A 115,343-nucleotide genomic window follows, 5' to 3' on the forward strand; every position below is an offset into this window, starting at 1 on the left:
ACATTAATATACATTTAACAATACTGATTTAAAAGACATATTTAATAGTTCAGAATCAACTATTATTCCCACAATTTCAGCTCCTTTACCTAGTACCACACACCAACCATCTAATACAGTAAGGCGAGCTACTCAAAGCGATATAAAAGATTTCAAAAATAAAAAAACTAATAATATAAAAAAAACAAAAAGTACAATAGATTATAATATTAAAGTTGAAAAAGATGAAGAAACAAATTCAGTATTAACAAGCAACAAACCTACTAATATACCAAAAACACAAAGCGAAGTAAATTATAACTCTGCTACTACTAAAAAGGTTGAAGAAAAAACTTTAGTATTAAGAGGCAATAATTATTATCATGAACAACTTGTTAATACACAAGAACCACGAAACACAATAAATATCGAAAATGATGATGATGGAACTCCAGTATTAGGAAAACAAGGATGTACTTGTTTAATAATGTAATAAATAGGATATATTTTGAAAATCGTAGAAATAAATAATAAAGAAATTTTTTATTTAATGCCTAAAAATCAGTTACTTGAAAAAGGTCTGCGACAAGTTGAGATATTATCTATTTTTGAGACAATTTGGGATTCTTATGCTGAAAAAACGATAAATTTATTATTTGAGTCGGCAGTTGAAAATCTAACCTGTGCTATGCTGCTTGGCGAAGAAAAAGCTATTTTGCCGCTTGCACAACTTTATTCTAAAGGTACTATTTATGGTATTTTGCCGGATTTAGTCTTTAGTGATTACATTATCTTGCTGGGTCGAAAACTTGAATATGAAATATGTAATGATATCCCTTTGCAACTTATCACTAATACTAAATATTTTGATAAACAGTTAGAAGATCTAGCTATTATTATTACTTCTAATACCTTATTTTACTATTCTAATTTTAGATGTATAGGGGAAGATATTAAAAAAAAATCGTTAGGGATTGTAATAAGCAGTTCAAAGAAGAATGGCATTTTTGTAAATTTGAATATCCTGATTTAACGTTATCATCTTTTGAGATATTGGAGGAAGAGCAGGATTCAGTAACTGTAACAAACTTTGGATGATAATAAATGTTTAATGTCTTGATTGGGTTCTCTTGCTGTCGCATGGCTTGGTTTTTCTGTCATTGCGAGAAAGTTATGTAATAACCAACGAAGCAATCTTAGGAGTTTTACTTCATGAGATTGCCACGCCACTTTCAGTGGCTCGCAATGACATCCATTTAATACAAAAACAACTTCTTCTGGCTCTTCGATTCTTCGTTTACATTATTGCTACTTTGCGGATAACCATGATCTAATGTTTTTAAATAATCCCCTATTGCTTTAGAGAATTCTTCCATTTTATAACGGAAGAAATGGTCAGCACCGCTAATAATTTTACATCCAACCTTAATATGAGCTTGTTGTTTAGATAACTTACTTGCTAAATCTTTTACTGCTTCAGCTGAAACTATACTATCACTATCACCTTGTAGTACAAATCCTGGAATAGGGCAAGGCGAAAGGAATGAAAAATCATATTTATTTACCGGAGGCGAAATAGCAATAAAGTTATTTATTTCAGGGCGTCTCATCACAAGTTGCATAGCTATCCATGCACCGAATGAAAACCCTAATACTAAATTAGACTGAGCGTTTGGATTATTCTGCTGTAACCAATCAAGTGCTGTTCCGGCATCTATAACCTCACCCACCCCATTATTAAAGTTACCCTCTGAATGCCCTACTCCTCTGAAGTTAATACGTAGAACTGTATAGCCATGCTCAGATAAAACTTTATAGGCGTTATACACTACTGTATTATTCATATCACCGCCATGCAAAGGATGGGGATGAAGAACCAATGCAACAGGAGCATTATATGCTTCTGCTTTTACATATATTCCTTCGATTCGCCCCTCAGGACCGTTAAAATAAATTCGCGACATAATTATTTGTAATATTTAATTTGTTTTTGTTAATAAACTTTGCGTCATTGCGAGCGGAAACTTTATCACTCTGTCATCCCGTGGCTTGACCACGGGATAACAACATTCTTTTATTTACATAGGCAATGCTTCCTCGCAATAACAACTCATCAAGAGAATACTGCCCTTTCGACTGCCTCAGCATTATGCTGCACTAAATCTTTCGCTATTTCCTTAGTAATCATCTTTTTCAGACCATTTTTAAGCTCATGACGAACGCAACCAAGCATTTGCGGTTCAGCAACTATAATTAGTTCTTTATATTTAGCCTGATCTTGACCTACTGCTTTTTCTAAATGTTTTATAACGCTTTTTGCTGCTTCTTTGTGTTCTATATCTTTTAAAGAAGTATGAGGCTCAAACAATGAAGCAGGCGTAGATTTATTTTGGTATAAACTCTGTCTTTTTTCTCTATGGTGGTGATGCTCTTCCAAATCTAAAGGTAACTTTAAAGGCTTATTATTAGTAATTTTAACTCCTTGAGCATCGTAAAGCATCATTTGCTTACTATCGATCACTGCAATTAATTTTAATGCTGTTGTATTATTCATAATACCTCCATAAGAATAGTTGGTAATTGTATGATAATACTAATTATTTCTTAATCCAAGACTAATTTAATACAAATAACAAATTACATTAGTAATTTGCTATTCGAGTAAGTATTAATTTAATAATTTTTGCTTTTCACTATTAATTATCTCTTCAATCTTATCATTAAGAATCCGCACCTCGGTCTGTTCTACCTCTTCCCTTTCTATTACTCCAATAATTTTTACCTTTATAGTTCCAGGCTGTTTAAACCAAAAGCCTCTAGGCCAAAATAAGCCGGCATTATGTGCCATCATTACTATCGGCACTTTAGTAATAGAAGCAAGCTTTACAGCACTTGGCTTAAATTTTACTGTTCGATCAGGCGGAACTTTTGTTGATTCAGGAAATATTATTAACCATAAACCTTCCTTGATTTTTTCCTCACCCTCTCTTAAAATTTGGGCAACTGAACTATTAGTGCCACGATTTACTGCAATCGGCTTAACCATACGAAGTCCCCAACCAAGTAGCGGTATATTAAATAGCTCACGTTTTAATACCCACGAATGTTTAGGGATAATAAGCTGCATAAACATCTGATCCCAAAAGGATTGATGGTTAGATACAACTATTGAAATGGTTTTAGGTAATTTCTCAAGCCCCTCTACCTCATATTTCAAACCACAACAAATTTTTGCAAGCCACACAAAAGTATAAGAAAAGATAACAGCGATCCTATATCTTATTTGATAGTTGACATTGAAAAACGTTACGGGTATGTAACATATAAGAAAAAAGATAAAAGTAAATAACGATAATAATCCGTAAAATGATAAAATTCTTAAACGCCAAAGCATATAGTAAAAATTAAATATTAATTTGGTATATATACATATATTTGTTAATGAATACAATAATAAAGGTATAAAATGAAAAAAACTGTTCTTTCAGGTGTGCAAGCTACTGGTTCTTTGCATCTTGGTAACTATTTAGGCTCGATTCGAAACTGGGTTAAAATGCAGGAAGAATATAATTGTTTTTTCTTTTTGGCTGATCTGCATTCTATTACTGTTGATATAGCACCTAGTGAACTTAAAAGATCGGTTATAGAAACACTTGCGATTTATTTAGCAGCAGGCCTTGACCCTAATAAAGTCACAATTTTTGCTCAGAGTATGGTAAAAGAACATGCTGAACTTGCTTGGTTGCTGAATTGCGTAACACCGCTCGGCTGGTTAAAACGCATGACGCAGTTTAAGGATAAGGCTGGAAAGGACCAAGAAAAAGCATGCCTTGGGCTTTTTTCCTATCCGGTACTTATGGCTGCTGATATACTGATATATAAGGCCGATATAGTGCCTGTTGGTGAGGACCAAAAGCAGCATTTGGAACTAACTAGAGATATCGCCGGCGTAATTAATAGGAAGTTTAATAAGGAAATTTTAAAAGTACCTGATGTTTTAATTGGTGGCTCAGGAACAAGAATTATGAGTCTTAGAGATGGCAGTAAAAAAATGAGCAAATCCGATTCTTCAGATTTTTCTCGTATTAATTTAAAAGATGATAATGATCTTATTCATCAAAAAATTAAAAAAGCCAAAACAGATCATTTAAGTTTTGTTAGTTATGATAAAGAAGCAAGACCAGAGATTAGTAATTTATTAGACATCTATACAAGCTTATCAGAAGAAAAACTTGAGAATATAATTCAGAATTATGAGAATCAAGGCTTTGCAAAATTTAAAGAAGATTTAGCAGAAATTATTATTACAAATCTGCAACCGATGCGTGATAAATATTTAGAGTTAATGAATGATCAGGAATATTTATTCAAAATACTTCACCAAGGTGCAGAGAAAGCAAGAATTAGAGCGTCTGAAACTGTAAATGAGTTAAAAGAACAATTTGGCTTCGTGATATGAAGTAGATTTTGAGAGATACCAAATCGTCATTGCGAGGAAATTACGGAGTAATTGACGAAGCAATCTCAGGAATTTTATACTGTTTTATGAGATTGCCGCGTCGATGCTAGCATCTCCTCGCAATGACGAAAAAACCGCTCCACACAACAATGCTGATTTAATAAGACCTTGCCATCAATTTTTTTAAATTAAACGAGCATAGTAAAGATTTTTTACGATTTTTCTTGAATTATGCTATATTTTTTGCTATGAATCTTCTTGGATAGGTGGCCGAGCGGTTTAAGGCACTAGTCTTGAAAACTGGCGTACGGGCAACCGTACCGTGGGTTCGAATCCCACCCTATCCGCCAACCTAAAAAACCCTTTATTCCTCATAGTTTAGCTGTTGAAAAAGCAAAAATATCATCAAATATTTTTTCAAAAGATTCCCTGCTTATAAAATAATATTTATATTTTTTGGTAAATATTTAGAATATCTTTCTAAAGAATTTTTTATTGCTTCAAAGGATATTGTAAAAAAATAATCTTTGTCTGTTTCATCTACTTTAATAGCTCCAAATCTTTCATGAAATCTCCAAACAGATTCATTTTCTTTTCTTACATCAAAGTGAGCCTTAGTAAAACCTAGGCTAAGTGCATAACTATATATGATTAAAGCTGACTCAATAGAGTAGCCACTTGGTGTATTAGCCTTTAAAATCCATGATCCCCAACAAAATGAATCTTCTTGAGCATCATAAAGTCGTACTGTTCCAACTTGCTCTAAATTTTGATCTTGGATTAAAAAATATAATTGGGAATTATCTTGCTTATATTTTTTAATCCATTCAATTTGTTGTAATAAATCGTTAGAGGTTGAAGAGAGATATTTAGATTTAGTAGTATCAGTTCTTAGGTTTAAAATAAACGAACTATCTTCTACCTCTACATCACGTAATATTAGGTGATTGCCAATAATTTGTTTGGGTTTTATAAAGCTTATTTGGGGCATAGGGATTTGAAAAAATAATTATTTTAATTTCAAATAAAAATATTTTGATATTTACAATTATGCAAGAAAATAATATAATAAACGCTTTATTAGGAACTAATTAGTTGATATATATTTTGAACATGTAATTTTGTTGCTAAGCTAATTAGTTATAGGTATTACTCCTCTTGCCTAATCTCAAATTCATTTTGACTGTATACTCATTATTAATTTAAAGAATTAGTTCTACAAAACTTCAAGGAATTCATATTTTAGTTCCTTGCTTTACTTTTAACTCTCTAAGTTATTTGATATATACAAATTATTACTTTAAATCTTGTAATTTATGATTATCTTAAAAAAGATTCTAGCCAATTTAGACACAACAAAATATAAGCTAGCTAATATTTTAAATGGGTTAGGCATAAAAAGTGCTTCCTTAACTGTTAAAATTGAACCTAGAATATTATCTGCTGTTAATAAAATTTTATATTTGTTACGCTACGCTATATTTTGTGCTTCAAAATGTTTAATTTCAATTGCAATTTGGTTAAACCCTAAAAAACAAATATTTAGAGAAAATTTAGCTTCTTTGAGAACCATCCTTAAAATTAAAAAAATTAAATATGCAGGTCTAAGTATTCAAAAATCTCATGATTTAAATACAAACACTCAAGAAACTCAGGATGTAATTTTTAAAAGCCCTTTAAAAGACATTTTTAATTATTATTCTGTCTCTGAAGGATGTAAATTATTATCTCACAAAATAAAATTTTTTGATACTAACAAAACATTAAAATTAACTAAACCTAAAGTAATAAATAATGATTTTCATGTATCAGAAAAATATAATTGCACAATAAAATTACCAGATACTTATCTTGCAGAAATAAATAATGCAATTGTAATCGGGGGTACAGATCTAATATTAAGTAATAATACAGCTTTATATGATGGTCTTGATAATAATGATCAGTATATTATTTATGGCGAAGAAAGCGACTTCTATCTTAAAAAATATGTTTACCATATTAAATCTATAGGTATTGTAAATAAGATTAATGAAAAAAACTTGTCATTTGAAATAATAAAAAATCCCCAAGTTATTGATAGCGGTATTCATCTTGTTAAAGATCATTCCAAAAACTACTATCATTGGATTGTAGAATGTTTACCAAGGCTTAGTTTAATTCAAGGATTAGACAAAAAAATACCATTATTAATTGACGAAGATCATTATCCTCAATCATTAGAACTCCTAAAAATGTTCAATTTTGATAATAGAGATTTAATAAAGCTTGAAAAAAAAAACGGATATTTAGTAAAAAAGTTATATTATCCCTCCCCATTATCCTTAATTAAAGATAATGTTAATGCACCTGATTATTCAAATGCAGTAGTGGTTGCTCCCAAAGCAATACAATTTGTAAAAAAGGTAATATCTAAACAATTTAATAACCCTAAAAAGGCATTTCGTAAACTTTATATATCAAGAAAAAGAGCTACATATAGAAAATTACTCAATAGTGAAGAAATTGAAAATTTCTTGATTACTCAAGGATTTGAAATTGTTTACCCAGATTTTTTATCAGCCCAGGCACAAATTGAATTATTCTCAATGGCACAAATTATTATCGGTCCTACGGGTGCGGGTATGGTTAATTTAATTTTCGCTCCTAAAGATTGTAAAATATTAATTTTAAGTAGTAACGTACAAGAAGCGAATTTCCGAGTATTTCATTCTTTAGCTATGAGCCTAGAAATGGATTTAAAATTTTTGATAGGAGCTCATACCAATACTCAAATCATATCACCTATGCATTCAGATTATAGTATTGATATAGATTTATTAAGCAAATATGTAAATTCTATACAAAACTAAGGCTTGTAGTTAGTACATATTTAATGTATAAGATACTAATAATTTTATCCACAACAACTTATTAAATAGTTTATGAAAGGTATAATTTTAGCAGGCGGTTCTGCTACTAGGCTTTACCCTGCTACAAAATCTTTATCAAAGCAGCTCTTAACGGTTTATGATAAACCGATGATTTATTATCCTATTTCAGTATTAATGCTTTCTGGAATCAAGGAAATCCTAATTATTACTAACAGTGTATTTCTTTCTTTATATCAAGATCTATTAAATGATGGTAGTCATTTAGGCATTAATATTCAGTATGCTATACAAGATACTCCTAAAGGTCTTGCGGATGCTTTTATAATAGGTGAAGATTTTATAGGAGATTCTAATGTTTGCTTAATTCTTGGGGATAACATTTTTTATGGTCAAGGACTAGTATCAATATTACAAAATGCTAGATCTTTACAAGAAGGAGCGAAAATTTTTGGTTATTATGTTAAAGATCCAGAAAGATATGGGATTGCTGAGATTTCTTTTCCTAGCTGTAAAGTATCAAGTATTGAAGAAAAACCTCAAAACCCTAAATCAAATTATGCTATAACCGGTTTATACTTTTTTGATAATTCAGTAATTAAAAAAGCAAAAGCAGTTAAACCTTCAAAGCGTGGGGAATTAGAAATTACATCAGTTCTTCAAGCTTATTTAGAGGAAAATAACTTAAATATAGAAGTATTTGGACGTGGCGTAGCTTGGTTAGATACAGGTACATATGATAGTTTACTCGAGGCATCGAATTTTATTGCTACTATCGAAAAAAGACAAGGATTAAAAATTGCCTGTTTAGAAGAGGTAGCATATAATTGTAAATATATAGATGCAGAAATGTTGCTAAAACTAGCTGAACTTAGCCCTAATTCCGATTATTGTAAATATTTAAAAAATATTTATTCTCACCCTAGCTTTTCTATTTTAAATACACAAAAATAAAATCTTTAAAAATGCAGAGAAAATAAAAATGGATAAAGTTATTTTAATTACAGGAGGTGCCGGATTTATTGGTAGCCATTTAGTAGAATATTTTTTAAATAAATATAATAATTACTATATTATTAACTTAGACGCCTTAACTTATGCTGCTGATATCAAACGCCTTGATCATATTAGCAATAAACAAAATTATAAATTTATTCATGGCAATATTTGCCAAATCGACTTAATAGAAAATTTATTTAAAGAATATAATATATCCGATGTAATTCATTTAGCAGCAGAATCGCATGTAGATAATTCATTAGCTAATCCAAGAATTTTTATAGAAACTAATATACAAGGTACTTTCAACTTACTAGAATCTGCAAGAAATCACTGGTTATCACAAGATAATATAAACTCCAGATTTTTACATATTTCTACTGATGAAGTATATGGTAGCTTAGGTGATACAGGTTATTTCTCTGAAAATTCTCCTTATGCTCCAAATTCCCCTTATAGTGCTTCTAAAGCTTCTAGTGACTTTTTAGTTAGAAGTTACTTTCACTCATATAATTTACCGACAATAATTAGCAATTGTTCAAACAATTATGGACCAAGGCAACATAATGAAAAATTAATTCCTACTATTATTAGAAAAGCCTTAAATAGTGAGCCAATCCCAATTTATGGTAATGGAAAAAATATTAGAGATTGGTTGTATGTAGAGGATCATTGCTCTGCTTTAGACCTTATTTTCCATAAAGGCGTGGTAGGTGAAAACTACAATATAGGTACACGTAACGAACAAACTAATTTAGAACTTGCTAATAAAATTTGTAATATTTTGGATGAATTAAGACCTAACCCTAATTCTACACCTTATGCAAAACAAATAACATACGTAACAGATAGAGCGAGTCACGATTTCAGGTATGCTATCAATAATACAAAACTATGCTCAGAATTAAATTGGTCTTCTAAATTTTCTTTTATGGATTCATTAAGATTAACTGTAGAATGGTATATTAATTATTATGAATCACAGTTATAAATTAATTGAAATTCCACGTTTTGATGACGATAGAGGGAGCTTATCCTTTGTTGAGCTAGGACAAATTTTAGATTTTCCTATACATCGTGTTTACTGGCTTTATAATTTAAAAAAAGATCGCGGCGGGCATGCACATAAAAATTTAAAACAATTTATTTTTTGTACTCATGGCTTGGTAGATTTCGTTTTAGATGATGGAGAGTATAAAACAACCATTACTCTTGATGCACCGAATAAAGGTTTATACATTCTAAAACCTTTATGGCGGGAAATAACAAATATAAAAAATAATCCTCAAGTAATTATCTGTGCTTCAGAAAACTACCAAGAAAGCGATTATATTAGATCATACGAAGAATTTAAATTATGGAAATCAAATTTTTAGACTTAAAAAGTGCTTACACTGAAATTAAACAAGAAGCAGATAAATTATGGCAAGATGTAAATAACGATGCTTCATATCTTTTGGGAAATCGTTTAGAAAAATTCGAACAAGAATTTGCAAGTTACTTAGGAGTAAAGCATGTAATTGGCGTAGCAAACGGTCTTGATGCATTAGTTTTAAGCCTTAAGGCACTAGGCATAGGTGCTGGCGATGAGGTAATAGTGCCTGCCCATACTTTTATAGCTTCATGGCTTGCTGTTTCCGAAATTGGAGCAGTACCTGTTCCAGTTGAAGTTTACAAAGATACTTATTTATTAGACCCTTCAAAAATTGAGCATGCTATAACAAGTAAAACACGTGCAATTATGCCGGTTCATTTATATGGGCGTGTATGTGATATACAGCTAATTTTAGCTATAGCAAAAAAATATAATCTGAAAATTATAGAAGATGCTGCTCAAGCACATGGAGCTATAGATTTAGTTAGCGGAAAAAAAGCTGGATCATTCGGAGATTGCAATGGTTTTAGTTTTTATCCAGGTAAAAATCTAGGTTGTTTTGGTGATGGTGGATGTATATCAACAAATGATGATAAAATTGCTGATACACTAAAACTACTACGTAATTACGGAAGTAAAGTACGCTATAGTCATGAAATAATTGGCAAAAACAGTAGATTAGATGATTTGCAAGCAGGAATACTTTCTATTAAATTAAGATATCTTAATGAATGGAATAAAAAAAGACAAAGAATTGCTAAAATTTATTTACAAGAATTAAATATTAATGATATAGTTTTACCTCAATATGATGACGGTAATGTATGGCATATATTTCCTATAATGACTAAAAAACGAGATCAATTAAAAGATTATCTTGTTAGTCAGGGGGTACAAGTTATAATTCACTACCCTACCCCAATATACTTACAACCTGCTTATCAAAATATGAATTTAAAAGTTGGTTCTTTTGAATTAACTGAAAAAATTAGCTCAGAAATTCTTAGTTTACCAATAGGACCTCATTTGACTGAAGAAGAGGCTATATTATGTACAAAAAAAATTAAAGAGTTTTTTAATAGGATTGGTTAAAGTTTATTAATTAAATATAAATGGATATAAAATGAAGAAGTTAGCAATAATATTATTACTGACCATAGGATTTGGTATGGAGTCTTTCGGAGCAAAAAACGCTACTGTTAATAAACCCATATTAAAAGTAAAATTACTTAATAGCTACCCAGGATCAGGAATTATATCCCCTATTTATGATATATTAAATGAAAAATATGAAGTAATAGTCGTTAATGCTGAAAAAAGTAGTGAAAAATATGACCTAATAATTGATGGTGTATATGGCAATGCTCCGATGAAGCCTAATGAAAAAGCTATAAAAATGTATTATACGGCAGAAGCAATTTTACCAGATTTAAAAGATTATGATTTAACTCTCGGATTTGATTATATAGATGATCCAAGGTATTTTAGATTACCATATTATTATTTAAGTGGACTTTGGGCTGATAAATTAGTAGCAAACAGCAACACGAGACTAACTAATGGAACTTGTAATCCTAATAAAAAGAACTTTGCTTGTTTTCTCGTTAGTAATGGATATACAAATGATACACGTACTAATAACCCTTTAGATGGAGTTAAGGCAAGGGATCATTTATTTCATAAATTATCTTCTTCTTATAATAAAAAAGTTCTTAGTGGTGGAAGACATTTAAATAATATTGGTAGAAATCTAGAAATTAGCGAAACTATGGAGTGGTTATCTAATTGTAAATTTGTTATTGCTTATGAAAACCAAACACATAATGGGTATATGACTGAAAAGCTATTTCAAGCATATTTCGCCGGTGCTATACCAATATATTATGGTGATAAAACTGCGGTATTACAAGATATAAATAAGGATGCTATAATTTATGCAGGCGATTTTAATACGGAAGATGATTTAGTTGATTATATTAAAAAAGTAGATAATGATGATTCATTATATTGTGACATTTGGAATAAAAACCTGTTGATAGATCCAAGTAAGGATTGGTCGGTAGTAAAAGATAAATTACGTACTAAAATATTACAATTGTTAGATGAAAAACTTAAAAAGTAAATGTATGAAAAACAAAAAAAATTTATATGTGCTATATTTTTTATAGCATTAGTCATTTTTCTAGCTTTTTATACAAAAAAATATTATAAGCACTATAATTTTAATAATATTGTACAAGAAAAATATAAATACCAATATGATTTTGCGGTACTAAATAAATCTTTTACTAGAGATTTAAATAGAAGCTTACATCTATATGAATCATTTGAAAAATATTTTGTCGATACTGAAAATACACCATTTTATGTTGTAGTCGGTAAGGATGAACTTGACTTATTCAAAAACGCTTTTGTTGATCTTAAAAATAAAGGTACTATACAACGAATGCCTAATTTTATGACAGAAAATGAAGTGTTAGAAAAATGTGGCGAGCCTGATGTGACAATTCAAGGCAATTGGACACAACAAGTTTGTAAATTATGTTTTGGTACTTTAGGGATAGCAAAAAATTATATAACTATAGATTCAGATACTTACTTTACTAAAAAATTTGATAAATCTGTTTTATTTCATGGTGATACAATTAAAACTTGGGCTTTAAAAAAAACTTCGGAAAAAATAGAATCAGATAAGAAGTATAAAATGTATTTTCCTACCATGAGCTGTAAGCGTAATCAAGGTATAGCAATAGATACTAAATTAACTTGGCACGATTCATTAACTTTTATGAAACAGTTCTTTGGGGGCAATAAAATTGATGAGAATTATATTTTTGTTACTACACATCAGTTTTTTAGTTCCGATGCTATTAATAGAATGAAAAATTTTATTAAAAATAAAGGATATAATTTTGCAACCCTTATTTTTTTAATACCTTTTGAATTTCAATGGTACGGTGAATATGTACTTCAGCACGAACCTTTCTTCATAGGAGAGGGAGTATTTTCTTTAATAGATAATGAAAGTGATTGTATCCCAGAAGAAGGATATGACAGACATTATGGCGTTACTTATCAAGCAATTATATATCTAGACCCAAGCCGCTGTGAACCTGGCCAAACTCAATGTGATAGAAAGGAAATTATCTATAAACGACCTGACCATTGCCCTGCTTTAAAATAGCAAATTATTGGCTTGTGAACATTCACGTTTTTTTAAATTTATGATGCTTAAAATTATAACACCGTAAATGCTCACACATTAAACCTTACAAATATAGTAACTTATTATTTTTTAGATTTATCTATATAAGCTTTGTTACTAATTAAACCCATACCATAAGTTTTACAGTATTCAAGCATTTCAATTGAATCAGGATGCTCCGCTCCAAAATCTATGATTTGTGGTTTAGCAAAAAATTTATAGTTAAGCGTGTCTTTTCTTTTACACGCAACCTTTGCTCCTTTAAGATTTACTTCGCTTACTTGTGCTACATTCTTATAATTTCTTCTATAAACATTAAAATATATACCTCGTGCATCCATATAGCTATCTAAAGCTTCCTCAAGCTTACCGCTCGCAAATAATATATCCCCTCTTATTGTGCATGTAATGGCTATTGCAGGGTTGAATACATCAGGCATTCTTCTACTCATAAAATTTTTATCATTATTCTTAAAGATCTCTAATGCCTTATTTGCATATTCTAAAGCTTTATCTTTTTCACCTAAACCAAATAATGCTATTGCTTTTTGAGAATATATTTTGCCAAATATTTCATTAGTTTCTTTTTGAACATTTTTTTGCATATTATATATTTGCTCTACTTGATTAAGAGCTTCTTGATATTTACCAAGGCTATTTAATGTTTCAGCTTTTATCATATATCTACCAGTAAGCAATAAAGCATTAGGTGACAATCCATTAGATATACTATTTTCTATAGAATTATTAATCTGCTTTAATGCTTCATTATATTTTCCTTCTATAAAAAATAATTTTGTTTCAGCAATATATAGCATTGATTTATCAGCATTATCAATTACTTTGTTATCCAATTGCTGTTTTAAAATTTGTATATTTTCTTGAGCTTCCTGCACATTTCCTATTGTAAGATATACTTGTGCTAACCCATAAGTTACATTCGCTTTATACGCTTCATATCCCTTAATATCTTTATATATTTCTTTAGACTTAGTAAAATATTCTACAGCTTTTTTATAATTATAAGATTTTAAGTAATACCATCCTGTTATATTTAAATAACCGGCATATACTCGCTTTTCTTCATTATTCATTAACCATAATCTATATTTCCCTTTCTCGTCATTATCTTCAAACCAATTAACTAATTTACTAGAACCAATTAAATTATAAGAATTATCGTATTGAACTAATTGCTGTAATTTTATTGCAGTCAATTTATGTAAATTTATATTATAGCTTTCTGCGTTTTTTAATATTATTTCAATATTTTCTGGTACTGTTTTAGCATTTCTATACATAAATGCTTTTGTTACACTTTTCGGCACAGACTCAACAAACTTAGTAACCACATCTTCTAAATATTTACTATTATTTGCACTATTTTTTTCTAATACTTTTTGAACAATAACATCATGCATCTCAAAAACTGGATTATCTTCTCTAGCATCTATATTTGTTATTAAAGCAAATTTTGATAGCTCGAAAATATCATCATTGAGATTATCTTTATTATCGGTAATAATTCTAAGTAAGTCCTTAGAAAAACTTTGGTTATTGAGTAATGCTATTTATATTTAGAAGTTGTCTTGTAGATGGTTTTAATTGTTCTGTTACGAGCGATAGATTAAAACTTATTTTATCATTAGATTTTTGTATTTTATTTTTATATTCTTCTTTATCTAATCCCGGTACATTATTTAATATTTGAGCACCTTGTACTATTAATACTGGATAACCTTTAAATTCTTGCACTAGAAATTCTACTAAATTATTATCTTTGTCCAATAAAATAATATTTGCAAGCTTAATAGTTTCGGGCTTTTCAAATGGTACAGCTTTTACTATATAAGGCATTCTATCACTATCTTGTGAACAAAATATGATATTGCCATTATGTTCCCAATTAATAAAATCTTGTATTTTTTTATTCTCACCTACTTTTAAATTATCAAATATTAACAACCATTTATCATTCTGCCCCAGATATTCCATCAACTCTTTTTTTACATTAGCTGCTTCTTCTGCGATTAAAATTTTCCCTTCAGCTTTGTTAATAGCTTTTGCTAACTTTAAAAGTTCATCATTAATATTTAAATTGGAATCAATAAACCAAATTAAATTATAATTACCTTTATTTGCATAAGTATACATTCTAGCTAGCTGAGTTTTGCCCATTCCGCTAATGCCTACAATACTCGTTTGTCTATATTTTCCTAGATTAGTTTTTATCTGATTTAGTTGCTCAAGATGATTTATAAAATAGCTGACCGGTGCAATTATATTATTTACTTTGGCTTGAGCGAATAAATTTGAAGGAATGATGGATATTATGAATAATAGTAATAAATTTTTCATTTCTTTTCCTTGATTTTGGTTGTCAATGTAACTTATATTTAATGTCAAATAATTTTAATCAACTAATCAAGAAAGAGCTTAATTTCTTTACTAATTATATATGACTGTTAACGAAGTAATTTTAAATATTTAGTCTGATTCTTCTTTATCCCAACCAGCTAAATAAATGATATTATCTTCATTTGCTATTTTATTTTTTTTAATTGCTTTTTCATTTATTTCTATAAGATTTGTCTTATCATAACTTACTTTACAATTAAATCCGTTTGACTTTAGTATCTTAAATATTTGTTCTATGCTAAGGATAAATGGATTAGCATGTGATTTCGTAAATTCACTTGATACTGCGAATAAATCCTTTTCCTTTTCTAGCGGTACTCCACTATAACTAAAACTAAATGATACCTTACCTGCAACATTACTTATGAATAAATTTATGTGATGTTTATTATTATAAAATTGCTTTTTAATAATAAAGAAAAGATAATTTATCATACTATATATCACTTGATAAAATGCTGCAGTAGAAGAAAAGTATATTTGTTTTTCAAGACAAGTTATACTAAAAGAAATGTTTTCATCTTCTTTATCAAATCTATTAGTAAAAACTTTAATTAACTTTCTTACATCTATTTCCTCTTTATTAGAGGAGTTATATAAAGCGATAGAACAATATAAATCTTTTTCTAAATATGATCTTTTTAATTTTTTATCTTGTTTATCTAGCGAATCTTTTTCATTTAATAATGTTGTTTTTGCTGCTTCTTGATTAAATAAATAATTAATTTCAACATCTGTAGTTTTTTTAAACTCTGTATCCCATAATTTTGTCATCCATAGCTTTTCGCACTCTTTAACAGCGGTCTCATATTTATTCTTATATTCTTTCTCAATTTTTTTTGATAAAGCTTGATATATATAATATACAGCGATAAAGGTAAGCGATAAAAAAGTGATCATAAACCATAAAGGTTTTTTAATATCTTTTATTATCTTATTCCAATAATCATTATTAATACTGGTTCTTATTATCAATTTATTATCTTGATTTAAATAATATATTTTATCCATTTCATAATTTTCAAAAATAGCATTTGAATAAATTAAATTATTATTTTGTTCTATCTTCACATTATTAAAATTAGGTATAGACCTCTCTAATAGTGATTGCAGCTTATATAAACTATAATTTACACAATTTTCATTTTTACAAATTCTAATATAATTATTATTTGATGAGATATTAGTAGACTGTAAATTAGTATTTAATCTAAAAGCTAATGTTTGAAACTTATTTAAACCAGTTTCTAATATTAAATTATAATTGTTATTTAAAAATAATAATTTTGCATCTTTTATTTTTTGGTCATAATAATTAAAAAGTACTAATATAATAACTATATAACCAACTCCAGCGGAAATAATTGTAGACAAATTAATTCTTTCCGTTTTATATATGGATTTTAAAATATTGAAATACATAAACCAAAAATGATACTCATAATCACTACGAAATCTATTAAAACCTTAATTTAGGTTTTAAATTTTAAATTAAATTTAGGAAATAGATTTTTGTAACGAAGAGGTTTATACTTTTTCTACTAAAAGTCAATAAAAATTTTTTATATTATATAAAATAAAAAAATATAGGAGGAGTATGTTATTGAATATTATAGTATTTTATAGAAGTAACGTAAGCAAAAAATACAATTTAAATTGCTAAGGTTGTATCCTAAAATTGGTAGTACTAAATAAGTATAGACATCGTCATTGCGAAGAGGCATTGTTACGTGGATACCAAATCGTCATGAGCTACGCGACTGCAAGGAGCGTGGCAATCCAGAAAAATAATAAAAAATGCTATAAGTTAGCATTTTTTACTGGATTGCTTTGTCAATTACTTCGTAATTTCCTCGCAATGACGGAAAAACTGATCCACGCGGGCAATGCCTTGCGAGGAGCATAGCGACGAAGCAATCTCTGGACACTTTCATGAGATTGCCACGCTCCTTTTAGTCAATCGCAATGACAGCAATAACGTTTTATTCACTCCCCTCTACTACCACTTCCTCTTCAAACTCGCCGTCTTCTTCATTATCATCAGAGCTTTCAGCAATTAGAGAAGCAGATACAACTTTTTCCCCGTCATCTAACCTAAATAAAGTGACACCACTAGTATTACGTCCTGTAATACGTACTGTTTCGAGTTTACAACGGATTAATTTACCGCTATTGGTGATAAGCATTAGCTCATCATCCATTTTAACAGGCATAACGCCAACTACTAAACCGGTTTTGTCGTTAATATCCATATTGATTATACCGCTACCACCGCGGTCAGTAATCCTATAACTATAAGCCGAGCTTCTTTTACCAAAGCCGTTTTCGGTTACTGTTAAAATAAACTCTTCGGAATTTGCCATTTCTAAAATAGATTCAGCAGTCAAATCCACGCCTAATTCTTCAGAATTAAACTCTTCCCCTTTAGCGATCTCAAGTCTCTTCTCCCATGATACGGATAAATAAGCGTCTCGCTCCTCACGTGTAGCTTTGATACCTCTCAAGACAGTCATAGAAATCACTGAATCGTCTTCGGCAAGTCTCATACCACGCACTCCGTCGGAAGTACGGCTCTTAATCACACGCAACGACTCAACAGGGAATCTTAGAGCTTTACCCGATTTGGTTGCTAGTAAAATATGCTCATCCTCTTTACAAGGTTTTACATCTATTAACTTGTCATCTTCATCAAGCCTAATTGCAATCTTACCGTTTGACTGAATCTTTTTGAAATCTAATAAATCACTTCTTCTAATATTACCTTTAGCGGTCGCAAACATAATATTTAGATTATCCCACTCATCTTGATTTTCAGGCAGCGGCATAATATTGCTAATATGCTCATCACCTTTAAGCGGCAAGATATTAACCATAGGTCTACCTTTCCCTTGCGGATTACTTAAAGGAAGCTTATATAGCTTTAAGCTATAAACCTGCCCGATATTCGAGAAGAATAACATTGGCGTATGAGTACTACCAACAAAAACTTGCGTGGTAATATCCTCATCACGCATTGAAAGCCCTGACCTACCCTTACCACCTCGTTTTTGAGCTCTATAACTACTTAGAGGCACACGCTTTATATAACCGCCCAGCGTTACAGTTACTACCATTTCTTCACGCTGGATTAAATCTTCTATATCTTGGTCAAACTCACCAAATTCAATCGAGGTAAGACGAGGAGTTGCAAACTCTTCTTTAACCTTAATTAACTCTTCTTTTAAAATTTCAAGTAACCTCTCACGTGAACCTAAAATATTTAAATATTCAGTAATCTCAGTGGCAAGGTTCTTTAAATCTTCCTCTAACTTATTCTTTTCCATGGCGGTTAAGCGTTGCAATCTCATCTCTAAAATTGCCTTTGCTTGGGCTTCGGTAAAGCTACATTTACCCTCTTCATTCAACATTGCCTTATCATCAACTAACTTCACAAGCGGCAGAATATTTAACGCATCCCAACTGCGTGCCATTAATTCTTGCTTAGCAGCATTCGGATCGCTTGCAGCTTTTATAATACGGATTATTTCGTCGATATTGCTAACAGCGATAGTTAGCCCCAGTAAAATATGAGCTTTATCTCTTGCTTTATTAAGTAAATATATAGTGCGGTTAGTGATAACTACTTCCCTAAAGCTAACGAAAGCCGCTATTACTTCTTTTAAATTCATTACCTTAGGCAAGCCATCTTTTAGAGCAAGCATTATAACGCCAAAGCTAGTTTGAAGCTGCGTACAGGAATATATTTGGTTTAAAACTACTTCAGCTACAATATCTTTCTTCAGCTCAATATAAATTCTTATACCGTTTTTATTCGACTCATCACGTAAATCGCTTATACCCTCAATACGTTTTTCCTTAACCATTTCGGCAATCTTTTCAACAAGCCTTGCTTTATTTACCATGTAAGGTATTTCGGTAATAATAATTGCTTGACGTCCGTTACCTAAATTCTCAATCTCAGCTCGCCCTCTTATAGCGATGCTCCCCCTACCTGTTAAATAGGCTGATTTAATACCATTAACACCTAGAATGATCCCGCTTGTAGGGAAATCAGGACCTTTAACAACTTCTAAAAGGTCTAAAATTTCTATATCATTATTATCTACATATAAACAACAAGCATCGATAACTTCACCAAGATTATGAGGCGGAATATTAGTTGCCATACCAACCGCAATACCACCACTTCCGTTTACTAGTAAGTTCGGGAACATAGAAGGCAGCACTGAAGGCTCTTCTTCAGAACCATCATAGTTTGGGTTAAAGCTAACAGTTTCTTTATCAATATCCTCAATCAGTTTATGGGCTACTTTTGCCATACGTGATTCGGTATACCTCATTGCCGCTGCAGCGTCACCATCCAATGAGCCGAAATTACCCTGCCCATCAACAAGCGGTAGACGCAGCGAAAAATCTTGAGCCATACGCACTAACGAATCGTAAATAGCACTATCCCCGTGCGGATGGTATTTACCCATCACGTCACCGACTATTCTAGCGGATTTTCTGTAAGCTCTGTTTGCATGGTTGCCAGCTTCATGCATTGAGTAGATGATACGGCGATGTACCGGCTTTAAGCCATCTCGAACATCCGGTATTGCCCTACTTACTATGACGCTCATAGCATAGTCAAGATAAGATACTTTCATCTCATCTTCGATATTTACCGGTACTAAATTAGAAGAATTATTATCAGTCACGATTATATAGCCTTGAATTTAATGATTATATTAATTATAGAGGTATAATTTATTTCTTTCAAGGATACTCCGTAATTTTCTTACACTAACGGAAAAATCGATCCATACATGGAAGTCTGTTTTCTAAAAGATGATATGGTAAAAGTTTCTCCTTTAGAGAAACTAAAGGAGAAACCATAACTACACTAATTTTATAATAAATTATCGATGGTTTTTATGGGAACTATGAGAACCATGACTACTGCCATGCCCCCCTCCTTTATGACCCATGGTAGAAGCAGCCTTACTTCGCTCTTCCGGAGAAGAATCCTTGCTACGCATTACTGCTGCTGCATGCGATAAATTATTATTGTGTTTTTCTTCATTTTTACTGTGATGATTGTTTTTATGAATGGTCATAATAACCTCCTTATGTTAAAAATATGTTGAACACTATTAGTAAGTTAACGTAAGCTGATAAACAACCTACAGCCACAAGATACTCCTCTAAAAAAATATGTCAAGCGTTTTAATTTATTATTTTTTACAAAAATTATAGACTTTAATTTTTATGATAAATTCTTAACTTAAAGTAACTTTAATTAAATATGATATTTATGCTGATGATAGATATTATTTGTGATAGTCATTCTGTCATCCCGTGGCTTGACCACGAGATCCAAAAAATAATAAAAAATACTAATTTTATTAGTATTTTTAACTGGATCCCGCTACAAGCTCACGGGATGAGAACTGGAAAACTGATCTACGCAATAAAGCCGCAATGGAATGACAGTTGTTCTAGTGAATCCCACTACAAGTGAGCTAGATGACAGAAATAACGCTGTGATAACTAGTATTCTAAGGCTTCTTCGTCAATGCATGTTCTAGTACCTGATCAATATTTGAAACAGGGATAATTTCTAGACTACTTTTTATATTCGGTGGTATGTCTCTCAAATCTTTGACATTTTCTTCCGGAATTAGTACTGTCTTAATCCCTCCCCTACTTGCTACTAGCAGCTTTTCCTTAAGACCGCCAATCGGTAGAACATTGCCTCGTAAAGTAACCTCACCGGTCATAGCAACAGTGCGGCGTACCGGTATTTTAGTCATCAACGAAACAATGGTGGTAAACAAAGCACAACCAGCAGACGGACCATCTTTTGGAATAGCACCAGCAGGAACGTGGATATGAACATCAAAATCTTTATAATCTTCATATTTTAAGCCGAAATCAGCCGCTCTACTTCTAAAACAGCTATATGCAGCCATTGCTGATTCTTTCATTACATCACCGAGTTTTCCGGTAGTTTTGATTTCACCTTTTCCCGGGAATGATAACGCTTCAATAGTTAAAAGCTCCCCATCTACCTCCGTATAAGCAAGCCCAGTAGTACTACCTATTTGATCATTTTTTTCAGCAAGACCAAAATTATATTTTTTAGCACCTAAAAACTCTTCTAGATTATTGCTATCTACAGAAATATGCTTAACTTTTTTATCAGCTAGAATTTGCTTTAATGCTTTTCTGGTTAATGCTCCTATTTCACGCTCTAATGACCTTACACCTGACTCTTTAGTATAATATCTAATTAAATCTAAAATAGCGTCATCGGAGATAGTAATCTCATCCTTTTTAATTTTATGCATCTTAAACTGCTTAGGAACTAAATAATTCTTAGCAATTTGAATTTTTTCTTCTTCTACATAACTGGAAATATTGATAATTTCCATTCTATCGATTAAAGCTCTAGGTAAATTATAAGAGTTAGCAGTCGCAATAAATATTACATTTGATAAATCATATTCCACTTCTAGATAATGATCGACAAAATGGCTATTTTGTTCAGGATCTAACACCTCAAGCAATGCTGATGCAGGATCACCTCTAAAGTCCGAACCCATTTTATCTATTTCATCAAGTAACATAACAGGGTTACTTGTCTTAACTTTCTTAAGCTGAGTAAGGATTTTACCAGGCATTGAGCCAAGATAAGTTTTTCTATGCCCTCTAATTTCAGCCTCATCTCGAACACTGCCTAAGGCAAATTTGGTATATTTTCTACCCATCCCCTCGGCAATAGATTTTATTAAAGATGTTTTACCAACGCCAGGAGGACCGATTAAGCATAATATAGGACCTCTAATTTTACTGGAACGCTGTAATACTGCTAAATATTCTATTATTCGCTCTTTAACTTTCTCTAGACCAAAATGATCACGATTTAGGATTTTTTCAGCTTGGTTAATATCAATTTTACTATTATCATATTTACCCCAAGGCAGGCTAAGTAACGTCTCAAGATAATTACGTGTTACTCCGGATTCTGCTGACATCTGGTTCATAGTGCGGAGTTTTTTAAGTTCTGCTTCAGCTTTTTCTCTAGCTTCTTTTGACAGTTTTGCAGCTTTAATTTTTTTATCAAATTCAGCAAGATCTGATTTATCTTCATCAAGCTCTTTCTGAATTGCTTTCATCTGCTCGTGCAAATAATAATCACGCTGGGTTTTCTCTATTTGCTTTTTCACCCTTTGTTGCAAAGCTTGTTCGGTTTCTGAATTAACTATATTGGATGTAAGGATGTTAATAATTGTACTGATACGCTTAAAAGGACTTGTTTCCTCAAGTAAGCGTTGTTTTTCTTCAAGCGAAGTAATCAGATGTGAAGCTAAAATATTTATGATATTTATAAAATTAGTAGTCTCACTTATTTCTTTATTTATAGTTTCAATAATTTCTGCATTGATTTTTTTATCACTACCTGCATATTTAGCAAATAATTGCACAGCATTATCAACTAATGACCGCATATTATTAGCATCGAATATTTCTTCATCAGGGATAATTTCGTAATTTGCTTCGAATGCTTCATCACCTTTAATATTACTTATCTTTACTCTTGCTATCGCCTCCACTAAAATTTTTGCGGTAGTGTTAGGTAATTTTACTATTTGAATAACCTTAGCAAGTATACCAACATCGTAAAGCTCGTTTTTATTTGGGTTTTCTTGATCGAATTTTTTCTGCAATGTTACTAAAATGTACTTACTATTATCTTCTTCAGAAATTGTAGTATTAGAGAGAGCATGCAGGGATTTTTGCCTACCTACAAATACAGGAGCAATTACACCAGGAAATACTACTATATCTTGCAGTGCCATTAATGGCAGTGATTTTTTATTCATCAATTAAAACCTTTGAAATTTGACGGGTATTAATTATATAATATAGTATTAAGACTATTTCAAGCTACCATTATTAATTATTATTTATGAATTTATTACTTCAAAATCCTAAAAATGTAGCAACTGCACATAACAGGATTAAACAATATCTGCATTTAACTCCTATGGTTCATTCCGAAAGCTTAAACGAGATGCTGGGACATGAGGTTTTTTTTAAGGTTGAATCACTGCAAAAAACTGGTGCATTTAAAGTAAGAGGCGTATTAAATCATTTATTAGAATTAAAAGAGCAAGAAAAACTACCTAAAAAAATAGTTGGTTATAGCACAGGTAATCATGGAATCGGACTTGCTTATGCCGGTAAGATACTTGGTATTAAAGCAAGAATTTATTTGCCGTTAAATACTTCTCGTGTAAAACAGCAAGCAGTAATTCATTATGGCGGGGAAGTTATATATACCGATACTCGGCAAGAAGCGGAAGAAAAAGCAAAACTAGACGAAATGCAAGGCTTTTACTATATGCACCCATCCGATAGCGATTCTACGATAGCGGGAGCTGGTACGTTATGTTATGAGGCTTTGCAACAGCTTGGATTTAGCCCTGATGCTATTTTTGCCTCTTGCGGTGGTGGCGGACTGATCTCAGGCTCCTACCTTGCAAAAGAATTAATATCACCAACTAGTTTATTGATAGGTTCAGAACCACTATCGGCTAATGATGCTTATTTATCAGTTAAGAATAATGATATATTTAGGTTTAAGGATTCACCTAGTACCATTGCAGACGGTCTTAAAACTCTTAGTGTTTCGGCTCGTACTTTTGAGTATTTAAAAAAACTTGATCATTTTTATTTAGCTGAAGAATATGAAATATATTATTGGACGGCTTGGCTTACCCATTTGCTGAAAGTAATATGCGAGCCATCAAGTAGTATAAATATGGCTTCAGTGGTAAACTGGTTAAAAACACAAACAACTCCTAAAAAGCTGCTTGTGCTAATATCCGGCGGTAATATCGACCCTATCCTTTATAATGAGTTGTGGAAAGAAGAATATTTAACCGTTCCGCCTAACATATCTGCTTAAAAATTTATTCATACAGTTTTTCCGGAAAACTAAAACAAGTAAGAAAGCACAAATTTTAGAAATTTCATATAGAAATGCGAAAATCCATCCTAACATCATAGCCTCACTTTTATCTACAGAATCATCTATCTCTAGCAGATATTTTTTGAATTCATCTGGATCTTTGAATTGCCTAAGATCAATTTGAAACATTGGATCAAATTGATCAGGATTTTTTTTAGCATTTTCTAATTGCTTATTCTGTTCTAACAAAACAAATTCTTCATATCGCTTATATGCGTCATTTTCTACACTTCCTCCGCCAATAGACATAACAAAAAATGTTAAAAATGTGACCAAATGACACAAAACTATTAGATATTTATTTTTAATAAAATGTCTTATTGTTAATATGATTAAAAATGTATAGATTGATATTAAAAATAACTCATAATTCGATTGTAAGAAATTGAACATAACTATGCTTTTTTGATTTCATAACTTTAAAATATAATTTTCATCTTTTACAAGCAATAAATTTTAATTAATTATTATTCTATCATGAATTCCAATTATACTAGTTTACAAAGCAATAATTTAACCTTAGCTTGGCTTAAGCTTGGTATAATATCTTTAGGGTTTGCTGGTTTATATTCGGTTGTTCTGGTAGTACTTCGCACGCCGCAACTTGCTAGCTTTTTTCCCAATCCTCATATTTTCAAATCTGCATTAATTATTCACGTTGATTTATCGGTATTAATTTGGCTACTATCTATTACAGCAAGTGTTTGGGGTAGTGAAACGTCATTGCGAGGAGCGAAGCGACGTGGCAATCTTGTCAAACATCCTGAGATTGCCACGCTCCTTTTAGTCGCTCGCAATGACGCGTTCCGCCTCTATCCAAAACTCGCTTTTTTTGCTACCATCCTTATAGCCATTTCCCCTATAGCTGGACATAATCCGGTCATGAATAATTATATACCGATGCTTGAGAATATAATATTCGTCTTAGGTCTTAGCTTATTCGGTATTACTTTGCTATTATACGCTATAAATATTCTATATTTATTTGATTGGGCAAACTGGAGTAATTTAGTTAACTTCACTATTCTATCGACTATAATAATGTATATCTTGAGTTGGGTTTGTTTTTGGTGTTCTTATAGTGATTTACAAAATGTTATCCAAATTATTCCTATCGAAATAGAATTTTATTATGAGTTGCTTTTTTGGAGCGGCGGTCATTTATTGCAATTTATTTATACTCAAATAGCAATGTTTATTTGGATTATGTTATTTGAAAAGCTAATAGGCAAAGAATCAAAATTCCAAAAATTCTATCTATTCTTGCTATATTTAAATTTTGTTTTCAGTACTCTTATTATTTGGAGGCATATCTCTTACGATATTATCGATGGTAACTTTAAAGAATTTTATACCAACCATATGAAATATTTAGGCGGAATAGCACCTGTTTTGTGTGTAGGTGGTATAGTAGTTGAATCGTTATGTCACTGTAGCGTCATTGCGAGCGACTATAAGGAGCGTGGCAATCTCAGGGTGTTTGCTGAGATTGCTTCGTCAATTGCTTTGCAATTTCCTCGCAATGACAATATCATCAAATCCACCCTACTCTGCTCCATTACCCTATTCCTACTTGGTGGTTTGATAGCCATGAATATATCAGGCATAAATGTAGTGATCCCTGCACATTATCATGGCTCTATTGTGGGAATAAGTATTGCGTGCATGGGGTATTGTTATTTGGGTGTTAAGCGTCATTGCGAGGAGCGTAGCGACGAAGCAATCTTGTCAAGTATCCTGAGATTGCTTCGTCGATTTTTTAAATCTCCTCGCAATGACAATATTATGAACTTTACACTCTACCTACTCACTTTTGGGCAAATCCTGCATATACTCGGGCTTGCTTTTGCCGGTGGTTATGGCGTTATGCGTAAAGATCCTAATACTGTAATGCCGTTATCTGCTAAGCTACTAATGGGTATGATGGGCGGCGGCGGGCTTATTGCTATAGTAGGTGGCTTGATGTTTGTGTTTATTTGTGGTAAAACAATTTTTTTGAAAAATAAACAAAATTATGACGATTAAAAAACCGACAAAAGAAGAAGCAAAAGAAGCAGTAAGAACATTACTAAGATTTATCGGTGAGGATCCCAATCGTGAAGGATTATTTAAAACTCCCGATAGAGTAATCAAAAGTTATGAAGAAATATTTTCAGGATATGACAAAAATATTGAGGAAATATTAGAAACAAAATTTAGTGATACCGGTAATTTTCAAGATTTTATCTCATTAGAGGGCATAAAATTTACCTCTTTTTGTGAACATCATATGTTACCTTTTAGCGGTACAGTACATATAGCTTATATTCCAGATAATTGTATTGTTGGCATAAGTAAGCTTGCTAGAATAGTAAATGCTTTTGCTAAGAGATTACAAATTCAAGAAAAAATGACAGTACAAATAGCTGAAAGCGTACAGGAAAATTTAAAGCCACTTGGCGTTGCAGTTAAAATATCAGCTTTACATAGCTGTATGTCAATGCGTGGTGTAATGCAAGATAACAGCATCATGAACACTATGCATTATACGGGAATATTCGCCGAACAGCAAAAATATCGTCATGAATTCTTAAACCTTACTTCGAAAAAATAATATGTTACTATCCAAATATTTCTTACCTGTTTTAAAAGAAGACCCAAGTGAAGCCCAAATAACTTCTCATAAGCTAATGCTTAGAAGTGGAATGATTAGGCAGCAAGCCGCAGGTATTTATAGCTGGTTACCACTCGGCTTAAAAGTACTTAAAAATATTGAGAATATTGTACGCTCAAATATGGATAAAGCAGGATGTCTAGAAGTCTTAATGCCTTGCATTCAACCGGCTCATTTATGGGTAGAATCCGGACGCTTTGACAATTACAGCAAAGAGATGCTAAAGTTTCAAGATCGTCATGATAATACTTTGTTATTTGGTCCAACTAACGAAGATATGGTTACGGATATTTTTCGTAATAATATTAAATCATATAAAGATTTGCCAAAAAATCTTTACCATATTCAATGGAAGTTTCGTGATGAAATTAGACCACGCTTTGGTGTTATGAGAGGTCGAGAATTTCTCATGAAAGATGCTTATTCTTTTGATATTGATGAAGAAAGTGCAGTTAAGACTTACAATCAGATGTATAAGGCTTATATTAATACTTTCAGAGATTTAGGCGTATTCGCTATTCCGGTTATTGCCGATAATGGTCCGATAGGCGGAAAATTAAGCCATGAGTTTCATATTATTGCCGAAACCGGTGAAAGTACTATTTATTATGATAAAAGATTTAAGACGCTGAAAGATAATATAGATATTGATATTGAAGAAATAAAAAGCTGGTATGCAGCTGCTGAAGAGAAACACGATGCAAGTAAATTATCTTCTGATAAAGAAATAACTAGTAGCAAAGGTATAGAAGTTGGGCATATTTTCTATATTGGCACAAAATACTCCGTTAACATGAATGCCCTTATTAATGATGAGCATGGCAAATTAACACCGATAGAAATGAGTTCATACGGCATAGGTATTTCAAGGCTAGTTGCAGCTATCATAGAAGCAAATAGTGATGCAAAAGGTATTATATGGCCTACCGCTGTTGCACCTTTTAAAATTTCATTAATCAACTTAAATATTCATGATAGCAAATGCTTAGAGCTTGCAGAAAGAGTTTATAATGAGCTACTTACTCAAAATATTGAGGTGTTATACGATGACACTGACGTAAGAGCCGGAAGTAAATTTGCAACGCACGATCTTATCGGCTCACCTTACCAAATAATAATTGGTCCTAAAAAAGCTGCAAATAATATTGTCGAACTTAAAAACCGCAAAAGTGGTGAAATAGAAGATATTGATTTAAATAAAAGAACTTTAAACTCATACTTAACTTTTTTTAACTACTAAATAAAATTCTTTATTGACTTTTATATAAAACAGTATAGCCTTTTTTACAATTTATTTTGTAGGAAAATTATGCTGGGTTACGCAAAAGAACAAACAACTTTGACCAGAGAGCAAAAAGAAGCTGCTGGTATTTTATCTACTGCCACCTTTTTAGAATATTTTGACTTAATGCTATATGTTCATTTAGCAGTATTATTAAATGAACTATTTTTCCCTAAATATGAGCCTAGTGTTACTTCTCTTCTATCTGCTTTTACTTTTTGCTCTACCTTTATATTTAGACCATTAGGAGCATATATCTTCGGAAGAATTGGTGATAAATTAGGTAGAAAGTCCACTGTTATTATGACAACTACCTTAATGGCTTTATCATGTGTAGTGATGGCTAATGCTCCTACTTACGAGCAAATAGGTTATTTCGCTGCTGTACTAATCACAGTTTGCCGTGCAGTCCAAGGTATGGCATCCGTAGGCGAGATAGTAGGTGCAGAGCTGTATTTAACTGAAATTACAAAGCCACCTGTTCAATATCCTTTAGTTTCTTTTATTGCTGTAGCGTCAGTAATTGGAACTACAGCAGCACTTGCTGTAGCTTCTTTAGTTACCACACATGGATTGAATTGGCGTATTGCTTTTTGGATAGGTGCAGCTATCGCAGTCATAGGTGGTTATGCTAGAACCAAGCTTAGAGAAACACCTGACTTTGTAGATGCAAGTGCTAGACTTTTACGAAGATATGAAAAGATCAATTTAGACACAAAAGAACTAAAACATGATGAAATTTTTAATCAAAAACCTAGTAGAAAGACAACAATATATTTCTTTATAATGAGCTGTGCCTGACCTATATGTTTCTATTATATATTACTTGCGGTGAAGTATTAAAGAACTAATTTGGATATAGTGCTTCTCAGGTGATCCATCATAATTTTATTATCTCAATGTTTCATTTGGCTACTTTATCTTTTATATGTTTCTTAAGTTATAAAATATATCCTTTAAAAATTCTTAGAGTAAAATTAGTATTATTATTTATATTTATTTTATCTTCCCCATATCTTTTAGGAAATGTGACTACACCTATACAACTTCTTTTAATTCAAATATGCATAATATCATGCTCTTTTGATACTGTTCCGGCGGTTTCTATATTCTTTAGACATTTTCCAGTTTTTAAACGCTTTACCTATAGCAGCATGATATATGCTATTTCTAGAGCTTTAATGTATGTAATTACTTCATTCGGGATTATATATCTAACTAAATATTTTGGTCAGTATGGGTTATTTATTGTTATGGTACCATTACTTGTGACTTGTATGTTTGGTCTTAATCATTTTCAGAAATTGGAAAAGAAAGCTGGTTATTTGTAAATTACAATTTATAATTATTTAGAAATTTATCACATATATTACTGAACTTTTCTTCAATTTCATAACATTCTAAATGTATAGCAGAAAGTAAAAATTTCTTTAGCGTTTCTTTAATTATCTTATAGGCTTTTTCAGGGGACTTAGATTCTAAGGTTTGTATGTTATGAATACGATCAAATAGTTTTATAAGTACAGTGTCATATCTTTTTTGTTTGATGAGTAAATTAAGGCTTTCTTCGGCACTTATTTTTCCAGTAGGTTTAACTCTGGTTAGACCTTCTACATGCCTTGCAACTTCTGTACCAAAAATCTTGGTAATCATTTCTTCAGTAAGTTCCGTATCTTCAATAGTATCATGAAGCAATGCTGCTTGTAACATAATAGCATTGTAAAGCTTTGGAGCATCATACGCTACAAACTCTGCAAGCATTATAGTTACTTCAATAGGATGGGAATAGTACGGGTCACCTGATTGACGCATTTGCAAACCATGATATTTACGAGCGTAATAAATACCTTTTTTGACTTAATCAAGATCTATAGGGTTTTTTACTTTGGCGTTTAAATCCTCAATTTTATCAAGAAGTTTTTTAGCATATTCACAAATTTTAAATTTTTCTTTCCAGCAGTTTAAATCTTCCATAAAAATTATTTATACAGTAATATTAATTGTTCCAAAAATAAATTCACATTTTCTAGGTTAGCAAATAGTCCTCTAGGGCAAGCCCTAGAGGACTCGAACCTAAAGTTTGTTAATAGAATTAAGGACTGTTTCTAAGATCATACTAGCTGCTACTGCGTCATCATTATTATTACGCTCTTTTCGTTTAATACTGAATGATTTTAGAAAATTGTTTGCGGCTTTTGTAGTGAGTCGTTCGTCTTGTAGATATATAGGCAAATTTATAGATTTTGTCAATTCTTCGGCAAATTTTATTACTATAGCTGATTGCTCTGTCTGCATTCCGCTCATATCAATCGGCAAGCCTATTACAATACCGCAAGCTTTATATTGTTCAATTTTCTCAAGTAAAGAAGCTATGATCGCTTTTTTACTTGCTTCAGTGATAATATTTAGCGGCATGGCTATATTACGTTCTTGATTAGATATAGCAACACCTATTTTTTTGCTGCCGTAATCAATAGAGATAAGAGGTGCATTCGGTAATAAAAGCCGATAAAATTCTTGAAGATTATTTATGATCATGATAGGTTGTGTGTACAAAATTTACATAATTATTGTATTATATGCTAAAAAATATTCAGAAACATTTAGATATCAAATTAATTAAATTATCGGCAATTTTAGCCTTTATTTACTGCTTATTATTCAATAGTGCAATATTAATTTATAAATTTGATTATTATAAAGCAACAATCTTTAGAGGAATATTAGAACTATCAAAAGATTTCTGCTATGTTTATATATTTTCTTTTATAGCATTTTTTGGTCTTAGCGTACATAGATTAGCATTAAAAATTGGTTCATGCTTTTTATTTATCACTTCTGCAATAGCTAGCTATTATATTTATTTCTTTAAAATAACTCCTACTAAGCAAGTAATTGGTAGTTTTTTCTCAACAGATTTAAATGAAGTTTATGAACTTACAAGTATTAAATTAATAATATGGATGATTTTTAGCTTATTTACTTGTCTTTACACACTCAAATCTTTTGCCACTTCTGATACTAAATCTTTTGTCACAAAATTATTATCCGCAGCGTGTTTACTTATCTTTTTATATAATATCATTACTCCATCTTTTAAAATATTAAAAAATTACTTTCCTGTTCAGTATTTACATAATACTTATCTTAATTTTGCTGGAAGCCTAGGAGGTAAAAATTATGCTCAAATAGATATCAGTAAGCAGTATAATTTCGTAGATAATTCTGATAATGATATTATTGGTGTTTTAGTCATAGGAGAGTCAGCAAGATTTGATCATTTCGGTATTAATGGTTATATGTGTGATACAACACCTCGATTGAAAAATATCGAAAATCTTACTTCCTTTAAAGCTAAATCTGCATCAAACTTAACTTATATTTCTATACCCTCATTACTTTCACGTTATCCTGCAAGTAAAATTGAAGATAATAAACTTGAAAATAGTTTTTTATCAGTTTTGACTAGTATAGGATTTAATACTACTTGGATTGGTACGCAAACTTTAATGAGAAATTTTGCAAATTTTGACTTAGGTACTATCTATAATGATGTTAATTTTACTATAGTACCAGGGGGCTCTGCTTTATTTTCTTTAAATGATCATGACGGGAAAATGCTTCCCTTTGTACAAGAAATAATTTCAAATTCAAGTAAACAATTTATAGTAGTTCATACATCCGGCAGTCACTGGAATTACACCGCAAGATATCCTAGAGAATTTGAGCAAAAGCATCCTGAATCAGTAGCATCAATTAAAAATTATGCCAATAATGAAATTAGCCATGATTATGTTTTTCATTCAATTCTTGACTGTCTAAATATAGATTCTGATGTCATTGACAAGGGTTTAAGTTTATGTAAATCTAGCTAACTTTTTAAAAATCAATTCCAAGCTCGTCAGTTAAAATACTCATTAGCTCTAGCCCTGCTCTATTTTTCCATTTTTCTTGTTCATAGAAAAAATGATAAGGTCCGCTAATTGGGGATGATAACCAAATTTCCTTGACTGCACTTTGTTTATTTATTACATATATACCGTTAGTTGTATCAATACTTAATATATCGCTTTGTAGGTCTACATCTATGTCCTGATCTTGTTCTTCAATCCTGTCTGCTATATGTGCAATTACTGTTTCAGCTATTTTACTAAATTCACTATCATTCATAATTTTCTTTGGTTTTCTCTGGATCTATTACGGGTACTTTAATCATGCTTTTTCTATACATCTCAACAAATCTATTATGATCATTAAGGTTATTAGAAAAATTATGCCCACCTTTTCCATCAACTACAAAAAATAATGCATCTGTTTTAGCAGGTTTTACAACTGCTTCTAGAGATTTTAATGAGGGACAGGAAATTGGTCCTGGCGGCAATCCTTTAATATAATAAGTATTATACGGCAATTCTTGCAATAAATCTTTTTTAGTTAAAGCTCTTGCTAGCTTAAATTTCCCTTCCGTTAAAGCATATATATTAGTAGGATCAGCTTGCAGCTTCATATTCTTCTTTAAACGATTAAGAAATACTGCGGCAATAATAGGCTTCTCTGCATCAGAACCCGCTTCTTTTTCTACTATAGAAGCAAGCGTTAATATATCAAGTCTAGTTTTTAATGGAGAATCAGGCGAGAGATCTATCATCACTTTATCTAAGTTATTAGACATTAGATTTCTCATCTGATTGATTATTCGCTCTTTTTGATCACCATATGAGAAAAAATAAGTTGATGGCATTAGAAATCCTTCCGGTATAACTCCCTTTATCTCACCTACTAAACGTGTTTCTTCGTTAATTTTTTTTACAACTTCCTGAACTACAGTACCCTCAGGCACTATTATTTTATGTATTATAGACTTGCCGCTTGCTAAAACTCTTAAAGTTTGCAGAGGCGAAATATTATGCGTGAAAATATATTCACCACTTTTAAGAGGATTTTTTATAGAGTAAATTTTAGCAATTATATTAAAAACTTCTGGATATTTTATTACTTTATTGGAATAAAGTTTTGTAACTATTTGATTTATGGATAATTTAGGTTCGATAATTATTGTCTTAGTTTGAGCTAAATTACCCGGTACAAAAATATAAAATACACCGAAGTTTAATATGGTAATAAATATAATTAAAGATAATGTGGCTAAAAAAAACTTGATTTTTAGTATATTTTTTAACATTTTTTATAAAACTTAGAAAATAATAATATTACCATGAAATATGGTTTTTTCTTGACATTTAAAATAACATGTAGTAGAAATAACTTAAAGTTTGGTTAAGATCATATATTTGCTAATAATTATATACTGCTTGTAAAATAGATCAAGAGTTTTAAAATTTAGCACTGAAATATTTGGATTATATTAAAAGAATATAGTAAATATCACTCCATTTTAGAAATTATGAACCCCCAAATTTAGCTTACCAACCTTTGAAATATCAAAGGTATACTGTAGATACTTAAAAAGATGGAAGTCAAATAAGTAGTGAGCCTGTACAAGCAGTACAAAAGTACGTAAGCACAGGCGAACCTCGAAATTTGGCTTACCAAATCTTGAAGTATAAAAGGTATATATACTGATCTTAATAATAGGCATTATATAGTATGACACAAGATCAAGACAACGATCCAAAAAATAACGAAAGCGATAAGCTAAAATCTTTGCATAATAAATTAGGAAGCATTTCAGGCTTCTTAATGACAATGCGTTCTGACACTATTGAAGAACAAAAGAAAATTTCGCATGATTTAAAAGCTTTAATGAAACAGATTAATACTATGCAAAAAAGTATAGAAATATATTTTATTGTTATATTAGTATTAATGTTTTTCATGACGCAAAAAATGCTTTGGAGCGGTTCAAGCAAAAACCTTTCTCTTTTAACAAATTTATTTTAAGAATTCTTGTCTAATAATTTTTGTAGCTAAATAAGACGGATATATATTTGATTTAAAACCTAACTCCTGTAAAATCTTGTGACTTTCCGTTATTTGCTTATCAACTTCCTGAGGATTTAACAATAATTCTTTTAATTTATCACTAATAAGATTAGCTTCACAATTAAATTGAATAAATTCCGGAATTATTTCTCTATTCCCTATTATATTAATCAAAGTAACATATTTGATTTTTATCAATAACCTAATAATAATAAAACTAAAAATATTAACTTTGTATGCTACAATCATAGGAGTACCGGACGCTGCTATCTCTAAAGTATTAGTACCCGATTTGGCTAATGCTAAGTCAGATACAGCATAGCTTTTCAATCTTTCATATGAGAATATATAATTAAACCTAACCTTTTCTAAAAAAGGCTTTATTATTCTTTCATGATCAGGATTTGCAAGCGGAAATATCACCATAAGGTTTTTATGGTCATCATAAACTTTTTCAATAGCGGGGATAAAAATTGGTAGATGCCTTAAGATTTCCCCTTTTCTACTTCCAAGAGTAACGCATAAAACTTTTGTATCCTCATCTATTTCAAGCTCTTGTCTTAAAGCTGCCTTATCACTATAAAATTCCTGCTCCATTATTGGGTGACCTATATACCTACAATCAAGCCCAACTTTAGTAAAATATGGTGGCTCAAAAGGCAATAAGGCAAACAAGCAATTATAGATTTTTGCATATTTTGCTGCCCTGCCCTCTTTATAAGCCCAAACTGATGGTGCAACAATATGAATCATCTTAAGTTCTGGCAAACGCTCTCTTACCTTAGCTGCCACGCGATAAGTAAACCCTGGCGAATCAATGGTAATTAATATATCGGGTTTATTATTTATTATATCTTCAACTGTTTTATTGATTAATTTTTTTATCCTAAAAATATGATGTATTACTTCAAAAAAGCCCATCAAATTTATTTCAGATATCGGAAACAAGCTTTCAAAATTGCCAGCTTCTTCCATATTTCGTCCTCCTATTCCGATAATCTTTAATTTTTTATCTTTTTTCAGATTCCGAATTATTCGACCACCAGCAAAATCCCCTGATGCCTCACCTGCTATGAAGTAAATTTTTTTCATTTTGTTTAAAAGTTCTAAATTATTTCTTAAGGTCCTCAATTTCTATTTTTAGTTTTTCAATTTCCTCTATAATTAACCCTGTAGTTCTCATTATTGTATTTATATTTATACCATCAAGTAGTAAGTTCTTTGCTATCTCAACATTTCTTCTAGCTTCACCTCGTGCCTCACCCCTAGCCTCAGCTTTTTTAAGAGTATTAGTTTCAATTCTAAGCCACTTTAAGCGGTCTTCATATTCTTCTCTTTCTTCTTTAGTAAAGTTTATTATCTCAAGTACTGTTAACGCTTTTTTTAAATCTTTATTATCTAGCTCTTTAGGAAGGTTGTCCTTATTAAGCAAATCATGACGTGTTAAAAAAGCTAGCCACATATCTAAAGCATTTTTAACTTTTTCTACTATATCCGATATGTCTTCTTTAGCACCCTTGGCAAACTTATTAAGCTCTATCGTATGTAATTCTATATCATAAAAATATTTTAAGCCGGTGTCTTTTTCATGTAAATTAAAAATATTATGATATTTATCTGTGTCCGTAATACTTGTAAAATTAAGAATATGAATATCTATCGTTTTATTTAACTTTGAGTAATCATCTCCCTCTTTTAATTGTTGCGTATACATTTTTGCCCAATAATATAAGGCTCTTTGATCATAATCCGCTTCATCCGTTACTTGTATTTCAACGTTAAATATTTTACCGCTTTCACTTTGTGCTTTAATATCAAGTACAGAAAGTTTATCTGCTTTAAAATTTTTCGGATTATACGGATTAAGCAGTGTCACCTCTACAATTTGATCTTCCTTGCCTACTATCGAATTAACAAGCGATATTAGTAAATCCTTGTTCTCTTCTACTCCAAAGATTTTTTTAAATGCTAAATCTACACGAGGATTAACTTCAGACATATTAATTATTACCTTCTATATTATTTATTATCATACCATAAACCGCATAAAATTCCAGTTATGCATTTATCAATACTCCATTTTACGATAGCTTAAAGCTTCAGCAATATGCATTCTTAAAACTTTATCTTCATCTTCAAGGTCAGCTATAGTACGTGCTACCCTAAGTATTCGGTTGTAAGCCCGCATCGATAAACGAAACTTACTTGCAGCTTCATTTAGTAAATCTTTACCCTCATCTACAGGCATTGCATAATCTATCAACAATTGACCATCCAATCTATTATTTGTTTTAATATTATAACCCTCATATCTTCTTTCTTGGATTATACGTACCTTTTCTATCCTTTTAGCAATATCTTCTGATTTTTCTTCAGAACTTTCATTTGTTAAATCATAATTATAAATATTGATATTAGGTACTTCTATATGCAAATCAAATCTATCCATAATAGGACCGGAAATTTTCATTTTATAATCATCACCACATTTTGGGGCTTTAACACATTCTTTGTAAGAATCACCCAAATAGCCACATTTACAAGGATTCATAGCTGCTATTAGTTGAAAATTTGCTGGATATTTTATATGGGCATTTGATCTTGAAATTAGTATCTCACCATTTTCGATAGGTTGCCTTAAAGATTCAATAACATGCTGAGGAAATTCAGGCAGTTCGTCTAAAAATAATACTCCGTTATGAGCAAGTGTAATCTCCCCTGGTCTTACCTTTTTTCCAACACCACCACCAACCATAGCAGCAAGTGAACATGAATGATGAGGGGTTCTAAATGGTCTTATCCTAGTAAGCTTACCATCCAAAAACTTCCCAGCAATACTTGTTACCATGCTACATTCTAAAATCTCTTTCACCGACATTTTAGGCAGTATCCCAGGCAAGCAGCTTGCAAGCCTTGATTTTCCTGTTCCAGGAGGACCAAACATTAATAAATTATGACCACCTGATGCAGCAATTTCTAAAGCTCTTTTAGCTATATTTTGTCCTCTTACATCTTTAAAATCAGGGTAATTTACCGGCTCGTCTTGGACGATAGCTTCTGGAGGACTTAGAACTTGCGATCCTTTGAAATGATTTACTAGCTCAATTAAATTACCTGCTACAAGTATATTATCATTACCTGACCAAGCAACTTCAGATGAGTTTTTATTTGAGCAAATCAGCCCCTTATTCCTAGCAGTAGCACCAATTGCCACAGGCAATGCACCATTTACCGGCAATATCGACCCATCTAAAGATAACTCACCTATTATTAGATATTCTGCTATTTCAGTTTCTGGCAAAATATTCATAGCAGTAAGTATTGCACAAGCAATTGCAAGGTCGAAATGACTACCCTCTTTTACTAAATCTGCTGGAGCTAAATTTATCAAAATTTTTTTGGTGGGTAATGCAAGCCCTATAGAAGATAAAGCTGCTTTAACTCGCTCTTTTGACTCAGCAATAGTTTTGTCAGCAAGTCCTACTATGGCAAAGGCAGGTATACCAGGCGATATTTGTACCTGCACATCAACATCAGTGATATCAATCCCGTTGAATGTAAGACTTGCTATATGAATTATCATTTTTTAATAGTAATACTTTTGGTTGGAAAAGCATACTACAGAACAAACTTTGCTAAGTCAAGATTAGTTAGTATTTTTGATAATTGATTTTCTACAAATTTATCATCTATAGATATTTTTTCACCTTGCATTTCACTAGCTCTAAAGCTTATATCTTCAAGTAAATTCTCAAGTATAGTATGCAATCTTCTTGCTCCTATATCTTCGATTTCTAGATTAACTGTAGTAGCGTAATCTGCAATTTTCTCTATAGCGGAATTCGTAAATTCAAGTTCTACTTTCTCAGTACCTATTAAAGCCGAATATTGCTTTATTAAACTAGTTTCAGGCTCAAGTAGTATCTTTATCATATCCTCTTTAGTTAATGAATTCAACTCTACTCTAATAGGTAATCTTCCTTGCAATTCAGGTAATAAATCTGAGGGTTTTGCTATATGGAAAGCTCCTGAAGCAATAAATAATATATGATCTGTTTTAACAGGACCATATTTTGTATTAACTGTTGACCCCTCAATCAAAGGTAGTAAATCCCTCTGCACGCCCTCTCTACTTATTTCTGAATTCTTTGCTCCAGAATTAGCTACTGAGGCAATCTTATCAATTTCATCAATAAAGACTATTCCATCATTTTCAACTAAATTAATTGCCTGCTGGATTATTTTTTCTTGATCAATTAATTTTTCAAACTCTTCTGATAAAATTATACTCATCGCTTCTTTAACTAACATTTTTTTTGTTTTAGTTTTAGTCGTTCCAAAAGCTCTTCCTATCATATCACCAAGATTAAGCACTCCCATAGATGCCCCAGGCATGCCGGGTATTTCAAAGCTACCTCCGCCTACAGGAGCTGTATCAGCTACACTAATTTCAATTTCTGTATCATCAAGCTCGCCACTTAAGATTTTTTCTTGAAACTTTTCTCTCGTCTCACTACTTGAAGTCTTACCTACTAAACTATCTAATACTCTCTCGATTGCTTTCTCACGTGCATTAATATCTACTTCCGTTTTAGCTATCGTTTTTTGAGTATTAACAGCTATTTCTACTAAATCACGAATTATTGATTCTACGTCACGCCCTACATAGCCAACCTCGGTGAACTTTGTTGCTTCTATTTTATAAAAAGGAGAATTAGTAAGTTTAGCAAGCCTTCTTGCAATTTCAGTTTTACCGACTCCCGTTGAACCTATCATTAAGATATTTTTTGGTACTATTTCGTTACGTAAGTTTCCCTCTACTCTTTTACGACGACCACGATTTCTAAGGGCAATAGCAACGGCTTTTTTAGCCTTTTCTTGACCTACGATAAATCTGTTAAGCTCGTTAACTATTTGAGAAGGTGTAAGCCCCATAGGGTCTTTTTTATTAGTATTAGTAGTTTTAGTAGATTTCATACAACTTTTTCCGTTATAATATTATGATTAGAAAATACACAAAGATCTGCTGCTATATTCATAGATTTTAAAGCAATTTCTTCAGCAGTTAGAGGATTATCGTAGACATTAAAGCACGTGCTGCGGATAAGGCGAATAGACCACCTGAGCCTATTGCTACAACATTATTCTCTGGCTCAACAACATCACCGTTACCAGTTAAAATTAGTATATGATTGCGATCAGCCACAATCATCATTGCTTCTAAACGACGTAAATATTTGTTGCTACGCCAATCTTTTGCAAGCTCAACCGCACTTCTAAGCAAATTATGCTTATGTTGCTCTATTTTTACTTCTAACTTTTCAAATAAAGCGAGCCCGTCAGCAGTAGAACCAGCAAAACCTGCAATAATTTTATTATTAGCTATAGTTCGTAATTTTCGAGCAGTAGATTTTAATACTGTATTGCCGTGTGAAACTTGTCCATCTGCTGCTATAATTATTTCTTCGTTCTTTTTTAAACAAAGTATTGTAGTGCCATGTAAGGCTAAATTATCTGACATAATGTAAAATTTATTGATATTAATTTGCTGATTAAGTAATATATTCAATTATTTATAATAATTAAATAATGTTAATTATTACTTGAGTAATCCAGTTATAGTTAATTATCTTTTTTTGAATTTTCAAGGTTTAAATAATGAATATATACGCAATATACATTAACCCTGTACAAAAAAATAATAATTTTATTGTCATTAAAGAAAGTTTTTCATGGACAGCAGCACTTTTAAGTGTATTCTGGGCATTATACCATAAAATGTGGTTACCTGTTATTATAGCTGTAGCACTTAATATAGTAGCAATGGCAATTAATATATATGAGTTAACACTTGCATTAAAGCTAATTGTCATGTTAATATTCGGTTTTTTTGCTGCCGATATTAGAGAAAATCATTTAAAAAGAAATGATTTTACGCTTAAAGATATAGTAGTTGCGGGTTCGCAAGTAGAAGCTGAATTAAAATTTTTAGAGCGTAATAATTATGTACAATAAAGAAAATATTTTTGCAAAAATTATCAATAAAAATTTACCGGCAGAAGTAATTTATGAAGACGAGCAGGTTTTAGCATTTAAAGATATAGCACCGGTCGCACCAGTACATATTATTGTTATACCTAAAAATGAATATATCGATTACGCCGATTTTATTTCTAAAGCTTCAGTAGAAGAAATAAAGCATTTTTTTGCTAAGGTTTCTGATATAGCAAATAAAGCAGGACTAGATAAAGACGGATATCGCTTAATCACCAATAAAGGCGAGAAGTCCGGACAAACTATTTTTCATTTCCATTTTCATATTATTGGTGGTGAAAAACTTATTGGATTAATTAAATAAAAATGACCAAGAAATATAATATTGCTGTTATCGGTGCTACCGGAAATGTCAGTCGTGAAACCTTAAATATTCTAGCAGAACGCAATTTTCCTATTAACAAAATTTATGCTATTGCTTCAAATAATTCTATTGGAAAAAAAGTTAGCTTTGACGAGCAAGTATTACAAATAAGTAGCTTAGACGATCTAGATTTTGAGGAAATAGATATTGCATTTTTTTCAGCAGGTTCGGAAGTATCAAAAAAGTATATACCAAATGCTATTGCTAAAAATTGTGTGGTTATTGATAAATCTTCTTTTTTTAGACTAAGTGAAGATATACCTTTAATTGTACCTGAGGCTAATTTATCAACACTTAAAGACTTTGCCACTAAAAATATTATATCGAATCCTAACTGCATTGCGATTCCTCTTGCAGTTGTACTTAAACCGCTAGATAATGAAATAAGTATAAAAAGAGTTGTAATATCTACTTATCAATCAGTATCCGGAGCAGGTAAAGCAGGAATGGATGAACTTTATGATCAAACAAAATCTAAGTATATCTTTGAAGAAAAAAGCCCCAACATATTTCCAAAACAAATTGCATTCAATTTATTTCCTCACATAGGTGATTTAAATAAAGATGGTTATACAAGCGAAGAGTCAAAAATTGCTTTAGAGCTACAGAAAATTATTGGTGATCATCTTAAAGTTAGCGTAACTTCTGTACGAGTACCTGTATTTGTTGGTCATTCTATATCCGTTAATATAGAATTTAGTAGTAAAGTGGATGCTAAAGAAGTTGAGGAAATACTAGAAGATGCTGACGGGGTTGTTACGATTTCACAAACTAAAGATTTAGCATATATCTCACCTACTGAAGTAGTAGGCGAAGACGCTGTATATGTCTCACGCATTAGGGATGATGCAAGTAAAGAGAACGCCATAAATTTATGGATTACATGCGATAATTTACGTAAAGGAGCTGCTTTAAATAGCGTTCAAATTGCTGAAGAATTAATTAAAACTTATTTATAAAATAATTAATATGGATAATAAAAACACTGTCTTAAATAAAAAAAATCCTTTGATGATAGCACTTGGAGAGTGCCGAACAGCTTTCTGGATAGTTTTTTGGTTTGCCTTTGTAATTAATTTATTAATGTTAATTACCCCCCTTTATTCACTACAAGTTTTAGATAGGGTGCTTGGTAGTGGTAATTTATACACATTGTTATATTTATCGATAATAATTGCTTATATTTATTTTGTTTACGGTTTACTGCAAATTGCTCGTTCTTTTACTCTTATAAAAGTGGGAGAATGGCTTGATAGAACAGTAGCACCGGTGATTTTTGCTTCCTCAATTTCAGCAGCAGCAACACGTGTAAATATGGGTTCTAGCCAGCTATTACGTGATTTTCAATCCGTTAAAACATTCCTAACAAGTACCGGAATTAATACCTTATTTGATGCACCTTGGAGTATCATATATATTGCTGTTATTTTCTCAATACATCCATATATTGGTTTTATTACAATTTTCGGTGCTATACTCATTGTTTCAACAGCTTTCTTTAATGCAGCTGCTACTAACAAAACCTTAGGTGAAGCTACAGAATTCTCGATTAAAGGTATGACGCAAGCCGATATTGCTAATAGAAATGCCGAAGTAGTCGAAGCAATGGGGATGATGAAAAATGTTACAAAAAATTGGCATAAATTTAACTTAGCAGCACTTGATAAACAATCAACCGCTAGCTATCGTAATGGCGTCATTTCTAACTTTTCAAGGTTTATCCGTAACATAATGCAAATGGCAGTTACTGGCGTTGGTGCTTATCTTGTTGTAGAAACTCATGGGGCATCAATGACACCTGGTAATATGATTATGAGCTCTATTATAGTTGGTAGAGCACTTGCTCCTTTTGATAACGCTATTGAGTTATGGAAAAGCATGAGTGGAGCTATTAAATCATTCAAAAATATCAACAACCTATTTAATACTTATGCTTCTCGTGACGAAGCAATGCCAATTCCAAACGTCGAGGGGCATTTAACTGTAGAAAATATTTACTATGCCCACCCTGTTCCAAAACATATGCCACAACCACCCACACCAAAATATATTTTAAAAGGTGTTAGTTTTGCGGTACAACCAGGTGAAATTTTAGCAATTATCGGACCATCAGCAACCGGAAAGTCAACTTTAGCTAAAATCATAGTTGGTGTATGGCGAGAATCCTCAGGCTCGGTACGTTTAGATGAGGCTGAAATTTATCGTTGGAATAGAGAAGATTTTGGCAGACATGTCGGTTATTTGCCTCAAGGAATAGAGCTTTTCAGTGGTAGCATCAAGCAAAATATTGCTAGAATGGAAGACAATGCTAATCCACAAAAAGTTATTGAAGCAGCCAAACTAGCTGGTGCTCATGAAATGATATTAAGGTTTCCTGACGGTTATGATTCAGATATAGGTCCTGCCGGCTCTAATTTATCAGGAGGACAAAGGCAACGTATTGGGCTTGCTAGAGCATTTTATGGTGATCCAAAGCTGGTAATTTTAGATGAACCTAATGCTAATTTAGATGAAGCTGGTGAAGTAGCACTTGCTAGTGCTTTAAAACAAGCAAAACTAAAAGGAATATCAGTCGTTGTAATTTCACATAGACCTTCTGTATTATCAGTTGTTGACAAAATCTTAATATTACAGGATGGAGCTGTTGCAGTTCACGGAACGCCGGATGAAATTCAAAACCACTTTAAAACTCTAAAGGGCGGCACAATTCATATTAATAATAAATAGTGCAAAATCATCATTGCGAGGAAAAACTGTAAGTTTTGTACGTACGCAATTTCAGGAGTTTATCTTAACGAGGTTGCCATGTTGCTACGCTCCTCGCAACGACAAAAAATAATAATGAATGATTAAATATTATGCAGGACTTAAAAAATAATAAACCTCAAATTACACCGGAGCAGTTAAAGCAATTACTGTCCTTGAGAGAAAATTCACTAAGCCTTAAAGGTCAAAGCTCTAAACGTAAAGCTTTAATAAATAGCACATTAAAAAAGACTTCACAAGTAATAGAATTTTTACTGCTTAAACTTGATAGATTTGTTAATTTTACTACTAAAAAAACTGATAAAGATCGTAATAATGTCGCACAAGCTGCAAGATCACCTATACTTTTTGGTATTTATGTTATTATTTTCTTAGTATTAATCGGTGGTGTTTGGATGGCTGTTGCACCGCTTGATAGTGGAGCTGTAGCAGTTGGAATATTAATGCCAAGCACTAATAAGAAGACAATCCAGCACAATGAAGGTGGAATAATCAAAGCTATTTATGTGAAACAAGGTGATAAAGTTAAAGCAGGTGATAAGCTAATAGAGCTTGAAGAAACACGAATAAAAAGCGAGCATGAGAGCACTTTAGGTCAATATCGTACTGCTCTGGCTACTGAAAATCGTTTAATTGCTGAGCGTGATAATCTAGAGCAAATCGAATTTTCTGATTTTTTAATGCAAGATATTAATTTACCGGAAGTCGCTAAGATAATACACACTCAAGAAAATTTATTTAGATCAAAAAAAGAAGTATATAATTCAGAAAAAGATGCTTTACAGCAACGTATTTCTCAGCTTGAAAAGAAGATTGAAGGCTTGGAGGCACGAAAAGTAGCTGCAACTAAAACAGCCGAAGTTTACCAAGAACGTTTAAAGGCTTTAAGAACTCTACAAAATAAAGGCTTTGTGCAAAAAAAGGATTTGTTAGAACAAGAAGCAAGAGTTGCTAGTGCAAAAAGTGACGTTGCAACGACTGACACGGAAATAGCAGGAACACACCACGCTATTACTGAATCTCAAATTAGCATTATAAACCTACAAAATAAATATACTGAAAAGACTTTAACAGAGCTTCGTGATGCACAAGTACAAACAGCTTCTCTTAAAGAAAAATATAACTCTTTAACTGATTCACTTAATCGGATAGTAATCAAATCACCTGTTGATGGTATAATTAATAATCTAAAATATCATACAATTGGTGGTTATATAGGTACCGGACAACCTATTATGGAGATTTCACCTACTAACGATCCACTAATTATAGAAGCAAAGGTATCACAAAAAAATATAGATTCAGTGCATGAAGGACTAGTTGCAAAAATACGCTTTAGTGCTTTTAAATCACGTACTACTCCAACATTTACCGGTAAAGTGGTCAGTGTATCACCGGATATTGTTCAAGATGAAAGACAGCATCCCGGACAGCAAGATAATTACTATATTGCTAGAGTAGAGATTGACATGGATGAATTCAACAGAATTGCCAAAATAAAAAATCTAGAATTACATCCTGGTATGCAAGCCGAAGTACAGATCGTTACTGGAACTAGAACATTGCTTAGATATCTCCTTGATCCTGTAATCGATACAGCATTTAAGGCATTCAGAGAGAAATAGTTTTCTGACTGTGTTATGACGACTAATACGTTATTTTCGCAAAGGCTTTGTTGCAAAACGTCTTCGGGATCATACCATGGCTTGTCCGATGTTGTTGCATAGCTCCAATGTCATTCCCGCGGAGGCGTAGTAGTGTCCGGAGAAAATTGGAGTATTATTAAAACCATCATTGCGAGCAGTCGTAGACCGCGTGGCAATCCAGAAAAATAGTAAAAAATAACTAATTTTAGCATTTTTTACTTCCTTGCTTCGCCCTTATTACTTTGTAATTCTTCTCGCAATGACGAAGCAATCTCATCATTATTTCCTAGATTGCCACACTCGCTTCGCTCATTCGCAATGACGATTTGGTATCCACGCAAGCAAGCCTTAAACAAGAATGACATAATATGCTTTTCAATCCACATAACAATGCTGCTTTCTCCTATTTAAAATAAAAATATGATATTATCTTACATCGGAATATTATTGGTAATTATTGGGCTGTTTGCTATATTTTCAGGTATTATCGGTTTTTTTCGTTTCCCTGATTTTTATACAAAATTGCACGCTGCAAGTGTTATTGAAAGCTTTGGAGTACCGATTTGCTTAATAGGCTTTGCATGCCTTGCAGGAAATCTTTTTAGTTGTTTTAAGCTACTTCTAGCTGCTATATTAATTTTCTTATTAAATCCGGTAGCAACTCACGCTCTTGGTAAAGGGTCACTACTTTCAAGGTCATTTTTACAAAAACAAGAAGCTAAGAAAAAATAAGAAAATATTTATGCTTTTAAATTTTGATCTCAGTAATTACTTACTTAATTTTATTGTTTTTTTACTGGTTATAATATCAATTAAAATCATTATTGCTAAAGATTTATTGGAAGCAGTAATATATAGCTCAGCATTTAGCTTATTAATTGGTGTATCTTATTTACTAATGGATGCACCGGATGTTGCAATGACTGAAGTAGCCCTTGGAGCGTGTCTATCAACCTGCGTATATCTAAATTTATTACGAAAATTACCCTCTAATTTAAAAATAATCCAAAGAACTAGAATTATTTCGGCAAGCTTAATATGTTTATTGTTTGTAGTAACTCTTACTTACATGGGGCTTGAACTACCAGATTATGGAGATGAACATGCCTTGCTCCACACACACCTAACTAAATATTATGTAGAAAATACTAGTAAGGATATTGGAATACCATCTTTTATAGCAGCCATTTTAGCTAGCTATCGTGGGTACGATACCTTAGGTGAAACTAGTGTAATTTTAATTGCCGGAATTTCTGTGCTGCTAGTTTTTAACTGGACCCCGTGGACAAGCCACGGGGTGACAGGGGTAAACGATCTACGCGGGAATGACATCAAAACCATACAACAATGTCAGCAAGCCTACGGGATGACAAAAATAACAAAAAACATCTCTATTTTTATAGTACCTTATATAATCCTATATAGCTTATATATTCAGCTTAATGGAGAAGCATCACCTGGTGGTGGTTTCCAAGCTGGCGTTATATTTGCCTCCTCTCTTATTGCTTATGATCTAGTATATGGTAACCAAAAATTAAATCGATATTTTTCGTTGAATACTCTAATAATTATTGCTGCTTTAGGTGTTATGATATACGGATTTACTGGTGTGATATCGCTATTTTTTAACGATAATTACTTAAACTATTATTCTCTAGCAAACTTTGTTAACGATAGTCTAACTGCTCAACATATAGGAATATTTGCTGTAGAGATAGGCATAGGCTTAACAGTTTCTGCTATTATGTACTCAATTTACAACTCATTTAACAATTGTGAATAGCTTGTTTTTACTAATCAAACGTGAATTTATAGTGCAGAATCGTATTAATAATATGATTAAATATCTGATGATATTTTTTCTATTTTGTATTATTAGCACTACTTTAATTAACAGCCATGAAGATATTAAGAAATTCGGCTTAATCTTTTCGGTAATTTGTTTGTTAATTTCATTGATTGGTTTTTCTTCTATTATATTTAAGTCTGACTTAGAAGATGGAAGCTTAGAATTAATGTTATCTATAGTTAATCCAACTAAAATAGTGCTAGCTAAATTTTTTGCGATATTTATAAGTAGTACGATAGGGATAATTTTAACATTACCTATTATTTATATTTTTTTCAGCCAAACCTTGCTAGAAATAATATTTTTCTTTTTCAGCGTCTGGCTTGTAATAATTTTATCAAGCAGTTTAGTAGTATTATCGGGTAGCATGCAAAGCTATTTTAGGGTTAATGCTAATTTTATCGGCATATTTATTATGCCTTTGCTAATTCCCAGCATTATAATGACAGGGTTAGTACTACAAGACAATAATTTACAATTAATTTTCATTATGATAGGTATTAATTTAGTAATTTTACCTATTTCATTTGTCTTAAGTTCATATTTAATCAGAAATATTTACAGCATAACATGATTATTTTCTTTATTTTTACTAGCAGAATAGTATAAGATAAGATAAGATAATAAATTTTTTTGAGAAAATAATATGTGGCAAGCTTTACGAAGGTTAATTGCAGCTAACCCTATGGGCGTTTTCTTATGGGGCATTATTACTAAATGGTATATAATGATAGCTGTTGCATCATTAATAGTATTATTTTATGTAGTAAAAGGGCTTGAGAAAATCGGCTTTATAGACTATTTTGGCAGAACAACAGTTGAGATATTAGACACTAGTAAAGCTATTGCTCAAAATTGTACTGTAAAACTTGGTCCTGACTGGGATCACTTAGTCAACTTTTGGAATTGCTTAGGTGATCTAGGAAAATATGAGGTTAAAGAAGGTACAGGAGAAGAAGAATTACAGCAAGGTGTAGAAAGGCTTATTAAAAAGCCTGAAGATGGTGGTGAAGGAGATGGTACTATCCCTGAACCTACTACTCCGGTAGTAAATCCTTATGACAACAGTAATAATATGAATACAAACTAAATATGTCAGATACTGAAGATACTAATAACAATACAAAACAAACCTCTCGTCGTGATTTTATGGTCCTAACGGCTAGTAGCGTTGCAGCGGTTGGAGCTGCTTGTACACTTTGGCCTCTTATTGATTCTTTAAACCCTTCAGCCGACGTTCTTGCCTTATCATCAATTGAAGTTGATTTATCAAATATTGCTGTAGGTCAAACAGTTACAGTTAAATGGCAAGGAAAACCGGTATTCATTACTAATCGTACTCCAGATAAAATTGCTGAAGCACGGGCTGTAAAAATGTCAGAGCTTATTGATCCTGAAGAAGATCAAAACCGTGTAAAAGCTGGGCATGCTAATTGGTTAGTAACAATTGGTATCTGTACACATTTAGGTTGCGTACCACTTGCAAATCAAGGCGATTATGGCGGCTGGTTCTGCCCGTGCCATGGTTCACAATATGATTCATCAGGTAGAGTAAGAAGAGGTCCTGCTCCTTTAAATTTAGCAGTACCGCCCTACACTTTTATTAGCGACAAAAAAATTAGAATCGGGTAATTACCTATGAGCGACAACATTACCCCAAAAACTGAAAAGAATAATGCTATTATAGAGTGGATAGATTACCGTCTTCCGGTCTTCTCTTTTCTAAAGCATTTTAGCCATTATCAAACCCCAAAAAACCTTAGTTATTTGTGGAATCTAGGCTCTATTGCCGGCATTGCGTTAGTAATTCAGATAATTACCGGTATAATACTTGCTATGCATTATACGCCGCATGTTGATCATGCTTTTGATAGCGTTGAAAAAATCATGCGTAACGTTAATTATGGCTGGTTACTGCGTTATACTCATGCTGTTGGTGCCTCAATGTTTTTTGCAGCCGTATATTTACATATAGCAAGAGGACTATATTATGGCTCGTATAAAGCACCAAGAGAACTACTGTGGCATATCGGTATAATTATTTTCCTAACCATGATGGCTACTGCTTTTATGGGTTATGTACTACCTTGGGGACAGATGAGCTATTGGGGTGCAACAGTTATTACTAATCTATTCTCAGCTATTCCGCTTGTAGGTAAGTCTATAGTTACATGGTTGTGGGGTGGTTTTTCGGTGGATAATCCAACATTAAACAGATTCTTTTCACTGCATTATTTATTGCCTTTTGTTATCGTTGCTCTTGTAATGCTACATCTAGTAGCATTGCATCAACATGGCTCAAATAATCCGAAAGGTATTGATGTTAAAGGTCCTAAAGATACGATTCCATTTCATCCTTATTATACGATTAAGGATTTTGTTGGTTTCGGGGTTTATTTCATAATATTTGCTTATTTTATTTTTTATGAACCAAATTATTTAGGTCATCCAGATAATTATATACCTGCAAATCCATTAGTTACCCCTGCTCATATTGTTCCTGAATGGTATTTCTTGCCATTTTATGCGATCTTACGTGCTGTGCCGTCTAAACTCGGTGGCGTGCTATTAATGTTCGGCAGTATATTTGTACTGTTTTTATTACCTTGGCTAGATACTTCAAAGGTAAGAAGTGCCAACTATAGACCAATATATCGTATTGCTTTTTGGATATTTATGGCAGATTGCTTATTACTTGGTTATTTGGGCGGGCAACCTGCAGAAGAGCCGTATATTACTATCAGTAGATTCGCTGCATGCTACTATTTCTTCCATTTTTTAGTAGCTTTGCCATTGATTGGTAAATATGAGAAACCACTACCACTACCGGAGGAGTTGTAGAGTTATGAAAGAGATCAGATAATTGTCATTGCGAGGAGATGTAACGCATCGACGTGGCAATCTCAGGAGGCATAACTCACGACATTTTGTATTATACAAATTTATGAAACAACCAGCTGTATATATAACTACTAATAAAAAAAATGGTATACTTTATACCGGTGTAACCTCTAATCTTATAAAAAGAATATACCAACATAAAAACGAAAATATTAAAGGTTTTAGTAAAAAATATAATTGTAAAATATTAGTATTTTATGAGCTTCATCAAACTATGGATTCGGCAATAAATAAAGAAAAACAAATTAAGGCTGGTTCAAGAGATAAAAAGATTAAATTAATAGAACAAATAAATACAAACTGGGATGATTTATATAATGAAATTATTCTATAAATAAAAATATTATTGTGAGAAAAGACAAAACCTCAATATGACAATCTTATTAAATAATAATAAATTCCTGAGATTGCCACGTCGATGCTATGCATCTCCTCGCAATGACAATTCAAAAAAATCATATGAAAACTAAACTACTCACTTCTATCATTATAATATTAATTTCTGCTTTAAGCTTAGCCAATGAGGAAGCGTTACATCCAAAAAAAATGAAATGGCACTTTGAGGGCTTGCGTGGCAGTGTTGATCGTGAAGCCGCACAAAGAGGTTTTCAGGTTTATAAAGAAGTATGTAGCGTTTGCCACAGCTTAAGCAATCTATATTATCGTAATCTTAGGGATATTGGCTTTTCTGAAGAAGAGATCAAAGAAATTGCTAAAAATTATACAGTAAAGGATGGTCCGAATGATGATGGTGAGATGTTTGATCGCCCTGCTCTTCCATCTGATCGTTTTGTATCGCCTTATCCAAATGAGCAGGCAGCAAGAGCGGCTAATAACGGTGCTCATCCGCCCGATTTATCATTGATAATTAAAGCTCGTCATGATGGAGCGAATTATGTATATTCACTACTTACCGGTTATGCTGAACCGCCTACAGGATTCAAGCTAATGAATGGTGCTCACTATAATCCGTATTTCCCAGGCGGTCAGATAGCAATGCCCCCTCCTCTAATAGATGGGCAGGTGACTTATATGGACGGCACTAATGCAAGTGTTGAGCAAATGAGCCACGATGTTGCAGTATTTTTACAATGGGCAGCTGAACCGGAAATGGAACATCGTAAATCTATGGGGCTTAAAGTTATGATGTTTTTAGTAGCGTTTACTATATTCTTCTATATTGCCAAAAACCGCATCTGGTCTAATTTGAAATAGTGGATAATGTCATTGCGAGGAGGTTATGTAATAACCGACGAAGCAATCTCATGAATCTTACTTCATGAGATTGCAACAAAGCTACGCTCCTCGCAAGACTTGCTTGCGTGGATACCAAATCGTCTGAGCTACGCGAATAAAATAAGCGTGGCAATCCAGAAAAAATAATAAAAAATGTTATAAAGTTAGCATTTTTTACTGGATTGCTTCGTCAATTACTTCATAATTTCCTCGCAATGACGGAAATGACATAACTATCTTCCTCTATCTTGATCTTTATTCACCTTTACAGATTTAGACAAAGTAGTACGAAGTTGATTAATATTTTTTGTTGCAATTACTGCTTTACCAAAAGTATCTTTCATATGGGATACTTTTTCTTTGATAAAACTTTTCTTTTTACTATTGCTCTGCTCTTCATTTTTAGAAGTAACAGGAGGTGTAGATTTGATGATAGCACTTTCAGGTGGTTTATTTTCTTGATATTTTTCACCAATATTATTAGCAATCTTTTTAACATTTTCGGTGGAAATATGATAAGAAGATTTGCCGGGCAAAGCATGAGCAGCTTTTGAAATCATAGTCTGCTTTTCTTTTAAGTCTTTAGTTAGATTATTTATTATTTCCGTTTTATTTGTTGATAATTCTGAGAATGAAATCTTTTCTAAAGATTCAGACAATGCCGCAGTGATTTTGGTTTTATGTTCTTCGTCTAGTTTAAAATTTTCGCTTTCTAGATTTTTTAATGTAGCATCAACTATATTATTTGTTAAAAATTTAGAAAATGGTTTACCGATTTTAGAGATTTTTTCTTGAGCTTCTTTATCAGTAAGTTTTGTTTCATTAATTCCCATCTCTTTATCAGTTTTATGTTGAGGCGGGGCAGAAGTTTTATCATTTAATTTATTTACTCTTATATCTCTTAACTTATCTTCTAAGCCATATTGTTCTTGAGGAGGTAAATTTTTGTAATGTTCAGTATTTCTTGCAAGTAGAGCATCAAGCATAAAACCTACTGATTTAGCTATCCTAGTTTCTTTAGGATCTGACGATAAACCGGAACGCTTATCATAGAAACCTCCTTTATCTGCTAAAGTAGCATAATGGTCTTCAATAGCAGAAGATAATTTAGGAGGTATGAAATTGCCCTCTTTATCAAATTCCGCTTTCATGCCCGTTTTTTCTGCTTCTAACTGTAATAATTCTTGAAAAATTTTAGTTTCAGCAATTCGGCATTGAAAATTCGGATCAGTTTCTTGTGATAATCTATCGGCTTGCTGCATTACCATAGAGTTTAACTTATGTAATGCATTAGGAGTTAAATTATCTCCTAAATTCTTAACAAACTCTGTTCTCTCTTTTGGATTACTCTCAAAACTACTGCTTAAAGTAGCCACATCTTCTTTCGTCGGTTCTCCTTTAACTATTCGTTCTAATACATCTTCGTTAACATAACCTTTTGTTATTTCGCTTGGTGAATCAGGCATAATATTATTACTTTAAGTTAATAATTAAAGTTTATTATATTTAACAATATTTTACTAATTATTATGAACACTTAGTGCAAAATATATATCTTGCTATATTAAATTTAACATATGGGAATTACGTGTGCACAAACGAAGGATTTGTTGTGTGGGCAACTTCCCCCTGTCATCCCGTGGACAAGCCACGGGATGACACCGAGGACGTTTTCCGATCTACGCAACAAAGCCACAACGAATCCCGAAATTTGACTTACCAAACCTTGAAATATCAAAGGTATATTTATGATTACTTTACTTGCAGCGATAACAGGTTTTATTAGTTCTATAATTCCTGAGATTTTGAAAATTTATAAAGATATAAACGACAAAAGGCATGAGATAGATATTTTAGATCGCCAAATTACTAATAACAAACTTAACCAATCTAAAACTTTTACCGAGCTTACAATATCACAAGAAATGGCAGAACAGCATGCCCTTTATTCTACTTATAAATCTGGAGTTAGTTGGGTTGATGCCTTAAACGGCTTGGTAAGACCGGTGCTTGCTTATAGTTTTTTTGCTATGTATGGAATAGTTAAATACGTTCAATATAAATCATTAAAAAGCTCTGCCCTACTAGTACAATATTTAGATATATTATGGACTATTGATGATCAAACCATCTTTGCAGGTATTATTAGCTTCTATTTTGGTCAACGTACTTTCAACAAACTATATAAATATAAGACTTGAATTTTAATAAATAAAAATTTAGTAGACGAAGATCAACTTCAAAAAGAGCAAGGAGTTCATAAGACGAGGAGCGGAGCGGAGCGTATACTTAATACGTGAGTACCGCAGTACTTATAGAACGACGTAGCCAATTTTTGAAGTTCATCGAGTATACAAGGTTAGTATTATGAAAATTAAAGCTTACATCCCAGCTATAGCAGCTGTCATCTTATCTAGTAATGCTACATTAGCAAATCAAAACCAAGCATATAACTCTAATCATACAACTTCCTTACATCAAGCAATAGAATTACTAGACAACCAGATTACAAATATTGATAACCTATTTAAAAATAAGTTACCTTTTTATGAATCGAGTAGCATTAAGAGCAAATTTATTACTAAAGACAAACAATATATTATTATTATGGAAGTACCTGGCTTTGATAAAGATCATATCAAAATTAAAGTAAATGGTAATAAATTATTCGTTAAAGGAAACATTGAAGACGAAAATAAAGCTGATGATTCAAATAATTATATGAATAAGAACTTTAATTATGTAATATCTTTATATGAGGATGTAGATCAAAAAAATATTTCTTCAAGTCTAAAAAACGGTATACTTACTATTACCTTGCCACGCATAGAGGTTAAAGAGCAGGACGCAAAAGAAATACCGATTAATTAAATATAGCTTTAAGAAAGGTTAAATCATATGAATAAAACTTTGAAATACTCACTTATTATATTTATCAGTATAATATTATTGTTAATTATTATTCCTTTCTTTATCCCTTTGAACAATTATAAAGGGATAATAATAAGTAAAGTCAAAGAAACGATAAATAGAGATTTAACTATTAATGGCGATATAAAATTATCTTTACTACCAAATCCTGCAATATCCTTACCGGAAGTTAAATTATCTTTAATAGATAAAACAAAAGAGCCTTATTTAGTATCTGTTGAAAACGCTAAAGCCTCACTTAAGCTTCTACCACTTTTTAGAGGAACAATTGAAGTAGCATCTGTAGAGCTACAAAAGCCCGTTATAAATCTTGAAGTTTTAAATAATGGACAAAAAAATTGGGAGTTTTCCACGCCTAAAAATAAAACTGAAATAAATCAAGATGCTCCTATACCTACAGCTTCTAATGCCAAAACTGAGTTAGAACTTCCTATTCTTATCAATCACTTCAAGATATCAGATGGTAAAATTATATATAGAGATAATGGTAATGAAAAAATATTTAACAATATTAATTTAGATACTCACGTTAAAAGTACTAAAGGTCCAATAGATTTTACTTTAGCATTAGAGGCTCTAGAGCAAAAAATTTATATAGATGGTAATATTGAAGAAATTGGAAAAGTAATACCATTAAGTGCAAATATCAATATTGCGGACGAAAAAATTAAAATTGAGGGAAAGCTCGATAGTGAAAATAATTCTTTCATAGGTCTTGCAAATATTAAAGGTAATACTAAAACTCTAGGGCTGCCAAGTGATTTACAAAATGATTATGAGTTAACAGCATCCATAATTGCAGATAGCAAAAATCTAAATTTAAAAGATGCAAGGCTTAACTATACTAATATAGAATTACTGGCAAACGCAAATTATGATATAGAACATAGTAGTTTAAAGGCAAATATTATTGCAAACCCGGGTAATATCATTGGTGATATTAGCTCTAATTTAGATAAGGCAAGTATTTTCAATGGTAATATTAAAATAGCAGCAGATAATCTAAAACCTTTACTTAACGCTCTGAAAATAAAAACTGATAAATTACCTCCTATTATTAACCAAAAAATTTCTCTTATTTCCAATGTAGTCTATAATTCACAAGCCCTAATTTTACATAATATCAATTTAATTGCTGGAAATAGTAATTTATCAGGCGATGTAACCCTGAAAAATCTGAAGCAAGACATATCTGCTATTCATAATTTAAAAATTAATAATTTTGAGTCATTTATGGCTTTGCTTGGAGTCAATAATCTAAATCGTATTGGAACATTACAATTAAATGGGGAAGTGCAAAAAACTAAAGATACATTACAGATAAATGATAAAATATCAGCCTTTAATACTAATATAGCAATTAAAGGCGATGTTAATTTAGCTTCTCAAAAAACTAATTTTAACCTTAATATATACAGCCCATTAATTAACTTAGAAAAAATTACCTCAGGCAGCCCTGCTCCTGCACCTACATCTACTTCTAATCCTGTTGCAAATAATACAGGTCAAGCGTCTGCTAATGCTCCTAAAAGTAGCACTCCTTGGTCAAATAGTCCTATTGATTTAAGCTTTTTAAATACAATCGAGGGACAGCTATCAGCAAATATAGATAAACTAACCAATGATTCATTGGTAATAAATAATTTTAAAGCAAAATTAGCTATTACCGGAGGTAAGCTAAATATTACTTCAGTTAGTGCAAATATTTATGGTGGCGATCTTAACGCAAACGGTTATGTAAGCTCAGGAAAAGATCAAAATGCAACGATTAAAATTGATTTAAAAAATGCTTATGTTAAAAGCTTAACTCCACAAAGTGGTAAAATAAAAATAATCGATGGACGATTAAATTTTACCACCGAACTTAATTCTACTGGTAATAGCGTTTATACTTATGTTAATAATTTAAATGGACAATTTAACGTAAATAGTAGTAATGGAAAAATTAGCGGATTTGATTTAAACCGCATTGTGGATGCGATAAATAATGCTAAAAATACCGAAGGAGTTCTACGCCTTATTAATGGATCTTTTAGTGGCGGTACTACATCCTTTTCCAATTTAGTAGCAACCGGCAATATAGAGCGTGGCATGGTACGACTAACTGAATGTCATTTAGATGCTAGCCCGGCTAAAGCCAATGCTCATGGTCAAATCAACCTACCGCAATATATGCTAGATGTTGGGGCAAGCGTCACTATCAATAATTTTCCTCCTCTAGGGGTCAAATTTTATGGTTCTATAAATAATCCGCAACATAAATTAGATATAGAAGCTCTTCAAACATATTTAGTAAAAAATGTATTTAGCAGCGTCCTTAAAGACCTAAAAAGTGGTGAAAAGAAACCTGAAAATATTATAAAAGATGCTTTAGGTTTAAGAAAGAAAAAGGAAGATAGTAGTAATGAACAGAATAATACAGAGCAACCGCAAAACCAACAACCTACCGATCCTGTTAATAAACTGCTGCAAAAAGGATTAAAGAAACTGTTTTGATTTGTAGTATTTATTATACATTTATGTTATAAAGTTAAAAGATAAGTATAATTATTTATAATTATGAATAACAAACAAACAGAAAAAACCATTAGTTGTTTTGACGTAGCTAATTATTTCTTAGTTCTAGTAGATAGAGAAGCAGGAGATACTATAACTCAGCTAAAGCTTCAAAAACTAATATATTTTGCTCAAGGTGTTCATCTCTCTTTATTTAATAAACCTTTTTTTGAAGAAGAGATTGAAGCATGGAAACATGGACCAGTAGTACCAAAATTACGTATACCGTTCGGTAATTTACAAGATGGTCCAATTGCCGCCCCCGGTGAAATGGACTTTGATATTTACACACAACAGCAAAAAAACTTAATTTATAAAATATATTCTATATATGGCGAACATACGGCAAGCTATTTACGTAATTTAACACACCGGCATTCTATTTGGCTTGAAGCTATAGAAAGTATAAATCATACTATGACCAAAGAAAAAATACAGGAATTTTTTAAAGTTAATATAATTAATAATATTAAAGATTATATTTTATTGATTAATAAGGAAGATCTTGAACAAATAGAAAATGCAGAAGATCAGTGGTGGATGAATTATGATAGCGGTGTACCTGCTGAAGATATTACAGAACAACTTTTAAAAGCAAAACAGAAACAAGAAGGTAAAAATTTTGAAAGTTGTTTGGTCTGATGAAGCTTTAACACAGTTAGAATTTTGGAAGTACACTAATAAAAAAATGACTAAACGAATACATCTTTTAATAGATAGTATTATGTCAACACCTTGTACCGGTATAGGAAAGCCTGAACCTTTAAAGTATGAGTTAAGTGGTTTTTGGTCTCGAAGAATAGATCAAGAGCATAGATTAGTTTATTCTTTCAATAAAGAAACTAAAATTATTATAATAGAAAGTTGTAAAGGACATTATTAAAATTCACACAACTAAAATAGAATATAGCAGTATATTAAATAACTTAGATTTTATTCAGAATCTGAACTAGGTATTGATTCACCGATACATTCTAAATTAAATGGTAATATTGTAGCAGGATAACATATTTTTTCATCTTTAACTAATTTTTTTGTGGGATACTCATCATTATCGTTGTTATTCTCATCTTATCTTCTTCGTATTTTCGTTTTATACCTCTATTTTCAAATTTTTCTTCTTCTAATTCTATGAAATCGTAAGGTATTTTTTTCTCTTCAATGTAAGATATTAGATCATCTATATCTTCTTCAATCTCTGAATCATTATATAAATTACTTGTGAAATTATTATTATATTTGTTAATTTCTTTTAAGATTGAATTAAGTCTATTTGAAGGTATGAAGTTCTTTTTCTCCAGAGAGTAATGATCCAAGCACATTTTTGCTATTTCTTCTAAGTATTTATTATTTTTTATAAGATCGTCACTTATTATATTTTGAATCTCGTTAATTTCTGCACATATTCCTAATAATATCAAAAGATTTTTAAGATTTGCAGAATTATTAATTTGTTTATGATATGGGCTAGCTTTTTCATCTGACTGACAATTTATTATATCGGATAATAGCCACAAGAATTTATCTTTATAATCTAATGAATATTTTGTTTTGAAATTTAGATATTTACTTAGAGCATCATTAATTTTTGAATTTTCATTTACCCACTGCCTACATTTTTCAGTATCATAAATTTTATCATTGATCAACTCTATGACTTGATTACTTTTTACAAAATTTTCTAATATTTTTTGTTCTTCATTTGTAAATTTTCTTGTATTAACCATTAATGTCCTTATAAAAAATGATTTTAAAAGGGCATTATATAGGCTTGTTAATAAAAAGTAACTATTTTGTGATTAGGTTTGTCAAGGTAGTTTAAAACTATGTATGACAAAAATCTAAAAGTAGAAATATGAGGAACAAATAAAATATCGAATAAGCAAAAAATCTTTTTGCCTGCTTATTATCAGCATTATCATAAAATAATGATATAGAATAATATAAAAACACTAAACCAAGTACCACAGCAATTACTAAATATATAATATTACTCATACCTATAAAAAAAGGCATAAGAGAAGTCAAAAATAAAAGTATGCTGTAAATTAGAATTTGCTTCTTAGTATATAAAGCTCCTTTTATCGCAGGCATCATAGGCACTTTACAGTTTTTATAATCATCGTTACAAAATAAAGCCAAAGCCCAAGAATGAGGCGGCGTCCAAATAAAGATAATTAGGAACAATATAATAGAATCCAAAGACACGCTGCCACTTACAGAAGCATAACCTATTACAGGAGGGAGAGCTCCAGCAGCTCCACCAATAACAATATTTTGGATAGAACTACGCTTTAACCACATAGTATAAATGCAAATATAATAAAAAATAGTAAATAATAATAATAATGCTGATAGGAAATTTACGCATAATGCCATAAAAAATACTGAAAAGAATGCCATTATCAATCCGAATGATAACGCTTCGTCAGCTTCTATAGCACCTCTTATTATCGGTCTTTTTTGTGTACGTTTCATCAAGGCATCAATATCCCTATCATACCACATATTAATCGCTCCAGCACTACCTGCACCTATCGCTATACAGATTAAAGCAATTACACTAATGAAAGGATGCAGAGAATTAGGAGCAAGCCACATTCCAGAAAAGCCAGTAAAAACAACCAATGACATTACACGTGGTTTCATTAGTAAAATATAGTCTTTAACTGTACTTTGAGGATAACTAACTTTATCTAAACTTATTGATTTTGTTAAAGAATTCATATAAAAGTTTTTTTACTAAATATAAAAAGTTTTAAGGTAAAAATCAACGATTGACTTTAATGTAAGAAATGTATATATTTTTTTGTAATTATAATTTAAAAGTTAAGGATATTTTCAGTGACAAAAATCGTACGTTCTAAATATAAAGCTAGTAGAAGACTTGGTGTTAGCTTATGGGGTGATGGTAAAGATGCATTTAATACCCGAAATTATCGCCCAGGTCAGCATGGACGCAATACCATGGTTAAAACCTCCGATTATGGGTTACATTTAAAAGCTAAACAAAGAATAAAATGCCATTACGGTCGTATCACTGAAAAGCAATTTAGAAATATCTTTGGATTTGCTCAAAAAATGAAAGGTAATACTGGTGAGAACTTCATCGGATTACTTGAAAGTAGGCTTGACTCTATAGTTTACAGAATGAATATTGCACCAACTATTTTCTCTTCTAGACAATTAATATCACACGGTCATATTAAAGTAAACGGTAAGAAAGCTGATATAGCAAGTATGCGTCTTAAAGAAGGTGATGTTATAGAGATCAAAGAAGCTTCAAGACAAATGGGCATCATTCAAGAATCAGTTTCAAAGCAAGGTCAAACAACACCTGATTATGTATCATTTGATGTAGATTCACTAAGTGGTAAATATCTAAGAGTCCCAACGATTTCCGACGTTAGATATCCTTTCACTCCTGAAGTTCATTTAGTAGTCGAGCTATATTCTCGTTAATATCATGCTTGTTTAACTTAAAAAAACTACAAGTACTGCGGTACGAACTATATTAAGTAACTACCGCCGTTCTTTGTCTTGCGGATTCCTCGCTCTTTTTCAAATTAAACTTTAGTGGCATTGCCCGCGTGGATCAGTTTCCACTGTCATCCCGTGATTTATTCTATGCCATTCTTAGCAACGGCACAGTAGTGTCCGGAGAAAATTGGAGTATTATTAAAACCGTCATTGCGAGCGGTCGTAGACCGCGTGGCAATCCAGAAAAATAGTAAAAAATAACTAATTTTAGCATTTTTTTACTTCCTTGCTTCGCCCTTATTACTTTGTAATTCTTCTCGCAATGACGAAAAAACCTAATAATAACAACGTTTATTTTTTCTCCGGACACTACTGTAGCAACGGCGGGAATCCAGCATAAAGCGAGATACCTAAGCTTTTATATTCTAAAAAATTGCTGTATTTAGACTTTTTTTCCTAGATTCCCGCCGTTGCTTCGAATGACATATAAGGTACTAGATTGCTTTGCTGGCTATTACGTAACATTTTCACAATAACAATGTTTAACTGTCTAGTACTATAAAGATAGTATATTACACCATGATTTCATTATAACCTAGGGCATCATCAGTATGCTCTTCACCTTCGAGTTCAATATCTTCTTTTAAAGCTTCTGTAGCACAACTACTTAACATATCGTCTTTAGCTTGCTCTTCTTGCCATTTTAAACTTGCTTGTTCAAAATTAACAACTCGTTCTTTTACTTCTTCTAATGTATAGCTTTCAGCCTTTTGTAAAAACTGCTCTATATCTTCTTTTAGGTCTGGATTTTTTTCACTAAATTCCTCAAAAAATTTCTTTACACCTGTTAATAGTTCAGCTTTTTCATATTCTATATCATCTTCAAAACCTTCATCTTCTAAATCTAAAACTTGTTTTTCGGGTTTAGCTTTTACAACTTCTATATTCTTATCCTCTTCAAATCCCTCATCCACAATATTATTCCTATCAAAAACATTAGAAAATAATTCTTTATAATAATCATTCTCAACAATTTTATTATCGGGGTTATTTTTATTATAATTAACGACCACCCTATCAACAATTTCTTTAAAATTTTCATTATAATTTATATTCTTAAAATTAGAGCTTTCATGAATAGATTTGTTTGCTAGCTCTTTAAGTACTTGAAGATTTTCAGTGCTTGAATTACTCATTCCAGAATGCTCTTCTGGAATATAGGTAGCTATTTCTATTAGTTTATCACCAAAAATTTTTTGTGTGATCATTTCATCAGATAATTGCGTTGCATCTAAAATTTTACCTGTTATATTGTTTTTTAATAACTCTATTATTCCTCCACCACAACAAATAGTTTGGTACTCATCATTTGATTCTTCTTTTAATGATAGATACATAGCATTATCAATTTTATAATTATTTTCCTCCAATAATTTCCATGTCATTAAAGCCGGATCATTAGCATACACTCCTCCATCAATAATCGTATGATGTTTAGTGTTAGTTACATTGCTTAATGATTTACTAGGAAAAAATCCTGGTGCAGCAGTTATTCCTTGAATTATATCAGATAGTAAATAATTATTATCGTCACTTTTCCTAGCATCTATTGTAGAAAAAGTAATAAGCGGATTTTCTTTATTATCAAGGTCATAGCCTGTAACTATAACATCTCCGATTAAATCTTTTAAAGTGTAATCCTTACAATATTCTTTTAATAATTTTATTAAAGGTTCTGGAGAAAATTTGTAACTTAATAAGCCGTTTAAGCTCCATACTTTCCTAAAAGTTAATTCCTGCGGAAAAATATCTTGAGCCATTTTTTCAAATAAATCCACAACCTCTTGCATAGTAAGTAATGGTTTATGAGAATCATTAGGATCAGGTATTCCAGACAAAATAGCAATAAGTCCACCAACACTAGTACCTCCTCTAACGGGAAATAATTCACATGTGGGCTTACCAGTTAATTGCTCTATATTGTTTAATATTACTACTTCTATATCCCCTTTTACACCTCCTCCTTCTAATAATAAGAGATCTATTCCATTATCATTAGTTTTTACGCCATCTATTATCTCTGCCATCACAATAACCCCAAAGTTTAATTGTGCGGTAATATATAATAAAAGTTAATAATTGTCAACTTATTGCTATTTGAATACTTAGTATATTTTAACTTGTTAAATAAAGTTACAACTATTAGTAAACTATACTTGATGGATATTTAAAAAACTAAGGGTAGAAATTATGATTGAGTATGATCCTAGAGAGGTAGGAAAGAAAGTTAATTCAATAAAACCTAGTGTAAAAAAGGTGCTGGAGTTTTTTACTATACCTGATCAAAAACAAAATATTGTTCATTATATCCAAGGTAAAATTTTGGAATGTATGGCAAAAAAAGATGTTATTACTGCTGTTGCCCTAATTGATTGCGTTTTAGGTATTACAGGAATTGATGGACAGGAACTTAATTTAAAATTTATAGAACCAGTAGCAATTCAACATAATTATGAAGATTTTGCTGTTAGTTTCTTAGGATCATGTAAAGCTTTAAATTACATTGAAGAAAATAATTAGTATTTATGAAAAAAATATATATAGATAGCTCAAGTTCAGGAGAAGAAAGAGAAAATCAAGTAGTTACTAAAATTAAGCAGGTAGATTATCATAATTATTTATTAGGTAATATATTAAATTTTAAGCATATAAATAATGCTGATGAATTTAAAACTAAACTAGGACTAATACTACATAATTTAGCTGATAGATTATTTAAAAGCTCAATAATTAATAATACTTATCAAAACATTAAAGCTACAAAATTAAGTTTAAGTACTGAAAAATATAATAAAATACTAGATGATATAAAAACTGTTTTTAACAAGCAACTAAATCAGTTATTTATTAATTATAATAAAGAAAATCCTATAATAGATGATGATTATATTGACTTATTTAACTTTATATTTGATAGAAATTTAAAATTACCACAAACTTTTATTTTAAAAGATACAATTACCATCGCTAATGTGAGAGAAATTTTACTTAAAGAATTGCAAAATTCTACAATTAATTTAAAACCATTATTTAAAAATCCATTAGAAATCAATTCAACTTTCAATAATGTAGGGGAAATTTTATCTTATTCAAAACTCAATACTAGGAATATTAAAAACACATTAAAATATATAAAAATACAAGAAGCAAACAATTATAACTCATCTACTGTTTATAAAATTTCAAATTCTCAATTAGAAGTTTTTACAGATATTCATATATTGCATTATAAAACAAGTAACGTGTACAAACAGAAAAGTTTGGATTTGGAACTTATAAAGAAATTTTTCAAGAAATATCAAATAATGAACCATACAAAAAAAACATAATAAAACGTATTTTTGAAGTTGTTCAAAATAAAGAGCATGATAATTTAATAGAATTACCTAAAAAACTAAATAATTTTGCTGAACAACTAACTCATTTATTATTTATAATTGAGATGCAAAGAAATAATGCAACATTATTTACTGCTCCTATATTCCTTGAGCTTGTTGCACAAGATAGCAAATATCTAAAAACAGATTTTTTTCCTATGGCTACTCATACAGCAGTCTCACAAGCAAGAGGTATAGCGTATTCTTATCCTCTTGAACTTCCAAACAGTTATTTTATGGATTATGACACATATAATGTAACTCAAGGGAACTTATTACTTAGACAAGAAGGGCATGTTTTCGTTGAATGGCTCCAGAAAGTTATGGGTAATGATAAATTAAATAATATTACTCAAATATTTAATCTAATATATACAAAAAAAGTTCTTCAAGAGAAAGAAATAGATTCAATAAAGCTACAAGAAATACAAGCATTCTTAGGTTCTATAGGGAAGCTAAAAAATTATCCTGCTAATTTAATAAAAGTATTAGAGGAAAATCTACATAATTTAATTCCTCATTTTGGCAGTCGACCAGAACAATATTTACTATTATTTAAAGAAGCACTATTAAAAAAAACCATATTTTCAAAGAAAGTTAAAGATTTGATAGAAAATACATTTTTTGAATTCCAAAAAATATTACCTAAGCTTGACTCTTTTTTAGTCAAAGTCCAAGCAGATTTAAAAAAGGATATCAAGAAAATTATCCCTGAGATTTTACAAATTTTATGTGCGAAGATAAAAGAATGGTACAATATTGATGCACCTGAATATATCACAAATGTAAAAACAGTAGAAGAACTTAAAAATAAAGAAGTATTAAAAGATATTACAGCCAAAATAAATAACTCTAATTCTATATTTTCTCAATCCGGAGATAAATTAAAATTTTCAATACCTCCTATTAAAAGAAAACTAGTTAGTACTGAAAATATTAATAACAAACTTTTAAAAACTCATAATGAAGAAAATTATGATTCAAGTTTAGATGATGCAATAAAAGAATATTATAAGATAATGGGGGAAGATAGCAGCTCTATATCCTTGTAAAACTACTATTAATATTATAATTTTTTTCTGGTCCTAGGACTTGGTAATTAAGAATAAAGAAATCAGGATTTAGAAATATATAGGTAGCATTATAGTGGTCTTTACCGCATAAATGTCTACCTACAGCCTTTATACTCTTCTGCTCTGAAGAATTGGCTCTGCAAAACTTCGGGGAACTTACATGCTTGCCTATTAAGCATGGGCTATGTGTGCTTATCCCTTGTTTTACATTCCAGTTCTTCAAATCATTTGAGTATATATTATTGATGAAATCTAACTGATAAAACAAGCTATTCTCTGGAGTAGTAAAATATTTGATGATATTATTATTTTCCAGAATATATTTATATTCTTTTACTGCAAATATTTGATTATCACAGCCATAATAATTAAAGCTCAGCTCTTCCTTATATAGTAATTCGTTAGGATTAATTTCTAAAAAATACGCCCACCCTTCCCCATAACCATAATTCTCTATGGTTCTTTTAATATCGTACTTCCCAGAAAGTTTTGCAAAGATTTTATTTTTTCCAAAATTCTTCATGAGTAATGCAGTCTTCTAACGGTTCTTTACTAGCTTTAAGAATTTTCTCAACTAATCCAGGCACAGAATAAATAGCTAGAGTTTCTTGCAACCCTTCATATTCTTCTTCTGATATAATCACCGCATTATTATATTTGCCTTTAATAGAGTCTTAATATTACTTCATGAGATTGCCACGTCAAGACTTTGTCTCTCCTCGCAATGACACATAAGCTAATTCTGCAAGATTTTCATCATTAGGTTAATTTCTTCGCGTAATTCTAAGTCACTTTCTAGTAGCTCTTCTACTTTTTTGATGGCATGCATAACTGTTGTGTGGTCTTTTTTACCGAATTTTTTACCTATATCGACTAGACTTTTAGGGGTAAGGATTTTACTTAAATACATAGCTATCTGACGCGGTCTTGCAATAGCACGCATTCTTCTTGGCGATGACATATCAGATAATTTAATATTGTAACGATTAGCTACTTTTTTCTGAATATCTTCAACTGTAATTATCCTTTCATTAGAACGGAGCAAATCTCTTAAAATATTTTGTGTATTTTCGAGTGTTATTTCTTTTGCAGTAAAGTTAGAGTAGGCAATAACCTTATTTAACGCTCCCTCAAGCTCTCTTACATTTGAAACAATCTTAGAAGCTAAAAAATCAATTACATCTTTTGGAACTTTAACGTTCATCTGCTCAATTTTAGACTCTAAAATACCAAGACGTAACTCATAAGTAGTGCTATGAACGTCTGCCACTAAACCCCACCCTAAACGGGATTTAATTCGGTCTTCAATATCATCTAAATCGGAAGGCGACCTATCGCAAGAAATAACCATCTGACGGTTATTATCAATCAGCGTATTGAACGTATGGAAGAACTCTTCCTGCGTACTATCTTTACCACAAATAAATTGAATATCATCAATCATTAATACATCAACTGAGCGAAATTTCTCTTTAAAAGACATTACTTCTTTGTTACGCAAAGCCTTAACAAATTGGTACATAAATTTTTCTGCCGACATGTATATAACCTTACGGCTTGGATTATTCTGTTTTATGTACCAACCAATTGCATGCATTAAATGGGTTTTACCAAGCCCTACCCCACCATATAGGAAAAGAGGGTTAGATTCGGAAACTGCACTTGAAGATTCAGCTACTGCTCTTGCAGCAGCATAAGCAAGCTCATTTGGAGCACCAACAACAAAATTATCGAAAGTAAAACGTATATCAAGTGTTGAGAAAATATTTTCTGAATTAAGCTCGCTACTACCAATATCGGCAAAAGTTTTAGTAGGCAACTCAAGAGTTGCTTGATTAGATGCCGGCAATTCTTTAGTAATTATTTCTACTGTTTTAATAGCATTATTATAATGCTGAAATAATTGCAATATAACGACAGAATATTTAGATTTTATCCAATCTCTAATAAAATTAGTAGGAGCACAAAGGATAACAGTATTTAGTGAAGATTCTATAAAATTGACCTTACTAAACCAGCTATTATATAAAGCCTCACCGTAATAGTTATAAAGGTCTTGGGTTACGTTACTCCAGACATTTACACTATTATCATTTTGATTTGTTAAAATTATTTGATTAGTATTCACTTAAAACTGCCACGGTAAGTTATTTTGTTTCCAGCCTTTATTTTGAAGATTTCCTTCGAAACCATCAATAATATTATAACAATTTTTATAACCTATATTAGCCATAAAATTTGCTGCCATTAATGATCTATGCCCTGATCTGCATAAAAAAAATATAATGTTAGACATTTTATCATCAATAATAGATAAAAATCTATCTTCAAAATCTCTATTCAGCTCCATAAAAGGTGATAGCTGCCAGCTTAAAAAGATTACATTATTTTTATTACTCAAACTCGGAACACCCACATGTTTCCATTCTTCTTCTGTTCTAACATCAACAAGAAAAGTATTATTATTTGAAACCAGCATATTATAAGCTTCTTTAGAACAGATATTTTGAACTAACATATTTTGCCTATATATTGCTGTTATATATAATAAAAATGTTTAAACTATTGGATTTTATTCATGCGAAGATGAATTTATTAAGATAGTATAGCTTTCGTAAAACCTTAAATATTTTTAAAATATTCTTGGTCTCTGATAGTTTTAATAATATTATCATAAAAAAATTTTGCAAGATTTTATAACATGAATAAATTAAATAAAAACTCTTTACAAAAGAAACTTTTTTATCGTAGTAAAAATCGTGGCTGCAAAGAAATGGATTATATATTAGACAATTTTGCTAGTCTTTATCTACCTTTCATGGCGGAAGAAAAACTTTTAAGCTATACTTTAATACTTGATCAAAATGACAATGATCTTTATAATTGGATTACTAATAAATCTTCCGTTCCTTCTAATTTAGATGCCGAAATAATGGAGCAATTACGCAAAATAATAAAAATATAATTTCCCATCATACATGTTACAACAAAAATTTCCACAAGCTGCTAAATCTTTCTTCACAATTGATAGCTTTATAAAGAATTCTAAGCAAGATTTCATTTTAGTTACAAGTAATGAAGAAGAGGCGTTGCAATTATACAAGCAGGCTTTATTTTTTTTACCGAGCGAAAATATATATTATTTTCCGAGCTATGATACAATTCCTTATGACCATACGTCACCAAATTGCAATATACTATCTAAGCGAGCCGAAACATTAACCAAACTTACGACCAATAAAGGAAATAAATTAGTCATTACTCAAGCAACGAATTTATTGAATAAATTACCGCCTAGAGAATTCTTTGCTAAATATTATCTAAAATTATTTCCTAAAATGAAGCTGAGTGCAAATGAGTTAAGTAAGTTTTTGGTAGAAAATAGCTTTACGAGGAATGCAAGCACTGTTGATGTTGGAGAATTTGCAGTTAGAGGCGAGATTGTTGACTTAATATTACCTGAATCTAAAGGCTATAGAATTAATTTTAGCTGGGATTATGTCGAGTAAACAATTTGATATTGATACCCAAATCTCAACTAAATCTTGTAATGAACTAATTATTAGTCCAGCAAATGAGATAGTTTTAAATTCTGAAACAATCAGTAATTTTAAAGATAATTACCTGCGTAATTTTGGAGTTAACCATACCTATGAAGCAATAACCGGCGGAAGAAAGTTCTCAGGTTATGAGCAGTTACTACCTTTATTTTATGATGACTATTCCGGTTTAATAGATTATCTTAATAAGCCGGTCATTATCTTTGATAATCTAACAAAGCAGGCTATTTTAGAATTTGAGCATAGCTATAATGATTTTTACAAAGCAAGGCTAGATGCCAATAAGCTTAAATTTAACAGCTTTTACCCTACTCTTTCACCCTCCCAGCTATATTTTACTTCTCTTGAAGCTATAGAATTACTTGAGCAGGAAAATAATATCCTAATTAGTTATGAAAATTCCGAACAGGCTAGCATAGTTGAAAATATAGCAGCTGCAAGCTTTGTAGAAAAGAAAACTGTTTTTGATAAGCTGTTTGAAGTTATCAAAGCTAATTCTCGTAAGAAAATTATTATAGGCTCAAGCGTTTTAAGTAGCTTTGAAAGAGTTAAAAGTATAATCGGAAATTATGAATATAATTATAATCAAGTAGAGTATTTGGAAGAAGCAAATCTTGGTGCAATAAATATTGCCATATTACCCTTAAATCAAAGCTTTTCTACTCCTGAATATTTATTTATTGCAGCTAGCGAGCTATTAGAAGAAAAAGTTATCACTACAAACACTAATAAGAAACTCAAAAATATTTTACTTGAGCTTGATCATTTAGCCGAGGGAGAACTAATAGTCCATAAAGATCATGGTATAGGGCAGTTCTTAAAGCTTGAAGCTTTAGAAATTAAAGGCAAGCTTCATGATTTCTTAAAGATTCTCTATGCCGGTAATGATAAGCTATATATACCCGTTGAAAATATTGAGGTAATAAAGAAATATGGCAGTGATGTTGCCCAGCTTGATAAGCTCAGAAGCGTCTCATGGCAAAAAAATAAAGCTAAGCTTAAAAACCGTATTAAGGAAATTGCCTTGCATTTAATGCAAATAGCTGCCAAGAGAAAACTTAATACCACTGCTGCTATTGAATTTGACCTTGAAGAATATGATAAATTTTGTGCTAAATTTCCTTTTACCGAAACTGAAGATCAATTAAATGCAATAAATGATATTAGAGAAGATTTAAGCAATGGCATGCTAATGGATAGGCTAATATGCGGAGATGTTGGCTTTGGTAAAACTGAAGTAGCAATGCGTGCTGCCTTTATGGTTGCTAAATCCCTAAACGAAAATTCACCGCAAGTGGCGGTTGTCGTACCAACTACTATTCTATGCAGCCAACATTTTGCAAGATTTACCGAAAGATTTAAAGATTTTGGCTTAAATATCAAGCAATTATCTAGTGTTGTTAGCTCCAAAGAAGCAAAGATTGTAAGATCGGAACTTGAAAGCGGTAAGATAAATATAATAATAGGTACGCATTCTTTACTACATAAAGTTACTAAATTTTGTAACCTTAAACTATTAATTATAGATGAAGAACAGCATTTCGGCGTTGGCCAAAAGGAATTCCTTAAATCGCTAAAATCTTCTACCCATGTGCTTGCAATGTCTGCGACTCCAATACCTCGCACCTTACAAATGTCGATGACCGGCTTAAAAGAGCTAAGCATTATCGCAACACCTCCGCTAAATAGGCTGGAAATCCGCACCTCTGTTATGCCGTTTGATCCTGTTATTATCAGGGATGCATTACTGCGTGAGCATTTTAGGGGCGGTAAAAGCTTTTTTGTCGTTCCAAGAATTAATGATATAGAAGATATCGAAAAGCAGTTAAAGCAAATAGTCCCTGAATTAAGCTATAAAGTAGCACATGGTAAAATGTCACCGAATAAAATTGATGAGATTATGAGCGAATTTTATGCCAGCAAATTCGATATATTAATCTCAACAACTATAATAGAGTCAGGAATTGACATACAAGACGCTAATACTATGATTATCCATAAAGCCGATATGCTGGGCTTGAGTCAATTATATCAGTTACGGGGTAGAATTGGACGAGGTAAGATGCGAGGTTATGCCTACTTAACGCTGCCAAGTCATAAGAAAATGATGCCACATAGCTTAAGACGTTTAGAGATAATCCAGAATAGCGTGCTCTCGGTTCAGGCTTTACTATCGCAAGTCATGATATGGATTTACGAGGTTTTGGTAATTTAATCGGTGAAGAGCAATCAGGACAAATTAGAGAAGTTGGAACAGAGCTTTACCAAGAAATGCTGGAAGAACAGATAGCTATTTTTAAAGATGAGCCAATAAGCGGTGAACAGCCTTTCATCCCGACTATTAATTTAGGTTTATCGGTCTTTATTCCTGATAATTATGTATCGGATTCAGTTCTAAAGCTTGGTTTATATAGAAGAATAGGTAATCTAAACGATGATTTAGAAGTAGAAAAATTTAAAGACGAAATGATAGATAGATTTGGCAGCCTGCCAACTGAATTTAATAATTTACTTGATATTGTTAAAATAAAATTATTATGCTTTAAGTTGAACATTGAAAATCTAGATTCAGGCGATAACGGTTTTGTAATTAAATTTTATAAAAACGCTGATATGGCTGATAAGATTCTAAAATTCGTCAGTACCTATACTGCTAACGCAAAAATTAAACCTGATAATAAATTAGTATTTATCAAGAAATTAGTAGGTAAGAATATAATTGCTGAGGCGAATCAGTTGTTGTGGAATTTATCGGAGGTTTAAACTGTTTTCTATAACTTGAAAGATAGAAGACAAAAAACTGCCTTCTATCTTATTTTTACTTTTTTTATAAAATTAGTAATGAAAAAGCAGTAAAACTATATTATTATTATTTACTTACGGCATAATTTCATAATCTGGTGTTCCAGTTTGATTTATACCTGTTAATGGTATTTCATCATTCTGCACTACTATGTTTGTTACAGCATATGGTGTTATTAGTGTTGGCTCACAATTACCGGCATAATTTTGTTCCTTGGTTACTAATAAAGTAGTATAATCTTGTTGTAACTCTAAATTTTCACCTTTAAGCTGAGAATTTATATTTTTATAATCCTTAATTACATTTTTCTGCTTTTGGTATTTCCCTACAAAATATCCTAACATTCCCCCTATTGTTATACCGGCTATTCCTATTCCGGTAGCAATTAAAATGTTTCCTGGAGTTAGACAATTACTTTCATTATTATCAAAATAACTCATGGTTGAAAAATTTTCCGTTGTTGTCGGTAATTCAGTAGTAATAGTTGTGGTGGTAGGAATTTGAGAAATAGCCCATTGCTGCAGAGCGTTTGTTACCGATTCAATTGAACAATCTTCAAGCCCTAAAAACTCAACTACATCATTTAAAGTTAGCGTACTATATGATTCACTGTTATCGGCAATATTATATTCTTTACCAAAAATATTTGTTGTGCCATTTAATATTTCTTTAGGCTCTAATAATAAATTTTCATCCATCATACCTACAATTGTAGCAGGATTTTCACAAGGTTTAACTGAAGGATGATTATTTAAAAATTTATAAGTATAATCTATAACGCATTTAGTAGTTTTCATAATTATCCCATCTTGATGCTCAGAATTATAAAATGATGAAAAAGTTTCATTGGCTAAACTATGTGTCCCTACTACTAAATCGTTGATTTTTGTTAAAATTGTTTTGGAAAATAAAGGAACAAGGCATTTAAAATTCATTCGTTAACTCTTTTTTTATATTAATTAAATTCATAATAATTAAGCTAATTTTTGCAAACTTAATTATCATGAAGTATGGTTATATAAATTAAGGTTAAGTGATTGTCAATAAAAATTAAGAGATAACACGATTGATTAATACATTATAGTTAATATTTTTTAACTATAAAAAAATGAATCAAAAAAAGTACAACATATTTTTTAGTTGTTATATAATGAAGCCAAAATTTAGTTCAAAGTATTTATTTATGGAACATATAACATTAAAACAACTTCATTTTTTATTTGAAAAGCATAACGTAAAAGGTTTATCAAATAATTCTAAAACTATTAAGGCAAATGATGCCTTTTTTACCATTAAAAATGGTAATGATTTTATTGCAGATGCTTTAGATAAAGGGGCAGCATTAGTTATTACTGATGATAAAAAAAATACTACAAATAAAGTAATCTTTGTAGAAGCCATTAAAGAAACTTTATATGAAGCTATAGAACTCTTCTATCCTAAAAAACCTAAGACTATGATAGCCGTAACTGGTACTAACGGCAAAAGCTCGGTAGTATCATATATAGCTCAAATATATTCGTTACTTGGACAAAAAGCAGCATCTATAGGCACAATAGGCGTAGAAGTTTTTGGCATCGATAATTTTAATGAATCTATAGGCGGGCTAACTACAACTGACTATTTAAGCTTTCGAAAAATCGCTCATAAGCTAGCTGAAAATGGGATAGATTATTTAGCATTTGAAGCTTCAAGCCATGGCTTAGATCAACAAAGGCTTGGTGATTTAAAGGTAAATATTGCATGTTTCACCAGTTTCAGCCAAGACCACCTTGACTATCATCACACAAAAGAAAATTATTTGCTTGCTAAATTAAAGTTATTTACCGATCATTTATCAGAAGATAGCATTGCAATATTAAATTCTGATATAGAAGAAATAGAGTTTATTAAAGACTATTTAGATAAGCATAAGATAAAATATTTATGCGTTGGGAAAAAAGTTTCTAAGAAAGATAACATAAAAATTACTGAACTTACTCATTCTTTATATAATCAAATTATTTTCTTTGATTATAAGGAGTCAAATTATGCTTTTAATACAACTATAATAGGCAGCTTTCAGGCTAGTAATTTATTAATAGCTGGACTTAGTGTTTATTATACCAGTTTTGATTTTAGTAAAGTTATAAGTGCTTTAACTAAAGTTAAAGCCGTAAAAGGACGAATGGAACGAATAGAAGATGCTAATATATTCATTGATTATGCCCACACTCCCGATGCTCTTGAAAAAGCTTTAACTGAGCTAAAAAATATTAAAGTGCGAGGTAGTAAATTAAGTGTAATTTTTGGCTGTGGCGGTAATCGTGATACTACCAAAAGAAAGATTATGGGAAAAATAGCAGCCTCAATAGCAGATAATGTTATTGTGACCGATGACAACCCACGCCATGAAGACCCAAAAGCTATCAGACAAGAAATTATTAGCGGGATAGCAACAACAAACTACATAGAAATAGCTGACAGAAAAGAAGCTATTAAATACGGGATAAATAATTTAAAAGAAGATAATATTTTACTAATCGCCGGCAAAGGACATGAAAATTATCAAATTATAGGTGATGAGAAGATAGAGTTTGATGACGCCGAGGTGGCAGGAAAACTAATGTCATTGCGAGGAGATGCATAGCATCGACGTGGCAATCTCATAAATCAGATAAGACTCCTGAGATTGCTTCGTCGCTATACTCCTCGCAAGGCATTGTTGCGTGGATCAAGAGTCGTCATTGCGAGCGAATGAAATGAGCGTGGCAATCCAGAAAAAATAATAAAAAATACTATAAATTAGCATTTTTTAGCTGGATTGCTTCGTCAATTACTTCGTAATTTCCTCGCAATGACGGAAAAACCGATCCACGCAACAATGCCTTATCGCAATGACGATAAACACGCACAACAACAAAAACACATGATTTGGAATTCTAAAACTTTAAGCGATGCCTTAAGAGCATCAATATCGCAATCTATTATCGCTAACGAAATACAATTTAACTCTAAAGATGTTAAAAAAGGTGATTTATTTATAGCACTTCAAGGCAATAAAGATGGTCACGATTATGTTCAGGATGCCATTAATCAAGGAGCATCCGCAGTAATAGTTAGTAAGCAAGTAGATATATCTGACCCAAGTAAGATTATCCTAGTAGACAATTGCCTAAAAGCCCTAGAGCAGCTGGCTTTGTATAAAAGAAAAAATTCAAACGCCAAATTTATTGCTATAACCGGTAGTGTTGGTAAAACTTCAACTAAAGAAGCATTAAAGACTTTATTAGAACACAACGCACTAACTTTTGCCAGCCGAGGTAATTTCAATAATCATTTAGGGTTACTTATCAATCTTGCTTCGATGCCGGATAATACAGAATTTGCTATTTTTGAACTCGGTATGAACCATAAAGGTGAGATACGGGAGCTAGTTCAAATATTAAAACCAAATATTGCTATGATCACTAATATTTCAGAAGCACATTTGGAGTTTTTTAACTCACTTGAAGATATTGCTGAAGCTAAATGCGAAATTTTTGAGAGCTTTGACAAAGATGAAATTGCCGTTATTAATTCAGGTACTAATTGTTATGATAAAATCTTATCTATATTAAAAAAATTATCTATAGAAAATATACACAATTTTGGTAAATCATCCTCAGCTGAGTTAATTTTATATGAGGTTTTAGGTGAGCAAGTTCATTTAAAATATAAGATATATGACGCGATTATAGAGACTACTATACCCTTTATACCTAAGCACTTTGCTGAAAATTATGCTGGTGTATTATTGATTATATTTTTGCTTAATCAAGATTTAAATAAAGCTGTTAGCTATTTAGGTGATATTCGGTTAACAAAAGGCAGAGGCAAAATTATTAACATAGGAAATAGCAGCATTATTTGTGATTATTATAATGCAAGCCCTACGTCAATGAAGGCTGCCTTAGAATATTTAAAGCAAATGCCTGCCACAAATAAAACCGCTATAATAGGCGAGATGCTGGAGCTTGGGCAGAATTCAGAAAGACTACATAAAGAGCTAGTACCTTATATATTAGATTCAGGCTGTTCTAAGATTTTTTTGGTAGGTGCAAATACTAAATATATTTATGATTCATTACCTGAAAAAATAACTAAAGCATATTTTGAAAACGTTGATGAATTAATTACATCTACAAATGATTTATTCAAAAATGATGAGCTTATTTTGATAAAAGGTTCTAGAGGAATAAAACTTGACAAGATTATTGATTATTACACTAAAGTAAATTAAACTAACTTATACTTTTAAATTTAAACTAAAATATGTTATACAACCTCTTACTACCTTACATTCATAATTCACATATAGCTAACTTATTTCATTATATAACTTTTCGTAGCGGGCTTGCCGTTCTAGTTACTCTTAGTCTTAGTTTTCTTATCGGTCCAAGGCTAATAAAGTTTTTACAAGCTCTTCAAAAATATGGTCAACCGATACGTTTAGATGGTCCTGAATCACATCAAGCAAAAGCCGGCACTCCTACTATGGGCGGTATTATGATTATATTATCCAGCTGTTTTTCTACCTTATTGCTTGCCGATTTAACCAATAAATATATTTGGATTACATTATTTGGTTTTATTAGCTTCGGTATTATCGGTTTTCTTGATGATTATGCAAAAGTAACTAAAAATAACCATTATGGCGTAAAGGGAAAAAGTAAACTCTTACTTCAAGGTATCATTAGCTTAATAGTATGTATTTTACTAGAATATACAATTGATAGCCCTAGTCATATGCTTAACGTGCCATTTTTTAAAAGTTTAAGTATGGACCTTGGTTATTTATATATATTCTTTGCCATATTCGTTATAGTCGGTGCTTCTAATGCTGTTAACCTCACTGATGGACTTGATGGACTCGCAACAGTTCCTATTGCCTTAACTGCCGGTTCTTTTGCTTTAATAAGCTACCTAGTCGGAAATTTAATTTACTCAAATTATCTACAACTAACTTACCTACCAAATACTGGAGAATTAACGATTTTTTGTGCAAGTATAGTAGGTAGCTGTCTTGGATTTTTATGGTTTAACGCACAACCAGCTGAAGTTTTTATGGGCGATACTGGCAGCTTAAGCCTTGGCGGTGTACTTGGAATTATCAGCGTTATTACTAAACATGAAATAGTTTTAGGCATTGTTGGCGGATTATTTGTTATTGAAACAATATCGGTGATTATGCAGGTATATTACTTTAAAGCTACCAAAGGAAAGCGAATATTTAAAATGGCACCATTGCATCATCATTTTGAAAAAAGCGGCTGGGCAGAATCAAAAGTCGTAATAAGATTCTGGATTATCTCTCTCATATTTGTCCTTATTGGATTATCATCTCTTAAATTACGTTAATACTTATGCCGCTAATGTATTAAAAAATATTAATTTTTATTTGATTTCAAGGTTTAAACTCATTATAATGTCTCATTAAATTATAATGAGTTTATATGGCAAAGATAACTGAGCTTGATCATCACTTAAATCAAGAAAAAGAAGCATTAGATAAAGTACTAAGTAACCTAAATGAGCTATGCGAACATAATCAAAAGTTACAAGGCTTTATTGAAATACAGAAAGAAGTTAAAGAACTAAAAAAAGAGCATATTAAATCTCTTTCTTGGTTTAAAAAACTTATAAATACAGTCTCTAATATAAAATATGTTTTTGTAAAAAGTGAGGAACAATTAGCTAAAGACGCTATAGAACAAAACAATAAATTATTAAAGCGTATAGACAATACTATATTATCTATAGCAGATAAGTCCGGTCCTTTAAAACAAGAGTTACAAAAAGAACTTAGAAAGAATTTTGAGAATTTAGCAAAAAAGGACTTATCTAAAGATCAACGTGAAAGGCTTAGCAATTTATTCAATAATGAATATGCAGCTAACCCACAAAAATTTGCTCAATTACCTATGTCTAAACCTTTGCATTTCCCTAATGCAGAAGAATTAGAAAATCAGCATAACGATTTAAAAGTCATCCAGCAAAATTTCCTAAATTTATTGACTGAAAATTCTAATATTGAAGAACTCAAAAAAATACAAAAACAAGTTGCTGAAATTAGAGAGGAGGTACCTTTTACTAAACTTGAAAAATTAAATAATTTCTGGCAAAAAATCAAAAATATTTTTGTCAATAATAGTGAGCAAGTTTTAGCAAAAAATAAAGAAAACAATACTAAAACTATTATAAATATAGAAGAAAAATTACATAAAGCTAATAATAAGTTTTTTGAACTAGTTAGTAATAAAAAGCAAGATATTGAAAATATAATTTCAAAATTACCAGATAGTAAAAGATTAGAGGATATAAGAGAAAATCTTCAAAAGCATATAAACGTAAAAGATACGAATAATATAACTGAACAAGCGAGTGCTGCTCAATTGCAATCTGCTGAAACTAAACCAACTGCTGTTGTATTGCCTAACAATGCTATATCTACAACACCTCCTGTAACTGAAGAAAAAACTTTTACACCACCGCCTCCACCACCTATGCCTACAGATAATATTCCTACGCCACCCCCTGTGTCAAAAGCAGAAGCTACTGAGCATAAAAATATAGAAACTGCTGCATCTAATGTACCACCGCCTATGCCTACAGGTAATGTTCCGCCACCACCACCTCCTCCCGTTGGTAATAATATCGCTACATCAACACCTCAAAAGGCTAAAGAAACTAACCAGCCTCGCCCAGCAGTAGATACTACAAATTTAATGAAACAAATACAGGGAGGATTTAACCTTAAAAAAGTTGAATATGACGCAGATGGTAAACCTATACCTAAGCTTAACAAAACCATACCTGAAAATAAAGATGGTAATAAAGAAATATCTGATCTTATGAAAGCTACTCTAGATAAAATAAAATCAGCAACAGCATCTAGCGATAGCGAAAGAAGTAATAGTGATAGCGGGACTGATTCAGGATGGGCTAGCGATGTTAGTACTAGAAGTAAAAAAGTTTTAACTAGAAGAGAACAAAACGCTAAACAATCTCAACAAAGGTAGAGCGTTAAAAAACAGGCTTTATCTAGATAATAAAACTAAAGAATAAGTTTCTAGCTTATTCTTTAGTTTTCTTTGTATTTAAAATAAATCAGAATGAGTCCCTGTCCGGTAAAAAATAATAGAATCTTCATCAATTTTATAAATTAATAACCAATCAGCCTCTATATGACATTCTCTTCTACCGATAAAATTGCCAACTAAATTATGATCTTTATATTTTATTGGTAAAGAAACTTTATTGGATAACAACTCTATAATATTTTTTAACTTTTCTAAGTTTTTGCCTCTTTTTTTCATAATTCTTATATCTTTTTCAAAAGGCTTTGTATATATCGGTTCAAGCACAATCTATATACCTAACTTATCAAACATTTCTTTTGTATTTTTTGAAACAGTTAAACCAATTTTATTATCCCCGTCTTCAAAAGCTTTCAAAGTCTCCTTATTTGGAATCTTAACATGCGGTTTGAAAGGCAGTCCGCCGCTATTTATACATTGATTTAAGAATATTCTCATGGCTTCCGACATAGTCATACCCATTTGCTTAAATATTTGCTCAGCTTCTATTTTTGTGTCTTCTGCAATGCGTAATCTGATATCTACGGTATTCATAATACTGCCTATTTTTATTTATTACATCCGCTATTGTAGGACATACAGCGGCTCATGTCAATTTTTTCTTATACAAAATTAAAATATAATAAAACGCAGCAGCAGAGCTAACACTTAAAACTAAGAACAATAAAGCAAAATTACCTATTGTATCACTGTGTAATTTAGAGACTAAAAAAGTTACGGCTGCGATTAGTACATAATATATTGCACCAAATACAGAACCTGCTGTGCCTGTTACCTTAGCATAATCTTCTAAAGCATAACGAAGAGTCATAGGAATCAGTAAATTATGCCCGACCATATGTAGCATCATAGGTGCAAATATCATAATAACCGCTATGTTTTGACCTACCTCTTTATCCTGTAATATTAGAGCATCAATTACGAGCAAGCTACAGCCTATTACACTAAAAATAAGCCCTAAAATCATTACTTTTTGATCATGTACATGACGTTTTTTTATTAAATATCCTCCTAAAAATCCGCCAAAAATACCAGCAAAAGATAACAAGAATGCCAATTTACCGTAAAATGATGGGGCAACTTTCATTTTATCAATGAAAATAAAAGGAGCTTCTATATAAAAACCATAATATATACCGTTAAATGCTCCAATAATAAAAGCATATAACCATAAGCTTTTATCTCTGATAACTACTTTTAAAACTTTAAAATATTTGCTAGTTTGCGAAAAATTTATATAAGGATTCGTTTCAGGTAAAATTTTATAATATAAAATTAATAATACTGTACCTGTAAGACTGAAGAATACAAAAGTGTAATACCAACTTGAATATTCTATAATATACCCCCCCATAGATGAACCCAAAGAAGGGATAAATAAAAGCCATGGAGATAGGCTAGCATAAACATATGATAATTCTGAACCTTGATAAGAATCACGAGCCATAGCCTGCCCGATAACTGAACCAACACTTACGCCGAAAGCCTGCACAAAACGGGCTAACATTAATGTTTCTATGTTAGGTGCAAAAATGCTAATAATGGAAGATATAGCGTAAATACAAAGCCCAAATAAAACAACCGGTCTTCTGCCATAAATATCGGATAATCTGCCAAGCGTTAATATGCCAAGAGCAAAACCTAAATAATATAGGCTAGATGTGATTTGAGTAGTACTACCATCAGTGTTAAAATATTCAGTGATACTTGGTAGCCCTGAAGTATAGATTGTTTCCGTTATGGGTGATAACGTGAATAAGCATAAAAGCATCCATGCTGGAATCTTCGCAATAATTTTCATAAGTGCTATTATATTCTAATATGCTAAATAATTTAAGAAAAATAAACACTTGTAAAAAATTTTCAATATTATTTAAAGTAAATCTTTCTTTTTCTTTTTCAAGCTGTTTTTCGTGCTGTAATTTATCTAGATATTTACTATAAAACTCATTAGTTATATAAGTTAAATCCATATTAAAATTAAGATGAGGAGAGTCTAAAATAATAGTACAGTTACCATCAATAAAAACTGCTGATTTATTACCCACAAAAGGTATATTTTTTTCTTTCAATGTATATTTTTCTGATAACATACCTAACAATTCATTAAAATTGTTTTTATCCATTACTAAAATTACAGCTTGCACTATATTATTATCATTACATATTATTAAAGCACTTGAAACATTTTTAAAATCAATATCTTTAGTATCTATATAATAGTTAGTACCATTCCACTTATTAGCTTCCATCCTTATAACTTTATATTTTTCTTTCACCTCTTCTAAGGTTGTTTTATTTAATTCAAGTCCTATAGGTTTAGGATTAGCGTAGGAAACTATACCAAAAAACATTATAATTAATATGAGTGAAAACTTTGTAAACATAAAATACCTAATCTAAAAAATTAAAAATAAATCAGTTTAAATAAATTTTCAATTATTAATTTAATCTAAAATAAAAAGTCTATGATCTTTTACTATTTTGCTTATTGCTTCTAACCCTTCAGGATAGTTTTTCTTAACTTTTAATATATCAGTTAAATCATGACCACCGTCAATAATAGCATGATACTCAGGTAAAACAATTTTTAAAAATAATCGCTCTCTTACGCTTAACAGAACATGAGACAAATATTCTTCTTGTGAATCAAATGATGCAAATATTCTATCAAAACGTGCATAAACTTTTGTGTTATTGAATAGATATAAATAAAATTTTATAAATGATTGCTCATAATAATAATATTTTTCTTTATCTTCCTTAAATTTAAATTTCTTTTGATACCATATTATTAGTTCATCATACTCTTCATCAGTAAGCCAATGATCAAAAACCGAAATACAACGAACATTATATTTCTTTCTAACCTTTGTATGATATGCTTTCTCTTCTTCTTCAGTACGCCAAATATAATCATCGTCTATTAACGGAAACATTTGATGAAATTTAATATTTTCCTTACTTAATACTTCTTTTACCATATCCCATATAATAATTAATTAGTTCAGATTGGAAAAAAGCTATGAGTCTGTAAGACCAAGAGCGGCAGCAGTTACTTAATATGTGAGCATCCAACGAGTTACAAAGATGATAACGTCAATTTTTCAAGTAGAGCAAATAATACTTTAAGTATTTATACATTAAACCTAAAATGTACTATATCCCCATCCTGCATTTTGTATTCTTTACCCTCTAGTCGCACTTTTCCCACTTCTTTGGCTTTTGCTTCGCTACCGAGATTTATATAATCTGCGTAACCTATTACTTCCGCTCTAATAAAACCTTTTTCAAAGTCGGTATGAATAATACCTGCAGCACCAGGGGCAAGCGTACCATCTTTAAAAGTCCAGCTATGTGCTTCTTTAGGACCAATCGTAAAAAAGCTTTTCAGATTTAAGAGATTATACCCTTCTTTAATTACTTGACTTAAGCCTGTTTCTTCAAGGTCAATGCTATTTAGGAATTCTTTCTTCTCTTCCTCATCTTCAAGCAAAGCAATATCTGCTTCTATTTTTGAGGAAATAATAACGCTTTTAGCTTCTTCTTTTTTTGCTTGTTCTGCTACTAATTTTGTAAACTCGTTACCACTTGCTGCATCCTTTTCAAGTACATTACATACATATAGAACAGGCTTAGAAGTAAGTAGCTGTAACTGCTTTAGATTATCAGTTCCTAAAGTTTTATTTAGCACTCTTGCAGGTTTACCATCGGCTAATACTTTATGAACCTCTTTTAATAGCTCTATTTGCTCTGCTAAAGTCTTATCACCTGATTTCAAACGTTTTTCGCTTGTAACAAGTCGCTTTTCCACCGATTCTATATCGGCAAGTATTAACTCCATCTCAATTATTTCAAGGTCATGAATCGGATCAACTTTATTATGTACGTGCGTTACGTCTTCATCCTCAAAACAACGTAATACGTGCAATATTGCGTCTACTTCTCTAATGTTTGATAAGAACTTATTACCAAGCCCCTCCCCTTTGCTTGCACCTTTAACAAGGCCTGCAATATCGACAAATTCGATATAAGATGGAATAATTTTTTTACTTCCTACAAGTGCGGCAAGCTTTTGTAAACGCTCATCAGGTACTGAAACAACGGCACTATTTGGCTCAATCGTACAAAACGGATAATTAGCAGCTTCAGCTGCCACGCTTGCCGTTAAAGCATTAAATAACGTTGACTTACCGACATTCGGCAAACCCACAATTCCTAATTTTAATGTCATAAATCTTTTTTATTGTGATGTTAATTATATTATTAATGAGTATTCTTGTATTTTTTTTAGTTCTTGTTGTATTAATTTTTTTGTATCTTCAACTTTTCTATATGTTGTTGCTATTTCTTGTTGTTTTTCAATATCAAATTCACCGGTTGAAGTTATAGGAATCGAAATTATTGCGTTTTCAACGATTGAAGTAGAAACCTCAGTAAATTCATCTTCTCCTCTTTCACCTTTTCTACCTTTAGCTAAATCTCTTAAAATAGGTTCTAAGCTATACTTAACAAAATCGATATCTATTTTATTATTTTTTGAAATTAATACTCCTCTATTTCCATTGATTGAAAATTTTCCTTCTATGATCTTGATATACCCTGCAAACCCGGTCGTTGTCCAAGTAAGATATTTTCCGTTATAATCATAATTATTGATATAAGTGAGCGGTGCTAAATTTGAAGCAGAATAAACAGGATATTCACCCTTATATAATTGTCCGTAACTCTTGGTATATTTTGATAAACCTTTTTGTATTGTAAAAAAATCTCCAATTTTAACATCTTTACTTTGGACTATATTGAAGTTATTTTGTATTACGTTTATTTCTTTTAAAATTTGTTCATATTCCTTTATTTTTTTCAAGTTCAGCAACAATATTATGTTGTTCAACAACATGTTGTTGAGTCTCTAAATCAAATACCCCACCATCAACAGGTATAGCTAATTCAAGGTCTGATATTTTGCCAATAGTCGGTTTATTTTCCCAATTAAAATTTTGTTCCGCTAATATATTTTTTACTAATATTGTTAGATAACGATAATCTAAATTATTATTTTTTCTTATCAATAACCTTGCATCTGAATTAATATTAAATTTGTGTTTCTCGCGATAAAATACTGTTCCGGCATAAACCCCGTTTGTGGTGATTTGAATACACTCTGTGTCATAATCAAATGAATCTATCATACCGAATATCCCAACTTTTTTTGTATTTGATGAGTAAACAGGATATTCTCCTTTGTTTTTATCAAGATATCTTTTTGTAAGCTTTGAATTTCCACTCTTTATATGAAATAATTCATTTAACTTGAACTTTAAAAATTGTTTGTCTACTTTAAAGTTTTTTTTTCTCCAATTTCTTTAAGAATCTTACTAAAATTTTCAAAAGTATTAGCCATATCTGACATTAGTAAACTAAATTCCAAAACATCTACTGTTTTATTTTCTTTTTCAATTTCTAATGCAATTTTCTCTTCTTTATTCCACCATCTATCAATAGCCCAATGAACATTTGGCTCAAATTTTTCTATTGGAACTATTTTACACCGCATATCAGTATTAATAGCTTTAAATGCTTTTTTATCACCTTTAAAAAAATTATAGAGTGTAGTAGCTTCTATAAGATCATTTTGCTCAATATCAAAACGATAAACATCACGACTTTCACCAATTTCGCTCACCAAATAAGTAAAAACCGGATCACTTTGAATATCTGATTTATTAGTCTTTTTAGTTATACATAATATATATGTCTTTTTGTTTGTGGTAAAAAATGTATTTAACGGCAGCGATATTATTCCATCAATAAAACACTCTTGACGTAATAGTGCTCTTAGGTTTGTACCATTCTGACGATTAAATATACCGTCGGGAACAATAATAAAAGCTTTGCCATTCGGCTTTAAAGCTCTAACTATCCATTCCATAAATAGCCCTTCAACACCTATAGCATTAACCTTATAATATTTTTTTAAAGCACTATCTTTTTGTATTTCTTCCTTTAAGTTGCTGCTACCACTAGTAACATATGGAGGGTTTGTAAGGATTAGATCATATACATCTTCAACAGGATCGTTTAATGTCCCTAAAATTGAATTTGTCTTAAGAGTAAATGTAGAATTAAATAATTCTGCAAATTTCTTCGTATGATTTGGATAATTTTTTATAATTTCACTAAAATAAATTAGCATATTAGCTTTTGCAAGTATAATTGTTTTTTGCTCGTCTTTATCAAACCCTTTATCAAAACCATGAATAGTTATCCTAGAGATTATTTTGTCATCTTCAACTTGATAAAAACGATCTAATTTACCTTTTATAGGCTCTAACAAAAACTTTCCAACGCCGCAAGCAGGATCGCATATAACTGCTCCCTCTTTAATTTCATCACGAGTAATCATTTCTATTGCCCGAACTACTTTCATTGGAGTAAAAAATTGACCCCAGTTTTTTTTGCTAATACTTTCTTTTAAAAAGCTCTCAAATAATTTACTTTTAAAATCGTAATCAATATGTTCAAGCCGACCATATTTATTGAATTTATCAAGTACTTTGAAAAACACGGTACTATAACCTGCAACAGCTTTCTGATCTTTACTTACAAATATTGAACCGTTAATTATAGTTGTATTATCTAGTGGATTATATGGAAATAATTCCTTTATTTTTTTTCTTATATTATCAACATAGAAAATTAATACTTCATCATGAGTATCTGTTGCGTACATTTCCATTAAAGAATAAAAGCTATTTCTAGATTTTAAAATACCAAGATCACTAAGATATTTAAATATAAAAAGCTCTACAAAAGTATAAAGACAGTTCTCGGGAGTAGCACCGCTAACACTCCAAACATCTTGCCATATAGAACTTGCTAAACAAGTCGGGTTTACTAATTTTGGTGATAGTAATTGATTATTAGTCTCATTAATTGAATAGCTAATTTTTTCTATAAGTACCGGAAGCTGTTCGTTAAACGGGTCAAATAGTAGAGAAATATTTTTATATTATAAATCTTTCCTTAAATGATATGAAACTGAATCTTTTTCATAGCCATGTCTTGTGAATTCAAGTTTATATCCTAATTTTTCATAAAATGGTTTAGCCTGAAAATCCATAGTCGATAAAACAATAAAAGTACAACCACGTTCACGTGCCAATTCTTCAGCTTTTTTTATCAATAAACTTCCGTAATTTTGATTTCTATGATTTTTATCCACAAGTAATGAAGTAATGTACAAACTACCCCACAAACTCACACCACCGACCCCTGCAATAAAATTTTTATCTTGATCTAACAAAGAAAATGAAAAGGATTGTAAATCTCCTATTAAGCCTTTTTTCTCTCGTGCATCTTTATTAAAAGCATCCCAAATTATAGCTGAATAGGCTTTATCCATTTCTTCGGCATATATAATTTCAAAATCTTGGGTCATAATTTATCTTTTTATTCATTTTTAGCTAATTGGATATTTTTAACTTCACATTGTCATCCCGTGGCGGCACTGTTGCGTGGATCGAAAAGCATCCTCGGTGTCATACCATGGCTTGTCCACGGTATCCAGAAAATAATAAAAAATACTAATTTTATTAGTATTTTTAACTGGATCCCGCGATCAAGTCGCGGGATGACAACTGGAAAATCGATCCATGCAACAACGCCGCCACGGGATGACACCGAACACTATTTCATGAGATTGCTGCATCGATGCTACGCATCTCCTCGCAATGACAATCAAAATACTTAAACCATTTTACTCTTAAACTCTTCTAGTTTATTCTCTAATATTAAATTAAAGTTATCGGTTATTTTATCTATAGCCTGCTCTGCTAGTACATATTCAGATTTAGGAAAGTTATTTAGCACATAATCAGCTACATCCTGACTGTTTTGCGGTCTACCAACACCAATTCTAATACGGTTATAATTATTTCCTATAATTCCATCAATGGACTTTAAACCGTTATGTCCACCATTTCCACCACCAGTTTTAAACTTTATTTTACCCAATTCTAAATCAATATCATCATGAATAACAAAGATTTTTTCAAGAGGAATATTATAATATGTTTTTACTGCTATCACCGACTTACCCGATAAATTCATGTAAGTAGTAGGTTTTATGAATATTAGCTTCTGCCCACTATTAGTACTTTCAGCAATTTCGCAATGAAATTTTTTCTTTACGCTAAATGATGCATCATATTGTTTTGCTATATTTTCTAAAGCAATAAAGCCAATATTATGCCTTGTATGCTCATACTCTTTACCTGGATTACCAAGACCAATAATAAGCATCATAATATTATACTCGTTTAATATGGAAAATTTTAAAGATATATATGATTTGAAATAGAATTAGGATGTGCGTATTTTGTTCTTGTGCGAATCTTACTCCTATGTGGTCATTTCCGCTTAAGGCTTACCCCGCGTGGGTTCAAAAGCACCCTAAGGTAGTCATCTAGTTGCTTGGGAACTAGATCCAGAAAATAATAAAAAATACTAATTTTATTAGTATTTTTAACTGGATACCTTGGAGCCGGTCTTATTGCATGACTCCTCCAATGTCATTCCCAGCAACGGCGGGAATCCAGTCAATTATATTGTCATCCCGTGACTTGATCACGGGATCTTGTGCCATAGAATGTGTCCTGAGATACCGCAGTCAAGCCGCGGTATGACAGACTTTTTTCTAGATTCCCGCCTCCGCGGGAATGACATACAAGGCATTTTCCGAGCCATACAACAACGCTTTTAGTTAGCAATAAAAATTATTTTACTTCGCTGCTTCAGCTGGTTGCTCGCTTTCAGCTTCAGTTTTTGCTCCTCTACGTCCTATTATAGTTGCAAGCACAAATTCTTTCTTTGTAGTAAAGCTACAACCTTCTGGTAGTTTTACTTTTGAAGATTTTAATGAAGTAGCAATCGGCATATTAGTAACGTCAATAGTTACGTTTCTTGGAATATTATTAACATCACATAATAAAGTAACTCTTCTTTTTACTATATTGAAATATCCGCCTCTTTTAACGCCTAATGCTCTTTCTTTCCCTTCATATACTACAGGAACTTCCATTTTTTGGGTTTTATCTTCTAAAAAAACAAAATCAACGTGACGTACTATATCTGTAACAGGATGTAATTCTACAGCTTTCGGCAGCACTTTATATTGCTTACCATCGATTTTTAAACTAATTAGCTGAGATATGAAAGCTGGCTTTCTATAATATTTTGTTATTTCTTTTTCTTCTAAAGAAATACTAACTGGGGTTTTCTTTGCACCATAAATAATAGCAGGAACACGCCCCTCTCTTCTTAATGCTCTTGCTGCACCCGTACCAAATTCATTGCGAGACTTTGCTTCAAGTTCTAATATTTCACTCATTATTTCAACACTTTAAACTTTATAAAAAGGTTATAATAGTACTAATTAATCTAAAATTCAAGATATATTTGTAATTACTCTATGCCTATAAATTTATGAGTTTGTACTGACAACCTAGCACCACTCTCTAAAGCTAATTTTACCGCTAATTCGTTATTTTCTTTGTTAAGTTTTTGATCATTTTGATCCATAGGCTGAACAAAAACCGGTATATTGTAAGCAGTTTGTCCTATTTCAGGTATTAAGCTATACTCTAAAATATTCTTAGCAATGATAAATTTTACAGCACTAATTTTAGGCAATAAATCTTCTCTGATTTTGCTATAGCCGTTTTTACCTGCTTTAGGCGAGCATATTATAGATACTTTATCCGGCAAAGAACTATATAACGTGCCGTTAGTTTCTATCTGCACCTTAAAATCTTGTTCTAATAATTTTTGGCACAATAATTCTATAGGTTGACGCATCGGCTCACCACCCGTTATCACTACTAACTTAACTGATTGCTTGTTTTTAGAATTTAAAGTAAGTAGGCTAACCTTAGATAAAATATCATCTATTTTGATTGTTTCGAAATTTTCAAATTCTGTATCACAAAAATCGCACGCAAGGTTACATCCTCCAAACCTGATGAATATGGCAGGAACACCTACAAATATTCCCTCACCTTGAATAGTTTTAAAAATAGATTGCACTTGTAATTGCGTCCCGTCACCTTTTAATATTCCTCTTTTAGGATTTTGCCCAAACATTATTTTGCAATTAAAAACGTTAATGATTACTATTATAGCATAAATAACAATATAGTTAAAGTTACTAATTTTAGCATAAATAACATATAGTAATAAATTACAAAAAACGTCTTGCAATAAATTATAAAAGAAACTATTATTTAGCTTTCAATCGGTAACGTGGCTTTGGTATGCCTAAATATTACCGGTAAATGTCTTATAAATACCAAATTAAAGGAAAATCATGCCTAAATTAAAAACAAAATCTGCTGTAAAAAAGCGTTTTAAACTTACTGCTAGTGGTAAAGTGGTTGCATCTCAAGCAGGTAAAAAACATTTTATGCGTCGTCGTACTAAAGCTCAAATTCGTAACTTACGTGGAACTACGATACTTTGTGATCAAGATGGATATAACATCAAAAAATATTTTCTTCCATATGGTACAAATTAATTAAGGAGCTAAAAAATGACACGTGCAAAATCAGGAAAAATTTCCAAAAATCGACATAAAAAAATCCTCAAACTTGCAAAAGGTTATAGGGGTAGAGCTAGTACTTGCTTTAGAGTAGCTATTGAGAAAGTAGAAAAAGGACTACAATATGCTTACAGAGATCGCAGAAATCGTAAGCGTGATTTCAGAGGTCTGTGGATTCAAAGAATAAATGCAGCGGTAAGAGAGCATGGTTTAGTATATTCTCAATTTATGGGGGCTCTTAAAAAAGCTCAAATCGACATAGATCGTAAAGTCCTTGCAGAACTTGCTGTAAATAACAATGAAGGATTTGCAAGTATCGTAGAACAAGCAAAGGCACATATTTAATATAGACAACGTCATTGCGAAGCCACTTCGTTGCTGTGGCAATCCATATACAATACTGGATTGCTTCGTCAAATTACCTTGTAATTTTTCTCGCAATGACATTTATTTCATTATAAATAATTAATTTTCGTTTGGTATAAATATTATGAAGCGTACATTTCAACCTAGTAATTTAGTAAGAAAAAGAAGACATGGTTTTAGAGCTAGAATGGCTACTCCCTCTGGAAGAGCAATTTTAAGAAACCGTCGTGCTAAAGGCAGAAAAAAACTATCCGCATAAATACTAATCTGACCTATTCAATTGTTTATCACCTCTTTAAAAAATCAAAAGGAATTTGAGCTTATAAATAAGCTTGGCAAAAAATTTTATGAAAAATATTTTATTTTGGTGATAGCAAAGAACATCCCAAAAATCTTTCTTGAATCAAAATATAATATCTTCCTAGGAATAAAAGTTAGCAAAAAGCTAAATAAAAAAGCTGTAGTACGTAATAAAATTAAAAGACGTATAAAACATCTTATTAGGCTTATTTGTAATAATTCTAATCTCAAAAAGCTTGCGATGATAATTATTCCAAGAAAGGGCTTTGATACGGCAGACTTTTCAGTATTAAATCATGAATTGAGCAAAGCAATTTTAGATTTTTACAATTCAAAAAAATAATACACTGAATTTTGTGACAGGCATGAGAGTAGAACAATAGTACCAGACAGTTTTTATTCTATGTCATTCCCGCTTAAGGCTTGCCCCTGCATAGATCGGTTTTTCCGTCTGAGCTAAGGAAATTACGAAGTAATTGACGAAGCAAGGAAGTAAAAAAATGCTAACTTTATAACATTTTTTATTATTTTTTTCTGGATTGCCACGCTCATTTCATTCACTCGCAATGACGATTCTCGATCCACGCAGGCAATGCCTTTGTGGGAATAATATAAAAGCCTTATTGCGTAAATCAAAAAATACTTTCGGTATCATCCCGTGAGCTTGTCCAATAGTACCGGACAGTTTAAAAAAAATGTTATATTTTATTCAGGTGTAAGTGACCTTATATGTCATTCCCGCGAAAGCGGGAATCCAAGAAAAAAATCTAAATACAGCAATTTTTTAGAATATAAAAGCTCGATTTATCTCGCTTTATGCTGGATTCCCGCTTCCGCGGGAATGACATAGAATAATAACTGTCCAGTACTATTGAAAAAGCCACGGGATAACAATCTTTCACCTTTATCACTAACTATCAAAATGTTGTTTTAAAACCTAAGATTTTTAGCACAACATTTATATCTAACGTGTTGGGCTATTTCTCATTGCTAGAGTTTTTCTTAGATCGTCTTGAAAATTATTATTTCCTTGCTGCTTATTCCCATCTTGAGATGTGTGTATAGTTTTTAATGTTTCTTGCAATTTCGGTGGAATAGCAAACATTGGAGATGGTTTTGGACCAACCCCACCTGGAGGTGGTGGAGGTGGCGGAATAGGAACGCCTTGTCCCGGCATTGGAGGTGGCGGTGGCGGAGGAATAGGAACACCTTTCCCCGGAGGTGGTGGTGGTGGAGGCGGTATAACACCAGGTTTTATAGGTTGTGTAGCTGGATTATTAGCGATTATAGCCTTACTAGCAGCTTCTTCTTGTAATCTTTGCTCTTTTCTAAGCCTGATTAATTCCATAGCAGCTTGTTGCTGCTTATCAGCTGCAGTAGGCTCACCTTTTAAAGCCGAAGATTGTGAGCTTTTATTAAATTGTTTCTCTCTTTCTTCAGCAGTATTTATAGTATTATGTTCTTTTTTTATGCTTTCAAGATGCTTAGTAACTCCTTCTAATTCAGCGACAATTCTCCATTTTTCTTCTTTAGTAATATTAGAATTAGCTTTTTTTTCTTCAAGCTCTTTCTTTTTATTTTCTAGCTCTTCCTGTTTTTGCTTTAATTCCTCTAAACATTTTTTGTGATTATCTATTTGTGCTTTAGGTTCTTCGTTTTTAGTTACTGGAGCATTAATAGCTTGCTTTTTTTGTGCATTTTTCCAAGCTAACTCTTCTGCAAACGAATTAAATTTTGGCTTTTTTACTGGTTGATTTAGCTCTTCTATTGGTTGAGTTTTTGCTGGCTGAATGCCTATCTCTGCTTCTTTGAGATCTTGAAAATTTGTTTCAGAGGCTAAAGGAATGCTTTTAGTGTCAGGTATTTCTGGATCAACTTGTTGTACTTTTGCAGTAGTTTCTTTTATTTGATTATGAAGATCTACCACTGAATTTGCTTTTCTTAGTTCTTGTTCAGGGTTTTTATAATAATTTTCTAAGTCCTGTTTTAGATAATCATATGTTGCTTTAATAGAGGTTACTTTAGTGTCAAAACTTGCTGCAATTTGAGCTGCTAATTTTAAAGATTGCTCTGATCCCCCTTTAGGCTGAATCATAAGCTTACTTTTTTCTCCTAAAAACCATTTTGACAAAATATTTGGCTTATAAACTTGTATTTCTACCTCTGCATTACCTGCTTTAACTGATACACTACCCTCATAACCTGTAAACTTATTAAGCCATGTTTTTGGTTGTTTATGCTCGGCAGTTACATTATTTCCTAGATTAGAAAAAACTTTGTTTATATCTGTTTTTGCTGTTAAAAAATCATCTAGTTTTTTAAAAGTTTTATCATTTTGTAAACTTATACCGGCTATTTCATAACCAGTAGCAGTTTCTATAAAATTTGCTTCAAAAGGCTCTGCCTTTATTCCATTATAGATATTTTCTAAGAACTCATTGCTAAAATTTTTACCACTCTTAATTCCTTGCAATTTACTTTCTGTATTTAAACCTTTTAGTTGATCCTTAAACTGATCAATTGTCCATTTATCTTTTACGCTAGGATTATGAAGATTAGTATTAAGACCTACAGTAGCGTAAGCTGATATAAAAGCTGCGTCTGCATGATTTATGTCAGTAGTAGTATTTTGCTCATGATATTTAGAGGCAAAACTTTCAACCAATCTATCTATTTTTTGAGCCTCACCTGGTAATTTAAAAGCCTTTAAAAACTCTCTTAAACTTTTCAAATAATTTTTATCTTTAAAATCAAATTGTTTAACAAAACTATCCAATACTTTTTTATTATCTTCTCCATCTGTTCCAAGATAATCCCCAACAGCTACTAAATCTAAATTATTTTTTTCCTCACGAAAAAACTTAGCTGTCTCTTCTGCAAAATCTTTATTATTACTAGCACACCATTCTTTAATCTTACTGATTCCATCTTTAGGTTTATCATTAAATGAACTTATTACTTCTCTTTTTATTAGGGGGTCCATAACTATCTCTCATAAGTTAATTATTATTAATCTTTAATATAGCTATTTTATAGACTCAACACAAGCAAAAGTTGCTATTTTTAGTATTTCACTTGCTGATAGCGTGGCTTGCAGGATTTGAACAGGCTTTTCAAAACCATTTGTTATAGGACCTATGAAACTATTTGAAGAAAACTCTTGCAATAATTCAGTAGAGATAGCAGCAGAGTTTAAACCTGGCATAATAAGGACGTTAGCAGGACCAGACAACCTACAAAACTTATATAATTTACGTAAGTTAGAATCTAAAGCAACTTTAACCGACATTTCGCCATCATATTCAAAATCTACATCCATATCATTAAGCTTTGCTTTATCTTCACTAAAATTATCTAATATATTTACTGCTTCACGAATACGAGCTGTTTTTTCCTTAGAAGAATTGCCAAAGCTTGAAAATGAAAGAAGTGCAACACGTGGGACAATTCCCATATCTTTAGCTATTTCTGCTGTCTGAGCTGCTATTTCTGCAAGCTCGTGACTATTTGGATATTCAGTAATGCAATTATCAGAAATAATAATATTATTGTCTTTTGCAATCATGATAGAATAACCTAAGATTCTACGATTAGGCTTTCGTGAAATAACTTTTAATATATCTTCTAAACTATCAACATAGCTTTTTGTCACCCCTGTTAAAAGTGCATCACCATCTCCACAAGCAAGCATACAAGCAGCAAAAATATTTTTATCGGTTTTAACGAGCTTAGCACAATCTCGGTATAAATAACCTTTGCGTTGCAACCTTTTATATAAATAATCAATATATATTTCAAGCTTATAAGTTAAAGCAGCGTTCATTATGGTAATACCATCTAAGCTAATATTCTGCCCTAATTGCTTTAATTTTGCTTCAATTCTCTCAATGCGACCGACTAAAATAGGATTCCCATATTTCTCATCCCGCATCATTATTGCCGCAACAATTACTTCTTCTTCTTCCCCTTCGGCAAAAATAATACGTTTTAGAGGTGCATTATGGATTTTTTCAGATAAGAAATTCATATAGTTAGAGGTAGGGTTTAGTCTACTTTCTAATTCTTTTTTATATTTATTGAGATTGAAATCAGAAACTTTAGCAACATCGCTATCTATTGCTGCTTTAGCTACCGCTATCGGCACTACTGTAATTAAACGGGGATCAAATGGAACAGGGATAATATATTCATTACCGAAAATCATCTTACGTCCGGCATATGCCTTATATACTTCCTCCGGCACAGGCTTGCGAGCGAGTTCTGCTATAGCTTTTGCTGCTGCTATTTTCATTTCTGTATTAATGGTTTTAGCTCTAACGTCTAATGCTCCCCTAAAAATATAAGGAAAACCCATAACATTGTTAATCTGATTATTATAATCAGATCTACCTGTTGCTATAATCGCATCATTACGAACTTGCTTTATCTCTTCAGGCGTAATTTCCGGATCAGGGTTAGCCATAGCAAAAATAATTGGATTATTTGCCATTTTGCTAACCATCTCTTTAGTTACTGCACCTTTTACGGATAATCCTATAAATACATCCGCATCTTTTAATGCTTCTTCTAAAGTTCTAAGCTGCGTGCTATTTGCATAAGTCTCTTTCCATTTATTCATACCATCTATGCGACCCTGATAGATAACACCTTTAGTATCGCATAAAATAATTTTTGATTTATCCGCTCCAAGAGCAATCAATAGATCAATACAAGCAATAGCGGCAGCACCCGCACCATTAACTACTATTTTTAAATTCTCTAGCTTACGGTTAGTAATATAAGCAGCATTTATTAGCCCTGCTGCTGTGATAATTGCCGTTCCGTGCTGATCATCATGAAATACTGGTATATCCATTAAAGATTTCAGCTTCTCTTCAATAACAAAACACTCAGGAGCTTTAATATCTTCAAGATTAATTCCGCCAAAGCTATAACCAAGATATTTTACAGCATTAATAAACTCTTCCGGATCATTAGTATCAACTTCTAAGTCGATTGCATCAATATCGGCAAAATTTTTAAAAAGTACCGCTTTACCCTCCATAACTGGCTTTGAGGCAGCAGCTCCTAAATTACCAAGACCAAGCACCGCAGTACCATTAGAAATCACAGCAACCAGATTCCCACGTGCGGTGTATTTATACATTTCATCAGTACTTTTAGCAATCTCAAGACAAGGAGCCGCAACACCAGGAGAATAAGCCAGCGATAAATCATGCTGCGTAACAAGCGGCTTAGTCGCAGAAATAGCAATTTTACCTGGTTTATCTTTTTGGTGATACTCAAGTGCTTCAGTGTAATTTATTTTGTTCATTTCGTCCATTTTTTAGATATTCCTGTTTTGTTATTGTGTTTTTTGGCTTTTCGTCATTGCGAGGAGAAACGCAGTTTCGACGAAGCAATCTCGTAAGGACTCCTGAGATTGCTTCGTCGCTACGCTCCTCGCAATGACGTTGAATTACTAATTACCCTACTAAATACATAATAATTGATATAGTCACTACCGAGAAGAAAGTTGTAAATGTTATAATCGATGCCATCGAATCAGGATTGCCGCCGAGCTGGCGTGATAAAACATAAGCAGTGCTTGCACATGGCAGTGAGCTATATAATATACCTACCGATCTATCTATCCCGCTAATTGACATCATCCATAGCACTACTACACTCACTAACGGAAAAGCGATTAACTTAACAAAGCTCGTAAATACTATGCTATGTAAAAGCTCTTGTCTAATAGTAAAATTAAGCCCTGCCCCAACATTTAACATACCAATTGCTAAAGCAGCATTAGATAAACTATCTAAAGTTTTTTTAAGACCTAAATGTAGTTCAAGATTTGAATAATTAAAAACAAACCCTACTAGGCTGACAATAATAAGCGGGTTGCGTATGATTAGCTTGATCATTAAAACTAAACTTGTTCTAATGGTGGTAGTGACAGATTTATCTGGAACGTAATATGCAAAAATCATTACCGATAAAATATTGGTGATGATAATCATATAAGAAGAAATAACGGCAACAATAGAAAGACCACTAGGACCAAGTAAGGGACTCGCTGCTCCAAAAAAAATGTAGCTATTATAGCGAATCGATCCTTGAAAAATAGAAGTGAATTCTATTTTATCAATATTATATTTTCTTTGATAAATTATTAGACCTAACGTAATAAGAAGTGTAGAAATAATAAGAGCGATTACTAGTTTGATTATTGAAGCAACACTTAAATCAGCTGTAGAGATATAGTTAAAAAGCATTGCAGGAAACAATACAAAATAGGATAATTTCTCAATACCACGCCAAAATTCTTCTGAAGTTAGCCATTTATTTTTTATAATACTACCAAGTAAGGTAATTAAAAAAATCGGCAACGTACTGCAAAAAATATTATTCATTCATTTTTGATGTCATACCGCGACTTGATCGCGGTATCTTTATAAGTTAGTTTTTAGATACCGCGATCAAGTCGCGGTATGACAATAAATTACCCTTTACAACTTTTCCTCAATCAACTTCATAGTTTCATTTATACCATAAAGCTTTATGAAAGTACCAAGTCTTGGACCATCGCTTTGCCCAAGTAATATTTGGTATAAATCTTTGAAATAATCACGCAAATTTTCATACCCTGCTTTCATGCCGATATCATAAATTCCTTTTTGAATACTTTCTGCTTCTATCTGCTCAGGCAAGCTTTTTAACATATCTAAAATATCTTGCAAAATAGCTTTATGCTTTTCAGACGGAGCTAAATATGATTTATGTGCTTTAACAAAATCATTATAATATCTTATAGCAAATTCTGCTAAGTGGTCAAGATATGGACTATTATTTGGTGTCGCTTTTGGTTCATATCTGCTAATAAAACCCCAAAGTACTGATTTATCGGATGGATTACACACCGAAGTTAGATTTAATAACAGCGAGTAAGTAATACCAAAAGTCTCAATTTTAGGCACATTTCCATGATGAATATGATAAACCGGATTTGCAAAACGTTTTGATCTATCTTCTTCTAAATGATATTTTTGATTAAAGGTAATATATTCATCAACATTTTTAGGAATTAAATCGAAAAATAACCTTTTAGCCCTAGTAGGATTTTGGTACATAAACAATGCCATACTTTCAACAGGTGCATATTTAAGCCAATCATCAACGCTAATACTATTGCCTTTTGATTTCGATATTTTTTCACCATTTTCGTCTAAGAACAGCTCATAACATAATTGTACCGGCGGCTTTCCACCTAAGATTCGGCAAATCTCAGAGTAAAGTCTACCATTTGCTAAATGGTCTTTCCCGTACATTTCATAATCAACTTTTAAAGCTGCCCAACGCATACCGAAATCCGGCTTCCACTGCAATTTACAATGACCTTTTGTTACAGGTACTTCTATATCATTCCCGTTTTCATCTTTATAAGTTATTGTACCAAGTTTTGCATCCCATTTATGTATAGGTACTTGCAGTACCTTGCCAGTTTTCGGACAAATGGGCATAAAAGGTGAATAGGTAGCTTTCCGCTCTTCTCTAAAAGTCGGTAGCATCAGCTCCATTATCTCGTCATATTTCTCAAGTACTTTGATCAGCATTTCATCAAACATACCGGCTTTATAGCACTCGGTGCTGCTATAAAATTCATACTTAAAGCCAAATTTATCAAGGAATGAGCGGAATTTTGCATTCATATAATGCCCATAGCTCTCACATTCACCGAAAGGATCAGGGATAGAGGTTAACGGCATATCCATATATCCGGCTACCATTTCAGGATTTGGGATATTGCTTGGTACTTTACGCAAGCCATCCATATCATCAGAAAAGCAGATCAGCTTAGTCTTTATATCTGATAATTGTTCAAATGCTTTCTGTACCATTACCATACGAGCATTCTCGCCAAAAGTCCCAATATGCGGTAGTCCTGATGGACCATAGCCTGTTTCAAACAGTACATAACCTTTTTCAGGAGTTTTGCCGTTTAAGCTATCTAGTATTTTTTTAGCTTCTTCAAAAGGCCAAGCTTTTGATTTGATTGCATTTTCCAAAATTTCCGACATTTATTTTTCTTATACTTGTAATTAATTATCAGTGACAATATACTATATTTAATTAATTGTAAAATTTAATTGTTGCTCCCAACAATGGTTTGTTGAATAACTCTTATGTTCTTCCCGGGTAGCATTGTTGCGTAGATCGAAAAACGTCCTCGGTGTCATCCCGTGGCTTGTCCACGGGATGACAAGTGTGCAATGCCTCCACAGGATGGCACTGTTTGACAATACAAAAACTATAAAATAAAAATATGCCATTTAATACCATTATAAACTACATAAGAAAAGACAGCTATAAAATGCTGCATATAGGCTTAATTGCGATTTCTGTCACAGCTCTTGCTACAGCTTATTTTGCTGAGTATATATTGCATTATGCCCCCTGCCCTTTATGCGTTTACGAAAGATTCCCTTATCTAACATTAATAAAAATTTGTCTAACTGCTTTAATTATCAGGCAATTAAGTAAATACACTTTAGTATTTATTTTTTTAACACTACTTAGTTCATGCATATTATCAACCTATCATAGTATGGTAGAGCGAGGAATAGTTCAGCCAAGCAGTCTTTGTTCATCTATGATCCGCTTCCCAAAAGGCTTATCTATTGAGCATATTAGACAGATGCTTTATTCACAGCCAATAACTTCCTGCACCAAACCGGCAATTAAGCTTTTAGGGATTTCCATGACGGAATACAATTTACTTTTAAATCTCGGTCTTTTAATCGGATTGTTAATTGTTTGGCTTTATCCTAAAGAGTCTTCATTATGAAGCTGTATTTACTGATATTAATTGCAATAATACTAGATTTGATCTATTTTAAATTTAGAATTATTTTTTAAAGTAATTATTATGAATCAAAACCCATCCAGTCAATTAACTCAAGATGAGCAAAAAGCACATGATTATGCAGCTCTAATTTATTCATTGGCAGAAAATGCTGTTCTTACAACACAACTTGCCTTAGCAGATATTGAATTAAGAAAAGCTAACGAAAGCTTAAGAGAAGTCGAAGCTAAAGAAAAACAACTTGCAATAGAAAGAGAAGCTTTAAAAAATGAATTAGAAGCACAAAAAAGTCTTTATAATACCATAACATCCCTTCTTACTGAATACAAAGAAATAGACCTAGTTGAAATAAAACCTGAAGAAGCATTTAGAAAACTTCTTGGTAGGCATGCTCCAGATTTTCTAGACCCAAACACAGGAGAATAGTTGTTATATTTTACCCTAACATCTTTTTCAATTCTTTCATAGAAAAAGCCGGTGGTTTTAGGTAGTCTTGTGCTACCTTACCATTATCTAAAACCACAAGTCTTTTTCCGTAATTTACAGCATCTTCCAAATTATGTGTGATCATTACGGCAGTTATTTTATGTTCATCAATAATCTCTGCCGTTTTTTTCATTACCTCATGCGAAGCTTTAGGGTCAAGGCTTGCAGTATGTTCATCTAAAAATAATATTTTAGGTGGATGAGAAATAGCTAGTGCGAGCAATATAAGTTGTTTCTCCCCACCGGAAAAATTACTAAGCGGCTGCGTTAGACGTGACAAAAAACGCTTAGATTTCGATAAACCGATAAGCTCTAATACTTCCACATCTGTTTTACGCTCATTTGCTGGAAAGCGGCTTTCCCATAAAGTAATATTTTCTTCTAAAGTTAACTCCGAAAATAATCTATCTTCTGCTTTTTGGGTTATAGTTATTAACATATTAGCTTTTTGCGATTGCGGTAATTTATCAATTCGTACTTGATCTAAAAACACCTGCCCGCTAGTCGGCTTTAAATAACCTGCTAGAATTTTTGTTAAAGTAGATTTACCGCTGCCGTTAGTTCCAAGCACTACAACAAACTCTTCTTCGGCAATATTTAAAGTAGTTTCCGATATTATCGGCTCATTACGCTCTTTTACTTTAAACTGCACTTTCTCGGCATATAAATAAGGTTTCATACAGCCTCTCTTTTCACAGAACGAAGAGAAATAAATAGCACCATTCCTAAGATAAGCTTAAGGTTTATAGGATCAATACCGATGCGGAGTAAAATACTTAAAGTGATAAAGTAAAATAATATACCTATAAAACAGGAAAATATTTCTTTAAAAGTATCAAAGCTGTTATTGCGAATTAGGATATGTCGCCCTATAACTATTGCACCGATACCAACAAGTGCTACCCCAAAACCCATATTAATATCGGCAAAACCATTTACTTGTGCTGATATAGTACCAGTTAATGCAGCAAGTGCGTTACTTATGCTAAGCCCAAGCGTACGATAGAATTCGGCAGGCTTTCCTAAAATAGCAAGTAAATCTTTATTAAACCCAAATGCTCTAAGCATTAGACCTAGTTGCCCTTTTAATAAAATTATTATTGCAAATATCACAATAATATTCAACATGCTCAAAGGTAATAACCAATTTTCAGCATTAAATATATTGAGTAAGCTTGGCATACCTAGTGTCGATATGTTAGGACATTGCATAATCTGCAAATTAACCGAATAAAGCATAAAGCTGGCAAGTATTCCCGCTATAAGGCTATTAACACGGTTATTTTTCTGCATAAAGCTTACTATAACACCAATAACACTCCCTGCTATTACGACAAGTATTAATGCCGAAAATAGTCCAAATGAAAGAAATTTAGTAAACACTGCCGCACCTAATACATATGTTCCATCTACAGTTAAATCGGTAATTTTCAAAATCCTGTAACTGATATACATTCCTAAAATAAGCGGCAACATTATCAAAGATTGCTCAAGAGCAGTAACTAAAAGATTCATTATATTACTCTTCCAACTCTTTTCTGTTAAAAGGAAGAGCAGCTAAATTTTCCTTGGTAAGAATTTTTTGTTTGATAAAGGATTTAAGATTAACAAATAAAGTTAGCTCATCCATATTTTGAAAAGGGATATTCTTAGGTGCTGTTCCTTGCAGAATCTGCTTTGCTTGTTCACCTGCTTTTAAGCCTATATCTTTTTCTTGCACCCCTACCGCGATGGTTGCTCCGCTAATTACCGACCCTTCATCCGAGGCAATAATAGGAATATTTCGTTTAAATGCTTCTTGTTTTAAAATATTTATACCGCTAACTATTAAATGATCTTTTAAAATCACAAAGCATTGTGTATTTTCGGGAGCATTCTTTACAGCTACCGATAAGTCATTTAAGTTTTGTACCATTTTAAAGTTTAACGAAATATTATTTTTCTTCGCATAGCTTTTTGTTGCTTCTACTTCTGAAATAACTTTTTCGCTGCTGCTATAAATTAAGGTAATGTTCCGTAAAAATGGTAACTTGCTAATGATACTGGTAATTTTTATTTCATCATTAACACCAGTAACCAAGGGAAGATTTTTATTATCAATCTTAGCTGCCGCACAAACAATCGGTTTATTAGGGATATGTGAAATTACAGTTTGACAAGCAGATGTACCGATTGGAATTATTACGTCAATATCTTGATCTTTAAGCTGCTTTATGATAGCAAGTAAAATATTAGAATCAGCATGGGCATTTTTTACTGTAATTTTTGCATCTATAGCTTTCAACGATTCTTCAATTCCTGCTACGATTTGAGTCATTGCTGCATGTTCAAGCGGGACAATAACAGCGATGTTTTTTTGAGTCGCATAAACTGATAAAGTGAAAAATAATGAAAATAAAAGAGAGAAGACTCTTAAGAAAATATTAAGGAATGACATTTTAATATCCTGTATAAGTTATAATTTAATAATTGAGCAGTGGGCATAATACACCCATAACGTAAAAATATTATCTACGCCAACGCCAATTTTGTATTAAACTAATAACTTTCAAAGATATCATAAATAATTTAACATATTATTTTGTATTGTAATTACTAGCAGCATTTTAATATTTTGTCAATAGCTGGTCCTTGGTTGTGGCTTGACATAGTTATCATAAGCCATTATCTTAAATGAGAAATTTATAAAAAGGATTTTATTATGAAATATTTAGTAATTTTATTTGCTGCTTTGACTTTAACTAGCTGTTCTAATCAAAAAAACACCAAGTCAAAAGAAGTAATGCAAGCTGATGGTGATCCAAGCTATGCTATCATGAGAACAGTTAATGATACTAATAGAAATATTGCTAGTACTGTTTCAACAGTGCCAAACCCTCCTGTTCGTTAAATGCTTACTATTATTTCATCTGCTAAAACTCTTAATTTTGAGCCGATAGCTTTTAAAGGGGAGCTAACCTCCCCTACTTTTCCCAAAATAACAAATCAACTACTTGCTATAGTTAAAAATTATTCTGAAGCTCAGCTATCTAAAACTATGGGTATAAGCGAGAAATTGGCACATTTAAATAAAGAAAGATTTCAGAATTTTGAGAAGCAAGACAGCAAAGCAGCTATTTTTGCTTATGCGGGTGATGTTTTTAATAATATACAATCAGAAAATTTAAGCGAAGATGCAGTAAATTTTTTACAATCGCATTTGCTTATCATATCAGGGTTATATGGAGCTTTAAAGCCGCTCGATGTTATCAAACCTTATAGGCTTGAAATGGCAACAAAGTTAAATGAGATAAATGATTTGAACAAATTTTGGCAAGATGAGATTACAAATTATATTAATCAGAGGCTTGAGCATCATAAACATAAATATTTGCTTAATCTTGCATCGCAAGAATATTCATCTGTAATAAATCAGGATAAGTTAAAATATCCTATAATTAATATTCATTTTAAAGAAAATAGAAATGGTAAGTTAGCAACTATTGGGATAAATGCTAAAAAAGCTCGTGGAAATATGGTGAAATTTATTGCAAATAATCTAATCGACTCCCCTGAATTACTTAAAGAATTTTCATATCTAGATTATAAATATAGCTCTAAGGATTCATTAAATAATGATTTGGTATTTGTGAAATAGTGATCTTTTCCGTCATTGCGAGCGAATGAAATGAGCGTGGCAATCTCATGAAACAGTACTAAGAACTCCTGAGATTGCTTCGTCGAAACTTTCAGTTTCTTCTCGCAATGACGAGAAAATTGATCCACACCGCAATGCGACAACCATCAACAAGTTTCGTAAAATATTCTCTCTAATTCCTCTAAACGCTGTTCTATTTTTTCAATATCTTCTTCTGTTGTGGGATTTTCTAATAAATGTGCGATTTCGTCTTTTAGCTTATTTACTTCTTTTTCAACAGTGTCATCCCGTGGCTTGTCCACGGGATCCAGTACTTAAAAAGCCTAAATATAGCAAATTTTAAAATTAAAAGCTCGATTTTTCTCGCTTTATACTGGATTCCTGCTTTCGCAGGAATGATATTGAAACCACGCAGGCAATGCCACCACGAGGTGACAGAGATGAAAAGTTAAATAGAGCAAGCATTGCTACTATAATCATCATCCTCACGGATAAATTTTTGCTTTACCTTAGAGTTATTATTATAAGGTTTATTATTTTTAACTGGTGCTACAGGTTCGTAGTTTGAAACTGGAGGCACATAATTTTGATTTGCTGTTGCATTTGGGCAAGTATATTTTGATATATCACGCTTAGTTTCTCTTAGCATTGCCTTTATCTGGTCTAGCTCTTCTTGCATTTTTCTTTCTTTATCGGTATTGTCCTTTCTAACTTTCTTATTAGCTTTACTTAAAATCATATCATCATCGTCTGAAGATTCACCTGATTCAGCTTTATATTTTTCCATATCTCGTCTAATCATTTTAAGGTATATCTCACGATTTCTTTTGACGGGATCAATTTGCTCTCCTCTTAAAGGGTTATCATAATCGTCATCGTCATCCTCTGGATCGTCAAGATTATCTTCAACTATATTCTTTTTAGCTAAACTAATATATTTATTATTATATAAAGGTTTTCTTTTACCACCTTTAAAACCTTTACTATCAACTAACCTATTATTTGCGGATTTTTGGAAGTAACCTCTAAAGCTATCAGTACAACCTGACAGCACAAAAACACCTAAAAATAATATTATAATTTTTTTCAACATATATTATTCCAAAACTTCAATTAGATTTATTTATATAACTTGACAAATTATCTTTAAAAACAAGCCATATGAAAAAGTCTATTATGATTAATGCCACATAATAATCAAACTTGCAAGAATAAAGAGCTTATATTGTTTAAATTAGCTCTTCTATTAGGTTACTTAGCAACTTATGACCCTCTTTTCTTCTTTTTAATAGATTTTTCGAGGTATTTTCTAATATCTTCAGATTACTTATTAACTCAAACATTTTTTCGGCTAATTTTTCGCTTGATATATCATCTTGCTTCATGCACCAACCACATTTCTCATCTTCTAATAATTTTGCATTATGATATTGATGATTATCGGCAGCACTTGGCAGCGGAATAAAAATTGCTGGCAACCCTATATAAGTTAGCTCTTCTATAGTAGATGCTCCAGCTCTTGAAATTACTAAATCAGCATTTTTATACTGATTTGCCATATTATCAAAAAATTCAGCTAATTCGTAAGTAATATTTAAATTTGAGTATATATTTTTTATTTTTACTTGATCCTCAAGTGCTGCTTGCTGAGTTATATGCAGTTTAAGATTTGGCTGCTTTTGCATTAAAGCTTTGATGCTTTCAGGTATTAACTCTGAAAATAATTTAGCTCCTTGACTGCCGCCAAAGATAAAAATTTTAAAGGTACGGTCTTTGTCATTCCGTCGCTTGACCACCGAATCCAAGCCTCTAATATTCTTTCTAACTATCCCCCCAGTAACTACTGTTCTATTCTTTACAACTACAGGCAAGTTTTTAGTATTTTTATAAGAAATTGCTATTTTCTTAGCAAAATTTGCAAAAAATTTATTAACCTTTCCAAGATAAGAATTCTGCTCATGAATTACAATCGGCACTCTTAGAAAAATTGCTGCAAACATTGAAGCAACAACCGGATAACCACCAAATCCTACTACAGCAGAGGGAGAAAGGCTAAATAACAATTTAATAGCTTTAAAAATAGCAAGCGATAATAACGGCAAGAATAATAAAATATTTTTTGGTCGTTTTAAATCTATAACATGAAAAATTAATCCCGTATCATGATTTATATACTTCTCACACCTTAAATCCGTAATAAAATGAACTTCATATTTTCTTTTTATTAACTCCTCCCCAAGAGCAACTGCTGGAAAAAAATGACCGCCTGTTCCACCTGCCACTAAAACTATCTTTTTCATATTTCTATTTTATTTATCTTGTACGAATCAAGCGGCGTTCGGTATTTAGTAAAGCCAAGAAGCATACCAGTAGCTATAGCAATTGCAAGCGTTGAAGAGCCGCCATAGCTAATAAAAGGCAGCGTCATGCCCTTAGTAGGCAGTAAATGCAAAGTTACACCTATATTAATTATTGCCTGAAGCCCTAATTGTGCAACAATACCGCTAGCAGCAAATTGGACGAATTTATCTTGCTCATTTAATAGCTTAGCAAGACTTCTAAGTACTATAAACGCAAATACACCTATAACTATAAGGCAAATAATAGCTCCAAATTCTTCCCCAGCAACGGCAAAAATAAAATCAGTGTGCGAATCAGGTAGAACCTGTTTTACTGCCCCCTCCCCCGGTCCTTTACCATATAAACCACCATGTTCAAAAGCTTTCAGTGACTTGCTAACTTGATAATTCTCACTACTATCAGGATCTAGAAATGAGTTAATCCTTTGCGTAACGTGTGGCAACCAAAAATACGCAACAGTTACTCCTATCATTCCTAAAAAACCAGCTAGAACAATCCAAAATATTGGCATACCAGCAATAAAAAGCTGAATACCAAAAACTGCCGTAATCATCACAAGCATTCCAAAATCCGGTTGAATGATTAAGAGAATAGCAACAATAAAATAAAGTATCGAGCAAACTGTAAAGCTTGGGAAATCATCATTAAATTTTAACGATAATATCCAGCCCGTAACAACTGCAAAAAATGGCTTAATAAACTCTGAAGGCTGAATAGATAAGCCGGCAATATTAATCCACCTAGTTGCTCCTTTCACTTCGTAACCAAAGAATTTAACAGCAATTAATAAAACTATACTAGCTATAAAACCCAATATGGCAAAACGCTTTAACCATTTCTTATTAAAGCGTGAAAATAACAATATAAAAGCTGAGGCAGCTGTTAGATAAAATACTTGCCTAGATGCAAAATAATTTTCTTCCAGCCCTATTCTACTTGCTACTGCTGAACCTGAAGTAGTCACAAGCATTAAGCTAAAAGCAAATAAAATAACTAAAGAAATAACTATTTGGCGATCGGTACTACGCCACCATAATTTTATAAAATTATTCGATATTTCGTTATTCATATTGTAGTTATGTAATTTCTATTTATGCTGTTGTATTGATCAGTTTTAACATCATTACTAGAAAATTACGGAGTAATCCAGTTAAATAATAAAACGTCATTGCCAAGAACATAGCGATTCAGCAATCTTATAAGACATTTTCATAAGATTACCAAATCGAGACCTCTCCTCGCAATGACGATTAGGTATCCGCATAAAACAATGCTTTTGTAGAACAATTTAGTTATTGTGCATAAGAATTATTGTAGTTCCTGTCAATTCAGCATAATAGTTTTCACCAAGATAGTTTTCAGAGTCATGATTTTGTTTATAACATCCTTGCACACTACAATCTTGAGTATATTTGTTATAATCACCTTCAATATAATCACGAGCATATTGTACTACCGATTGTACTACTGGAGCTACTAAATCCAATACATATTTTACTGCTGTATTATAAAATGTTGAAAAAATACCGTTATCATTTTCATCAACATTTACTTTTTTTTCTACATGCGTACTAGAAGAGAAAGGCTTTGGGAAAGCCTTTTCTATACTTTCTAGACTCATGTTTAAGAATGTGTCTACTATTGCTTCATCGTTTTTTATTTTCCCTTTTATTGATTTATCATTTTTTGTATTACTACTCTCAATCGTAAAAAATGCTGTAATAAATCCTAACATAAAAAACCTCTTTTTTAATTTTTAAATAGTTCTTTTAAGATCACAAGCTAATAAAATTATTAACTTGCTTATTAATATATTACATAATTTTAATATTAAATTATATTAACAAATTAATACTTAACTAATTAATTTTTTTAATAAGGCATTTTTGTCATAGGCACAAATAAGAGTATTATACAATCTAATAAACAACTCACCACGCTCCTCAAAGTTCTTAAACTGATCGTATGAACTGCAACAAGGTGCAAGTAAAATATTCTTTTCTTTCTGGTTATCCTTGCAAGCATCTTTATAAGCAAGTTCAAAAGCCTGTTTAAGATCATCACATATAACAAAATCTATTACATCTTTGGCAGTATTTGCAAACATTTCTTTAGCTTGCCCATAAAAATAAGCTTTTTTGATTTTACTAAAATAAGGTTTTATTTCCTCAATACCCCCCTCTTTAGCAATACCACCTGCAAGCCAATAAATATTATCAAGAGCTTTAATTGATTGCACGGCAGCTATAGCATTCGTTGCTTTACTATCATTATAGAAATTTATAACATCTATACTACCTAGATATTGCATCCTATGCGGCAGTCCTTGAAAACTACTTATAGATTCGATAATTTTTACAGGCTCAAGACCTATTATTCTAGCAACTGCATAGCTTGCTGCAATATTCTCGCTGTTATGAATTCCTTGCAGACTCTTATTAGACATTAGTTTTAAACTAATATGCTCAAAGAAATTATCGGTAATTATATCATTAACTATTGATATACCTTTTTCAAGAATTTTGGTAACTGAAAAAGGGATTAATTTAATATGATGTTTTTGTTGTAGATTTGTAAAAATTTCATGGCAATAATCATTATCAATATTAATTATCCCGTAACTATCTTTATCCATTCGATCAAAAATTTTAGATTTTGCTGTAATATAACCTTCCATATTTTCATGCCTATCTAAATGATCGGGAGTAATATTAAGAAGCACTGCTATTTTAGCAGCAAAAGTTTTTACTAAATCTAGCTGAAAGGAAGATAACTCAAGCACATACCCATCCTTACTTGCTTTAGCTTGCAAAACCGGAACACCGATATTACCAGCTAATGGATAATCTAAACCATTATCACTTAAGATATGACTAATTAAAGCAGTGGTAGTACTTTTGCCGTTTGTACCGGTCACAGCTAGGAGGTTTAAACCTTTAGATTTTTCGAAAAATAAATCTATGTCGGAAGTGATCGGGATATTAAAATTTTTTGCGATTTTGACTATCTCGTGTGTTAGAGGAATTCCAGGACTTAATACAATTTTATCTAAATTTTGCCATTTTATATCAGATATGGGAATAATATAATTTTTACCGAATAATTCCTCAAACTTATCCCTATTTGCTTCTAGATCATCATAGGCAATTATATTACATTTGTCTTGCAACTCTTCGTAAACCGAAATACCAGTTTTACCAAGCCCAAAAACACCTATATTTTGTCTTTTATGGATAGTCATGAGTTAATTTTAAGGGATTGTATAGAAAATGTCATTGCGAGCAGTCGTAGACTGCGTGGCAATCTTAGGAATCATATGTACTACTTTATGAGATTGCCGCGTCGATGCTTATGCATCTCCTCGCAATGACGATTGAGTATACCTATTTAATGTCCTGCATTAATGCTTGCTCACCCTCATTAAGGTTGACCTGATCATTAACATTATTATAAACTGCTTGATTGTTAGTTGGAACAGGTAAATAATAATGAGGCGGTACTTCTAAAGCCTTACTACGCTGAACTTGATACTCATTAGGACCAGCTGTTGATATTCCTACAGTTTCTTTTAATTTTTTATTACATGCAGAAGTAATTAATAAAACAGTAAATAATAAAAAAACTTTTCTCACTTTAATACCTTATAGATTATATTTTATCGTTATCGCCTTGTGGAGCATTACGAATCTTTTCAGCCATAGCCTCAATTTGGGCTTTATCATAATTCTCTTTAGCTTTTTCTTCAATATTTTTTTTAGCACTATAATAATCTTCTACTAAGATAATTACTCCAAGTGTAATAAAACAGTCAGCTAGATTAAATACTGGAAAGCTATAATCTTGATAATGGAAATATATAAAATCAAAAACTGCTCCTCGAAATGATCTATCAATTAAATTACCGATAGCACCACCAATTACAAAGCTATAACCAGCAAAGCCTCCTATGGTTTTGGAACTCATCATTAAATAATATAAATAACAAACAATAATCGTATTTGTTATTAAAAACACGATATTACTATATTGATAATAATCACGCATTAAACCGAAGCTAATACCATAATTCCAAGTATAAACCATATTTAAAAAAGATGTGACCTTTAAGGTTAAGCCATGCTTCCATCTTAGATTATTGATAAACCACCATTTAGTCAATTGATCAATAATCACTAATGTTATTATAATACGGCTACTACGAGCAAATGTTAGATATAGTTTTTTAAATGATAGAATCATAATTATTTAGGGATTTTTATAAGGGAATAAAGGAGGGGCGTCATTGCGAGGAGATGCATAGCATCGACGTGGCAATCTCATGAAATAGAATATAACTCCTGAGATTGCTTCGTCGCTATGCTCCTCGCAATGACGACTACCATGAAATGACACACGCCTAACACATTACACCGAAACTTCAGCTACTTTATTAGCCTGCAAATCTTTATCAAGCTTAACATTCAAGGTTTTAACTTCTTTCTTAAACTGCTTGAATTTTTCTAATTTTTTTCCGCTTAATTCTACACCTGGTGTTGTTTTAACGGACATAGGATTAACATGTTTACCATCAATTTTAACTTCATAATGTAAATGCGGTCCTGTAGCTCTACCGGTGCTTCCAACATATGCTATAATATCGCCTTGTTTTACTAGGCTTCCTACTTTTAAACCTTTAGCAAAATTTGATGCGTGAGCATAGGCAGTAGATAACGTACCGCTATGTTTTATCTGGATAAATTTCCCATAACCTGATTTCCAACCTATTTCAGTAATAACACCATTACCCGCCGAATATATAGGTGTTCCAGTCGGTGCTGCAAAATCAACCCCTTTATGCATTTTGGTATAACCAAGTATAGGGTGCTTCCTAATACCATATTGTGAAGAAACTTTTATAACTTTTAAAGGAGTTCTAAGCAAACTTCTTTTTACACTTTTACCATCTTCAGAAAAAAATGCATGATTATTTACATTATTATCATGTGAATAGCGATAAATATTATATTCTTTTCCTGAAAGATTTAACGAGACATATAAAATCTTACCGTGATGGGAAAATTTACCATCTTCCGTCACGTATTTTTCTGTTATAACAGTCGCAGTATCACCACTTTTTATTTGACGCTGAAAATCAATTTGATAAGCATAAGCATTAATCAGCTCTATTATATTATTGTTTGACAAACCAAGCTTCTTAAGAGCAGACATAAAGTTTGACTCGATATTTACAGATGACTTAGCCACTGTTTTTGTTAAAGGCACGATAATTTCTGCAATTTTAAAATTATCATTCTCTCTTATTATTTCAATAGTCTTAAGTTTATCTATAGCTAAAATAATCTTATTAAGAAATACTGTTTCAGAAGTTAAATCCTCATTATCATTTTCGGTAATTTTTGTTTCATATTCAAAAGTAATTTGCTGCCCTATTTTAAGCGATGGCAATAATTTATTTTCTTTTATTAAGCTTAATATTTTTTCTATATCATTTCTTGGGATATTTTGACCGCTCAGAATAGAATTTATAGTATCGCCTTTTTTAACTGTTACTTCTTTAAATGAAATTGCTTCTTGAATTTCTTCAGCTTCAGGATGTACTAATGTTATAGATAACGTATCATTTACATAGTTATTAACAGCAAAAGAGACAAACATCACTAATGCTATAAATAGTAATAGGGAAACAGAGGTAAGAACTTTTTTGAATCGTGCACTAAGATAAGGAACTGATAATACATCATCAAAATCGTAAGATAGCGTGTCGTTTTTCATTGATTACTTAGAAGTTATCTTGGTTTCGTTATTATTAATATGAACTATATAAATACAAATTACAATAAAAAATTATAAAATAATTTAGTTTTAAATCGTTTTATTCAAAATACTTTTTGTTTTTATTTTATATTTTTTGTGTTATTAAAGTTAATTTTCTTTAATTTTTAATAATTAAAATTATGTTTAGATTATTCCTATTTTTATTAATTCTTACAAACTTCACTTCTTGTTCATTTAATAATCAAGATGTTAAACCATCAAAAATAGAATATTATGAGAATATTTCTTCAAATAAAAAATGTTTACCAAATAGCAAAATAGTTTTGGTAGGAGGTTGCTTTGATGTGTTACATTATGGTCACCTGGAGTTTTTGCATGAAGCTAAAAAGCAAGGTAAATATTTAATCGTTGCTTTAGAAACTGATGAAACAATAATTAAATATAAAAAGCGTAAACCTATTCATAATCAACTACAACGAGCAAAAATTTTAAGCTCCCTTACATTTGTTGATAAAGTACTTATGTTACCCGAGTTAAAAGGTTTTAACGATTACGCATTATTAGTGCAAAATATTTGCCCCTCTGTAATTGCTGTAACAAAATATGATCCTCAATTAACGAATAAACAAACTCAAGCTAAATTAATAAACGCTCAAGTAATAGAAGTTATAGATTTAATACAACACCCTGATATAGGTACATTTTCCACCTCAAACATCATTAATAGCATATAAAATTTATTTTATTTATCGATTTTTGCTTTAATTAAAATACATATCCATTTATATTAATATAAAAATAACTTGTATTATGTACTTTATGAAGAATGTTATTACTTTAATTGGCTTAGTTTTATTTAGTAGCTTTTGCTTTGCTTCTGAGCCTTTGCCTTGGCAAATTGGATTTCAGCCACCTGCAAGCCCGATCATGGAGGAGTTACATAAATTCCACGATTTCTTACTTTATATCTCTACTGCCATAGTTTTGTTTGTTGCAGGATTATTAGTTTTTGTATGTATTAAATTTAACGCAAGAAATAATCCAGTACCGGCAAAATTTTCGCATAACATTTTAATAGAAATAATTTGGACTGTAATACCTATAATAATTTTAGTTATTATTGCCGTGCCATCTTTTAGAATATTGCGTCATGCCGAAAAAATACCGGAAGCGGATTTAACTATTAAAGTAGTAGGCTACCAATGGTATTGGCATTATATATATCCTGATCATAATGATATAGAATTTGATAGTGTTATGATCTCAGATGAAAATCTAAAACCTGACCAAAAAAGATTATTAGATGTTGATAATAGAATAGTAATACCCGAGAATGCTACAGTTAGATTTTTAATTACAGCCGGTGACGTAATACATAGCTTTGCTGTTCCGTCTCTTGGTTTTAAAATAGATGCCGTACCCGGAAGAGTAAATGAAACATGGACAAGAGTCGCCAAAAAAGGTGTATATTACGGGCAGTGTTCCGAGCTTTGCGGAATCAATCACGGCTTCATGCCGATTGCTATAGAGGTAGTAAGCAAAGAAGATTTCGATAATTGGGTTGCGAGTAAGAATAAAGTTGCCGCAAACGGTGAGAATTCAAAATTGGCAGCTAATTAATTATGTTTTTATCCTGATGTCATACCGTGGCTTGTCCGGTTTTGTTGTATGGATCGAAAGTCGTCTGAGCTACGCGAATGAAATGAGCGTGGCAATCCAGAAAAAATAATAAAAAATACTATAAATTAGCATTTTTTAGTTGGATTGCTTCGTCAATTACTTCGTAATTTCCTTAGCTCAGACGGAAAAACCGATCTACGCGGGAATGACATCAAAGCCATGCAACAAAACCAGAATGACAAATAATTACATTTAAAAAAGCGAAGATGCCTTAGGTAATGAATCATGGTAACTAAAAAAATATATTAACACAAACAGAATAACAATTATGGATATAACTACTAACGATCTAAACCACGATGATCACCACACTCCGCACGGCTGGAAGAGGTGGCTGTTTTCTACTAATCACAAGGATATCGGCATTATGTATATCATATTTGCCATATTTGCCGGAATTGTCGGCGGGTTGTTTTCGCTGCTGTTTAGGCTAGAACTTGCAATGCCAGGCGGAACTTTCTTAAATCATGATTTCCAGCTATATAATGTACTGATTACTGCACATGCGGTGATTATGGTGTTCTTTATGATCATGCCGGCTTTGTTCGGTGGTTTCGGTAATTACTTTGTACCTTTACTAATAGGTGCTCCCGATATGGCATTCCCACGCCTCAACAATATCAGTTTCTGGCTGCTAGTTCTGGCTTTCATTTTACTTATGGGATCAGCGTTTGTTGACGGCGGACCAGGAACAGGCTGGACGCTCTACCCTCCTTTAAGTAGTATAAGCGGACATCCAGGAGCAGCGGTTGATATGGCTATTTTCAGTCTGCATTTAACAGGGCTTTCATCAATACTTGGCTCAATCAACTTAATCGTTACTATCTTTAATATGAGAGCACCCGGGATGGGACTATTCAAAATGCCGTTATTTGTCTGGTCTATTTTAGTTACTGCATTCTTGATAATTTTAGCTATGCCAGTGCTTGGTGGAGCTATTACCATGCTACTTACCGATCGTAATTTCGGTACTACTTTCTTTAAAACTGATGGTGGTGGTGATCCAGTATTATTTCAGCACTTATTTTGGTTTTTTGGTCACCCTGAAGTATATATCGTAATACTTCCAGGTTTTGGTATTGTAAGCCAAGTTATCTCTACTTTCTCACGTAAACCAATATTTGGCTATCAAGGCATGGTCGGAGCTATGGTAATAATCGGCTTTGTCGGGTTTATTGTATGGGCTCACCATATGTTTACAGTTGGGCTTTCTTACAACGCCCTTATATATTTTACTGCCGGAACAATGATTATCGCAATTCCAACAGGTATCAAAATATTTAGCTGGATCGCAACTATGTGGGGTGGCTCACTTACTTTCCCAACACCTATGCTATTCTCTATAGGATTTATTATATTATTCACGATCGGCGGCGTAACTGGCATAATCTTATCAAACTCGGCACTTGATAGAGTTCTGCACGATACATATTATGTTGTGGCACATTTCCATTATACGATGTCACTCGGTGCTTTATTCACTGCATTTGCCGGCTTTTATTACTGGTTCGGTAAAATATCAGGCAAGCAATATCCCGAGATCTTAGGCAAAATCCATTTCTGGATTACTTTCGTCGGTGTTAATTTAACTTTCTTCCCGCAACATTTCTTAGGACTTGCAGGTATGCCAAGAAGAATACCAGACTACCCTGAAGCTTTTGCCGGCTGGAATATGGTTTCATCGATAGGAGCAGGAATTTCTATGGCGGCTGCTCTTTATTTTGTGTTTATCGTTTTCTATACATTAAAATACGGCAAAAACTGCCCAAATAACCCTTGGGGTGATGGAGCTGATACACTAGAGTGGACACTTACCTCTCCTCCACCATTTCATACATTTGAAACACCACCGCATATTGAGGAATAATTTATGATTCTCAGAAGATTATTTGCTTTCTTGATTGATAAAATTATAATTGGAATATTGCTATCATTGACTATAGCATTTGTAAAAGACACGATGATAGAAATTGCTTTATTTTTTATTATTTCAGGATTTTACTTTCCTTACCTAGAATCTTCAAAAATACAAGCCTCTATTGGGAAAAAATTACTAGATTTAAAAGTAGTTCATCAAGATGGAACTACTCTTAAAGGTAGTGAAGCATTTATTAGATTTGTCGCTTTTTATGTGATTAATTTAACTGGTATACTTTTTATAATAAGCGTTATTATGATGATATTTAGGGAAGACGAAAAAATGCTTCATGATTTAGTATTTGATACACAAGTAGTAAAGTCATAATGAATAAACAAGAATCACGTTTGCATTTCAAGGAGCTTTTAACGAAAAATATAGATAAAATAAATTCTGATTTAACAAAAACTTCTTTACTAAATCAAGTCAGTAATTTATTAAAACAGTTAAAAGTAAAGCATGTTGGAATATATTATCCACTAAAATATGAAATAAACCTGCTTGAACTATTAAATATTCATCATGAAATAAAATTTTTTCTGCCTAAAATTATAAATAATGAAATAAAATATTGTGCTTATAATTATAATGATGAATTAGTTTTAGGGAGTTTTAAAACTTTAGAACCGATAAATAATGATTTCTATGAACCAGAATTGATAATTGTCCCAGGTCTGGCATTTAGTAAAGATGGCTACAGACTTGGTTATGGTAAAGGACATTTTGATCGATACATAAATAATAATAAAGATATATTAACTGTTGGTGTTTGTTTAAAAGAACAAGTTATAGATAACTTTCCTGCTGAATTACATGATCAGAAACTTAATTTTATTATTTCTATATGAAAAACATGAATAGAAAACCAATAATAGGAATTACTCCTGATTTAGCTCAAAATTGTGAAAAATATACTTATGCCGCCTTTCCTTGGTATGCATTACGTAAGAATTATACCGATGCAATAATCGAAGCCGGCGGCGTCCCTATGTTACTGCCATACCAAGCTGAAACAATAGATCATCTCATGGATTTTATTGATGGTGTTATATTACCTGGCGGTGATGAAGATATACACCCTAAATTTTATGAACCTGAATATGCTGAAGATGTAGTAATTTCTAATGAAGAGCGTGATAATTTTGAAATATTGATTTTAAAGAAATCGTTAGAAAAAAATATACCTGTTTTAGGAATATGCCGAGGAATGCAACTAATAAATGTTGTTTTAGGTGGCACTCTTATTAAGCATATTCCGGATTATATCGAAGAGACAAAACAGCCTATTATCATAAACCATACCCAGCCTCATCCTAAAGATATAGTCTCGCATTCAATTAGTATAAAGCCGAATACTAAGCTTGCTAGAATGGCAAATAATAAGCTGGACACAATGGTT

General features: G+C 31.7%; 115 protein-coding genes, 1 tRNA gene and 5 pseudogenes (2 of these 121 cut by a window edge). 62 read left to right on the plus strand and 59 right to left on the minus strand.

The window, feature by feature from the left end:
• Both AAGD49_RS04765 and AAGD49_RS04770 read left to right on the plus strand, forming a co-directional pair.
• Positions 1-32, plus strand: partial view of a hypothetical protein gene (locus tag AAGD49_RS04765; protein WP_341788149.1) — the 3' end only. It extends 913 nt beyond the left edge of the window; 32 of the gene's 945 nt are visible here — the last part of the coding sequence; its start codon lies off the left edge, out of view; its stop codon occupies positions 30-32.
• A gap of 455 nt (positions 33-487) precedes the next feature.
• Positions 488-1,012, plus strand: a complete 525-nt coding sequence (locus AAGD49_RS04770; RefSeq protein WP_341788150.1) for a hypothetical protein — start codon at positions 488-490, stop codon at positions 1,010-1,012.
• Between the two features lie 223 nt (positions 1,013-1,235).
• Here AAGD49_RS04770 and AAGD49_RS04775 read toward each other — a convergent pair whose 3' ends face one another.
• From AAGD49_RS04775 to AAGD49_RS04785, 3 genes are all read right to left on the minus strand, one after another.
• On the minus strand, positions 1,236-1,943 hold the full coding sequence (locus tag AAGD49_RS04775; protein ID WP_341788151.1) for an alpha/beta hydrolase: 708 nt from the start codon (positions 1,941-1,943) through the stop codon (positions 1,236-1,238).
• Positions 1,944-2,092: 149 nt separating this feature from the next.
• Positions 2,093-2,533 carry a host attachment protein gene (locus tag AAGD49_RS04780; protein WP_341788152.1) on the minus strand — a complete coding sequence of 147 codons (441 nt, stop codon included), beginning with the start codon at positions 2,531-2,533 and terminating at the stop codon, positions 2,093-2,095.
• A 114-nt stretch (positions 2,534-2,647) separates the two neighbouring features.
• Positions 2,648-3,373 (minus strand): lysophospholipid acyltransferase family protein, encoded by a 726-nt coding sequence (locus tag AAGD49_RS04785; protein WP_341788153.1) that lies wholly within the window; start codon positions 3,371-3,373, stop codon positions 2,648-2,650.
• Between the two features lie 72 nt (positions 3,374-3,445).
• Between AAGD49_RS04785 and trpS the strand changes: the two genes are divergently transcribed.
• Together trpS and AAGD49_RS04795 are read left to right on the plus strand one after the other, a co-directional pair.
• A complete protein-coding gene (gene trpS / locus AAGD49_RS04790) occupies positions 3,446-4,438 on the plus strand; it encodes a tryptophan--tRNA ligase (protein ID WP_341788154.1) in 993 nt (330 codons plus the stop codon).
• 260 nt (positions 4,439-4,698) lie between these two features.
• Positions 4,699-4,788 (plus strand) — tRNA-Ser (locus AAGD49_RS04795).
• 83 nt (positions 4,789-4,871) lie between these two features.
• Here the strand turns inward: AAGD49_RS04795 and AAGD49_RS04800 are convergent.
• Positions 4,872-5,429 carry a GNAT family N-acetyltransferase gene (locus AAGD49_RS04800; protein WP_341788155.1) on the minus strand — a complete coding sequence of 186 codons (558 nt, stop codon included), beginning with the start codon at positions 5,427-5,429 and terminating at the stop codon, positions 4,872-4,874.
• A 325-nt stretch (positions 5,430-5,754) separates the two neighbouring features.
• Here AAGD49_RS04800 and AAGD49_RS04805 point away from each other — a divergent pair, with 325 nt between their 5' ends.
• The 7 genes from AAGD49_RS04805 to AAGD49_RS04835 all read left to right on the plus strand — a co-directional run bounded on the left by AAGD49_RS04805 (position 5,755) and on the right by AAGD49_RS04835 (position 12,866).
• Entirely contained in the window at positions 5,755-7,290 is a 1,536-nt protein-coding gene (locus AAGD49_RS04805; RefSeq protein WP_341788156.1) for a glycosyltransferase family 61 protein, read from the plus strand.
• Positions 7,291-7,362: 72 nt separating this feature from the next.
• Positions 7,363-8,262, plus strand: a complete 900-nt coding sequence (gene rfbA / locus AAGD49_RS04810) for a glucose-1-phosphate thymidylyltransferase RfbA (RefSeq protein WP_068041646.1) — start codon at positions 7,363-7,365, stop codon at positions 8,260-8,262.
• Between the two features lie 28 nt (positions 8,263-8,290).
• A complete protein-coding gene (gene rfbB, locus AAGD49_RS04815; RefSeq protein ID WP_341788157.1) occupies positions 8,291-9,298 on the plus strand; it encodes a dTDP-glucose 4,6-dehydratase in 1,008 nt (335 codons plus the stop codon).
• Positions 9,282-9,683 (plus strand): FdtA/QdtA family cupin domain-containing protein, encoded by a 402-nt coding sequence (locus tag AAGD49_RS04820; protein ID WP_341788158.1) that lies wholly within the window; start codon positions 9,282-9,284, stop codon positions 9,681-9,683. The genes rfbB and AAGD49_RS04820 overlap by 17 nt, the downstream gene beginning before the upstream one ends.
• On the plus strand, positions 9,665-10,774 hold the full coding sequence (locus tag AAGD49_RS04825; RefSeq protein WP_341788159.1) for a DegT/DnrJ/EryC1/StrS family aminotransferase: 1,110 nt from the start codon (positions 9,665-9,667) through the stop codon (positions 10,772-10,774). The genes AAGD49_RS04820 and AAGD49_RS04825 overlap by 19 nt, the downstream gene beginning before the upstream one ends.
• A 31-nt stretch (positions 10,775-10,805) precedes the next feature.
• Complete coding sequence (locus AAGD49_RS04830) at positions 10,806-11,804, plus strand: glycosyltransferase family 10 domain-containing protein (RefSeq protein WP_341788160.1); 999 nt, start codon at positions 10,806-10,808, stop codon at positions 11,802-11,804.
• Positions 11,805-12,866: a DUF6492 family protein gene (locus AAGD49_RS04835; RefSeq protein WP_341788161.1), complete on the plus strand. Its 1,062-nt coding sequence runs from the start codon at positions 11,805-11,807 to the stop codon at positions 12,864-12,866.
• A gap of 104 nt (positions 12,867-12,970) precedes the next feature.
• Here AAGD49_RS04835 and AAGD49_RS04840 read toward each other — a convergent pair whose 3' ends face one another.
• From AAGD49_RS04840 to lon, 6 genes are all read right to left on the minus strand, one after another.
• Positions 12,971-14,308, minus strand: a complete 1,338-nt coding sequence (locus tag AAGD49_RS04840) for a tetratricopeptide repeat protein (protein ID WP_341788162.1) — start codon at positions 14,306-14,308, stop codon at positions 12,971-12,973.
• 133 nt (positions 14,309-14,441) lie between these two features.
• Positions 14,442-15,245: a hypothetical protein gene (locus AAGD49_RS04845; RefSeq protein WP_341788163.1), complete on the minus strand. Its 804-nt coding sequence runs from the start codon at positions 15,243-15,245 to the stop codon at positions 14,442-14,444.
• 129 nt (positions 15,246-15,374) lie between these two features.
• Positions 15,375-16,679 carry a hypothetical protein gene (locus AAGD49_RS04850; RefSeq protein WP_341788164.1) on the minus strand — a complete coding sequence of 435 codons (1,305 nt, stop codon included), beginning with the start codon at positions 16,677-16,679 and terminating at the stop codon, positions 15,375-15,377.
• Between the two features lie 608 nt (positions 16,680-17,287).
• Complete coding sequence (gene gyrA, locus AAGD49_RS04855) at positions 17,288-20,005, minus strand: DNA topoisomerase (ATP-hydrolyzing) subunit A (RefSeq protein WP_341788165.1); 2,718 nt, start codon at positions 20,003-20,005, stop codon at positions 17,288-17,290.
• A 201-nt stretch (positions 20,006-20,206) separates the two neighbouring features.
• Positions 20,207-20,404 (minus strand): hypothetical protein, encoded by a 198-nt coding sequence (locus AAGD49_RS04860; RefSeq protein ID WP_341788166.1) that lies wholly within the window; start codon positions 20,402-20,404, stop codon positions 20,207-20,209.
• Between the two features lie 441 nt (positions 20,405-20,845).
• The gene (lon, locus tag AAGD49_RS04865) at positions 20,846-23,173 is read right to left on the minus strand and encodes an endopeptidase La (RefSeq protein ID WP_341788167.1); all 2,328 of its coding nucleotides are present in this window, start codon (positions 23,171-23,173) and stop codon (positions 20,846-20,848) included.
• 86 nt (positions 23,174-23,259) lie between these two features.
• Here lon and AAGD49_RS04870 point away from each other — a divergent pair, with 86 nt between their 5' ends.
• The gene (locus tag AAGD49_RS04870; protein ID WP_341788168.1) at positions 23,260-24,261 is read left to right on the plus strand and encodes a serine/threonine dehydratase; all 1,002 of its coding nucleotides are present in this window, start codon (positions 23,260-23,262) and stop codon (positions 24,259-24,261) included.
• Here the strand turns inward: AAGD49_RS04870 and AAGD49_RS04875 are convergent.
• Positions 24,232-24,717, minus strand: coding sequence for a hypothetical protein (locus AAGD49_RS04875; RefSeq protein WP_341788169.1), 486 nt, complete (start codon positions 24,715-24,717; stop codon positions 24,232-24,234). The genes AAGD49_RS04870 and AAGD49_RS04875 overlap by 30 nt on opposite strands.
• Before the next feature lie 84 nt (positions 24,718-24,801).
• Here AAGD49_RS04875 and AAGD49_RS04880 point away from each other — a divergent pair.
• The 6 genes and pseudogenes from AAGD49_RS04880 to AAGD49_RS07585 form a co-directional block, all read left to right on the plus strand.
• Positions 24,802-26,013: pseudogene (locus AAGD49_RS04880) on the plus strand (hypothetical protein); the annotation flags it as partial.
• Positions 26,014-26,064: 51 nt separating this feature from the next.
• Positions 26,065-26,349, plus strand: a pseudogene (locus tag AAGD49_RS07575) (hypothetical protein); the annotation flags it as partial.
• Complete coding sequence (folE, locus tag AAGD49_RS04885) at positions 26,339-26,917, plus strand: GTP cyclohydrolase I FolE (RefSeq protein ID WP_341788171.1); 579 nt, start codon at positions 26,339-26,341, stop codon at positions 26,915-26,917. The pseudogene AAGD49_RS07575 and the gene folE, both read left to right, overlap by 11 nt.
• 1 nt (position 26,918) lies before the next feature.
• A complete protein-coding gene (gene proS / locus AAGD49_RS04890; RefSeq protein WP_341788172.1) occupies positions 26,919-28,217 on the plus strand; it encodes a proline--tRNA ligase in 1,299 nt (432 codons plus the stop codon).
• Between the two features lie 69 nt (positions 28,218-28,286).
• Complete coding sequence (locus AAGD49_RS07580) at positions 28,287-29,060, plus strand: MFS transporter (protein WP_410525909.1); 774 nt, start codon at positions 28,287-28,289, stop codon at positions 29,058-29,060.
• A 227-nt stretch (positions 29,061-29,287) separates the two neighbouring features.
• Positions 29,288-29,590 (plus strand): hypothetical protein, encoded by a 303-nt coding sequence (locus AAGD49_RS07585; RefSeq protein ID WP_410525910.1) that lies wholly within the window; start codon positions 29,288-29,290, stop codon positions 29,588-29,590.
• Position 29,591: 1 nt separating this feature from the next.
• Here AAGD49_RS07585 and AAGD49_RS04900 read toward each other — a convergent pair.
• A pseudogene (locus AAGD49_RS04900) lies at positions 29,592-30,233 on the minus strand (HD domain-containing protein).
• Positions 30,234-30,332: 99 nt separating this feature from the next.
• Entirely contained in the window at positions 30,333-30,797 is a 465-nt protein-coding gene (ruvX, locus tag AAGD49_RS04905) for a Holliday junction resolvase RuvX (protein ID WP_341789230.1), read from the minus strand.
• A gap of 41 nt (positions 30,798-30,838) precedes the next feature.
• On the opposite strand from ruvX, the gene AAGD49_RS04910 reads away from it, so the two are divergent.
• Positions 30,839-32,134, plus strand: a complete 1,296-nt coding sequence (locus tag AAGD49_RS04910) for a sulfatase-like hydrolase/transferase (protein ID WP_341788173.1) — start codon at positions 30,839-30,841, stop codon at positions 32,132-32,134.
• 4 nt (positions 32,135-32,138) lie between these two features.
• On the opposite strand, the gene cyaY is transcribed toward AAGD49_RS04910, so the two are convergent.
• Both cyaY and mltG read right to left on the minus strand, forming a co-directional pair.
• The gene (gene cyaY, locus AAGD49_RS04915; RefSeq protein WP_341788174.1) at positions 32,139-32,429 is read right to left on the minus strand and encodes an iron donor protein CyaY; all 291 of its coding nucleotides are present in this window, start codon (positions 32,427-32,429) and stop codon (positions 32,139-32,141) included.
• The gene (gene mltG / locus AAGD49_RS04920; protein WP_341788175.1) at positions 32,422-33,441 is read right to left on the minus strand and encodes an endolytic transglycosylase MltG; all 1,020 of its coding nucleotides are present in this window, start codon (positions 33,439-33,441) and stop codon (positions 32,422-32,424) included. The genes cyaY and mltG overlap by 8 nt, the downstream gene beginning before the upstream one ends.
• Before the next feature lie 425 nt (positions 33,442-33,866).
• Between mltG and AAGD49_RS04925 the strand changes: the two genes are divergently transcribed.
• On the plus strand, positions 33,867-34,160 hold the full coding sequence (locus AAGD49_RS04925; protein WP_011477479.1) for a hypothetical protein: 294 nt from the start codon (positions 33,867-33,869) through the stop codon (positions 34,158-34,160).
• Here AAGD49_RS04925 and lpxB read toward each other — a convergent pair.
• The 5 genes and pseudogenes from lpxB to hslV form a co-directional block, all read right to left on the minus strand.
• Positions 34,152-35,294 carry a lipid-A-disaccharide synthase gene (lpxB, locus tag AAGD49_RS04930; protein ID WP_341788176.1) on the minus strand — a complete coding sequence of 381 codons (1,143 nt, stop codon included), beginning with the start codon at positions 35,292-35,294 and terminating at the stop codon, positions 34,152-34,154. The two genes, AAGD49_RS04925 and lpxB, sit on opposite strands and share 9 nt — an antisense overlap.
• Before the next feature lie 19 nt (positions 35,295-35,313).
• Positions 35,314-36,201, minus strand: coding sequence for an Rpn family recombination-promoting nuclease/putative transposase (locus AAGD49_RS04935; protein ID WP_341788177.1), 888 nt, complete (start codon positions 36,199-36,201; stop codon positions 35,314-35,316).
• A 69-nt stretch (positions 36,202-36,270) separates the two neighbouring features.
• Positions 36,271-37,785 carry a YifB family Mg chelatase-like AAA ATPase gene (locus tag AAGD49_RS04940; RefSeq protein WP_341788178.1) on the minus strand — a complete coding sequence of 505 codons (1,515 nt, stop codon included), beginning with the start codon at positions 37,783-37,785 and terminating at the stop codon, positions 36,271-36,273.
• 35 nt (positions 37,786-37,820) lie between these two features.
• Positions 37,821-39,179: an ATP-dependent protease ATPase subunit HslU gene (hslU, locus tag AAGD49_RS04945; protein WP_341788179.1), complete on the minus strand. Its 1,359-nt coding sequence runs from the start codon at positions 39,177-39,179 to the stop codon at positions 37,821-37,823.
• A pseudogene (hslV, locus tag AAGD49_RS04950) lies at positions 39,176-39,723 on the minus strand (ATP-dependent protease subunit HslV). The gene hslU and the pseudogene hslV overlap by 4 nt, the downstream one beginning before the upstream one ends.
• A 137-nt stretch (positions 39,724-39,860) precedes the next feature.
• On the opposite strand from hslV, the gene AAGD49_RS04955 reads away from it, so the two are divergent.
• The 5 genes from AAGD49_RS04955 (at position 39,861) to AAGD49_RS04975 (ending at position 45,011) form a co-directional block, all read left to right on the plus strand.
• On the plus strand, positions 39,861-40,217 hold the full coding sequence (locus AAGD49_RS04955) for a DUF2628 domain-containing protein (protein WP_341788180.1): 357 nt from the start codon (positions 39,861-39,863) through the stop codon (positions 40,215-40,217).
• Positions 40,207-40,560 carry an HIT domain-containing protein gene (locus tag AAGD49_RS04960; RefSeq protein ID WP_016948007.1) on the plus strand — a complete coding sequence of 118 codons (354 nt, stop codon included), beginning with the start codon at positions 40,207-40,209 and terminating at the stop codon, positions 40,558-40,560. The genes AAGD49_RS04955 and AAGD49_RS04960 overlap by 11 nt, the downstream gene beginning before the upstream one ends.
• A 2-nt stretch (positions 40,561-40,562) precedes the next feature.
• Positions 40,563-41,579 (plus strand): aspartate-semialdehyde dehydrogenase, encoded by a 1,017-nt coding sequence (gene asd / locus AAGD49_RS04965; protein WP_341788181.1) that lies wholly within the window; start codon positions 40,563-40,565, stop codon positions 41,577-41,579.
• Between the two features lie 10 nt (positions 41,580-41,589).
• Complete coding sequence (locus AAGD49_RS04970; RefSeq protein ID WP_341788182.1) at positions 41,590-43,347, plus strand: type I secretion system permease/ATPase; 1,758 nt, start codon at positions 41,590-41,592, stop codon at positions 43,345-43,347.
• 131 nt (positions 43,348-43,478) lie between these two features.
• Positions 43,479-45,011, plus strand: coding sequence for an HlyD family type I secretion periplasmic adaptor subunit (locus AAGD49_RS04975; RefSeq protein ID WP_341788183.1), 1,533 nt, complete (start codon positions 43,479-43,481; stop codon positions 45,009-45,011).
• Between the two features lie 236 nt (positions 45,012-45,247).
• Here the strand turns inward: AAGD49_RS04975 and AAGD49_RS04980 are convergent, their stop codons facing one another.
• On the minus strand, positions 45,248-45,397 hold the full coding sequence (locus AAGD49_RS04980) for a hypothetical protein (RefSeq protein WP_341788184.1): 150 nt from the start codon (positions 45,395-45,397) through the stop codon (positions 45,248-45,250).
• 55 nt (positions 45,398-45,452) lie between these two features.
• On the opposite strand from AAGD49_RS04980, the gene AAGD49_RS04985 reads away from it, so the two are divergent.
• The 8 genes from AAGD49_RS04985 to AAGD49_RS05020 all read left to right on the plus strand — a co-directional run bounded on the left by AAGD49_RS04985 (position 45,453) and on the right by AAGD49_RS05020 (position 50,997).
• Positions 45,453-45,764, plus strand: coding sequence for a Na+/H+ antiporter subunit G (locus AAGD49_RS04985; protein WP_016947696.1), 312 nt, complete (start codon positions 45,453-45,455; stop codon positions 45,762-45,764).
• 10 nt (positions 45,765-45,774) lie between these two features.
• Entirely contained in the window at positions 45,775-46,815 is a 1,041-nt protein-coding gene (locus tag AAGD49_RS04990; RefSeq protein ID WP_341788185.1) for a DUF4040 domain-containing protein, read from the plus strand.
• The gene (locus AAGD49_RS04995) at positions 46,808-47,455 is read left to right on the plus strand and encodes a heme exporter protein CcmB (RefSeq protein ID WP_341788186.1); all 648 of its coding nucleotides are present in this window, start codon (positions 46,808-46,810) and stop codon (positions 47,453-47,455) included. The genes AAGD49_RS04990 and AAGD49_RS04995 overlap by 8 nt, the downstream gene beginning before the upstream one ends.
• Positions 47,456-47,527: 72 nt before the next feature.
• A complete protein-coding gene (locus AAGD49_RS05000) occupies positions 47,528-47,971 on the plus strand; it encodes a DUF2670 domain-containing protein (protein WP_341788187.1) in 444 nt (147 codons plus the stop codon).
• Between the two features lie 2 nt (positions 47,972-47,973).
• Positions 47,974-48,513, plus strand: a complete 540-nt coding sequence (gene petA, locus AAGD49_RS05005; RefSeq protein WP_341788188.1) for a ubiquinol-cytochrome c reductase iron-sulfur subunit — start codon at positions 47,974-47,976, stop codon at positions 48,511-48,513.
• A 6-nt stretch (positions 48,514-48,519) separates the two neighbouring features.
• Positions 48,520-49,722, plus strand: a complete 1,203-nt coding sequence (locus AAGD49_RS05010; RefSeq protein WP_341788189.1) for a cytochrome b/b6 — start codon at positions 48,520-48,522, stop codon at positions 49,720-49,722.
• Between the two features lie 103 nt (positions 49,723-49,825).
• Positions 49,826-50,116 (plus strand): GIY-YIG nuclease family protein, encoded by a 291-nt coding sequence (locus AAGD49_RS05015; protein WP_341788190.1) that lies wholly within the window; start codon positions 49,826-49,828, stop codon positions 50,114-50,116.
• 125 nt (positions 50,117-50,241) lie between these two features.
• A complete protein-coding gene (locus AAGD49_RS05020; protein ID WP_341788191.1) occupies positions 50,242-50,997 on the plus strand; it encodes a cytochrome c1 in 756 nt (251 codons plus the stop codon).
• Between the two features lie 254 nt (positions 50,998-51,251).
• On the opposite strand, the gene AAGD49_RS05025 is transcribed toward AAGD49_RS05020, so the two are convergent.
• Positions 51,252-52,484 (minus strand): DUF5410 family protein, encoded by a 1,233-nt coding sequence (locus AAGD49_RS05025; RefSeq protein WP_341788192.1) that lies wholly within the window; start codon positions 52,482-52,484, stop codon positions 51,252-51,254.
• 282 nt (positions 52,485-52,766) lie between these two features.
• Here AAGD49_RS05025 and AAGD49_RS05030 point away from each other — a divergent pair, with 282 nt between their 5' ends.
• The 5 genes from AAGD49_RS05030 to AAGD49_RS05050 all read left to right on the plus strand — a co-directional run bounded on the left by AAGD49_RS05030 (position 52,767) and on the right by AAGD49_RS05050 (position 57,388).
• Entirely contained in the window at positions 52,767-53,219 is a 453-nt protein-coding gene (locus AAGD49_RS05030) for a hypothetical protein (RefSeq protein WP_341789268.1), read from the plus strand.
• A gap of 172 nt (positions 53,220-53,391) precedes the next feature.
• Entirely contained in the window at positions 53,392-53,889 is a 498-nt protein-coding gene (locus AAGD49_RS05035) for an Hsp20/alpha crystallin family protein (RefSeq protein ID WP_341789231.1), read from the plus strand.
• Between the two features lie 27 nt (positions 53,890-53,916).
• Entirely contained in the window at positions 53,917-56,445 is a 2,529-nt protein-coding gene (locus tag AAGD49_RS05040; protein WP_341788193.1) for an AsmA family protein, read from the plus strand.
• A 63-nt stretch (positions 56,446-56,508) separates the two neighbouring features.
• Positions 56,509-57,147: a Panacea domain-containing protein gene (locus AAGD49_RS05045; protein ID WP_341788194.1), complete on the plus strand. Its 639-nt coding sequence runs from the start codon at positions 56,509-56,511 to the stop codon at positions 57,145-57,147.
• Complete coding sequence (locus AAGD49_RS05050; RefSeq protein ID WP_342170241.1) at positions 57,125-57,388, plus strand: Txe/YoeB family addiction module toxin; 264 nt, start codon at positions 57,125-57,127, stop codon at positions 57,386-57,388. Before AAGD49_RS05045 ends, AAGD49_RS05050 begins: the two co-directional genes overlap by 23 nt.
• Before the next feature lie 142 nt (positions 57,389-57,530).
• Here the strand turns inward: AAGD49_RS05050 and AAGD49_RS05055 are convergent, their stop codons facing one another.
• Positions 57,531-58,232 carry a hypothetical protein gene (locus AAGD49_RS05055; RefSeq protein ID WP_341788196.1) on the minus strand — a complete coding sequence of 234 codons (702 nt, stop codon included), beginning with the start codon at positions 58,230-58,232 and terminating at the stop codon, positions 57,531-57,533.
• Positions 58,233-58,329: 97 nt separating this feature from the next.
• Positions 58,330-59,232 carry a heme o synthase gene (cyoE, locus tag AAGD49_RS05060; protein WP_341788197.1) on the minus strand — a complete coding sequence of 301 codons (903 nt, stop codon included), beginning with the start codon at positions 59,230-59,232 and terminating at the stop codon, positions 58,330-58,332.
• A 117-nt stretch (positions 59,233-59,349) separates the two neighbouring features.
• On the opposite strand from cyoE, the gene rpsD reads away from it, so the two are divergent.
• Complete coding sequence (rpsD, locus tag AAGD49_RS05065; RefSeq protein WP_011477507.1) at positions 59,350-59,967, plus strand: 30S ribosomal protein S4; 618 nt, start codon at positions 59,350-59,352, stop codon at positions 59,965-59,967.
• A 590-nt stretch (positions 59,968-60,557) separates the two neighbouring features.
• Here rpsD and AAGD49_RS05070 read toward each other — a convergent pair.
• Entirely contained in the window at positions 60,558-62,072 is a 1,515-nt protein-coding gene (locus AAGD49_RS05070; protein WP_341788198.1) for a patatin-like phospholipase family protein, read from the minus strand.
• A gap of 163 nt (positions 62,073-62,235) precedes the next feature.
• Here AAGD49_RS05070 and AAGD49_RS05075 point away from each other — a divergent pair, with 163 nt between their 5' ends.
• From AAGD49_RS05075 to AAGD49_RS05085, 3 genes are all read left to right on the plus strand, one after another.
• On the plus strand, positions 62,236-62,565 hold the full coding sequence (locus AAGD49_RS05075) for a hypothetical protein (protein ID WP_341788199.1): 330 nt from the start codon (positions 62,236-62,238) through the stop codon (positions 62,563-62,565).
• A 5-nt stretch (positions 62,566-62,570) separates the two neighbouring features.
• Positions 62,571-63,374, plus strand: coding sequence for a hypothetical protein (locus AAGD49_RS05080; RefSeq protein ID WP_341788200.1), 804 nt, complete (start codon positions 62,571-62,573; stop codon positions 63,372-63,374).
• 113 nt (positions 63,375-63,487) lie between these two features.
• Positions 63,488-64,474 (plus strand): hypothetical protein, encoded by a 987-nt coding sequence (locus tag AAGD49_RS05085; protein WP_341788201.1) that lies wholly within the window; start codon positions 63,488-63,490, stop codon positions 64,472-64,474.
• Here the strand turns inward: AAGD49_RS05085 and AAGD49_RS05090 are convergent.
• The 4 genes from AAGD49_RS05090 to AAGD49_RS05105 all read right to left on the minus strand — a co-directional run bounded on the left by AAGD49_RS05090 (position 64,461) and on the right by AAGD49_RS05105 (position 67,013).
• Complete coding sequence (locus tag AAGD49_RS05090) at positions 64,461-65,018, minus strand: DUF6314 family protein (protein WP_341788202.1); 558 nt, start codon at positions 65,016-65,018, stop codon at positions 64,461-64,463. The two genes, AAGD49_RS05085 and AAGD49_RS05090, sit on opposite strands and share 14 nt — an antisense overlap.
• Positions 64,996-65,139, minus strand: a complete 144-nt coding sequence (locus tag AAGD49_RS05095; RefSeq protein ID WP_341788203.1) for a hypothetical protein — start codon at positions 65,137-65,139, stop codon at positions 64,996-64,998. The genes AAGD49_RS05090 and AAGD49_RS05095 overlap by 23 nt, the downstream gene beginning before the upstream one ends.
• A gap of 92 nt (positions 65,140-65,231) precedes the next feature.
• A complete protein-coding gene (dnaA, locus tag AAGD49_RS05100; protein ID WP_341788204.1) occupies positions 65,232-66,623 on the minus strand; it encodes a chromosomal replication initiator protein DnaA in 1,392 nt (463 codons plus the stop codon).
• Positions 66,624-67,013 carry a rhodanese-like domain-containing protein gene (locus AAGD49_RS05105; protein ID WP_341788205.1) on the minus strand — a complete coding sequence of 130 codons (390 nt, stop codon included), beginning with the start codon at positions 67,011-67,013 and terminating at the stop codon, positions 66,624-66,626.
• Between the two features lie 183 nt (positions 67,014-67,196).
• Here AAGD49_RS05105 and AAGD49_RS05110 point away from each other — a divergent pair, with 183 nt between their 5' ends.
• Together AAGD49_RS05110 and mfd are read left to right on the plus strand one after the other, a co-directional pair.
• Entirely contained in the window at positions 67,197-67,460 is a 264-nt protein-coding gene (locus AAGD49_RS05110; protein ID WP_341788206.1) for a succinate dehydrogenase assembly factor 2, read from the plus strand.
• Between the two features lie 13 nt (positions 67,461-67,473).
• Positions 67,474-70,818 (plus strand): annotated as a pseudogene (mfd, locus tag AAGD49_RS05115) (transcription-repair coupling factor).
• 114 nt (positions 70,819-70,932) lie between these two features.
• Here the strand turns inward: mfd and AAGD49_RS05120 are convergent.
• Positions 70,933-71,793: a hypothetical protein gene (locus AAGD49_RS05120; RefSeq protein ID WP_341788207.1), complete on the minus strand. Its 861-nt coding sequence runs from the start codon at positions 71,791-71,793 to the stop codon at positions 70,933-70,935.
• Positions 71,794-72,041: 248 nt separating this feature from the next.
• Between AAGD49_RS05120 and AAGD49_RS05125 the strand changes: the two genes are divergently transcribed.
• The 4 genes from AAGD49_RS05125 to AAGD49_RS05140 all read left to right on the plus strand — a co-directional run bounded on the left by AAGD49_RS05125 (position 72,042) and on the right by AAGD49_RS05140 (position 77,898).
• Positions 72,042-73,487 (plus strand): UDP-N-acetylmuramoyl-L-alanyl-D-glutamate--2,6-diaminopimelate ligase, encoded by a 1,446-nt coding sequence (locus tag AAGD49_RS05125; RefSeq protein WP_341788208.1) that lies wholly within the window; start codon positions 72,042-72,044, stop codon positions 73,485-73,487.
• 279 nt (positions 73,488-73,766) lie between these two features.
• Positions 73,767-75,119 carry a UDP-N-acetylmuramoyl-tripeptide--D-alanyl-D-alanine ligase gene (locus tag AAGD49_RS05130; RefSeq protein WP_341789232.1) on the plus strand — a complete coding sequence of 451 codons (1,353 nt, stop codon included), beginning with the start codon at positions 73,767-73,769 and terminating at the stop codon, positions 75,117-75,119.
• Positions 75,120-75,151: 32 nt separating this feature from the next.
• A complete protein-coding gene (mraY, locus tag AAGD49_RS05135; RefSeq protein ID WP_341788209.1) occupies positions 75,152-76,237 on the plus strand; it encodes a phospho-N-acetylmuramoyl-pentapeptide-transferase in 1,086 nt (361 codons plus the stop codon).
• 95 nt (positions 76,238-76,332) lie between these two features.
• Positions 76,333-77,898: an Arp2/3 complex-activating protein rickA gene (locus AAGD49_RS05140; protein ID WP_341788210.1), complete on the plus strand. Its 1,566-nt coding sequence runs from the start codon at positions 76,333-76,335 to the stop codon at positions 77,896-77,898.
• A 78-nt stretch (positions 77,899-77,976) separates the two neighbouring features.
• Here AAGD49_RS05140 and AAGD49_RS05145 read toward each other — a convergent pair whose 3' ends face one another.
• The 13 genes from AAGD49_RS05145 to AAGD49_RS05210 all read right to left on the minus strand — a co-directional run bounded on the left by AAGD49_RS05145 (position 77,977) and on the right by AAGD49_RS05210 (position 88,119).
• The gene (locus AAGD49_RS05145; protein ID WP_341788211.1) at positions 77,977-78,243 is read right to left on the minus strand and encodes a type II toxin-antitoxin system YafQ family toxin; all 267 of its coding nucleotides are present in this window, start codon (positions 78,241-78,243) and stop codon (positions 77,977-77,979) included.
• A gap of 3 nt (positions 78,244-78,246) precedes the next feature.
• Positions 78,247-78,510 carry a type II toxin-antitoxin system RelB/DinJ family antitoxin gene (locus AAGD49_RS05150; RefSeq protein WP_341788212.1) on the minus strand — a complete coding sequence of 88 codons (264 nt, stop codon included), beginning with the start codon at positions 78,508-78,510 and terminating at the stop codon, positions 78,247-78,249.
• A 52-nt stretch (positions 78,511-78,562) separates the two neighbouring features.
• A complete protein-coding gene (locus tag AAGD49_RS05155; protein ID WP_341788213.1) occupies positions 78,563-79,777 on the minus strand; it encodes a Bcr/CflA family efflux MFS transporter in 1,215 nt (404 codons plus the stop codon).
• Positions 79,674-80,363, minus strand: a complete 690-nt coding sequence (locus AAGD49_RS05160; RefSeq protein WP_341788214.1) for a hypothetical protein — start codon at positions 80,361-80,363, stop codon at positions 79,674-79,676. Before AAGD49_RS05160 ends, AAGD49_RS05155 begins: the two co-directional genes overlap by 104 nt.
• A gap of 60 nt (positions 80,364-80,423) precedes the next feature.
• Positions 80,424-80,960: a hypothetical protein gene (locus AAGD49_RS05165; protein ID WP_341788215.1), complete on the minus strand. Its 537-nt coding sequence runs from the start codon at positions 80,958-80,960 to the stop codon at positions 80,424-80,426.
• Positions 80,961-81,112: 152 nt separating this feature from the next.
• Positions 81,113-82,210, minus strand: coding sequence for a redox-regulated ATPase YchF (gene ychF, locus AAGD49_RS05170; RefSeq protein ID WP_341788216.1), 1,098 nt, complete (start codon positions 82,208-82,210; stop codon positions 81,113-81,115).
• A 24-nt stretch (positions 82,211-82,234) separates the two neighbouring features.
• Entirely contained in the window at positions 82,235-82,843 is a 609-nt protein-coding gene (locus AAGD49_RS05175; protein WP_341788217.1) for a restriction endonuclease subunit S, read from the minus strand.
• A complete protein-coding gene (locus AAGD49_RS05180; RefSeq protein ID WP_341789233.1) occupies positions 82,821-83,270 on the minus strand; it encodes a restriction endonuclease subunit S in 450 nt (149 codons plus the stop codon). Before AAGD49_RS05180 ends, AAGD49_RS05175 begins: the two co-directional genes overlap by 23 nt.
• 41 nt (positions 83,271-83,311) lie before the next feature.
• A complete protein-coding gene (locus tag AAGD49_RS05185; RefSeq protein WP_341788218.1) occupies positions 83,312-84,709 on the minus strand; it encodes a class I SAM-dependent DNA methyltransferase in 1,398 nt (465 codons plus the stop codon).
• Between the two features lie 279 nt (positions 84,710-84,988).
• Positions 84,989-85,417 carry a GNAT family N-acetyltransferase gene (locus tag AAGD49_RS05190; RefSeq protein WP_341788219.1) on the minus strand — a complete coding sequence of 143 codons (429 nt, stop codon included), beginning with the start codon at positions 85,415-85,417 and terminating at the stop codon, positions 84,989-84,991.
• A gap of 308 nt (positions 85,418-85,725) precedes the next feature.
• Positions 85,726-86,283: an aminoacyl-tRNA hydrolase gene (gene pth, locus AAGD49_RS05200; protein WP_341788220.1), complete on the minus strand. Its 558-nt coding sequence runs from the start codon at positions 86,281-86,283 to the stop codon at positions 85,726-85,728.
• A 475-nt stretch (positions 86,284-86,758) separates the two neighbouring features.
• The gene (locus tag AAGD49_RS05205; RefSeq protein ID WP_341788221.1) at positions 86,759-87,367 is read right to left on the minus strand and encodes a 50S ribosomal protein L25/general stress protein Ctc; all 609 of its coding nucleotides are present in this window, start codon (positions 87,365-87,367) and stop codon (positions 86,759-86,761) included.
• A gap of 74 nt (positions 87,368-87,441) precedes the next feature.
• Entirely contained in the window at positions 87,442-88,119 is a 678-nt protein-coding gene (locus tag AAGD49_RS05210) for a 7-carboxy-7-deazaguanine synthase QueE (RefSeq protein ID WP_341788222.1), read from the minus strand.
• 223 nt (positions 88,120-88,342) lie between these two features.
• Here AAGD49_RS05210 and rpmI point away from each other — a divergent pair, with 223 nt between their 5' ends.
• The 4 genes from rpmI (at position 88,343) to rnpA (ending at position 89,582) form a co-directional block, all read left to right on the plus strand.
• On the plus strand, positions 88,343-88,549 hold the full coding sequence (gene rpmI, locus AAGD49_RS05215) for a 50S ribosomal protein L35 (RefSeq protein WP_011477530.1): 207 nt from the start codon (positions 88,343-88,345) through the stop codon (positions 88,547-88,549).
• A 15-nt stretch (positions 88,550-88,564) separates the two neighbouring features.
• Entirely contained in the window at positions 88,565-88,918 is a 354-nt protein-coding gene (gene rplT, locus AAGD49_RS05220; RefSeq protein WP_341788223.1) for a 50S ribosomal protein L20, read from the plus strand.
• Positions 88,919-89,063: 145 nt separating this feature from the next.
• The gene (gene rpmH / locus AAGD49_RS05225; protein ID WP_016947702.1) at positions 89,064-89,198 is read left to right on the plus strand and encodes a 50S ribosomal protein L34; all 135 of its coding nucleotides are present in this window, start codon (positions 89,064-89,066) and stop codon (positions 89,196-89,198) included.
• A gap of 21 nt (positions 89,199-89,219) precedes the next feature.
• The gene (gene rnpA / locus AAGD49_RS05230; RefSeq protein WP_341788224.1) at positions 89,220-89,582 is read left to right on the plus strand and encodes a ribonuclease P protein component; all 363 of its coding nucleotides are present in this window, start codon (positions 89,220-89,222) and stop codon (positions 89,580-89,582) included.
• A 621-nt stretch (positions 89,583-90,203) separates the two neighbouring features.
• On the opposite strand, the gene ralF is transcribed toward rnpA, so the two are convergent.
• The 4 genes from ralF to AAGD49_RS05250 form a co-directional block, all read right to left on the minus strand.
• On the minus strand, positions 90,204-92,222 hold the full coding sequence (ralF, locus tag AAGD49_RS05235) for a T4SS guanine nucleotide exchange effector RalF (protein ID WP_341788225.1): 2,019 nt from the start codon (positions 92,220-92,222) through the stop codon (positions 90,204-90,206).
• A 42-nt stretch (positions 92,223-92,264) separates the two neighbouring features.
• Positions 92,265-94,562: an NADP-dependent malic enzyme gene (locus tag AAGD49_RS05240; RefSeq protein WP_341788226.1), complete on the minus strand. Its 2,298-nt coding sequence runs from the start codon at positions 94,560-94,562 to the stop codon at positions 92,265-92,267.
• Positions 94,563-94,704: 142 nt separating this feature from the next.
• The gene (locus tag AAGD49_RS05245) at positions 94,705-95,637 is read right to left on the minus strand and encodes an AEC family transporter (protein ID WP_341788227.1); all 933 of its coding nucleotides are present in this window, start codon (positions 95,635-95,637) and stop codon (positions 94,705-94,707) included.
• Between the two features lie 96 nt (positions 95,638-95,733).
• The gene (locus tag AAGD49_RS05250) at positions 95,734-97,302 is read right to left on the minus strand and encodes a lysine--tRNA ligase (protein ID WP_341788228.1); all 1,569 of its coding nucleotides are present in this window, start codon (positions 97,300-97,302) and stop codon (positions 95,734-95,736) included.
• Positions 97,303-97,547: 245 nt separating this feature from the next.
• On the opposite strand from AAGD49_RS05250, the gene AAGD49_RS05255 reads away from it, so the two are divergent.
• Together AAGD49_RS05255 and AAGD49_RS05260 are read left to right on the plus strand one after the other, a co-directional pair.
• Entirely contained in the window at positions 97,548-98,069 is a 522-nt protein-coding gene (locus AAGD49_RS05255; protein WP_341788229.1) for a disulfide bond formation protein B, read from the plus strand.
• A gap of 81 nt (positions 98,070-98,150) precedes the next feature.
• Positions 98,151-98,513 (plus strand): hypothetical protein, encoded by a 363-nt coding sequence (locus tag AAGD49_RS05260; RefSeq protein WP_341788230.1) that lies wholly within the window; start codon positions 98,151-98,153, stop codon positions 98,511-98,513.
• Positions 98,514-98,523: 10 nt separating this feature from the next.
• On the opposite strand, the gene AAGD49_RS05265 is transcribed toward AAGD49_RS05260, so the two are convergent.
• From AAGD49_RS05265 to AAGD49_RS05275, 3 genes are read right to left on the minus strand one after another with little or no spacing between them, the layout of a single operon-like run.
• Complete coding sequence (locus AAGD49_RS05265) at positions 98,524-99,252, minus strand: ATP-binding cassette domain-containing protein (protein WP_341788231.1); 729 nt, start codon at positions 99,250-99,252, stop codon at positions 98,524-98,526.
• On the minus strand, positions 99,249-100,088 hold the full coding sequence (locus tag AAGD49_RS05270; RefSeq protein ID WP_341788232.1) for an ABC transporter permease subunit: 840 nt from the start codon (positions 100,086-100,088) through the stop codon (positions 99,249-99,251). Before AAGD49_RS05270 ends, AAGD49_RS05265 begins: the two co-directional genes overlap by 4 nt.
• A 4-nt stretch (positions 100,089-100,092) precedes the next feature.
• Positions 100,093-101,010, minus strand: a complete 918-nt coding sequence (locus tag AAGD49_RS05275; protein WP_341788233.1) for an ABC transporter substrate binding protein — start codon at positions 101,008-101,010, stop codon at positions 100,093-100,095.
• Between the two features lie 261 nt (positions 101,011-101,271).
• On the opposite strand from AAGD49_RS05275, the gene AAGD49_RS05280 reads away from it, so the two are divergent.
• Both AAGD49_RS05280 and AAGD49_RS05285 read left to right on the plus strand, forming a co-directional pair.
• On the plus strand, positions 101,272-101,463 hold the full coding sequence (locus AAGD49_RS05280) for a hypothetical protein (protein ID WP_341789235.1): 192 nt from the start codon (positions 101,272-101,274) through the stop codon (positions 101,461-101,463).
• Positions 101,464-102,210, plus strand: coding sequence for a YaaA family protein (locus tag AAGD49_RS05285; protein ID WP_341788234.1), 747 nt, complete (start codon positions 101,464-101,466; stop codon positions 102,208-102,210). It begins immediately after the preceding gene.
• A 146-nt stretch (positions 102,211-102,356) separates the two neighbouring features.
• Here the strand turns inward: AAGD49_RS05285 and AAGD49_RS05290 are convergent, their stop codons facing one another.
• From AAGD49_RS05290 to AAGD49_RS05330, 9 genes are all read right to left on the minus strand, one after another.
• Entirely contained in the window at positions 102,357-102,512 is a 156-nt protein-coding gene (locus AAGD49_RS05290; RefSeq protein WP_341788235.1) for a hypothetical protein, read from the minus strand.
• Between the two features lie 146 nt (positions 102,513-102,658).
• Positions 102,659-103,303, minus strand: a complete 645-nt coding sequence (locus AAGD49_RS05295; protein WP_341788236.1) for a hypothetical protein — start codon at positions 103,301-103,303, stop codon at positions 102,659-102,661.
• 136 nt (positions 103,304-103,439) lie between these two features.
• Positions 103,440-104,510, minus strand: a complete 1,071-nt coding sequence (gene murG / locus AAGD49_RS05300) for an undecaprenyldiphospho-muramoylpentapeptide beta-N-acetylglucosaminyltransferase (RefSeq protein ID WP_341788237.1) — start codon at positions 104,508-104,510, stop codon at positions 103,440-103,442.
• Positions 104,507-105,640, minus strand: coding sequence for a putative lipid II flippase FtsW (ftsW, locus tag AAGD49_RS05305; protein ID WP_341788238.1), 1,134 nt, complete (start codon positions 105,638-105,640; stop codon positions 104,507-104,509). The genes murG and ftsW overlap by 4 nt, the downstream gene beginning before the upstream one ends.
• A gap of 219 nt (positions 105,641-105,859) precedes the next feature.
• Positions 105,860-106,306 (minus strand): hypothetical protein, encoded by a 447-nt coding sequence (locus tag AAGD49_RS05310; RefSeq protein ID WP_341788239.1) that lies wholly within the window; start codon positions 106,304-106,306, stop codon positions 105,860-105,862.
• 120 nt (positions 106,307-106,426) lie between these two features.
• Positions 106,427-107,812, minus strand: a complete 1,386-nt coding sequence (murD, locus tag AAGD49_RS05315) for a UDP-N-acetylmuramoyl-L-alanine--D-glutamate ligase (RefSeq protein ID WP_341788240.1) — start codon at positions 107,810-107,812, stop codon at positions 106,427-106,429.
• A gap of 142 nt (positions 107,813-107,954) precedes the next feature.
• Positions 107,955-108,203 (minus strand): DUF3035 domain-containing protein, encoded by a 249-nt coding sequence (locus AAGD49_RS05320; protein ID WP_341788241.1) that lies wholly within the window; start codon positions 108,201-108,203, stop codon positions 107,955-107,957.
• Positions 108,204-108,219: 16 nt separating this feature from the next.
• Positions 108,220-108,810, minus strand: a complete 591-nt coding sequence (gene lspA, locus AAGD49_RS05325) for a signal peptidase II (RefSeq protein WP_341788242.1) — start codon at positions 108,808-108,810, stop codon at positions 108,220-108,222.
• 165 nt (positions 108,811-108,975) lie between these two features.
• Positions 108,976-110,343: a M23 family metallopeptidase gene (locus AAGD49_RS05330; RefSeq protein ID WP_341788243.1), complete on the minus strand. Its 1,368-nt coding sequence runs from the start codon at positions 110,341-110,343 to the stop codon at positions 108,976-108,978.
• Between the two features lie 182 nt (positions 110,344-110,525).
• Between AAGD49_RS05330 and AAGD49_RS05335 the strand changes: the two genes are divergently transcribed.
• From AAGD49_RS05335 to AAGD49_RS05360, 6 genes are all read left to right on the plus strand, one after another.
• On the plus strand, positions 110,526-111,080 hold the full coding sequence (locus tag AAGD49_RS05335) for an adenylyltransferase/cytidyltransferase family protein (RefSeq protein ID WP_341788244.1): 555 nt from the start codon (positions 110,526-110,528) through the stop codon (positions 111,078-111,080).
• 76 nt (positions 111,081-111,156) lie between these two features.
• On the plus strand, positions 111,157-111,966 hold the full coding sequence (coxB, locus tag AAGD49_RS05340) for a cytochrome c oxidase subunit II (protein WP_341788245.1): 810 nt from the start codon (positions 111,157-111,159) through the stop codon (positions 111,964-111,966).
• 328 nt (positions 111,967-112,294) lie between these two features.
• Positions 112,295-113,893, plus strand: a complete 1,599-nt coding sequence (ctaD, locus tag AAGD49_RS05345) for a cytochrome c oxidase subunit I (protein WP_341788246.1) — start codon at positions 112,295-112,297, stop codon at positions 113,891-113,893.
• A 3-nt stretch (positions 113,894-113,896) separates the two neighbouring features.
• Complete coding sequence (locus AAGD49_RS05350) at positions 113,897-114,271, plus strand: RDD family protein (protein WP_341788247.1); 375 nt, start codon at positions 113,897-113,899, stop codon at positions 114,269-114,271.
• Complete coding sequence (locus tag AAGD49_RS05355) at positions 114,271-114,792, plus strand: 5-formyltetrahydrofolate cyclo-ligase (RefSeq protein WP_341788248.1); 522 nt, start codon at positions 114,271-114,273, stop codon at positions 114,790-114,792. The genes AAGD49_RS05350 and AAGD49_RS05355 overlap by 1 nt, the downstream gene beginning before the upstream one ends.
• Before the next feature lie 5 nt (positions 114,793-114,797).
• Positions 114,798-115,343, plus strand: partial view of a gamma-glutamyl-gamma-aminobutyrate hydrolase family protein gene (locus AAGD49_RS05360; RefSeq protein WP_341788249.1) — the 5' portion only. It continues 207 nt past the right edge of the window; the window shows 546 of its 753 coding nt (coding positions 1-546); its start codon is at positions 114,798-114,800; its stop codon lies beyond the right edge, outside the window.

The organism is Rickettsia endosymbiont of Lasioglossum villosulum (genome assembly GCF_964026455.1).
In the GTDB taxonomy this organism is placed as follows: domain Bacteria; phylum Pseudomonadota; class Alphaproteobacteria; order Rickettsiales; family Rickettsiaceae; genus Rickettsia.

Bases quoted from the DNA above. Each gene is read 5' to 3' on its own strand.
- AAGD49_RS04775 (WP_341788151.1), bottom strand. From the start codon at position 1,943: ATGTCGCGAATTTATTTTAACGGTCCTGAGGGGCGAATCGAAGGAATA.
- AAGD49_RS04780 (WP_341788152.1), bottom strand. From the start codon at position 2,533: ATGAATAATACAACAGCATTAAAATTAATTGCAGTGATCGATAGTAAG.
- AAGD49_RS04785 (WP_341788153.1), bottom strand. From the start codon at position 3,373: ATGCTTTGGCGTTTAAGAATTTTATCATTTTACGGATTATTATCGTTA.
- trpS (WP_341788154.1), top strand. From the start codon at position 3,446: ATGAAAAAAACTGTTCTTTCAGGTGTGCAAGCTACTGGTTCTTTGCAT.
- AAGD49_RS04800 (WP_341788155.1), bottom strand. From the start codon at position 5,429: ATGCCCCAAATAAGCTTTATAAAACCCAAACAAATTATTGGCAATCAC.
- AAGD49_RS04805 (WP_341788156.1), top strand. From the start codon at position 5,755: ATGATTATCTTAAAAAAGATTCTAGCCAATTTAGACACAACAAAATAT.
- rfbA (WP_068041646.1), top strand. From the start codon at position 7,363: ATGAAAGGTATAATTTTAGCAGGCGGTTCTGCTACTAGGCTTTACCCT.
- rfbB (WP_341788157.1), top strand. From the start codon at position 8,291: ATGGATAAAGTTATTTTAATTACAGGAGGTGCCGGATTTATTGGTAGC.
- AAGD49_RS04820 (WP_341788158.1), top strand. From the start codon at position 9,282: ATGAATCACAGTTATAAATTAATTGAAATTCCACGTTTTGATGACGAT.
- AAGD49_RS04825 (WP_341788159.1), top strand. From the start codon at position 9,665: ATGGAAATCAAATTTTTAGACTTAAAAAGTGCTTACACTGAAATTAAA.
- AAGD49_RS04830 (WP_341788160.1), top strand. From the start codon at position 10,806: ATGAAGAAGTTAGCAATAATATTATTACTGACCATAGGATTTGGTATG.
- AAGD49_RS04835 (WP_341788161.1), top strand. From the start codon at position 11,805: ATGTATGAAAAACAAAAAAAATTTATATGTGCTATATTTTTTATAGCA.
- AAGD49_RS04840 (WP_341788162.1), bottom strand. From the start codon at position 14,308: ATGCATGATGTTATTGTTCAAAAAGTATTAGAAAAAAATAGTGCAAAT.
- AAGD49_RS04845 (WP_341788163.1), bottom strand. From the start codon at position 15,245: ATGAAAAATTTATTACTATTATTCATAATATCCATCATTCCTTCAAAT.
- AAGD49_RS04860 (WP_341788166.1), bottom strand. From the start codon at position 20,404: ATGACCATTCATAAAAACAATCATCACAGTAAAAATGAAGAAAAACAC.
- lon (WP_341788167.1), bottom strand. From the start codon at position 23,173: ATGAATAAAAAATCACTGCCATTAATGGCACTGCAAGATATAGTAGTA.
- AAGD49_RS04870 (WP_341788168.1), top strand. From the start codon at position 23,260: ATGAATTTATTACTTCAAAATCCTAAAAATGTAGCAACTGCACATAAC.
- AAGD49_RS04875 (WP_341788169.1), bottom strand. From the start codon at position 24,717: ATGTTCAATTTCTTACAATCGAATTATGAGTTATTTTTAATATCAATC.
- folE (WP_341788171.1), top strand. From the start codon at position 26,339: ATGACGATTAAAAAACCGACAAAAGAAGAAGCAAAAGAAGCAGTAAGA.
- proS (WP_341788172.1), top strand. From the start codon at position 26,919: ATGTTACTATCCAAATATTTCTTACCTGTTTTAAAAGAAGACCCAAGT.
- AAGD49_RS07580 (WP_410525909.1), top strand. From the start codon at position 28,287: ATGCTGGGTTACGCAAAAGAACAAACAACTTTGACCAGAGAGCAAAAA.
- ruvX (WP_341789230.1), bottom strand. From the start codon at position 30,797: ATGATCATAAATAATCTTCAAGAATTTTATCGGCTTTTATTACCGAAT.
- AAGD49_RS04910 (WP_341788173.1), top strand. From the start codon at position 30,839: ATGCTAAAAAATATTCAGAAACATTTAGATATCAAATTAATTAAATTA.
- cyaY (WP_341788174.1), bottom strand. From the start codon at position 32,429: ATGAATGATAGTGAATTTAGTAAAATAGCTGAAACAGTAATTGCACAT.
- mltG (WP_341788175.1), bottom strand. From the start codon at position 33,441: ATGTTAAAAAATATACTAAAAATCAAGTTTTTTTTAGCCACATTATCT.
- AAGD49_RS04925 (WP_011477479.1), top strand. From the start codon at position 33,867: ATGACACAAGATCAAGACAACGATCCAAAAAATAACGAAAGCGATAAG.
- lpxB (WP_341788176.1), bottom strand. From the start codon at position 35,294: ATGAAAAAAATTTACTTCATAGCAGGTGAGGCATCAGGGGATTTTGCT.
- AAGD49_RS04935 (WP_341788177.1), bottom strand. From the start codon at position 36,201: ATGTCTGAAGTTAATCCTCGTGTAGATTTAGCATTTAAAAAAATCTTT.
- AAGD49_RS04940 (WP_341788178.1), bottom strand. From the start codon at position 37,785: ATGATAATTCATATAGCAAGTCTTACATTCAACGGGATTGATATCACT.
- hslU (WP_341788179.1), bottom strand. From the start codon at position 39,179: ATGAAATCTACTAAAACTACTAATACTAATAAAAAAGACCCTATGGGG.
- AAGD49_RS04955 (WP_341788180.1), top strand. From the start codon at position 39,861: ATGAATATATACGCAATATACATTAACCCTGTACAAAAAAATAATAAT.
- AAGD49_RS04960 (WP_016948007.1), top strand. From the start codon at position 40,207: ATGTACAATAAAGAAAATATTTTTGCAAAAATTATCAATAAAAATTTA.
- asd (WP_341788181.1), top strand. From the start codon at position 40,563: ATGACCAAGAAATATAATATTGCTGTTATCGGTGCTACCGGAAATGTC.
- AAGD49_RS04970 (WP_341788182.1), top strand. From the start codon at position 41,590: ATGGATAATAAAAACACTGTCTTAAATAAAAAAAATCCTTTGATGATA.
- AAGD49_RS04975 (WP_341788183.1), top strand. From the start codon at position 43,479: ATGCAGGACTTAAAAAATAATAAACCTCAAATTACACCGGAGCAGTTA.
- AAGD49_RS04980 (WP_341788184.1), bottom strand. From the start codon at position 45,397: ATGTCATTCTTGTTTAAGGCTTGCTTGCGTGGATACCAAATCGTCATT.
- AAGD49_RS04985 (WP_016947696.1), top strand. From the start codon at position 45,453: ATGATATTATCTTACATCGGAATATTATTGGTAATTATTGGGCTGTTT.
- AAGD49_RS04990 (WP_341788185.1), top strand. From the start codon at position 45,775: ATGCTTTTAAATTTTGATCTCAGTAATTACTTACTTAATTTTATTGTT.
- AAGD49_RS05000 (WP_341788187.1), top strand. From the start codon at position 47,528: ATGTGGCAAGCTTTACGAAGGTTAATTGCAGCTAACCCTATGGGCGTT.
- petA (WP_341788188.1), top strand. From the start codon at position 47,974: ATGTCAGATACTGAAGATACTAATAACAATACAAAACAAACCTCTCGT.
- AAGD49_RS05010 (WP_341788189.1), top strand. From the start codon at position 48,520: ATGAGCGACAACATTACCCCAAAAACTGAAAAGAATAATGCTATTATA.
- AAGD49_RS05015 (WP_341788190.1), top strand. From the start codon at position 49,826: ATGAAACAACCAGCTGTATATATAACTACTAATAAAAAAAATGGTATA.
- AAGD49_RS05020 (WP_341788191.1), top strand. From the start codon at position 50,242: ATGAAAACTAAACTACTCACTTCTATCATTATAATATTAATTTCTGCT.
- AAGD49_RS05025 (WP_341788192.1), bottom strand. From the start codon at position 52,484: ATGCCTGATTCACCAAGCGAAATAACAAAAGGTTATGTTAACGAAGAT.
- AAGD49_RS05030 (WP_341789268.1), top strand. From the start codon at position 52,767: ATGATTACTTTACTTGCAGCGATAACAGGTTTTATTAGTTCTATAATT.
- AAGD49_RS05040 (WP_341788193.1), top strand. From the start codon at position 53,917: ATGAATAAAACTTTGAAATACTCACTTATTATATTTATCAGTATAATA.
- AAGD49_RS05045 (WP_341788194.1), top strand. From the start codon at position 56,509: ATGAATAACAAACAAACAGAAAAAACCATTAGTTGTTTTGACGTAGCT.
- AAGD49_RS05055 (WP_341788196.1), bottom strand. From the start codon at position 58,232: ATGGTTAATACAAGAAAATTTACAAATGAAGAACAAAAAATATTAGAA.
- cyoE (WP_341788197.1), bottom strand. From the start codon at position 59,232: ATGAATTCTTTAACAAAATCAATAAGTTTAGATAAAGTTAGTTATCCT.
- AAGD49_RS05070 (WP_341788198.1), bottom strand. From the start codon at position 62,072: ATGGCAGAGATAATAGATGGCGTAAAAACTAATGATAATGGAATAGAT.
- AAGD49_RS05075 (WP_341788199.1), top strand. From the start codon at position 62,236: ATGATTGAGTATGATCCTAGAGAGGTAGGAAAGAAAGTTAATTCAATA.
- AAGD49_RS05080 (WP_341788200.1), top strand. From the start codon at position 62,571: ATGAAAAAAATATATATAGATAGCTCAAGTTCAGGAGAAGAAAGAGAA.
- AAGD49_RS05085 (WP_341788201.1), top strand. From the start codon at position 63,488: ATGCAAAGAAATAATGCAACATTATTTACTGCTCCTATATTCCTTGAG.
- AAGD49_RS05090 (WP_341788202.1), bottom strand. From the start codon at position 65,018: ATGAAGAATTTTGGAAAAAATAAAATCTTTGCAAAACTTTCTGGGAAG.
- AAGD49_RS05105 (WP_341788205.1), bottom strand. From the start codon at position 67,013: ATGTTAGTTCAAAATATCTGTTCTAAAGAAGCTTATAATATGCTGGTT.
- AAGD49_RS05110 (WP_341788206.1), top strand. From the start codon at position 67,197: ATGAATAAATTAAATAAAAACTCTTTACAAAAGAAACTTTTTTATCGT.
- AAGD49_RS05120 (WP_341788207.1), bottom strand. From the start codon at position 71,793: ATGAATTTTAAATGCCTTGTTCCTTTATTTTCCAAAACAATTTTAACA.
- AAGD49_RS05125 (WP_341788208.1), top strand. From the start codon at position 72,042: ATGGAACATATAACATTAAAACAACTTCATTTTTTATTTGAAAAGCAT.
- AAGD49_RS05130 (WP_341789232.1), top strand. From the start codon at position 73,767: ATGATTTGGAATTCTAAAACTTTAAGCGATGCCTTAAGAGCATCAATA.
- mraY (WP_341788209.1), top strand. From the start codon at position 75,152: ATGTTATACAACCTCTTACTACCTTACATTCATAATTCACATATAGCT.
- AAGD49_RS05140 (WP_341788210.1), top strand. From the start codon at position 76,333: ATGGCAAAGATAACTGAGCTTGATCATCACTTAAATCAAGAAAAAGAA.
- AAGD49_RS05150 (WP_341788212.1), bottom strand. From the start codon at position 78,510: ATGAATACCGTAGATATCAGATTACGCATTGCAGAAGACACAAAAATA.
- AAGD49_RS05155 (WP_341788213.1), bottom strand. From the start codon at position 79,777: ATGAAAATTATTGCGAAGATTCCAGCATGGATGCTTTTATGCTTATTC.
- AAGD49_RS05160 (WP_341788214.1), bottom strand. From the start codon at position 80,363: ATGTTTACAAAGTTTTCACTCATATTAATTATAATGTTTTTTGGTATA.
- AAGD49_RS05165 (WP_341788215.1), bottom strand. From the start codon at position 80,960: ATGGTAAAAGAAGTATTAAGTAAGGAAAATATTAAATTTCATCAAATG.
- ychF (WP_341788216.1), bottom strand. From the start codon at position 82,210: ATGACATTAAAATTAGGAATTGTGGGTTTGCCGAATGTCGGTAAGTCA.
- AAGD49_RS05185 (WP_341788218.1), bottom strand. From the start codon at position 84,709: ATGTACGCAACAGATACTCATGATGAAGTATTAATTTTCTATGTTGAT.
- AAGD49_RS05190 (WP_341788219.1), bottom strand. From the start codon at position 85,417: ATGACCCAAGATTTTGAAATTATATATGCCGAAGAAATGGATAAAGCC.
- pth (WP_341788220.1), bottom strand. From the start codon at position 86,283: ATGATGCTTATTATTGGTCTTGGTAATCCAGGTAAAGAGTATGAGCAT.
- AAGD49_RS05205 (WP_341788221.1), bottom strand. From the start codon at position 87,367: ATGAGTGAAATATTAGAACTTGAAGCAAAGTCTCGCAATGAATTTGGT.
- AAGD49_RS05210 (WP_341788222.1), bottom strand. From the start codon at position 88,119: ATGTTTGGGCAAAATCCTAAAAGAGGAATATTAAAAGGTGACGGGACG.
- rpmI (WP_011477530.1), top strand. From the start codon at position 88,343: ATGCCTAAATTAAAAACAAAATCTGCTGTAAAAAAGCGTTTTAAACTT.
- rplT (WP_341788223.1), top strand. From the start codon at position 88,565: ATGACACGTGCAAAATCAGGAAAAATTTCCAAAAATCGACATAAAAAA.
- rpmH (WP_016947702.1), top strand. From the start codon at position 89,064: ATGAAGCGTACATTTCAACCTAGTAATTTAGTAAGAAAAAGAAGACAT.
- ralF (WP_341788225.1), bottom strand. From the start codon at position 92,222: ATGGACCCCCTAATAAAAAGAGAAGTAATAAGTTCATTTAATGATAAA.
- AAGD49_RS05240 (WP_341788226.1), bottom strand. From the start codon at position 94,562: ATGGACGAAATGAACAAAATAAATTACACTGAAGCACTTGAGTATCAC.
- AAGD49_RS05245 (WP_341788227.1), bottom strand. From the start codon at position 95,637: ATGAATAATATTTTTTGCAGTACGTTGCCGATTTTTTTAATTACCTTA.
- AAGD49_RS05250 (WP_341788228.1), bottom strand. From the start codon at position 97,302: ATGTCGGAAATTTTGGAAAATGCAATCAAATCAAAAGCTTGGCCTTTT.
- AAGD49_RS05255 (WP_341788229.1), top strand. From the start codon at position 97,548: ATGCCATTTAATACCATTATAAACTACATAAGAAAAGACAGCTATAAA.
- AAGD49_RS05260 (WP_341788230.1), top strand. From the start codon at position 98,151: ATGAATCAAAACCCATCCAGTCAATTAACTCAAGATGAGCAAAAAGCA.
- AAGD49_RS05265 (WP_341788231.1), bottom strand. From the start codon at position 99,252: ATGAAACCTTATTTATATGCCGAGAAAGTGCAGTTTAAAGTAAAAGAG.
- AAGD49_RS05270 (WP_341788232.1), bottom strand. From the start codon at position 100,088: ATGAATCTTTTAGTTACTGCTCTTGAGCAATCTTTGATAATGTTGCCG.
- AAGD49_RS05275 (WP_341788233.1), bottom strand. From the start codon at position 101,010: ATGTCATTCCTTAATATTTTCTTAAGAGTCTTCTCTCTTTTATTTTCA.
- AAGD49_RS05285 (WP_341788234.1), top strand. From the start codon at position 101,464: ATGCTTACTATTATTTCATCTGCTAAAACTCTTAATTTTGAGCCGATA.
- AAGD49_RS05295 (WP_341788236.1), bottom strand. From the start codon at position 103,303: ATGTTGAAAAAAATTATAATATTATTTTTAGGTGTTTTTGTGCTGTCA.
- murG (WP_341788237.1), bottom strand. From the start codon at position 104,510: ATGAAAAAGATAGTTTTAGTGGCAGGTGGAACAGGCGGTCATTTTTTT.
- ftsW (WP_341788238.1), bottom strand. From the start codon at position 105,640: ATGAATAACGAAATATCGAATAATTTTATAAAATTATGGTGGCGTAGT.
- AAGD49_RS05310 (WP_341788239.1), bottom strand. From the start codon at position 106,306: ATGTTAGGATTTATTACAGCATTTTTTACGATTGAGAGTAGTAATACA.
- murD (WP_341788240.1), bottom strand. From the start codon at position 107,812: ATGACTATCCATAAAAGACAAAATATAGGTGTTTTTGGGCTTGGTAAA.
- lspA (WP_341788242.1), bottom strand. From the start codon at position 108,810: ATGATTCTATCATTTAAAAAACTATATCTAACATTTGCTCGTAGTAGC.
- AAGD49_RS05330 (WP_341788243.1), bottom strand. From the start codon at position 110,343: ATGAAAAACGACACGCTATCTTACGATTTTGATGATGTATTATCAGTT.
- AAGD49_RS05335 (WP_341788244.1), top strand. From the start codon at position 110,526: ATGTTTAGATTATTCCTATTTTTATTAATTCTTACAAACTTCACTTCT.
- coxB (WP_341788245.1), top strand. From the start codon at position 111,157: ATGTACTTTATGAAGAATGTTATTACTTTAATTGGCTTAGTTTTATTT.
- ctaD (WP_341788246.1), top strand. From the start codon at position 112,295: ATGGATATAACTACTAACGATCTAAACCACGATGATCACCACACTCCG.
- AAGD49_RS05350 (WP_341788247.1), top strand. From the start codon at position 113,897: ATGATTCTCAGAAGATTATTTGCTTTCTTGATTGATAAAATTATAATT.
- AAGD49_RS05355 (WP_341788248.1), top strand. From the start codon at position 114,271: ATGAATAAACAAGAATCACGTTTGCATTTCAAGGAGCTTTTAACGAAA.